121 protein-coding genes, 13 pseudogenes and 1 other annotated feature (1 of these 135 only partly in view) are annotated in these 112736 nt (G+C 39.7%); of the genes and pseudogenes, 104 read left to right on the forward strand and 30 right to left on the reverse strand.

The window, feature by feature from the left end:
* A protein-coding gene (locus GEZ84_RS02400) for a prephenate dehydratase (RefSeq protein WP_153223314.1) crosses the window boundary here: on the forward strand, positions 1 to 250 show its 3' portion. The gene continues 788 nt to the left of window position 1, outside the view; the window shows 250 of its 1038 coding nt (coding positions 789–1038); its start codon lies beyond the left edge, outside the window; it ends in the stop codon at positions 248 to 250.
* A 675-nt stretch (positions 251 to 925) separates the two neighbouring features.
* Here the strand turns inward: GEZ84_RS02400 and GEZ84_RS02405 are convergent.
* Entirely contained in the window at positions 926 to 2182 is a 1257-nt protein-coding gene (locus GEZ84_RS02405) for an ISL3 family transposase (RefSeq protein ID WP_153223316.1), read from the reverse strand.
* Positions 2183 to 2426: 244 nt separating this feature from the next.
* Here GEZ84_RS02405 and GEZ84_RS02410 point away from each other — a divergent pair, with 244 nt between their 5' ends.
* The 3 genes and pseudogenes from GEZ84_RS02410 to GEZ84_RS02420 all read left to right on the forward strand — a co-directional run.
* The gene (locus GEZ84_RS02410; RefSeq protein ID WP_153223319.1) at positions 2427 to 3926 is read left to right on the forward strand and encodes an oligosaccharide flippase family protein; all 1500 of its coding nucleotides are present in this window, start codon (positions 2427 to 2429) and stop codon (positions 3924 to 3926) included.
* Complete coding sequence (locus GEZ84_RS02415; RefSeq protein ID WP_153223321.1) at positions 3923 to 4729, forward strand: LicD family protein; 807 nt, start codon at positions 3923 to 3925, stop codon at positions 4727 to 4729. The genes GEZ84_RS02410 and GEZ84_RS02415 overlap by 4 nt, the downstream gene beginning before the upstream one ends.
* A gap of 81 nt (positions 4730 to 4810) precedes the next feature.
* Positions 4811 to 6565 (forward strand): annotated as a pseudogene (locus GEZ84_RS02420) (MBL fold metallo-hydrolase); the annotation flags it as partial.
* A 47-nt stretch (positions 6566 to 6612) separates the two neighbouring features.
* On the opposite strand, the pseudogene GEZ84_RS02425 reads toward GEZ84_RS02420, so the two are convergent.
* Positions 6613 to 7104: pseudogene (locus GEZ84_RS02425) on the reverse strand (virulence factor MviN); the annotation flags it as partial.
* Positions 7105 to 7411: 307 nt separating this feature from the next.
* Between GEZ84_RS02425 and mecA the strand changes: the two are divergent.
* From mecA to rplL, 9 genes are all read left to right on the forward strand, one after another.
* Positions 7412 to 8149 carry an adaptor protein MecA gene (mecA, locus tag GEZ84_RS02430; RefSeq protein WP_153223440.1) on the forward strand — a complete coding sequence of 246 codons (738 nt, stop codon included), beginning with the start codon at positions 7412 to 7414 and terminating at the stop codon, positions 8147 to 8149.
* Positions 8150 to 8300: 151 nt separating this feature from the next.
* Positions 8301 to 9587, forward strand: a complete 1287-nt coding sequence (locus GEZ84_RS02435) for a homoserine dehydrogenase (RefSeq protein WP_153223323.1) — start codon at positions 8301 to 8303, stop codon at positions 9585 to 9587.
* A 1-nt stretch (position 9588) separates the two neighbouring features.
* Positions 9589 to 10458, forward strand: coding sequence for a homoserine kinase (gene thrB, locus GEZ84_RS02440; RefSeq protein ID WP_153223325.1), 870 nt, complete (start codon positions 9589 to 9591; stop codon positions 10456 to 10458).
* A 100-nt stretch (positions 10459 to 10558) separates the two neighbouring features.
* Complete coding sequence (msrB, locus tag GEZ84_RS02445) at positions 10559 to 11497, forward strand: peptide-methionine (R)-S-oxide reductase MsrB (RefSeq protein WP_000818194.1); 939 nt, start codon at positions 10559 to 10561, stop codon at positions 11495 to 11497.
* A 55-nt stretch (positions 11498 to 11552) separates the two neighbouring features.
* Complete coding sequence (locus GEZ84_RS02450; RefSeq protein ID WP_153223327.1) at positions 11553 to 13277, forward strand: ABC transporter ATP-binding protein; 1725 nt, start codon at positions 11553 to 11555, stop codon at positions 13275 to 13277.
* 1 nt (position 13278) lies between these two features.
* The gene (locus GEZ84_RS02455; RefSeq protein WP_153223329.1) at positions 13279 to 15027 is read left to right on the forward strand and encodes an ABC transporter ATP-binding protein; all 1749 of its coding nucleotides are present in this window, start codon (positions 13279 to 13281) and stop codon (positions 15025 to 15027) included.
* 259 nt (positions 15028 to 15286) lie between these two features.
* The gene (locus GEZ84_RS02460) at positions 15287 to 16546 is read left to right on the forward strand and encodes a TRZ/ATZ family protein (protein ID WP_153223331.1); all 1260 of its coding nucleotides are present in this window, start codon (positions 15287 to 15289) and stop codon (positions 16544 to 16546) included.
* Between the two features lie 73 nt (positions 16547 to 16619).
* Positions 16620 to 16755: a sequence feature (ribosomal protein L10 leader region), on the forward strand.
* A 38-nt stretch (positions 16756 to 16793) separates the two neighbouring features.
* Positions 16794 to 17294, forward strand: coding sequence for a 50S ribosomal protein L10 (rplJ, locus tag GEZ84_RS02465; protein WP_001287268.1), 501 nt, complete (start codon positions 16794 to 16796; stop codon positions 17292 to 17294).
* Between the two features lie 74 nt (positions 17295 to 17368).
* Positions 17369 to 17737 carry a 50S ribosomal protein L7/L12 gene (gene rplL, locus GEZ84_RS02470; RefSeq protein ID WP_001196965.1) on the forward strand — a complete coding sequence of 123 codons (369 nt, stop codon included), beginning with the start codon at positions 17369 to 17371 and terminating at the stop codon, positions 17735 to 17737.
* A gap of 99 nt (positions 17738 to 17836) precedes the next feature.
* Here rplL and GEZ84_RS02475 read toward each other — a convergent pair whose 3' ends face one another.
* The 4 genes from GEZ84_RS02475 to GEZ84_RS02490 form a co-directional block, all read right to left on the reverse strand.
* Positions 17837 to 18988, reverse strand: coding sequence for a tyrosine-type recombinase/integrase (locus tag GEZ84_RS02475; RefSeq protein ID WP_153223333.1), 1152 nt, complete (start codon positions 18986 to 18988; stop codon positions 17837 to 17839).
* Positions 18989 to 19138: 150 nt separating this feature from the next.
* Positions 19139 to 19735 carry a CD20-like domain-containing protein gene (locus GEZ84_RS02480; RefSeq protein ID WP_016397645.1) on the reverse strand — a complete coding sequence of 199 codons (597 nt, stop codon included), beginning with the start codon at positions 19733 to 19735 and terminating at the stop codon, positions 19139 to 19141.
* A 122-nt stretch (positions 19736 to 19857) separates the two neighbouring features.
* Positions 19858 to 20619 (reverse strand): ImmA/IrrE family metallo-endopeptidase, encoded by a 762-nt coding sequence (locus tag GEZ84_RS02485; RefSeq protein WP_153223335.1) that lies wholly within the window; start codon positions 20617 to 20619, stop codon positions 19858 to 19860.
* Between the two features lie 8 nt (positions 20620 to 20627).
* Positions 20628 to 20996 carry a helix-turn-helix domain-containing protein gene (locus GEZ84_RS02490; protein ID WP_153223337.1) on the reverse strand — a complete coding sequence of 123 codons (369 nt, stop codon included), beginning with the start codon at positions 20994 to 20996 and terminating at the stop codon, positions 20628 to 20630.
* Positions 20997 to 21278: 282 nt separating this feature from the next.
* Between GEZ84_RS02490 and GEZ84_RS02495 the strand changes: the two genes are divergently transcribed.
* From GEZ84_RS02495 to GEZ84_RS11045, 55 genes and pseudogenes are all read left to right on the forward strand, one after another.
* A complete protein-coding gene (locus GEZ84_RS02495; protein ID WP_261082277.1) occupies positions 21279 to 21464 on the forward strand; it encodes a helix-turn-helix domain-containing protein in 186 nt (61 codons plus the stop codon).
* Position 21465: 1 nt separating this feature from the next.
* The gene (locus GEZ84_RS02500) at positions 21466 to 22248 is read left to right on the forward strand and encodes a phage antirepressor KilAC domain-containing protein (RefSeq protein ID WP_153223340.1); all 783 of its coding nucleotides are present in this window, start codon (positions 21466 to 21468) and stop codon (positions 22246 to 22248) included.
* Between the two features lie 85 nt (positions 22249 to 22333).
* A complete protein-coding gene (locus GEZ84_RS02505; protein WP_153223342.1) occupies positions 22334 to 22684 on the forward strand; it encodes an excisionase in 351 nt (116 codons plus the stop codon).
* A gap of 10 nt (positions 22685 to 22694) precedes the next feature.
* Positions 22695 to 22883, forward strand: coding sequence for a hypothetical protein (locus GEZ84_RS02510; protein ID WP_153223344.1), 189 nt, complete (start codon positions 22695 to 22697; stop codon positions 22881 to 22883).
* Positions 22880 to 23077 carry a hypothetical protein gene (locus GEZ84_RS02515; RefSeq protein WP_153223346.1) on the forward strand — a complete coding sequence of 66 codons (198 nt, stop codon included), beginning with the start codon at positions 22880 to 22882 and terminating at the stop codon, positions 23075 to 23077. Before GEZ84_RS02510 ends, GEZ84_RS02515 begins: the two co-directional genes overlap by 4 nt.
* Positions 23078 to 23081: 4 nt before the next feature.
* Entirely contained in the window at positions 23082 to 23309 is a 228-nt protein-coding gene (locus tag GEZ84_RS02520; protein ID WP_153223348.1) for a hypothetical protein, read from the forward strand.
* On the forward strand, positions 23296 to 24576 hold the full coding sequence (locus GEZ84_RS02525; RefSeq protein WP_153223350.1) for an AAA family ATPase: 1281 nt from the start codon (positions 23296 to 23298) through the stop codon (positions 24574 to 24576). Before GEZ84_RS02520 ends, GEZ84_RS02525 begins: the two co-directional genes overlap by 14 nt.
* Positions 24577 to 24579: 3 nt before the next feature.
* Positions 24580 to 25698, forward strand: coding sequence for an ATP-binding protein (locus GEZ84_RS02530; RefSeq protein WP_153223352.1), 1119 nt, complete (start codon positions 24580 to 24582; stop codon positions 25696 to 25698).
* A 45-nt stretch (positions 25699 to 25743) separates the two neighbouring features.
* On the forward strand, positions 25744 to 26166 hold the full coding sequence (locus tag GEZ84_RS02535; RefSeq protein WP_061410076.1) for a hypothetical protein: 423 nt from the start codon (positions 25744 to 25746) through the stop codon (positions 26164 to 26166).
* Positions 26167 to 26168: 2 nt separating this feature from the next.
* Entirely contained in the window at positions 26169 to 26906 is a 738-nt protein-coding gene (locus tag GEZ84_RS02540) for a hypothetical protein (RefSeq protein WP_153223354.1), read from the forward strand.
* 13 nt (positions 26907 to 26919) lie between these two features.
* Positions 26920 to 27459: a hypothetical protein gene (locus GEZ84_RS02545; protein WP_153223356.1), complete on the forward strand. Its 540-nt coding sequence runs from the start codon at positions 26920 to 26922 to the stop codon at positions 27457 to 27459.
* 10 nt (positions 27460 to 27469) lie between these two features.
* Entirely contained in the window at positions 27470 to 29053 is a 1584-nt protein-coding gene (locus GEZ84_RS02550; RefSeq protein WP_153223358.1) for a DEAD/DEAH box helicase, read from the forward strand.
* Positions 29054 to 29056: 3 nt separating this feature from the next.
* A complete protein-coding gene (locus tag GEZ84_RS02555; protein ID WP_153223360.1) occupies positions 29057 to 29788 on the forward strand; it encodes a DNA-methyltransferase in 732 nt (243 codons plus the stop codon).
* A 14-nt stretch (positions 29789 to 29802) separates the two neighbouring features.
* Positions 29803 to 32076 (forward strand): AAA family ATPase, encoded by a 2274-nt coding sequence (locus tag GEZ84_RS02560; RefSeq protein ID WP_319946408.1) that lies wholly within the window; start codon positions 29803 to 29805, stop codon positions 32074 to 32076.
* Positions 32077 to 32307: 231 nt separating this feature from the next.
* The gene (locus GEZ84_RS02565; protein ID WP_153223362.1) at positions 32308 to 32481 is read left to right on the forward strand and encodes a hypothetical protein; all 174 of its coding nucleotides are present in this window, start codon (positions 32308 to 32310) and stop codon (positions 32479 to 32481) included.
* A complete protein-coding gene (locus tag GEZ84_RS02570) occupies positions 32474 to 32872 on the forward strand; it encodes a RusA family crossover junction endodeoxyribonuclease (RefSeq protein WP_153223364.1) in 399 nt (132 codons plus the stop codon). The genes GEZ84_RS02565 and GEZ84_RS02570 overlap by 8 nt, the downstream gene beginning before the upstream one ends.
* Entirely contained in the window at positions 32869 to 33084 is a 216-nt protein-coding gene (locus tag GEZ84_RS02575; RefSeq protein WP_153223366.1) for a hypothetical protein, read from the forward strand. Before GEZ84_RS02570 ends, GEZ84_RS02575 begins: the two co-directional genes overlap by 4 nt.
* A 3-nt stretch (positions 33085 to 33087) precedes the next feature.
* On the forward strand, positions 33088 to 33279 hold the full coding sequence (locus tag GEZ84_RS02580) for a hypothetical protein (RefSeq protein ID WP_153223368.1): 192 nt from the start codon (positions 33088 to 33090) through the stop codon (positions 33277 to 33279).
* Entirely contained in the window at positions 33269 to 33595 is a 327-nt protein-coding gene (locus GEZ84_RS02585) for a hypothetical protein (RefSeq protein ID WP_153223370.1), read from the forward strand. The genes GEZ84_RS02580 and GEZ84_RS02585 overlap by 11 nt, the downstream gene beginning before the upstream one ends.
* Positions 33573 to 34094 (forward strand): DUF1642 domain-containing protein, encoded by a 522-nt coding sequence (locus tag GEZ84_RS02590; protein WP_153223372.1) that lies wholly within the window; start codon positions 33573 to 33575, stop codon positions 34092 to 34094. The genes GEZ84_RS02585 and GEZ84_RS02590 overlap by 23 nt, the downstream gene beginning before the upstream one ends.
* A complete protein-coding gene (locus GEZ84_RS02595; RefSeq protein ID WP_153223374.1) occupies positions 34095 to 34304 on the forward strand; it encodes a hypothetical protein in 210 nt (69 codons plus the stop codon).
* Positions 34301 to 34693 carry a YopX family protein gene (locus GEZ84_RS02600; RefSeq protein WP_153223377.1) on the forward strand — a complete coding sequence of 131 codons (393 nt, stop codon included), beginning with the start codon at positions 34301 to 34303 and terminating at the stop codon, positions 34691 to 34693. Before GEZ84_RS02595 ends, GEZ84_RS02600 begins: the two co-directional genes overlap by 4 nt.
* The gene (locus tag GEZ84_RS02605) at positions 34693 to 34932 is read left to right on the forward strand and encodes a DUF3310 domain-containing protein (protein ID WP_153223379.1); all 240 of its coding nucleotides are present in this window, start codon (positions 34693 to 34695) and stop codon (positions 34930 to 34932) included. Before GEZ84_RS02600 ends, GEZ84_RS02605 begins: the two co-directional genes overlap by 1 nt.
* Complete coding sequence (locus GEZ84_RS02610; protein ID WP_153223380.1) at positions 34929 to 35339, forward strand: DUF1492 domain-containing protein; 411 nt, start codon at positions 34929 to 34931, stop codon at positions 35337 to 35339. Before GEZ84_RS02605 ends, GEZ84_RS02610 begins: the two co-directional genes overlap by 4 nt.
* Before the next feature lie 139 nt (positions 35340 to 35478).
* Entirely contained in the window at positions 35479 to 35919 is a 441-nt protein-coding gene (locus tag GEZ84_RS02615) for a terminase small subunit (protein WP_153223383.1), read from the forward strand.
* A pseudogene (locus tag GEZ84_RS02620) lies at positions 35897 to 36337 on the forward strand (phage terminase large subunit); the annotation flags it as partial. The gene GEZ84_RS02615 and the pseudogene GEZ84_RS02620, both read left to right, overlap by 23 nt.
* Positions 36338 to 36468: 131 nt before the next feature.
* Positions 36469 to 36882, forward strand: a complete 414-nt coding sequence (locus GEZ84_RS02625) for an HNH endonuclease signature motif containing protein (protein ID WP_153223384.1) — start codon at positions 36469 to 36471, stop codon at positions 36880 to 36882.
* Between the two features lie 185 nt (positions 36883 to 37067).
* Positions 37068 to 37946 (forward strand): annotated as a pseudogene (locus GEZ84_RS02630) (PBSX family phage terminase large subunit); the annotation flags it as partial.
* 11 nt (positions 37947 to 37957) lie between these two features.
* Complete coding sequence (locus tag GEZ84_RS02635; RefSeq protein ID WP_153223386.1) at positions 37958 to 39427, forward strand: phage portal protein; 1470 nt, start codon at positions 37958 to 37960, stop codon at positions 39425 to 39427.
* On the forward strand, positions 39336 to 41078 hold the full coding sequence (locus GEZ84_RS02640) for a minor capsid protein (RefSeq protein WP_194252009.1): 1743 nt from the start codon (positions 39336 to 39338) through the stop codon (positions 41076 to 41078). Before GEZ84_RS02635 ends, GEZ84_RS02640 begins: the two co-directional genes overlap by 92 nt.
* Complete coding sequence (locus GEZ84_RS02645) at positions 41068 to 41403, forward strand: hypothetical protein (RefSeq protein WP_153223388.1); 336 nt, start codon at positions 41068 to 41070, stop codon at positions 41401 to 41403. Before GEZ84_RS02640 ends, GEZ84_RS02645 begins: the two co-directional genes overlap by 11 nt.
* A 42-nt stretch (positions 41404 to 41445) precedes the next feature.
* Positions 41446 to 41733 (forward strand): hypothetical protein, encoded by a 288-nt coding sequence (locus GEZ84_RS02650; protein ID WP_153223390.1) that lies wholly within the window; start codon positions 41446 to 41448, stop codon positions 41731 to 41733.
* A 20-nt stretch (positions 41734 to 41753) separates the two neighbouring features.
* The gene (locus tag GEZ84_RS02655; RefSeq protein WP_153223392.1) at positions 41754 to 42017 is read left to right on the forward strand and encodes a hypothetical protein; all 264 of its coding nucleotides are present in this window, start codon (positions 41754 to 41756) and stop codon (positions 42015 to 42017) included.
* A gap of 123 nt (positions 42018 to 42140) precedes the next feature.
* Entirely contained in the window at positions 42141 to 42407 is a 267-nt protein-coding gene (locus GEZ84_RS02660) for a hypothetical protein (protein ID WP_153223394.1), read from the forward strand.
* Between the two features lie 190 nt (positions 42408 to 42597).
* Positions 42598 to 43122, forward strand: a complete 525-nt coding sequence (locus tag GEZ84_RS02665) for a DUF4355 domain-containing protein (protein ID WP_153223395.1) — start codon at positions 42598 to 42600, stop codon at positions 43120 to 43122.
* Positions 43123 to 43144: 22 nt separating this feature from the next.
* Positions 43145 to 44170, forward strand: a complete 1026-nt coding sequence (locus tag GEZ84_RS02670) for a carbohydrate-binding protein (RefSeq protein WP_153223397.1) — start codon at positions 43145 to 43147, stop codon at positions 44168 to 44170.
* A 9-nt stretch (positions 44171 to 44179) separates the two neighbouring features.
* Positions 44180 to 44368 carry a hypothetical protein gene (locus GEZ84_RS02675; protein ID WP_153223399.1) on the forward strand — a complete coding sequence of 63 codons (189 nt, stop codon included), beginning with the start codon at positions 44180 to 44182 and terminating at the stop codon, positions 44366 to 44368.
* 1 nt (position 44369) lies between these two features.
* Positions 44370 to 44681 carry a phage head-tail connector protein gene (locus GEZ84_RS02680; protein WP_000021220.1) on the forward strand — a complete coding sequence of 104 codons (312 nt, stop codon included), beginning with the start codon at positions 44370 to 44372 and terminating at the stop codon, positions 44679 to 44681.
* Positions 44662 to 45000, forward strand: a complete 339-nt coding sequence (locus GEZ84_RS02685) for a hypothetical protein (RefSeq protein ID WP_194252010.1) — start codon at positions 44662 to 44664, stop codon at positions 44998 to 45000. The genes GEZ84_RS02680 and GEZ84_RS02685 overlap by 20 nt, the downstream gene beginning before the upstream one ends.
* Positions 44975 to 45484 carry an HK97-gp10 family putative phage morphogenesis protein gene (locus GEZ84_RS02690; protein WP_153223401.1) on the forward strand — a complete coding sequence of 170 codons (510 nt, stop codon included), beginning with the start codon at positions 44975 to 44977 and terminating at the stop codon, positions 45482 to 45484. The genes GEZ84_RS02685 and GEZ84_RS02690 overlap by 26 nt, the downstream gene beginning before the upstream one ends.
* Complete coding sequence (locus GEZ84_RS02695; protein WP_153223404.1) at positions 45484 to 45852, forward strand: hypothetical protein; 369 nt, start codon at positions 45484 to 45486, stop codon at positions 45850 to 45852. Before GEZ84_RS02690 ends, GEZ84_RS02695 begins: the two co-directional genes overlap by 1 nt.
* Before the next feature lie 2 nt (positions 45853 to 45854).
* A complete protein-coding gene (locus tag GEZ84_RS02700) occupies positions 45855 to 46268 on the forward strand; it encodes a phage tail tube protein (RefSeq protein WP_153223405.1) in 414 nt (137 codons plus the stop codon).
* Positions 46269 to 46272: 4 nt separating this feature from the next.
* Entirely contained in the window at positions 46273 to 46653 is a 381-nt protein-coding gene (locus GEZ84_RS02705) for a DUF6096 family protein (RefSeq protein ID WP_153223407.1), read from the forward strand.
* 38 nt (positions 46654 to 46691) lie between these two features.
* Positions 46692 to 47042 (forward strand): hypothetical protein, encoded by a 351-nt coding sequence (locus tag GEZ84_RS02710; protein WP_153223409.1) that lies wholly within the window; start codon positions 46692 to 46694, stop codon positions 47040 to 47042.
* Positions 47029 to 50715, forward strand: coding sequence for a phage tail protein (locus tag GEZ84_RS02715; RefSeq protein WP_153223410.1), 3687 nt, complete (start codon positions 47029 to 47031; stop codon positions 50713 to 50715). Before GEZ84_RS02710 ends, GEZ84_RS02715 begins: the two co-directional genes overlap by 14 nt.
* A gap of 11 nt (positions 50716 to 50726) precedes the next feature.
* Positions 50727 to 51077, forward strand: coding sequence for a DUF6711 family protein (locus tag GEZ84_RS02720; RefSeq protein WP_153223412.1), 351 nt, complete (start codon positions 50727 to 50729; stop codon positions 51075 to 51077).
* Positions 51078 to 51085: 8 nt separating this feature from the next.
* Positions 51086 to 54112: a tail fiber domain-containing protein gene (locus GEZ84_RS02725; RefSeq protein WP_153223414.1), complete on the forward strand. Its 3027-nt coding sequence runs from the start codon at positions 51086 to 51088 to the stop codon at positions 54110 to 54112.
* The gene (locus GEZ84_RS02730; protein ID WP_153223416.1) at positions 54109 to 54309 is read left to right on the forward strand and encodes a hypothetical protein; all 201 of its coding nucleotides are present in this window, start codon (positions 54109 to 54111) and stop codon (positions 54307 to 54309) included. Before GEZ84_RS02725 ends, GEZ84_RS02730 begins: the two co-directional genes overlap by 4 nt.
* A 3-nt stretch (positions 54310 to 54312) precedes the next feature.
* Positions 54313 to 54939: a hypothetical protein gene (locus tag GEZ84_RS02735; RefSeq protein WP_153223418.1), complete on the forward strand. Its 627-nt coding sequence runs from the start codon at positions 54313 to 54315 to the stop codon at positions 54937 to 54939.
* Between the two features lie 9 nt (positions 54940 to 54948).
* Positions 54949 to 55416 carry a hypothetical protein gene (locus GEZ84_RS02740; RefSeq protein WP_124788523.1) on the forward strand — a complete coding sequence of 156 codons (468 nt, stop codon included), beginning with the start codon at positions 54949 to 54951 and terminating at the stop codon, positions 55414 to 55416.
* Positions 55400 to 55879, forward strand: a complete 480-nt coding sequence (locus GEZ84_RS02745) for a hypothetical protein (RefSeq protein ID WP_153223420.1) — start codon at positions 55400 to 55402, stop codon at positions 55877 to 55879. The genes GEZ84_RS02740 and GEZ84_RS02745 overlap by 17 nt, the downstream gene beginning before the upstream one ends.
* A gap of 4 nt (positions 55880 to 55883) precedes the next feature.
* Complete coding sequence (locus GEZ84_RS02750; protein ID WP_153223422.1) at positions 55884 to 56204, forward strand: hypothetical protein; 321 nt, start codon at positions 55884 to 55886, stop codon at positions 56202 to 56204.
* A complete protein-coding gene (locus GEZ84_RS02755; protein ID WP_228113008.1) occupies positions 56201 to 56929 on the forward strand; it encodes a hypothetical protein in 729 nt (242 codons plus the stop codon). The genes GEZ84_RS02750 and GEZ84_RS02755 overlap by 4 nt, the downstream gene beginning before the upstream one ends.
* A gap of 13 nt (positions 56930 to 56942) precedes the next feature.
* Positions 56943 to 57287 carry a phage holin gene (locus GEZ84_RS02760; RefSeq protein ID WP_153223425.1) on the forward strand — a complete coding sequence of 115 codons (345 nt, stop codon included), beginning with the start codon at positions 56943 to 56945 and terminating at the stop codon, positions 57285 to 57287.
* Positions 57280 to 58143: a CHAP domain-containing protein gene (locus GEZ84_RS11045; RefSeq protein WP_153223426.1), complete on the forward strand. Its 864-nt coding sequence runs from the start codon at positions 57280 to 57282 to the stop codon at positions 58141 to 58143. The genes GEZ84_RS02760 and GEZ84_RS11045 overlap by 8 nt, the downstream gene beginning before the upstream one ends.
* 89 nt (positions 58144 to 58232) lie before the next feature.
* Here the strand turns inward: GEZ84_RS11045 and GEZ84_RS02770 are convergent, their stop codons facing one another.
* Both GEZ84_RS02770 and GEZ84_RS10675 read right to left on the reverse strand, forming a co-directional pair.
* The gene (locus GEZ84_RS02770; protein ID WP_001233346.1) at positions 58233 to 58412 is read right to left on the reverse strand and encodes a hypothetical protein; all 180 of its coding nucleotides are present in this window, start codon (positions 58410 to 58412) and stop codon (positions 58233 to 58235) included.
* A 134-nt stretch (positions 58413 to 58546) separates the two neighbouring features.
* Positions 58547 to 58702: a hypothetical protein gene (locus GEZ84_RS10675; RefSeq protein ID WP_194252013.1), complete on the reverse strand. Its 156-nt coding sequence runs from the start codon at positions 58700 to 58702 to the stop codon at positions 58547 to 58549.
* Positions 58703 to 59127: 425 nt separating this feature from the next.
* Here GEZ84_RS10675 and GEZ84_RS02775 point away from each other — a divergent pair, with 425 nt between their 5' ends.
* The 7 genes from GEZ84_RS02775 (at position 59128) to GEZ84_RS02805 (ending at position 63173) form a co-directional block, all read left to right on the forward strand.
* Positions 59128 to 59301: a hypothetical protein gene (locus GEZ84_RS02775; protein WP_000159607.1), complete on the forward strand. Its 174-nt coding sequence runs from the start codon at positions 59128 to 59130 to the stop codon at positions 59299 to 59301.
* Positions 59298 to 60077: a replication initiator protein A gene (locus tag GEZ84_RS02780; RefSeq protein WP_153223429.1), complete on the forward strand. Its 780-nt coding sequence runs from the start codon at positions 59298 to 59300 to the stop codon at positions 60075 to 60077. Before GEZ84_RS02775 ends, GEZ84_RS02780 begins: the two co-directional genes overlap by 4 nt.
* A 98-nt stretch (positions 60078 to 60175) precedes the next feature.
* Complete coding sequence (gene dcm, locus GEZ84_RS02785; RefSeq protein WP_000668587.1) at positions 60176 to 61531, forward strand: DNA (cytosine-5-)-methyltransferase; 1356 nt, start codon at positions 60176 to 60178, stop codon at positions 61529 to 61531.
* On the forward strand, positions 61515 to 61964 hold the full coding sequence (locus GEZ84_RS02790) for a hypothetical protein (protein ID WP_000645892.1): 450 nt from the start codon (positions 61515 to 61517) through the stop codon (positions 61962 to 61964). Before dcm ends, GEZ84_RS02790 begins: the two co-directional genes overlap by 17 nt.
* Complete coding sequence (locus tag GEZ84_RS02795) at positions 61957 to 62337, forward strand: arsenate reductase family protein (RefSeq protein WP_000566534.1); 381 nt, start codon at positions 61957 to 61959, stop codon at positions 62335 to 62337. The genes GEZ84_RS02790 and GEZ84_RS02795 overlap by 8 nt, the downstream gene beginning before the upstream one ends.
* Positions 62338 to 62349: 12 nt before the next feature.
* Entirely contained in the window at positions 62350 to 62583 is a 234-nt protein-coding gene (locus GEZ84_RS02800; protein ID WP_000840776.1) for a hypothetical protein, read from the forward strand.
* A gap of 2 nt (positions 62584 to 62585) precedes the next feature.
* Positions 62586 to 63173 carry a CPBP family intramembrane glutamic endopeptidase gene (locus GEZ84_RS02805; RefSeq protein WP_000821303.1) on the forward strand — a complete coding sequence of 196 codons (588 nt, stop codon included), beginning with the start codon at positions 62586 to 62588 and terminating at the stop codon, positions 63171 to 63173.
* A gap of 176 nt (positions 63174 to 63349) precedes the next feature.
* Here GEZ84_RS02805 and GEZ84_RS02810 read toward each other — a convergent pair whose 3' ends face one another.
* Both GEZ84_RS02810 and GEZ84_RS02815 read right to left on the reverse strand, forming a co-directional pair.
* Positions 63350 to 64567 carry a tyrosine-type recombinase/integrase gene (locus tag GEZ84_RS02810; RefSeq protein WP_001291561.1) on the reverse strand — a complete coding sequence of 406 codons (1218 nt, stop codon included), beginning with the start codon at positions 64565 to 64567 and terminating at the stop codon, positions 63350 to 63352.
* 81 nt (positions 64568 to 64648) lie between these two features.
* The gene (locus GEZ84_RS02815; RefSeq protein WP_000814511.1) at positions 64649 to 64852 is read right to left on the reverse strand and encodes an excisionase; all 204 of its coding nucleotides are present in this window, start codon (positions 64850 to 64852) and stop codon (positions 64649 to 64651) included.
* Here GEZ84_RS02815 and GEZ84_RS10795 point away from each other — a divergent pair.
* Positions 64836 to 65087 carry a hypothetical protein gene (locus GEZ84_RS10795; RefSeq protein WP_001845478.1) on the forward strand — a complete coding sequence of 84 codons (252 nt, stop codon included), beginning with the start codon at positions 64836 to 64838 and terminating at the stop codon, positions 65085 to 65087. The genes GEZ84_RS02815 and GEZ84_RS10795 overlap by 17 nt on opposite strands.
* Before the next feature lie 225 nt (positions 65088 to 65312).
* Here the strand turns inward: GEZ84_RS10795 and GEZ84_RS02825 are convergent, their stop codons facing one another.
* Together GEZ84_RS02825 and GEZ84_RS02830 are read right to left on the reverse strand one after the other, a co-directional pair.
* Positions 65313 to 65543 carry a helix-turn-helix domain-containing protein gene (locus tag GEZ84_RS02825; protein ID WP_000857133.1) on the reverse strand — a complete coding sequence of 77 codons (231 nt, stop codon included), beginning with the start codon at positions 65541 to 65543 and terminating at the stop codon, positions 65313 to 65315.
* Positions 65540 to 65962 (reverse strand): sigma-70 family RNA polymerase sigma factor, encoded by a 423-nt coding sequence (locus GEZ84_RS02830; protein ID WP_000804885.1) that lies wholly within the window; start codon positions 65960 to 65962, stop codon positions 65540 to 65542. Before GEZ84_RS02830 ends, GEZ84_RS02825 begins: the two co-directional genes overlap by 4 nt.
* 504 nt (positions 65963 to 66466) lie before the next feature.
* Between GEZ84_RS02830 and GEZ84_RS02840 the strand changes: the two genes are divergently transcribed.
* Positions 66467 to 66820, forward strand: coding sequence for a helix-turn-helix transcriptional regulator (locus GEZ84_RS02840; RefSeq protein WP_001227347.1), 354 nt, complete (start codon positions 66467 to 66469; stop codon positions 66818 to 66820).
* Positions 66821 to 66879: 59 nt separating this feature from the next.
* On the opposite strand, the gene GEZ84_RS02845 is transcribed toward GEZ84_RS02840, so the two are convergent.
* From GEZ84_RS02845 to GEZ84_RS02915, 15 genes and pseudogenes are all read right to left on the reverse strand, one after another.
* The gene (locus GEZ84_RS02845; RefSeq protein WP_000336323.1) at positions 66880 to 67047 is read right to left on the reverse strand and encodes a cysteine-rich KTR domain-containing protein; all 168 of its coding nucleotides are present in this window, start codon (positions 67045 to 67047) and stop codon (positions 66880 to 66882) included.
* A 118-nt stretch (positions 67048 to 67165) separates the two neighbouring features.
* Positions 67166 to 69085, reverse strand: coding sequence for a tetracycline resistance ribosomal protection protein Tet(M) (gene tet(M) / locus GEZ84_RS02850; protein WP_000691744.1), 1920 nt, complete (start codon positions 69083 to 69085; stop codon positions 67166 to 67168).
* A 15-nt stretch (positions 69086 to 69100) separates the two neighbouring features.
* A pseudogene (locus tag GEZ84_RS11115) lies at positions 69101 to 69148 on the reverse strand (hypothetical protein); the annotation flags it as partial.
* Positions 69149 to 69461: 313 nt separating this feature from the next.
* Positions 69462 to 70397 (reverse strand): annotated as a pseudogene (locus GEZ84_RS02860) (conjugal transfer protein).
* A complete protein-coding gene (locus GEZ84_RS02865) occupies positions 70394 to 71395 on the reverse strand; it encodes a lysozyme family protein (protein ID WP_000769868.1) in 1002 nt (333 codons plus the stop codon). The pseudogene GEZ84_RS02860 and the gene GEZ84_RS02865 overlap by 4 nt, the downstream one beginning before the upstream one ends.
* Entirely contained in the window at positions 71392 to 73569 is a 2178-nt protein-coding gene (locus tag GEZ84_RS02870; protein ID WP_319946409.1) for a CD3337/EF1877 family mobilome membrane protein, read from the reverse strand. The genes GEZ84_RS02865 and GEZ84_RS02870 overlap by 4 nt, the downstream gene beginning before the upstream one ends.
* A gap of 2 nt (positions 73570 to 73571) precedes the next feature.
* The gene (locus tag GEZ84_RS02875) at positions 73572 to 76019 is read right to left on the reverse strand and encodes an ATP-binding protein (RefSeq protein WP_000331160.1); all 2448 of its coding nucleotides are present in this window, start codon (positions 76017 to 76019) and stop codon (positions 73572 to 73574) included.
* Positions 76003 to 76395 carry a conjugal transfer protein gene (locus tag GEZ84_RS02880; protein WP_000723888.1) on the reverse strand — a complete coding sequence of 131 codons (393 nt, stop codon included), beginning with the start codon at positions 76393 to 76395 and terminating at the stop codon, positions 76003 to 76005. Before GEZ84_RS02880 ends, GEZ84_RS02875 begins: the two co-directional genes overlap by 17 nt.
* An 88-nt stretch (positions 76396 to 76483) precedes the next feature.
* Positions 76484 to 76981 carry an antirestriction protein ArdA gene (locus GEZ84_RS02885; RefSeq protein ID WP_000342539.1) on the reverse strand — a complete coding sequence of 166 codons (498 nt, stop codon included), beginning with the start codon at positions 76979 to 76981 and terminating at the stop codon, positions 76484 to 76486.
* A 116-nt stretch (positions 76982 to 77097) separates the two neighbouring features.
* Entirely contained in the window at positions 77098 to 77319 is a 222-nt protein-coding gene (locus GEZ84_RS02890; RefSeq protein ID WP_001009056.1) for a hypothetical protein, read from the reverse strand.
* A 42-nt stretch (positions 77320 to 77361) separates the two neighbouring features.
* A pseudogene (gene mobT / locus GEZ84_RS02895) lies at positions 77362 to 78566 on the reverse strand (MobT family relaxase).
* 22 nt (positions 78567 to 78588) lie between these two features.
* Positions 78589 to 78741 (reverse strand): hypothetical protein, encoded by a 153-nt coding sequence (locus tag GEZ84_RS02900; RefSeq protein ID WP_000879507.1) that lies wholly within the window; start codon positions 78739 to 78741, stop codon positions 78589 to 78591.
* Positions 78742 to 78743: 2 nt separating this feature from the next.
* Positions 78744 to 80128: pseudogene (locus GEZ84_RS02905) on the reverse strand (FtsK/SpoIIIE domain-containing protein).
* A 28-nt stretch (positions 80129 to 80156) separates the two neighbouring features.
* On the reverse strand, positions 80157 to 80543 hold the full coding sequence (locus GEZ84_RS02910; RefSeq protein ID WP_000985015.1) for a YdcP family protein: 387 nt from the start codon (positions 80541 to 80543) through the stop codon (positions 80157 to 80159).
* Positions 80544 to 80558: 15 nt separating this feature from the next.
* The gene (locus GEZ84_RS02915; RefSeq protein ID WP_000420682.1) at positions 80559 to 80873 is read right to left on the reverse strand and encodes a YdcP family protein; all 315 of its coding nucleotides are present in this window, start codon (positions 80871 to 80873) and stop codon (positions 80559 to 80561) included.
* A gap of 674 nt (positions 80874 to 81547) precedes the next feature.
* Here GEZ84_RS02915 and GEZ84_RS02925 point away from each other — a divergent pair.
* The 8 genes from GEZ84_RS02925 to GEZ84_RS02960 are packed head-to-tail and all read left to right on the forward strand — an operon-like array spanning position 81548 to position 90882.
* Positions 81548 to 81847, forward strand: coding sequence for a hypothetical protein (locus GEZ84_RS02925; protein ID WP_000869753.1), 300 nt, complete (start codon positions 81548 to 81550; stop codon positions 81845 to 81847).
* On the forward strand, positions 81837 to 82325 hold the full coding sequence (locus GEZ84_RS02930; RefSeq protein WP_000093687.1) for a hypothetical protein: 489 nt from the start codon (positions 81837 to 81839) through the stop codon (positions 82323 to 82325). Before GEZ84_RS02925 ends, GEZ84_RS02930 begins: the two co-directional genes overlap by 11 nt.
* Complete coding sequence (locus GEZ84_RS02935) at positions 82325 to 84202, forward strand: VirD4-like conjugal transfer protein, CD1115 family (RefSeq protein WP_153223445.1); 1878 nt, start codon at positions 82325 to 82327, stop codon at positions 84200 to 84202. The genes GEZ84_RS02930 and GEZ84_RS02935 overlap by 1 nt, the downstream gene beginning before the upstream one ends.
* Positions 84203 to 84222: 20 nt before the next feature.
* Positions 84223 to 84465 (forward strand): hypothetical protein, encoded by a 243-nt coding sequence (locus tag GEZ84_RS02940; RefSeq protein ID WP_000627865.1) that lies wholly within the window; start codon positions 84223 to 84225, stop codon positions 84463 to 84465.
* A gap of 16 nt (positions 84466 to 84481) precedes the next feature.
* Positions 84482 to 85336 carry a conjugal transfer protein TrbL gene (locus GEZ84_RS02945; RefSeq protein WP_153223431.1) on the forward strand — a complete coding sequence of 285 codons (855 nt, stop codon included), beginning with the start codon at positions 84482 to 84484 and terminating at the stop codon, positions 85334 to 85336.
* A gap of 53 nt (positions 85337 to 85389) precedes the next feature.
* Positions 85390 to 85749, forward strand: a complete 360-nt coding sequence (locus GEZ84_RS02950; protein WP_001097589.1) for a PrgI family protein — start codon at positions 85390 to 85392, stop codon at positions 85747 to 85749.
* Entirely contained in the window at positions 85700 to 88057 is a 2358-nt protein-coding gene (locus GEZ84_RS02955; RefSeq protein ID WP_194252011.1) for a VirB4-like conjugal transfer ATPase, CD1110 family, read from the forward strand. Before GEZ84_RS02950 ends, GEZ84_RS02955 begins: the two co-directional genes overlap by 50 nt.
* An 11-nt stretch (positions 88058 to 88068) precedes the next feature.
* Positions 88069 to 90882 (forward strand): phage tail tip lysozyme, encoded by a 2814-nt coding sequence (locus GEZ84_RS02960; protein WP_153223433.1) that lies wholly within the window; start codon positions 88069 to 88071, stop codon positions 90880 to 90882.
* Between the two features lie 34 nt (positions 90883 to 90916).
* Here the strand turns inward: GEZ84_RS02960 and GEZ84_RS02965 are convergent, their stop codons facing one another.
* Genes GEZ84_RS02965 through GEZ84_RS10685 form a run of 3 tightly spaced genes read right to left on the reverse strand, consistent with a single transcriptional unit; the run spans position 90917 to position 92010 of the window.
* Positions 90917 to 91525 carry a hypothetical protein gene (locus GEZ84_RS02965; RefSeq protein ID WP_153223434.1) on the reverse strand — a complete coding sequence of 203 codons (609 nt, stop codon included), beginning with the start codon at positions 91523 to 91525 and terminating at the stop codon, positions 90917 to 90919.
* A gap of 1 nt (position 91526) precedes the next feature.
* Positions 91527 to 91691, reverse strand: a complete 165-nt coding sequence (locus GEZ84_RS10680; protein WP_000201399.1) for a hypothetical protein — start codon at positions 91689 to 91691, stop codon at positions 91527 to 91529.
* 55 nt (positions 91692 to 91746) lie between these two features.
* Positions 91747 to 92010 carry a hypothetical protein gene (locus GEZ84_RS10685; protein ID WP_134813146.1) on the reverse strand — a complete coding sequence of 88 codons (264 nt, stop codon included), beginning with the start codon at positions 92008 to 92010 and terminating at the stop codon, positions 91747 to 91749.
* 143 nt (positions 92011 to 92153) lie between these two features.
* Here GEZ84_RS10685 and GEZ84_RS02975 point away from each other — a divergent pair, with 143 nt between their 5' ends.
* The 19 genes and pseudogenes from GEZ84_RS02975 to GEZ84_RS03075 form a co-directional block, all read left to right on the forward strand.
* Complete coding sequence (locus GEZ84_RS02975; RefSeq protein ID WP_020903369.1) at positions 92154 to 92564, forward strand: thrombospondin type 3 repeat-containing protein; 411 nt, start codon at positions 92154 to 92156, stop codon at positions 92562 to 92564.
* Between the two features lie 47 nt (positions 92565 to 92611).
* Positions 92612 to 97933, forward strand: a pseudogene (locus GEZ84_RS02980) (DEAD/DEAH box helicase family protein); the annotation flags it as partial.
* A gap of 7 nt (positions 97934 to 97940) precedes the next feature.
* Entirely contained in the window at positions 97941 to 98315 is a 375-nt protein-coding gene (locus tag GEZ84_RS02985) for a TnpV protein (RefSeq protein WP_001129922.1), read from the forward strand.
* A gap of 366 nt (positions 98316 to 98681) precedes the next feature.
* Positions 98682 to 100601 (forward strand): tetracycline resistance ribosomal protection protein Tet(O), encoded by a 1920-nt coding sequence (gene tet(O), locus GEZ84_RS02990; protein ID WP_000691758.1) that lies wholly within the window; start codon positions 98682 to 98684, stop codon positions 100599 to 100601.
* A 51-nt stretch (positions 100602 to 100652) separates the two neighbouring features.
* Entirely contained in the window at positions 100653 to 100826 is a 174-nt protein-coding gene (locus GEZ84_RS02995; RefSeq protein WP_002779755.1) for a cysteine-rich KTR domain-containing protein, read from the forward strand.
* 487 nt (positions 100827 to 101313) lie between these two features.
* Complete coding sequence (locus tag GEZ84_RS03010) at positions 101314 to 101826, forward strand: sigma-70 family RNA polymerase sigma factor (protein ID WP_000241709.1); 513 nt, start codon at positions 101314 to 101316, stop codon at positions 101824 to 101826.
* Between the two features lie 94 nt (positions 101827 to 101920).
* Entirely contained in the window at positions 101921 to 102346 is a 426-nt protein-coding gene (locus tag GEZ84_RS03015) for a sigma-70 family RNA polymerase sigma factor (RefSeq protein WP_000323895.1), read from the forward strand.
* A gap of 83 nt (positions 102347 to 102429) precedes the next feature.
* A pseudogene (locus tag GEZ84_RS11050) lies at positions 102430 to 102904 on the forward strand (RNA polymerase sigma factor).
* 154 nt (positions 102905 to 103058) lie between these two features.
* Positions 103059 to 104084: pseudogene (locus tag GEZ84_RS03025) on the forward strand (AAA family ATPase).
* Between the two features lie 524 nt (positions 104085 to 104608).
* Positions 104609 to 105574 (forward strand): MobV family relaxase, encoded by a 966-nt coding sequence (mobV, locus tag GEZ84_RS03030; protein ID WP_001820668.1) that lies wholly within the window; start codon positions 104609 to 104611, stop codon positions 105572 to 105574.
* 8 nt (positions 105575 to 105582) lie between these two features.
* The gene (locus tag GEZ84_RS03035) at positions 105583 to 106437 is read left to right on the forward strand and encodes a ParB/RepB/Spo0J family partition protein (RefSeq protein ID WP_153223436.1); all 855 of its coding nucleotides are present in this window, start codon (positions 105583 to 105585) and stop codon (positions 106435 to 106437) included.
* Positions 106438 to 106482: 45 nt separating this feature from the next.
* Positions 106483 to 106713 carry a YdbC family protein gene (locus tag GEZ84_RS03040; RefSeq protein WP_001206986.1) on the forward strand — a complete coding sequence of 77 codons (231 nt, stop codon included), beginning with the start codon at positions 106483 to 106485 and terminating at the stop codon, positions 106711 to 106713.
* 71 nt (positions 106714 to 106784) lie between these two features.
* Positions 106785 to 106976, forward strand: coding sequence for a hypothetical protein (locus GEZ84_RS03045; protein WP_001820669.1), 192 nt, complete (start codon positions 106785 to 106787; stop codon positions 106974 to 106976).
* 54 nt (positions 106977 to 107030) lie between these two features.
* Entirely contained in the window at positions 107031 to 108887 is a 1857-nt protein-coding gene (locus GEZ84_RS03050; protein ID WP_001820670.1) for a recombinase family protein, read from the forward strand.
* Positions 108880 to 109839 (forward strand): annotated as a pseudogene (locus GEZ84_RS03055) (helicase SNF2); the annotation flags it as partial. The gene GEZ84_RS03050 and the pseudogene GEZ84_RS03055, both read left to right, overlap by 8 nt.
* A gap of 74 nt (positions 109840 to 109913) precedes the next feature.
* Complete coding sequence (locus GEZ84_RS03060) at positions 109914 to 110198, forward strand: DUF5962 family protein (protein WP_049534662.1); 285 nt, start codon at positions 109914 to 109916, stop codon at positions 110196 to 110198.
* Between the two features lie 13 nt (positions 110199 to 110211).
* Positions 110212 to 110499 (forward strand): DUF5966 family protein, encoded by a 288-nt coding sequence (locus tag GEZ84_RS03065; RefSeq protein ID WP_049534661.1) that lies wholly within the window; start codon positions 110212 to 110214, stop codon positions 110497 to 110499.
* Positions 110500 to 110789: 290 nt separating this feature from the next.
* On the forward strand, positions 110790 to 112319 hold the full coding sequence (locus tag GEZ84_RS03070; RefSeq protein WP_153223437.1) for an ATP-binding cassette domain-containing protein: 1530 nt from the start codon (positions 110790 to 110792) through the stop codon (positions 112317 to 112319).
* A gap of 327 nt (positions 112320 to 112646) precedes the next feature.
* Positions 112647 to 112736: pseudogene (locus GEZ84_RS03075) on the forward strand (peptidylprolyl isomerase); the annotation flags it as partial.

Consider the following 112736-nt stretch of genomic DNA (forward strand, 5'->3'; position numbering starts at 1 on the left):
GCATAAAAACTTATTATTACTAGGCACAAATAAAAAAGTAATTGATAAGTTTTCCAAGAAGTATGCTAAAGTCCTGCCCCAAAATTTTGTTATTGGAAACATAGGTGACATTAAATCTATTCTAAATTCTGATAATATTTTATTTGTGGAAGAATACGGTATAACTAGATATAAAAACTTTGAAGAAAATCTTCAAGTTATCAAAAATTTAAATAAAAACGTAATAGGTGTCTCAACATTTAGACTGTAGTTTATTTCTATTATAAATCTTTATCTGATTCTATATTGTACATTAGGTTAAGTTCTACCATTTGTCAAGTCAATTAAGGTGCGAAAATATGGTATAGATAGAGCTCTAAATTGTGGGGAGAGGCGTAATCGTAAAGTTTGTTATATATAATAAGATAATAAACTCGTTGGTCAAAAGAGAAGATATACAATGGCAATAGAATGTGTATTGGTTGAAGCTATTGTTTCTCATGGTAGTCAGTAACATGACAGTGATTAGTATGGATTGCTAATAAAACGATGTTGTGAATGAACTTTAATAAGATTTTTGTAGTATAGGGATTCCCCTGTATAGTAAAGTGTTTTTCTGAGAGAAAATTTCCGTATTTCAGTGTCTCAGTTCAATCTACCCATAAAATTGTTTATTTTGTGGGTAGATTGAAAGTATCAAATATTTTCCAATTTCCTAATGATAGATGTCTTTATAGTTTCTATGATATCAAACTTTTATCGTACGATGTCTTGTCTCAGTAAAACCTTGACAAGGAATCTCATGTTGTCTGAGACAACTAATCTGAGTGCAGAAAGACGAATCTCTTTTTTTGCATAGTAACGAACCTCTTCAGGCTTTGGAGAGGTTTTCTTTAACTCACAATAAAAGAAGGCTCTTTGTCAACTGTAGTGGGTTGAAGAAAAGCTAAGCTCGAGAAAGGACACATTTCGTCCTTTCTTTTTTGATATTTAGGGCGATAAAAATCCGTTTTTTGAAGTTTTCAAAGTTTCGAAATCCAAAGGCATTGCGCTTGATGAGTTTGATGAGATTATTGGTCGCTTCCAATTTTGCGTTAGAATAGGTTAGTTGAAGGGCGTTGACGATTTTCTCTTTATCCTTGAGGAAGGTTTTAAAGATAGTCTGAAAAAGAGGATGAATCTGTTTTAGATTGTCCCCAATGAGTCCGAAAAATTTGTCAGGCTCTTTATTCTGAAAGTGAAAAAGCATGAGTTGATAGAGATGGTAGTGGTGTTTCAAATCCTCTGAATAGCTCAAAAGCTTGTCTAAAATCTCTTTATTGGTCAAGTGCATGCGAAAAGTAGGGCGATAAAAACGTTTATCGCTGAGTTTCCTACTATCTTGTTGGATGAGTTTCCAGTAGCGCTTGATAGCCTTATATTCATGAGATTTTCGCTGAAACTGATTCATGATTTGGACACGCACACGACTCATAGCACGACTTAAGTGTTGAACAATGTGAAAGCGATCAAGAACGATTTTAGCACATGGAAAAAGCTGTTTAGCCAAGGCATAATAAGGGCTAAACATATCCATTGTAATGATTTCCACTCGACATCGGACGGCTCTATCATATTTAAGAAAGTGATTTCGGATGACAGCTTGTGTTCTCCCTTCAAGAACAGTGATGATATTGAGCTTTTCAAAATCCTGTGCAATGAAACTCATCTTTCCCTTGGTAAAGGTATACTCATCCCAAGACATAATCTCTGGAAGATGAGAAAAATCATGCTTAAAACGAAAGTCATTGAGCTTGCGAATAACAGTTGAAGTCGAAATGCCAAGCTGATGAGCAATGTCCGTCATAGAAGTCTTTTCAATTAGCTTCTGAGCAATCTTTTGGTTGATGATACGAGGGATTTGATGATTTTTCTTTACTAGAGGAGTCTCAGCAGTCATCATTTTTGAGCAATGATAGCACATGAAACGTCGCTTTTTCAGAAGAATTCTAGTAGGCTTGCCAGTTGTTTCGAGGTAAGAGATCTTAGACGGCTTTTGAAAGTCATATTTCTTCATTAGACTTCCGCAATCAGGACAAGATGGGGCCTCACAATCTAGTTTAGCAATGATTTCTTTGTGGGTATTCCAATTTATGACATCCATAAATTGGATATTAGGCTCTTTAATGTCTAGCAGTTTTGTGATAAAGTGTAATTGTTCCATATGATTCTTTCTAATGAGTTGTTTTGTCGCTTTTCGTTATAGGTCATATGGGAATTTTTTCTACAATAAAATAGTCTCCATAATATCCATAGTGGATTTACTCACTATAAATTCTTTAACTCTCTATTTTCAGTATAATTATTTGAATTTTGATAATATAATGAAACTGTTCTTTTGAGGTTTTTTATATCTTTATATGCTATAATGGTAGTTGGAACTTCTTAGAAAGGAACTATTCTTTTTCATGAAAAGTATTAAACTAAATGCTTTAGCATATCTAGGAATCAGAATACTAAACATTATATTCCCTCTTTTAACAGGAACACATGTAGCTCGTGTATTAGATAAAACATACTATGGTTATTTCAATTCTGTTGACACTATACTCTCGTTTTTCTTGCCTTTTGCTACATACGGAGTATATTCATATGGTCTAAGAGGCATTAGTAACGTAAAAGATAATAAAAATGAGGTAAACAAAGTATTTTCTCAATTATTCTATCTTTGTATAACTTGTACCAGTTTATGTATTGTAATCTATATATTTGCTTATCCTTTGTTTTTTGAAAATAATCCTGTACTGAAAAAGGTTTATTTAGTAATGGGGATTCAATTAATTGCACAAATGTTTTCCATAGAATGGGTTAATGAAGCATTGGAAAACTATGATTTTCTTTTTTATAAAACAGCTTTGATTAGAACTCTCATGTTATTTTCTATATTTATATTTGTTAAAGAAGAAAAGGATATTATACCTTATACATTGATAATGAGTTTATCTACTCTTATAAATTATTTAATTAGTTATTTTTGGATAAAAAGAGATATCAAATTAGTTAGAATAGATATTAAAGATTTTAAGCCTCTGTTTTTGCCACTTACTGCTATGCTTGTTTTCTCAAGTGCAAATATGTTATTTACTTTCCTTGATAGATTATTCTTAGTAAAAATAGGCGAAGAGTTATATGTGACATACTATACAATGGCTCAAAGAATTGTTGGAGTTATAGCTGGCTTAATTACTGGAGTTGTAAGTGTAAGTGTTCCTAGACTGAATTATTATTTAGGAAAAGGGGATAAAACTTCTTATTACAATTTAGTAAACAGAGGAAGCCGTATGTTTATGTTTTTTATTATACCTATAAGCCTTGGATTAACTGTGTTAGGAACTGAGACAATACTGATATACGGAAGTGAAAAATATGTTGAGGGAGGTATGTTAACCTCGTTATTCGCTTTTAGGTCAATTTTCTTATCTTTAGATATTATATTAGGAACTCAAATTATATTTGCTCATGGCTATGAAAAACAACTAACGCTTTTCACTCTATTATCGGGTATTATAAACATTCTATTGGATAGTATTTTATTTATGAATAATATTTCAAAACCAGAATTTTACCTGATAACTACAATGATTTCTGAAATTATTTTATTAATAATTTATTCAAGATTTATTATAAAAAAACAATTAATTTCATTAAAAAATATATTCTACTACACTATACGATATTTTATGTATAGTCTTACATTTATACCAATTTATTTTATAGTTAATATTGTTAATCCTACAGAAATGATCATAACTTCCAAATTAATTATAAATATAGTTATGACTATAATTCTATCAATAACAAGCTATACAGTTTTATTATATGTAACCAATGATGCAATCTTACAAGAAGTTTTTGAGCATCTTAAACGAATCAAAAGGAAAATTTTTAAATTTGGGAGAAAAGAATGAAAAAAATAACAGTAGATGAAGCGAAAAACATAGAATTGGAAATTTTATCTTATATAGATATTTTTTGTAAAAAAAATGGCATAGAATATTTTCTTAATTATGGAACACTGATAGGAGCTGTTAGGCACAAAGGTTTTATACCGTGGGATGATGATATTGATATTAGTATGACGCGTGAGAATTATAATAAGTTCATAAACTTATTTGAAAAAGATAGTTCAAAATATAAGCTACTCTCATTAGAAACGCAAAAAGAATATTATAATAATTTTATAAAGATAATTGATACATCTACTGTTATTGATAACACAAGAGTATATACAACTTATCCCTCAGGTGTCTTTATTGATATATTCCCTATGGATACCTTTAATGACAAAAAAATCATGAAATTATTTTATAGATTGGAAAGTTTAAAATTACTAGCATCAAGTAAGAGAAAGAATATTATTTATAAAGATAGTCAAATTAAAGATTTAATTAGACAAATTATTTGGTTCATATTACTGCCAATACCACCAAAAGTTTTTGCAATTATTATGGAAAAACTGACTAAAAAACACTATAATCCAAATGGTAAATTTATAGCTTTCCTTTCTTCAAAGTTGGGAGAAAAAGAGGTATTTGAAAGAAAAATTTTTGAAGAAATAATAACTTTAGATTTTGAACATCTTAGACTACCAGCTCCCCAAAATTATGATTTCATTTTAACACAGTATTATGGTGATTACATGCAGTTGCCACCTGAAGAAGAAAGAGTTTTTGGGCATGAGTTTGATGTATACCTGCTTGAGAACAAGTAACAATCATATTTAGAAGATGAAGTCAAGTTAACATTTCTGACTTAAAGATACTATCATGTCTGAGATAAGATTACTGGAAAGTTAGAAGATAGACTGTTCAGACACATGAAACAGGTAGGTATTAAAAAACTTGATTTTATTCTAGGAACCCATGTCCATAGTGATCACATTGGTTCTGCAGATGAAGTTCTTAAACGTTTTCCTGTTGATAGATTTTATTTAAAACGATATGCTGATGAACGTGTTACAACAAAATGGAGATTGTGGGATAACCTTTATAATTACGATAATGCTGCAAAGACTGCTACTGAACGTGGAGTAAAATTAATACAAGATATCTCAGATAAAGATAGTCATTTTACTTTAGGTGACATGGATATTCAGCTGTATAACTATAAAAATGAGTATGATAGCAACGGACATCTAAAAAGAGTATTTGATGACAATTCAAACTCAATTGTAGCAGTTGTAACAGTAGCAGGTAAGAGAATCTATCTTGGTGGAGACTTGGATAATGTTGAGGGTGCAGAAGATAAGTTGGGATCTGTAATTGGTAAGGTAGATATGCTGAAATGGAATCATCACTATGACGCTAAAATTTCTAATACTATTCCATTCTTAGACTACTTATCACCGAAGATGGTTGTACATACTTCGGTTGCAGATGCAAACCTTTCTACAACTAGAGATTATCTTAAAAGAAAAAATATTCAGGTTGTTCATGCATCTAGTCAGACAAAAGATGCAACAGTCTTTACAATAGGCGAAAAAGGATTTACGGATATTTCTGAAAGTCTACCAAATATACCTTCAGTAAATGAAAAATGGTATAAAGAAGACGGATACTGGAAGTATCGTTTATCTGATACACAAATGGCTATTGGCTGGAAGAGAATTGCTGGAGATTATTATTTCTTTAACGGGAAAGGACAGATGCAAGCTAGCAAATGGCTTCATTTGAATGACTCCCGAGAAAAGCTTGATGGTAGCTGGTATTATTTAAATAGTAGTGGTAAGATGCAAGAAGCTGGCTGGTTCAAGAAGGACGGTTTTGGGTACTATATTAGCTCTACAGGTGATTGAAAATATAATGAATTAGTGGAAATTTCTGGACAAAAATATTTATTTGATAAAGAAGGAAAGATGTTAACAGGATTGCACGAGTTTAACGGAAAAAAAATGTTCTTTGCTAATAATGGTGCTCTTCAATCTAATGGGAAACCTTCTAGTTGGAAAAAAGTGTCGGGAAATTGGTATTATTACGATGAGAATGGAGTCCCTTCACTTGGTAAAAAAATTATAAATGGAACAACTTATTTCTTTAATCAAGAAGGTGTGATTCAAACTAGATGGGCCTTTGTTGATGGTCACTGGAACTATTTTGCAAGTTCTGGAGCTATGAAAACTGGCTGGGTCAAGGATCAGGAAACTTGGTATTATCTGGATAAAGATGGCATCATGTTAACTGGTAGACAAGATATAAATGGTGTTCGTTACTATTTGAATGCTAGTGGAGCCATGCAGACTGGCTGGCAACGGGTTGATGGTAACTGGTACTATTTCCAAGCAGATGGTTCCTTGTTGAAAAATTCTACCACACCTGATGGTTATAAAGTAAATGAAGAAGGTATATGGAAACAAGTAGTTGCTGTTGATAAGCAGCAAAATAATTCTACAAACAAACAGGAAACATCTACTTTAACTGATAAATCAGACAAGATTAATAAGGAAGAAAAGCAAGAAAATCATAAAGAAATTAACTCTTCAAATTCAGAAAAACAAAAAGAGGATTCGATTATAGAGTCAAGTATTGCCAATAAGAAAGAAAAGGAATAATGAGAAAATCCCCTGCTAGTAGAATAGTCTATTAGCAGGGGATTCTTTTAATTTCTTTTAATCTTAGCAAGAGCAAGATTGAGTGCATAGTGGAGTGTTTTATCTTTGGTAAGAAATAGCGTCAAGAGATAATAGATACCGCAAGCTGTTACAGTAGAGAGTACCATGAGTATCATATTGAGGTTGACTGTAAATGAGTTGATTTGGAAAAGGAATTTAAACGCAAAATAGATTGGGATGAATCCAAGGGATACAATAGTATAGCGTGTTAAAGTAGTAAAGATTTCTTTTAAGTCAAGCAGATGATGTTTCTGGATAAAGTAAATTTCTAGTAGAACAACTACAGTTTCTGCAATAATAGTAGTAGCAATGTAGTACTCTGGTGCAAAAATATTATTGAAATACAAGAGACTGTTGAGTAGGATAGTAGCACCACCAATAAAGTAAAAGGCTGTTAAACGATTTTCGTGGTCGTTGATGAAGATAATTTGTTTAGCAAGGATTAACTCAATGGCCCAAATGATAGCACGAATCCCGTAGTTGTATATTCCAAAGGCTGCTAGTGGAATGACAAAGCTAGCCTAGGTATTTGCGGTATTGAAATAATCGTAGACGGATTTGCTGAGAATCCGCGTCAGATAAGGATTGGTTATCAGAGGAAAAACGATATTGAGAACATTGACTAGTAAGCTAGGCAGTACATTAATTTTTATATTTTTCATTGTACTTTCTTTCTTGTATTGTAAAATGCTCTCTAGTATTATATCACATTCTCGCTTCATTCTTTTGATAAAATCGTAAAAATCTAGTATAATAGATAGAACTGAAAGTATGAGGTTACTAGCAATGAAAATGAAACAAATTAGTGATACAACTTTGAAAATCACGATGTCTTTAGAGGATTTGATGGATCGTGGCATGGAGATTGCTGACTTTCTCGTTCCTCAAGAAAAAACAGAAGAGTTCTTCTATGCTATCTTGGATGAGTTAGAGATGCCTGAGAGCTTTTTGGATACAGGTATGTTGAGCTTCCGTGTGACTCCAAAACCTGATAAGGTTGATGTCTTTGTAACTAAATCAAAGATTGACCAAAATCTAGATTTTGGAGATTTATCGGATTTACCAGATATGGAAGAATTGGCCCAAATGTCGCCAGATGAATTTATCAAAACTTTGGAAAAAAGCATTGCAGATAAAACCAAGGATGATATCGAAGCGATTCAATCTCTAGAGCAAGTCGAAGCTAAGGAAGAAGAGCAAGAGCAGGATGAACAAGGAGTTGAAAGTAAGAAAGAGCCTTACATCTATTACATCCTTTCTTTTTCTAAGTTAGCTGATTTGGTGGCTTTTTCAAAGACAGTGACTTTTGAGATAGAAACTTCTGAACTTTACAAGATGAATGAGCGCTATTATTTGACCATTTTAGTGGATATTGAAAATCATCCAAGTCCATATCCAGCTTGGCTGTTGGCCCGTATGCGCGAGTTTGCAGATGATAGTGACATCAGTCGCTCAGTCTTGCAGGAGTATGGTCAAGTCTTGATCAATCACGATGCGGTGATTAATCTGCAAAAGATTGGATAATCATTTTTGGAAAGCTATTTCCAGATTTTAAGAAGAGCGAATCATCTGATTCGTTTTTTCTTTTTTAGACTGAAATAGTGATTTACTATAATAGGAATTTTCACAAAATTCTGTTATAATGGCTATATTAGAAAATTTCGAGGAGACAAACATGACAGTTAAAATTGCTTTACTAGGATTTGGTACCGTTGCAAGTGGTGTGCCTTTCCTCCTAAAGGAAAATGGAGAAAAAATCAATCAATCAGCACATTCAGAGATTGAAGTTGCTAAGGTATTGGTCAAGGATGAAGATGAAAAGAATCGCTTGCTTGCTGCTGGGAATGACTTTAACTTTGTAACCAATGTGGATGACATTTTATCAGACCAAGACATTACGATCGTAGTGGAGTTGATGGGTCGTATCGAACCTGCTAAGACCTTTATCACTCGTGCCTTAGAAGCTGGGAAACACGTTGTTACTGCTAACAAGGACCTTTTGGCTGTCCATGGTGCAGAATTGTTAGAAATCGCTAAAGCTAATAAGGTAGCACTTTACTATGAAGCAGCAGTAGCTGGTGGGATTCCAATTCTTCGTACTTTGGCAAATTCATTGGCTTCTGATAAAATCACGCGCGTGCTTGGAGTAGTCAACGGAACTTCTAACTTCATGATGACCAAGATGGTGGAAGAAGGCTGGTCTTACGATGATGCTCTTGCGGAAGCGCAAAGACTAGGTTTTGCAGAAAGCGACCCGACAAACGACGTAGATGGGATCGATGCAGCCTACAAGATGGTGATTTTGAGCCAATTTGCCTTTGGCATGAAGGTTGCCTTTGATGATGTAGCCCACAAGGGGATCCGCAATATCACACCAGAAGATGTGACTGTAGCTCAAGAACTTGGCTATGTAGTGAAATTGGTTGGTTCAATCGAAGAAACTCCTTCAGGTATTGCTGCAGAAGTAACACCAACCTTCCTTCCTAAAGCACACCCACTTGCCAGTGTGAATGGGGTAATGAACGCTGTCTTTGTAGAATCTATTGGTATCGGTGAGTCTATGTACTACGGACCAGGTGCGGGTCAAAAACCAACTGCAACCAGTGTTGCGGCGGATATTATCCGTATCGTTCGTCGCTTGAATGATGGTACCATTGGAAAAGACTTCAACGAATACAGTCGTGACTTGGTCTTGGCTAATCCAGAAGATGTCAAAGCAAACTACTACTTCTCAATCTTGGCTCCAGACTCAAAAGGTCAGGTCTTGAAGTTGGCTGAAATCTTTAATGCTCAAGATATTTCCTTCAAGCAAATCCTCCAAGATGGAAAAGAGGGTGACAAGGCGCGTGTTGTCATCATCACACACAAAATTAATAAAGCCCAGCTTGAGAATGTCTCAGCTGAGTTGAAGAAGGTTTCAGAATTCGACCTCTTGAATACCTTCAAGGTGCTAGGAGAATAAAATGAAGATTATTGTACCTGCAACCAGTGCCAATATCGGGCCAGGTTTTGACTCGGTCGGTGTAGCTGTAACCAAGTATCTTCAAATTGAGGTCTGTGAAGAACGAGATGAGTGGTTGATTGAACACCAGATTGGCAAATGGATTCCACATGACGAGCGTAATCTCTTGCTCAAAATTGCTTTGCAAATTGTACCAGACTTGCAACCAAGACGTTTGAAAATGACAAGTGATGTTCCCTTGGCGCGTGGCTTGGGTTCTTCTAGCTCGGTTATTGTTGCTGGTATTGAACTAGCCAACCAACTGGGCCAGCTCAACTTGTCAGACCATGAAAAATTGCAATTAGCGACCAAGATTGAAGGACATCCTGACAATGTGGCTCCTGCTATTTATGGTAATCTCGTTGTTGCGAGCTCTGTTGAAGGGCAAGTTTCAGCTATCGTAGCAGACTTCCCAGAGTGTGATTTCCTAGCCTACATTCCAAACTATGAATTGCGTACTAGAGACAGCCGTGGAGTCTTGCCTAAGAAATTGTCTTACAAGGAAGCTGTTGCGGCCAGCTCTATTGCCAATGTGGCGGTTGCGGCCTTGTTGGCGGGAGACATGGTGACCGCTGGGCAAGCAATCGAGGGTGACCTCTTCCATGAGCGCTATCGTCAGGACTTGGTAAGAGAATTTGCAACCATTAAGCAAGTAGCCAAAGAAAATGGGGCCTATGCAACCTACCTCTCTGGTGCTGGGCCGACAGTTATGGTCTTGGCTTCTCATGACAAGATGCCAACGATTAAGGCAGAATTGGAAAAGCAACCTTTCAAAGGAAAACTGCATGACTTGAAAGTTGATACCCAAGGTGTCCGTGTCCAAGCAAAATAAAAAAATAGAAGACAGGATGGGGAAACCACTTGACCAGAGGGCTTCCTATCCTTTTTTTGAAAAGAAGTCTAGTTAAGAACTTGATAAAGGAGAAATAAAGATGGCAGAAATTTATCTAGCAGGCGGTTGTTTTTGGGGCCTAGAGGAATATTTTTCACGCATTTCTGGAGTGCTAGCAACCAGTGTTGGCTATGCTAATGGACAAGTCGAAACGACCAATTACCAGTTACTCAAGGAAACAGACCATGCAGAAACGGTTCAAGTAATTTACGATGAGAAGGTAGTGTCACTCAGAGAAATTTTGCTCTATTATTTCCGAGTCATCGATCCCTTGTCAATCAATCAACAAGGGAATGACCGTGGTCGCCAATATCGAACTGGGATTTATTACCAAGATGAAACAGACTTGCCAGCTATCTACACTGTGGTGCAGGAGCAGGAACGCATGCTTGGTCGAAAGATTGCAGTGGAAGTGGAGAAACTACGTCATTACATTCTAGCTGAAGATTACCACCAAGACTATCTTAAGAAGAATCCTTCAGGTTACTGTCATATTGATGTGACCGATGCTGAGCAGCCATTAATTGATGCCTCTAACTATGAAAAGCCTAGTCAAGAAGTGTTGAAGGAAAGTTTGTCAGCAGAGTCTTACCGTGTTACCCAAGAAGCTGTAACAGAGGCTCCGTTTAGTAATGCCTATGACCAAACTTTTGAAGAGGGCATTTATGTAGACATTACGACGGGTGAGCCACTCTTTTTCGCCAAAGATAAGTTTGCCTCAGGATGTGGTTGGCCAAGCTTTAGCCGTCCGATTTCCAAGGAATTGATTCATTATTACAAGGATATGAGCCATGGAATGGAGCGAATTGAAGTTCGTTCTCGGTCAGGTAATGCTCACTTGGGTCATGTTTTCACAGATGGGCCTCGGGAGTTAGGTGGACTTCGTTACTGTATCAATTCTGCTTCCTTACATTTTGTAGCCAAGGATGAGATGGAAGAGGCAGGATATGGCTATCTATTGCCATACTTAAACAAATAAAATTGAGAGGGTGGGTGCTTCCCACTTTCTTCATTTTAGAAAATAGAAGGGATTTATGAAACGCTTATTATCTTACTTCAAACCCTACATCAAAGAATCGATTTTAGCACCCTTGTTCAAGCTGTTAGAAGCTGTGTTTGAGCTCTTGGTTCCCATGGTGATTGCTGGGATTGTTGACCAATCTTTACCTCAGGGAGATCAAGGACATCTCTGGATGCAGATTGGTTTGCTCCTTATCTTTGCAGTGATTGGCGTTGTAGTGGCCTTGATAGCCCAGTTTTACTCAGCCAAGGCTGCGGTTGGATTTGCCAAAGGACTGACAGATGACCTTTATCGACATATTCTTTCCTTGCCCAAGGATAGCAGAGACCGTCTGACCACTTCTAGCTTAGTCACTCGCTTGACTTCGGATACCTACCAGATTCAAACTGGTATCAATCAATTCCTGCGTCTCTTTTTGCGAGCGCCTATTATCGTTTTTGGGGCTATCTTTATGGCTTATCGCATTTCAGCTGAGCTGACTTTCTGGTTCTTGGTCATGGTTGTCATTTTGACCATTGTTATTGTAGGGCTCTCTAGACTGGTTAATCCTCTCTACAGCAGTCTGAGAAAGAAAACGGACCAACTGGTTCAGGAAACACGTCAGCAATTACAAGGGATGCGAGTTATTCGTGCTTTTGGACAAGAAAAACGAGAGTTACAGATTTTTCAAACCCTTAACCAAGTCTATGCCAAATTGCAAGAAAAAACAGGTTTCTGGTCTAGTTTATTAACACCTCTGACCTATCTGATTGTTAATGGAACCCTCCTTATTATTATCTGGCAAGGCTATATTTCTATTCAAGGAGGATTGCTCAGTCAAGGTGCTCTCATTGCCCTTATCAATTATCTCTTACAGATTTTGGTGGAATTGGTAAAGCTAGCCATGCTGATAAATTCTCTCAATCAGTCCTATATCTCAGCTAAGCGAATCGAGGAGGTCTTTGCTGAGGTTCCAGAAGATATTCATTCAGAATTAGAACAAAAGCAAGCTACCAGTGATCGGGTTTTACAAGTTCAAGATTTAACTTTTACCTACCCTGATGCGGTCCAGCCTTCTTTGAGAGATATTTCCTTTGATATGACTCAAGGGCAAATCCTTGGTATCATTGGGGGAACGGGTTCTGGTAAATCAAGTTTGGTGCAAGTCTTACTTGGTCTTTATCCAGTAGACAAGGGAAGCATTGACCTTTATCGAGATGGATCTAGTCCTCGTAATTTAGAGCAGTGGCGGTCTTGGATTGCTTATGTGCCTCAAAAAGTTGAGCTCTTTAAGGGAACTATTCGTTCCAACCTGACTCTAGGTTTAAATCAAGAAGTAACGGACCAAGAACTTTGGCAGGCCTTGGAAATTGCGCAAGCTAAGGATTTTGTCAGTGAAAAAGAAGGACTCTTGGATGCCCTAGTTGAGGCAGGAGGGCGAAATTTCTCAGGTGGACAAAAACAACGGTTGTCTATCGCACGAGCAGTCTTGCGACAAGCTCCATTTCTCATCCTAGATGATGCCACCTCGGCTCTCGACACTATTACCGAGTCCAAGCTCTTGAAAGCTATCCGAGAAAGTTTGCCAAACACGAGCTTAATCTTGATTTCTCAACGAATCTCGACTTTGCAGATGGTTGACCAGATTCTCCTCTTGGAAAAAGGGGAGCTCTTAGCTATCGGCAAGCACGAGGACTTGATGAAGTCCAGTCAAGTCTATCGCGAAATCAATGCATCTCAACATGGAAAGGAGGACTAGCATGAGACGACAAACTGCAAATCAGACGCTCAAACGTTTGACCAAAGATTTAGTAAGTCATCCCTTCCTCCTTTTCTTAGCCTTTCTAGGAACTATTGCCCAGGTTGGTTTATCGATTTACCTACCTATCTTGATTGGGCAGGTTATTGACCAAGTCCTAGTGACTGACTCTTCACCAGTTTTTTGGCAAATTTTCATTCAGATGATTTTGGTGGTCATAGGAAATACCCTTGTGCAGTGGGTCAATCCTCTCTTTTATAATCGTCTAATCTTCTCTTATACTAGGGACTTGCGAGAGCGAATAATTCATAAACTCCATCGTTTACCGATTGCCTTTGTGGATCGACAAGGAAGTGGAGAAATGGTCAGTCGGGTGACCACGGACATAGAACAGTTGGCAGCTGGCTTGACCATGATTTTTAACCAATTTTTCATTGGCGTCTTGATGATTTTGGTGAGTATTCTAGCCATGCTTCAAATTCATCTCCTTATGACCCTCTTAGTCTTGCTGTTGACGCCACTATCCATGGTGATTTCACGCTTTATTGCCAAGAGATCCTATCATCTCTTTCAAAAGCAAACAGAGACGAGGGGGATTCAGACTCAGTTGATTGAAGAATCGTTGAGCCAACAGACCATTATCCAGTCCTTTAATGCTCAAGGAGAGTTTATCCAAAGACTGCACGAGGCTAATGACAACTACTCAGGTTATTCTCAGTCAGCCATCTTTTATTCCTCAACTGTTAATCCTTCGACTCGCTTTGTCAATGCGCTCATTTATGCTCTTCTTGCTGGAGTGGGAGCCTATCGTATCATGATGGGGTCCACCTTGACTATTGGACGTTTAGTGACCTTTTTGAACTATGTACAGCAATACACCAAACCCTTTAACGATATTTCTTCAGTTCTAGCTGAGTTGCAAAGTGCCTTGGCTTGCGCAGAGCGTGTCTATGCAGTCTTAGAAAGTCCTGAAGTGGCTGAAACAGGCAAGGAAGTCTTGACCAGTGACCAAGTTAAGGGAGCAATTTCCTTTAAACATGTCTCTTTTGGCTACCATCCTGAAAAGATTTTGATTAAGGATTTATCTATTGATATTCCAGCTGGTAGCAAGGTGGCTATTGTTGGTCCGACTGGTGCTGGAAAATCAACCCTTATCAATCTTCTTATGCGTTTTTATCCTATTAACTCAGGAGCTATCTTGCTGGATGGTCGTTCCATTTATGATTATAGTCGTGCTTCTTTACGACAACAGTTTGGCATGGTGCTCCAAGAAACCTGGCTCAAGCAAGGGACTATTCATGACAATATTGCCTTTGGAAATCCTGATGCCAATCGGGAGCAGGTGATTACTGCTGCCAAAGCAGCCAATGCCGACTTTTTCATCCAACAGTTGCCGCAGGGTTACGATACCAAGTTGGAAAATGCTGGAGAATCTCTCTCTGTCGGTCAGGCTCAGCTCTTGACCATCGCGCGAGTCTTTCTGGCTATTCCAAAGATTCTCATCTTAGACGAGGCAACCTCTTCCATCGATACGCGGACAGAAGTATTGGTTCAGGATGCCTTTGCTAAGCTCATGAAGGGACGTACAAGTTTTATCATCGCCCACCGCTTGTCAACCATTCAGGATGCGGATCTGATTCTAGTCTTGGTGGATGGTGATATCGTTGAGTATGGAAATCATCAGGATCTCATGGCTAGAAAGGGCAAGTATTACCAAATGCAGCAAGCTGCAGCTTTTAGCTCTGAATGATACTTTCTAATTTCAAAATCTTATAGACAAAAAAAGTTGCCTTCGGGTGACTTTTTTGTTACAATAGCTAGAAAAATTATTCACTGTAATACTCAATGAAAATCAAAGAGCAAACTAGGAAGCTAGCCGTAGGTTGCTCAAAACACTGCTTTGAGGTTGTAGATAAGACTGACGAAGTTAATAATCATATATTTACGGCAAGGTGAAGCTGACGTGGTTTGAAGAGAGTATAAATTGTCTTTTAGAAAAGGAGCCTATAATGAAAGTCTTTCAGCATGTAAATATCGTGACTTGTGACCAAGATTTCCATGTCTATCTAGATGGAATCTTAGCCGTTAAGGATTCTCAAATCGTTTATGTTGGTCAAGAGAAGTCAGAGATTTTAGAGCAAGCTGAGCAGATTATAGACTATCAGGGAGCCTGGATCATGCCTGGATTAGTCAATTGCCACACCCACTCTGCAATGACAGGTTTGAGAGGAATTCGAGATGATAGCAATCTCCATGAATGGCTCAATGACTATATCTGGCCAGCAGAAGCTGAGTTCACTCCTGACATGACTACCAAGGCGGTTAAAGAAGCTCTGACAGAGATGCTCCAGTCAGGAACAACAACCTTTAATGATATGTATAATCCCAATGGTGTGGATATTGAGCGGACTTATCAGGCAGTGAAAGATTCTAAGATGCGTTGTTATTTCTCACCGACCCTCTTTTCTTCAGAGATAGAAACAACTGCTGAGACGATAAGCAGAACTAGAGCAATCATTGAGGAAATCTTAGGATATGAAAATCCAAATTTTAAGGTTATGGTAGCCCCACATTCTCCCTACAGCTGTAGTAGAGACTTGTTGGAAGAAAGTTTAGATATGGCAAAAGAGTTTGCTATTCCAATCCATATCCATGTTGCGGAGACCAAGGAGGAGTCAGGAATTATCCTGAAACGATACGGCAAACGTTCTCTAGCCTTTTTAGAAGAACTGGGTTACTTAGATCATCCGTCTGTCTTTGCTCACGGGGTCGAATTAAACGAGCGAGAAATTGAACGTTTATCAACCTCTCAAGTGGCTATCGCCCACAATCCTACCAGTAACCTCAAACTGGCATCAGGAATTGCTCCAATCATCCAACTTCAAAAAGCAGGAGTGGCTGTAGGAATTGCGACAGATTCAGTTGCTTCCAACAACAATCTTGATATGTTTGAGGAAGGACGGACTGCAGCCCTTCTTCAGAAGATGAAAAGTGGGGATGCCAGCCAATTCCCTATCGAAACAGCTCTCAAAGCTCTAACGATAGAAGGTGCTAAGGTTCTTGGAATGGACGAACAGATAGGAAGTTTGGAAGTCGGTAAGCAAGCGGATTTGCTGGTCATCCAACCACAAGGGAAAATCCATCTCCAACCCCAAGAAAATATGCTATCTCACCTTGTTTATGCTGTTAAATCCAGTGATGTTGATGATGTCTATATCGGCGGAGAACAGGTTGTTAAGCAAGGCCAAGTCCTGACAGTAGAACTTTAGAAGAAAATCACGAAAAATTTTAAAAAAGTTTGCAAAAATCTTGCATTCTTTTTTTTACTATGCTATACTTATATACGGTTTGAAAAAACTGCCTAAGACAGTAGGGGAGCTCGACTCATAAGTATCCTACCGAGGACAAAACGTATCATGTAAAAAGAAGCGTATTGTACTTTCGTGTCTAGGTTTGGGCGCGTTTTTCTTTTGAAAAATTTCCCCAAGCAAAATAATAACGGAGGTGAACACACTAATGAGTGAAGCAATTATTGCTAAAAAAGCGGAACTAGTTGACGTAGTAGCTGAAAAAATGAAAGCTGCTGCCTCTATCGTCGTTGTTGACGCTCGTGGTTTGACAGTTGAGCAAGATACAGTTCTTCGTCGTGAGCTTCGTGGAAACGAAGTTGAGTATAAAGTCATTAAAAACTCAATCTTACGTCGTGCAGCTGAAAAAGCTGGTCTTGAAGAACTTGCATCAGTATTTGTTGGACCATCTGCAGTAGCATTTTCTAACGAAGATGTTATCGCACCAGCGAAAATCTTGAACGACTTTTCTAAAAACGCTGAAGCACTTGAAATCAAAGGTGGTGCAATCGAAGGCGCTGTCGCATCTAAAGAAGAGATTCTTGCACTTGCAACCCTTCCAAACCGCGAAGGACTTCTTTCTATGCTCCTTTCTGTACTTCAAGCGCCAGTGCGCAACGTTGCTCTTGCAGTCAAAGCGGTTGCAGAAAGCAAAGAAGACGCAGCTTAATCTTAAGCTACGTAGCGTAGCCTAGCTACGAAAAAACTATTATAAAATTTAAAACTTATTTGGAGGAAATAACAATGGCATTGAACATTGAAAACATTATTGCTGAAATTAAAGAAGCTTCAATCCTTGAATTGAACGACCTTGTAAAAGCTATCGAAGAAGAATTTGGTGTAACTGCAGCTGCTCCTGTAGCTGTTGCTGCAGCTGGTGCTGCTGACGCTGGTGCTGCTAAAGATTCATTCGACGTTGAATTGACATCTGCAGGCGACAAAAAAGTTGGCGTTATCAAAGTTGTACGTGAAATCACAGGTCTTGGTCTTAAAGAAGCTAAAGAACTTGTTGACGGTGCACCAGCACTTGTTAAAGAAGGCGTTGCAACTGCAGAAGCTGAAGAAATCAAAGCTAAATTGGAAGAAGCTGGAGCTTCAGTTACTCTTAAATAATAGAGCGACTACATTAGTAGCTTAAAAACATGATAAAACCGCTATTCTTAGGAGTAGCGGTTTTTCTTTTTGTTTAAAAAGGGGCAAAAAAGGGGCAAACTATTTGTAAAGTTTATCCAGGACATCAACAACTTTTGACTTGATGTTCTTGGTGACATGGGTGTAAATTTCCATTGTCGTCTTTCCGTTGTCTTTATGTCCGACTCTTTGGGTGATTGCTTTTAAGGGGATATTGTTTTCTGCAAGCGTGCTGATAAGAGTGTGTCGTAGAATGTGAGGATGCAGCGGTTTATTGATTGGATTTTTAAGAGTAGCATTAGCATTCTTCATTAGCTTACCAATGCTTGATTTATGAATTGGAATACCGCTAGATGAAACAAAGATAAATCCCATATCTTTATAGTTTGGATTTGTATTTTTTCTTAGTTCATGCAACTCTATAAATTCTTCAATAATCTCAATTTCTTTATTCGTTAAATCAACCACTCTGATAGATGATAAGGTTTTGGGCGTAGTCTTGATACCCTCTGAACCCTTGCGTGTTGGATCTAAAGTTCCGTTGATAGTGATAGTACGGTTTTTCTTATCGTAATTTTCAAATTTAAGCGCACCAGCTTCACCAACTCGACAACCATTTAAAGCCATAAATTCAGCCATACGAGCGACATGATACCCTCGGTTATATTCTTTCATGGCTTTTAAGAGACGCTTTAATTCGCTCTGTTCAAGGAACTTATCTTCGATACGCTCCATAGTTTCGTATGTGACGACTTTTTTTGGCAACCTGACACGTTGGATAGGGTTGCTATCAATCAACTCTAAATCTTGAGCATACTTGAATACCATACTTAGTACGGATTTATGCTTTTTTAATTTGATGTGATTGTCCTCTGAATTTGTAAAATATTGTTGAGCGTATTTAGCAGTGATGTTTTTTATTTTAATCCCTGGAGCAAAATTTTCTTTTACTTCATCAACCGCATAGACCATAGTTTTCTCGGTAGAAGCTTTGATGGACTTTTTATGAAGTTCCCACCAATCACTTAGCACGTCATCGAAAATCATATCAGTAGTAGTCAAGCTTTGTAACTTTTCAACTATCTTTTCATCTAGTAGTTTTTGTGCTTCTTTCTTAGCCCTGCTTGATCCCGAATCGAGCGTTATAGCTAACCTTTTCCATTTCTCAGTATATGGATCTTTGTATCGCTCAAAAAATTTATATTTGCCGTTTGGTAATTCTTCCATCCACATTGATTTTTCCCCTTTATTTTGTTAAAATGGGTATAAGAAAACGACCTTTTGAATGGTTGTTTCTTATACTGAAGTTCCTCACACTCAAGATTGCCGTCGGAGAGTGTGGGGATTTTTTTGAGTTGTTTCCAAAATGGAAACAGTTGGTTTTTATTCTAGACCTGAACTAACTTTAGAAGTCAACAAGAAAGAACCGTCGTCTTGTTTTGAAAACGAAAGAATAACGCTCTTGTATTTGCTACCAGTAGAAGTGTATGATACTGTCTTACTGTCGTGGTCATTTACTGAACTAGTTGTTACATTGTTAGGTTCTCCGTGAACGCTAGCAACGTCATCGTAGTTAGTTCCACCGGCTCCATAGTTGATAATATCGCCAACTTGAAGCGCATCAAACTGTTCTTTTGTCCAGTTAAATTTAGCATCTTCCTCTTTTTGTGAAGATTCAATTGAAGAACTTACAGAGCTAACAGTCTCTTCAACGTTTTTACCTAGTTCTTTCAATGATTTAGCGTACATTGCTTGAGTTACTAATACAATAGCAATAGACACGACTGCTAGAACTGTCCCAATAATAGCTAGCGTTTTTGGTCTTTTTCGATTTACTGCAAAACCAATTAAACCGAAGATAAGAGCTAAAATAGCCAAAATGAATGAAAAATTATTGATGATAGGCATCCATGAGCCAAGTAGAGCCAGTGCTCCAAAAATAATAGCTAAAATACCTAAAACTTTGCGTTCTTGTTTCATAATGAAACCTCTCTATCAGCTTTTAGTGTGAATCAGTTATTGCACATATTTTTAAACCTTATAAATATCTACGACTTCCCCAATAGTTCGAATGTCGTTGTGTTCTTTTTACCTCTTGTATTTTAAGCAATTTCTTGTAGTTCTCTTTGAAATTGTTGCAAAGTCAAAATAGCCCAGTCTTCGTCATTTTTGTACCCTTGGACTATGCTGAGGGCGTAATACTCTTGGCAACTACAATTATACATTAGAAAGTTCATCAAACGATTATGTAATGCAGGTTTTGACATTTGACTGAGATCAATAAGTTGTTTGAATGTCAGCCCAGAATTTATATATTCAAGCAGTTTATAATCGTTGAGAAACAAAATTGATGCAATGGTATTTGCTTCGTCCTCTAATGGGGCAATCTCAGTTGGGTAGGAGTCGCTATAGTTTGACGAGGTCTTAGAAACTAGAACCTTATCATATACCGAACTCATAAGATGGAAATATATATGAGTTAATTCGTGAAGTATTGTGAACATAACTCTACTCTTAACAACATCTTGATTTATGTAAACGATAAAACGATTTCTTTCGAAATCAGGAATTGTCATTCCAGAGCAAACATTACAAAAACTAAAATCAACTAACGAAAGGGAATTTTTTGAAGTTAAATTGTATTTGACTTCTTGTTTTTTATTAGATAACCATTTGTACATTAAATCCGCTTCAAAATAGACAAATAAAATATTAAACTTAGTTTCAAAGAATTCAATGATTAGGTCGAAAGTGATTTGAGAAATATGGACATTGAAATGGTTAGATATATCCATAAGTAGTCTGTTTGCATTTTCGTGATATTGTAAGTAAGTTTCTTTTGAGGGTCTTGTAAATCGTTTCAAATAGCCACCTACTTCCAGAAAGAATCATCTTTGGCAAGAGCACGAGCATTTTTCATCATGCTAAAGAGTGCTTTGTTAAAACGCTCTTTTTCATCGTCGGACATATCCTCGGTTTCTTTTCGAAACATTATTAGAGTTTCAAGTTCTTGAGTGTTCATCAAATCGTCATTCGATGTGTAAGGATTTTTTGTTCTGCCCAATAAATAATCAACTGATACGTTAAAGTAATCAGCAATTTTTTCAATTTTATCGCCACTAGGAGTTGAAGTTTCCCATTTTCTGAGACTGCCATTACTAAAGTTTAAACTCCTTTCCAATTCAGCAAGAGTAACCTTTCTATCATTGGCTAACGAACGTATTCTATCTAAAATAGTCATGTGTAAAAACCTCCAAAAATAAGGCTTTACAAAATAATGTAAAATTTTCTATCAAATTGTTGACAAATAGAAAATTTTCCGTTATACTTATTTTGTAAGCTAGTTGACCAGCTAACATAAAGTAAAATACAAATAGAATAATCCGCCAAGATTTTTTGTTATATCTAACTTTTATGATATAGCTGTATTTTGTATACCTTAATAATAGACTATTTTCTATTACTTGTCAACATTTAGTGCTTATTTTCTTATAAAATTTTCTAATAGAAGGAGGTGTTGGATGTGATTTATGACAGAATTAAACAAATCGCCTTGGACAAAGGGATTTCGATTTATCGAATTGAAAAAGATCTCGATTTAGGTAACGGTACTATCAGCAAATGGAATACCAGTTCGCCGTCCGCGACTACTTTAAATTCAATTGCAAATTATTTGAATGTTCGTCTTGAACAATTATTGGAGGAATAATATGGAATTAACTATTATTAACGAGCAGGAAGTTCTCGGAAAACACTTCACAGTTTACGGTACAGCAGATGAACCGCTGTTTGTCGCAAAGGATGTAGCCGAATGGATTGAGTACGATGTATCTAGTGTGAATAAAATGCTAGATAAAATCGATGAAGACGAAAAGCTGGTCGGAACATTGTTCCGTTCAGGTCAAAATAGAGAAGTATGGTTCTTAACAGAAAACGGTCTCTACGAAGTTCTTATGCAATCTCGAAAACCATTGGCAAAAGAGTTCAAGAAAAAAGTAAAAGAAATCTTGAAATCTATTCGTAAGCATGGCTTGTACGCTATTGATGATTTGCTGGAGAATCCAGATATGGCAATCGCAGCACTTCAGAAGCTAAAAGAAGAACGACAATTGCGTTTACAAGCGCAGGAAGAAGTAGCTCAAAAGAATCAAATTATCCAAGAGCTACAACCGAAAGCAACATATTACGACTTAGTCTTGCAAAATAAATCACTTGTACCGATTTCAGTAATCGCTAAAGATTACGGGATGAGCGCTACGAAGCTGAATAAAATCTTGCATGAACTTAAAGTACAATACAAGCAAGGTAGTACTTGGCTTTTGTATCAGAAGTACGCAGGCAAAGGTTACACTCAGTCAAAAACTCATACAATTGATGCAGATTATAGCAAGATGCATACATACTGGACACAAAAGGGTCGTTTATTTCTTTATGATCTTCTAAAAAATAAAAAAGGAATTTTGCCATTGATTGAGCAGCAAGATGTGGCTTAATTCATAACAAAAAAGCACCTGACGGCAATCAGGCGCTCAACAAAATTATTCATGAAAATTATAACACAGAAAGGGAGGAATTGCCATGCCGGTTATAAATAATGTGAATTTTCGCCCAGTATCTCAATCCGAAAAAGCTGAGTATGGTGGATATAAAAGCTTAGAAGAAAAATTCAACGATCTATCTGAGACAACTTTAAAACTTTGGGCAAATGAAATGAAAAATCATCCTGAATTTAAACATTTCGTTTATCATCCGACCCATAAAACGGTTTTAGTAAATTACAAAGGTTTTGCTCTGTACTGTATGTGGAAGTCACGGAATAGATACAAGACAAAAAAAGAGAGTCTGAGAGAGATGTTGGAAGATTTGAAGAAAGTAAAAGATCTTTTACAAGAGGTTGCTGAATTAGACTTGGAAGATCTTATTGCGTAAGAGGATAAAGATGAACATACTAAACAAACTAACAAAATATTTCTTGGGTCAAGAAAGGAATGTAGATTGGCGAATCGTAGCTTTGGATTTAAACAGAGCATTGATTGACCTTCAAGAAAAATATCAACAAGCAAATCAGCGTATAGCTGATCTAGAAAAAATCGTAGCAATCTATAAAGCAAAGGAAAACTCAAAATGATGGAATACATTTATTCGGTAACAATCGTAGGAATTGGACTATGGTCGCTAGTGAATACACTGGATGACCATGCTGAAAAGAAGCGGCAAGAACGCCAGCGAATAGCGAGCAGTATCGCACTCATGAATCTGAGAAATTCAGACAAACAATTTACTTATGATGTGGAACCGCCAGAAGGGCTAGTTAAGGAGTAGAAAAATGAACAGAAAATATAAAACTAGAGGAACACAAGAACCAACACCACGTATCAGAGTAGCTCGTGAACACTATGAGCGTATTATAGACCTCGCGGATGAGTGTGATATGAAATTGATTGACGTTTTAAACCAGCTACTGGATTTTGCTCTTGAACATGCGGAAGTTGAAGAGATTCAAATTCCTGTCAAATCTTTAAGAGTCGGAGGAGAAAAAGATGGTGACGATTAATAAACTAGAAATCGAAAACGTCAAGCGCGTTAAAGCGGTCAAATTAGAGCCGTCAGCGACTGGTTTGACAATCGTGGGTGGAAATAACAATCAGGGTAAAACAAGCGTACTAGATGCGATTGCTTGGGCGCTGGGTGGCAACAAGTACAAGCCTAGCCAAGCACAACGCGAAGGAAGTACAATCCCTCCTAGTCTTAAAATCACGCTATCAAACGGCTTGATTGTGGAGCGCAGTGGTAAGAACAGCACTCTCAAGGTCATTGACCCTAGTGGTAACAAGGCTGGTCAAAACTTGCTGGATAGCTTTGTGGAAGAGCTAGCCATCAACTTGCCAAAATTCATGGAGCAGACTAGCAAAGAAAAGGCTAAAACTCTGTTGCAGATTATCGGAGTTGGTCCGCAATTGGCTGAACTGGAAATGCAGGAGAAAGCCAAATATGATGAACGTCACGCAATCGGTGTTATCGCTGACCAAAAGGAGAAGTTCGCTAAAGAACAGCCGTACTATCCAGATGCACCGAAAGAGCTAGTCTCTATCTCTGAACTTATCCAACAACAACAAGCTATCCTTGCCAAGAATGGCGAGAATGCTCGTAAGCGCCAGAACTTGGTATCTATCCAAAATCAACACGCTTCAGCAACTGCAGAGGTTAAACGATTGGAGCAATTGCTGGCTGATGCCAAAGAAAAAGAAAGTCAGCTGGCTCAAGACTCGGCTATTGCGAATACCGACGCTATGGATCTTCTCGATGAATCGACTGAGGAGATTGAAAACAACATCGCAGAGATTGACGAAATCAATCGTAAAGTGCGTGCTAATCTGGACAAGGATAAAGCAGAAGAAGATGCCAAGGGTTATCGCGAGCAATACAAGGAACTTGATAATGTGATTGCTGACATCCGTAAGCAGAAGACAGACTTGCTTACAAACGCAGATTTACCGTTGCCGGGCTTATCCGTGGACGATGGCGAACTGCTCTATCTTGGCCAGCGCTGGGATAACATGTCTGGTAGTCAGCAACTACAGGTAGCGACTGCAATCGTGCGTAAATTGAAACCAGAGTGTGGCTTTGTGTTGATTGACAAGCTGGAACAAATGGACCAATTGACTCTACAGGAATTCGGCGCATGGCTTGAGCAAGAAGGTTTGCAAGCAATCGCGACACGAGTATCAACAGGAGATGAATGTAGCATCCTGATTGAAGACGGGTATAGCGTTAAGCCAGAGGTGGCACAAGTACCTAAAACATGGCAAGGAGGATTTTAACAAATGCAAATCACAAGAGGAAAACGGGCGCGAGCTCAAAAGGTAGTTATCTACGGTCCGGAAGGAATTGGCAAGTCCACGTTTGCTGCTGAATTTCCAAATGCGGCCTTCATCGACACGGAAGGCTCGACTGATAACATGGATGTAGCACGATTAGACAAGCCGACCAGCTGGACCATGCTCATCAATGAGATTGCTTTTATCAAAGCAAATCCGACTGAGTGCGGGACACTCGTTATTGACACAATCGATTGGGCAGAAGCTTTGGCAGTTAATTACATCTGTTCGCAACATGGTAAGCAAGGGATTGAGGATTTTGGCTGGGGCAAAGGCTACACCTACGTCCAAGAAGAAATGGGACGTTTCTTAAATAGCCTGTCTGATTTAGTTGATATGGGCATCAATGTGGTATTGACTGCGCACGCTCAGATTAAGAAATTTGAACAGCCTGACGAGATGGGTTCTTATGACAGATATGAGCTCAAACTTGGTAAGAAGACGAGTTCCCAGACAGCTCCACTCGTAAAAGAATGGGCAGACATGGTTCTATTTGCCAATTACAAAACCTTAGTCATGACGGCCGAGAACGGTAAGAAGAAGGCGCAGGGCGGTGAACGTGTGATGTATACCAATCATCGACCTGCTTGGGATGCCAAAAATCGTCACGGATTGCCAGATGAATTGCCGTTCCATTATGCAGGGATTGCTCATATCTTTGCTAATCAGCAAGTGCATACACAACAGCCACAACCGCAGACAGTCGCTCCAGAATCTAAGCAGGCTGTTCAGCAAGCCCCTGAGCAAATCCAAGAGGAATTGCCTCTCGATATGTCACAGGTCGCTGAAAAACCTCAAAATGAAGCCCCTAGCAAGACTCAGACACCACCAGCGCAATATCATGCAAGCTTGCCTAAGAGTTTGACGGACCTCATGACGCAAGGAAATGTGACAGAAGAAGAACTTCAAAAAGTCGCTTACATCCGTGGACACTTCCCACTAGGAACTCCGATTGAAAACTTCCCTCCTGATTACTGGGATATGATTGTGGCACATTGGCAGGCGACTATGGAAGTTATTCAAAATCAAGTACGAGCGGATCCTGAACTGCCCTTCACCGTGTAGATTTTGGGAATTAGAAATCATAGCAAAATACAATAAGGAGTATCTATGAAAGATAAAACTATTCAAATTGATTTGTCAAAAATCGCAAATACAGCCTTACAAGAAAAGGTTGACAAAGAACTTGAAAAAGTCCTTGAGAACATTCTGGATCTCAATACAGAAGCCAAAGCAACCCGTAAGGTTACTATCACACTAACGATGTCAACAGACGATGAACGTACGGTCGTTAAGACAGGCATGGAAGTCAAATCTACTTTAGCACCACAAAAAGGTGTCGCAACAACTGTCATTGTCGGCCGTGATGACACTGGTAAAATTCACGCGAATGAGCTCAAAAGCGGCATCCCTGGTCAGACATATTTTGACGATAATGGGGACATGAGAACCGACACTGGCGATCTCATTGAAAAAGTAGAACAACAAAGCACAAATATTATTGATTACAACAAAAAGAAAGCAGGTAACTAACCATGACAGAAAATATTAAAGATGCATTATCATACGCAGTCGAACTAGCGGGTAAAGAAAAGAAAATCATTCGTTCAGAAACTGGGAAGGAATATTTTGACAGCAATGAATATGACTTACAGGAACTGACGCCTCGTAAGTACGCACCTATCCTTGAGCTTCAGACACTCAAAAGTCTAGTTGACTATCTCAAATCAGATAACGATTTCATCAGTGATCGTAAACTTGTAGTTGTCGTGGACAGTTTCTATAAGGTATCTGTATATGATCAAGTTGATTTTGAAAATGGTAAACGTCCTCAGCTCGTATCTGTAAAAGCAACCGTTCCAGTTATTCCTTTTATCAATTGGCGCGACCAGGAAGAATTCAATATTATGCTGCAGTCTATGTTTATCAATGATGCAGACCGTAATTTGGTTTTGGATTTTGCTAGTCATTTGAAAATCGAAAAAGGTGCAGAAGTGCAGGACAATGGCATCAGTCAAATGGCTACGGTTCGCGATGGTGTAGCAAGCCTAGCACAAGCTAAAACTCCAAATCCAGTAACCTTGCGACCATATCGTACTTTCAACGAAGTAGAGCAGCCTGCTAGTCAATTCATCTTCCGCATCAACAAATCGGCGAATCTCGCACTTTTTGAAGCAGATGGGGGTAGATGGAAATTAGAAGCCGTCGAAAGCATCGCAAATTATTTAAAAAATGAACTTGCTAGCAACAAAAAAATTACTATTTTAGCTTAAAGGAGAAATCAACATGACACAACAATACAACAACTTTGATCACGAAATTGGCTGGGAAGATACGATCGAAAAAGACTCGGATTTCGTCCTCTTGCCTGACGGATTGTACTATTTTACAGTCGTTGGTATGGAACGTACACGTCACACGCCGAATCCACAAAATCCTGGCAAATTGCCAGCGTGTAACAAGGCTATCGTCAGCATCAAGATTGTAGCTAACGAAGGCGAAACAGAATTGCGACACAATCTATTCTTGCACAGCTCAACTGAAGGAATGCTATCTGCTTTCTTTGCTGCAATTGGCCAAAAGAAAAAAGGCGAACCGTTTCGCATGAACTGGAATACCATCATCGGCGCAACTGGCGTATGTAAAGTCGGAACTCGACAATACAATAACAACAATTACAATGAAGTCAAATCCATGCTATACCCTGAAGACGTTGATTACACAAAAGTGTTGAATCAGCAACCGGGACAAGTTCAGCAACCACAGCAGCCGAATTTTGCGCAACAACCGCAAGGGCAATCTGGATACCAAGCTGGGCAATTTTAGGAGGTAAGGGATGCAATTAAGACCTTATCAACAGGAAGCACGGGAGGCTGTTCAAGCTGAATGGGCTAAAGGTCGCAAGCGCACGCTCTTAGTATTGCCAACAGGTTGTGGAAAGACAATCGTCTTCTCCAAAATCATTGAAGACCAAGTGAAAGAGGGCAAGCGCGTGCTTGTCCTTGCTCATAGGTCAGAGCTTTTAGAGCAGGCTAGCGACAAGCTCAAGACTGCGACAGGACTCGGCACGGCCTTAGAAAAAGCTGAGAATACCTCTATCGGTTCATGGTATCGTGTTGTAGTTGGTTCTGTCCAAACCATGCAGAGAGAGAAACGGCTTAGTCAATTTCCTCCTGATTGGTTCGACACAATTGTAGTCGACGAAGCACACCATGCTATTTCAGATGGCTACCAACGTGTGCTTGGTTATTTTGAGCAGTCGGATGTGCTGGGTGTCACAGCCACGCCTGACCGTGGAGATATGAAAAACCTTGGCTCTTACTTCGACAGCTTAGCTTATGAGTATTCGCTAGTCCAAGCTATCCAAGAAGGCTACCTATCTAAAATCAAGGCTTTGACAATTCCGCTCAGCTTGGATTTATCAAATGTCAACATGTCAGCGGGTGATTTCAAGGCGAGCGATGTCGGGACGGCATTAGACCCATACCTGGAACAGATAGCAGACGAAATGGTCAAGCAATGTGCAGACCGCAAGATAGTCGTATTCTTACCTTTAGTTAAAACTTCGCAAAAGTTTCGCGACATCTTAAACGCAAAAGGCTTTCGTGCCGCTGAAGTCAATGGAGAGTCCAAGGATCGTGCAGAAGTCTTAGAAGATTTTGAGAAAGATCGCTACAACGTTCTTTGTAATTCCATGCTTCTAACAGAAGGATGGGATTGCCCATCAGTAGACTGTGTAGTTGTGCTAAGACCTACTAAGGTACGTGCCTTATATAGCCAGATGGTGGGGCGTGGTACTCGTTTACATCCAGGAAAGGAAGAATTACTCTTGCTAGACTTTCTCTGGCACACCGAACGCCACGAGCTATGCCGTCCAGCTCACTTGATCTGTGAGACTCCAGAAGTCGCTCAGAAAATGGTTGAGAATATGGAAGAACAGACGGGCGTCATGCTCGATCTTGAAGATATGGAAGTTAAGGCAACGGAGGACGTCGTCGCACAGCGTGAAGAGGCTTTGGCAAAACAACTGGAAGAAATGCGCAAGCGTAAACGCAAACTTGTGGATCCATTGCAATTCGAAATGTCTATCCATGCTGAAGACTTGTCGAACTACGTGCCCAATTTCGGATGGGAAATGGCGCCTGCTAGTGACAAGCAAATTAAAGCGCTTGAGAAATACGGTATACTTCCTGATGAAATCGGGAATGCTGGAAAGGCTGCTTTATATTTAGACAGATTGCACAAACGACAATCCGAAGAATTGACGACACCGAAACAAATTCGCTTTCTGGAAGGCCGTGGCTTTAAAGATGTGGGCATGTGGCAATTTGACCACGCTAGAAATATGATTGATCGCATTGCGGCCAACGGTTGGCGATTGCCAGCAGGCGTGCGACCAGCTGAATATGTGCCGAGGTGATGTATGGAACTAAATATAATTTACAACGAAGATTGCTTAGTCGGTATGCAAAGAATACCTGACAAGTCAATCGACATGATATTGTGTGATTTGCCTTATGGCACGACCAGAAACAGCTGGGACAGTGTACTGCCGTTTAATAAGCTTTGGGAACAATATGAACGAATTATCAAAGATAATGGCGCGATTGTACTGACTGCACAAACTCCGTTTGATAAAGCGCTAGGAACGAGCAAGCCAGAATGGTTGCGTTATGAATGGATTTGGGAAAAAACCAATGCAACAGGACACTTGAACGCCAATCGAATGCCGTTAAAGTCGCATGAGAACATTCTTGTGTTCTATAAAGAATTGCCAATATACAATCCGCAGTTTACTTACGGAAAACCGTACAAGGCGACCTATAGTACGCATAGCAGCAACTATGGAAAGCAAAAGGATAATATCGAAACCGTGAATGATGGCTATCGTTTTCCTAGAAGTGTATTATTTTTCAAAAACGAAAAAGACAATTTTCACCCGACGCAGAAACCGGTTGAATTGTTTGAGTACTTGATAAAGACATATACCAATGATGAGGGGGTAGTGCTGGACAATTGCATAGGCAGCGGAACTACTGCGATAGCCTGCATTAACACTAATCGCAACTATATCGGTTTTGAAATTGATGAAGAATACTATCGCAAAGCCATAGATAGAATCAACAGTCATGTGTCGCAGATGACATTATTTTAGAAAAGGAGAAAACAGTGGCAGAAAATGATTTTAATTTGTTGCCGTTGCTGGATTATATCAATCCTGCCACGGTAGACTACCAAACGTGGGTTAATGTCGGTATGGCCCTTAAACACGAAGGGTACACAGCGTCCGACTGGGATAGTTGGTCACAAAACGATAGCCGGTACAAGAAATTCGAGTGTTTCAAAAAATGGGATACCTTCAACGAGGAAGCAGGAACTATCGTGACAGGTGCGACTATTACCCAACTTGCAAAAGAAAATGGCTGGGTGTCGCAGTCTAGTTATGATAGTGAGAACGCTCATGAGCTAGGATGGACGGACACCATTGACCGTGATTATCGTGTCATTGATAAAGACTGGATTGAAGGTAAGGAAATTCATGAGCCGATAATTTGGAATCCGGTGCAAGAAATCATCAAATACCTTGAAACACTCTTTGAAGCTGGTGAAAATGTCGGTTATGTGACCAAGTGCTACCCCAAGACTGACGACGAAACTGGCGAGATTGTCAAATGGCTGCCAACAAAGGGAGCTTACGACCGTACAGCTGGTGAGTTGATTCAGCTCTTACAAGAATGTAATGGAGATATTGGAGCTGTCCTTGGTGACTATCACGAAGAAGCCGGTGCATGGGTGCGATTTAATCCCATGGATGGAAAAGGCGCAAAAAATGAAAACGTAACAGATTTCAGATATGCTCTGGTTGAATCCGACAGCATGCCAATCGATAAGCAAAATGCTATCTACAAGGAATTGGAGCTACCGATTGCAGCCTTGGTACACAGTGGAAATAAATCACTGCATGCCATCGTCAAAGTAGATGCCAAGAATTACGAGGAATACCGTAACCGGGTTGATTACCTTTACAAGATTTGTCAGAAGAATGGAATCATAGTTGATACTCAAAATAAAAATCCAAGTAGACTATCACGCATGCCAGGTTTTATCCGTAATGGCCAGCAGCAATTTTTGGTAGATACCAACATTGGTAAGGCTGACTGGGACGAATGGTATCAATACATCGAAGATTTGAACGATGATTTACCTGATCCTGAAGGATTGGTCGACAGCTGGGATAACTTGCCAGAATTGGCTCCTGAGTTGATAAAAGGTGTCCTTCGTCAGGGTCATAAGATGCTGATTGCTGGACCGTCTAAGGCTGGTAAGTCATTCGCACTGATAGAGATGTCAATCGCAATTGCCGAAGGCAAGAATTGGCTCGGTTGGGAATGTACCCAAGGGCGCGTCCTCTATGTCAATCTGGAACTAGACCGTCCGTCTGCTTTGCATCGTTTCCGTGATGTCTATCAGGCTATGGGATTGCCACCACAGAATATCAGTAACATTGATATCTGGAATCTGCGTGGCAAGACCGTACCGATGGACAAGCTGGCGCCTAAGTTAATCCGTCGAGCTTTGAAGAAAAATTATATCGCAGTTATCATTGACCCGATTTACAAGGTACTTACTGGTGACGAGAACAGTGCAGACCAGATGGCACATTTTACGAATCAATTTGATAAAGTGGCCACAGAGTTAGGATCTAGCGTTATCTACTGTCACCACCACTCAAAAGGCAGTCAAGGTAGCAAGAAGTCCATGGACCGCGCTAGTGGTTCGGGTGTATTTGCTCGGGATCCTGACGCGCTTATCGATTTGGTCGAGCTGGAAGTATCAGAAGAATTGCTTACTCAAAGACTGAATCAAGCAGCGTGCGAAGTGTACAAACAGGCCTTGCAAGAGCTAAATAATGCCTATTACCAGCAAAATGTCGGCTTAGATGACCTCTTGAGTCCTGCGCAAATGCGGACGCACTTCGAGAAAGGCATTCCTGATGTGATGGCTCGTGCTCCGTATGTAGACAAGCTCGAAGAAGCTCGCAACAAGATCCAGATAGCGACTGCGTGGCGAGTCGAGGGCACGCTTCGAGAGTTTGCCAAATTCAAGCCAGTCAATATGTGGTTCAGTTATCCAGTGCACGCGCTTGATGAATCGGGCGTACTGGCAGATATTAAGCTTGACGACGATAAACCAGGGTGGATGAAAGCTAAAGAAACTCGCAAAAAGAACGCAAAGGAAGATAAAAAGCAAAAACTGATAGAGTTTGACGAAGCAATTGAAAACGCGAATTTCGGCGAGCCACCTTCAAAAGAAGACGTAGCTGAGTATTTAGGTATAACAGTTAGGACTGTCGAAAGACGAATAAAAACATCTAAAAAATACCAAATAGATAAAAATACAGGCAATATTATCCCTGTAATAAAATCAGCGACAGAACCGTAAAATTCTGGTCATGTCCTAATAGCGACAGCACTATCAAAATACGGTGGTGTCGTTGTCGCGACAGAACCATAAAATACGGTAGTGTCGTGCGACAGACAACTATATATTATATATATAGATAATGTCCTGTCGTCCATCATGTCCATACCTGTATAGACAGGGTTGCTTAAAACGCACCCTGTCATATACAAGGTCCATGGACTAAGCGCGTATAAAAAAAGAAGGTAAAAAATGACATTAAATAAAAAAGCTATTGATAATCTTAAAAAGGAAATCGATGACTTGTTGGATAAATGTGAAGAGGATTTTGAAGAGATGGCACTTAATCCAGATTACTCATTTGGATTGCTTATGAGCGCTAGTGCGACCTTGGGTGTAATTTTAAGGGAGTTGGCTGATGATTGAATTCTTTTTACCGATGCAAAAAATTCCGACAACGACTCACCAGCAAAAAAAGGTAAACGTGAGATTTAGTAAGCCAATCTTTTATGAGCCAGAGGATCTGAAAAATGCCAGGGCGAAATTTGAGAGCTTGCTTGCCCAGCATGTGCCTCCTGGTAAATTTAAAGGAGCAATTCGTCTGACAGTCAAGTGGTGCTTCCCTCGTATCAAAAAAAGCTACGACGGACAGTACAAGACCACAAAGCCGGATACAGACAATCTGCAGAAGCTACTCAAGGACTGCATGACGAAACTTGGCTATTGGCAAGACGATGCACAAGTGGCCAGCGAGATTGTCGAAAAATTCTGGGCGGACACTGTCGGGATCTATATCAAGATTGAGGAATTGCCATGAAAATCAGTTATATTGATTTCTTCAGCAGAGTCATTCCGGAATGGATGGCGCGCAGCAATCAGAAGAGTCAAGAAGTTGGCTTCGGCTCGGATGCCTATTGGCTATGGGTAGTGTCATCAATTAACGAAATTTGTAAACAATACAATGATGATGAGCTGGTGACGGAGCAGTTTGGCTTGCTCTTTAACTGGCTAGAAAAACAAGCAGGATAAGCCATGGAATATAGCAAACAAACAGTAATCGACGGACTGAAACGTACGGTCGAGCAGACGGAGGCAAGGATAGTTGAACTATCTGAGCCGTGTGTTAAATCGCTTGCTTTTAGCAGGTCTGAGGAAAGAGACTTGCTTAAAAAGAAAGTGAAAAACTGGAAGAAGAGAATAACGGAGTTGGAAGATGAAGTATAAAGTGACAGAATACCATTCAGATTTCCAAGAAGAACAGACTGGCACTTGCGAATTGTGTTTTGGTACAGCGTGGGTTGAAAATGGTTCAATAACGGTTGAAGATGAAAATGGAACTAAAACAGAAATTTATTTAACTGTTTGGGATTGGGGCGATTACGACACAATCTACATTGATAATGTGGTTAATTTCTCAGCTTGGTTGCAAGAAAAGGAAGTTGATCCAATTGTTGAAGAAACCGAACCTTGGTCGTGGTTGCATGAATTGGTAGAAAAATATAACGAGGAATCGAAAGATGAATATACAGGAATTGATTAAGAAGTATAAAGAATATGAAGATGGTTTATTTGATATTGGAGCAAGGGTAGTTTGTCAGCTATTTTTAAAAGATTTGGAACAACTAGACGAACCAGGAAAAGTCGAAGTTCCGCAGTTTGTGGCGGATTGGATTGAGGTTTGTAAAGAACATTTAACAACTAGTCTATATACTGCTATGACTCCAAACTTTATGAAAGAACACAACCAAAGTTTCGATTTTATATTATGGATTAAAAAGGCGAGCAACCAAGACCTCTTCGCTCGTGCATGGCTGGACGGCTACGAGGTCGAGAAAGAGAAGCGGTACTTGGTGAAGGTGAAAGGTATGAATCGTATCAATGGATGTCTAGCCAATAACAAAAAACTTGCTACTTGGTACTTTGGTATAAGTGGTAATTCTAAGAATCATCGCACAAATCACACCCGAAAAGAGCTTGAAGAAGCTGGGTTCGGCTGGGTGTTTGATTGCCCAGGGATTGAGATTGAGGAGGTGGAATAGATGGCAAAAATTGTACTAAAATATCCCTACTTTGAAGAAGAAATCAAGGTAAAAGAAAGTTGCAAGCGTATAGCTGACATGTTGAATTGGATGGAAACAGGTAATTTAGATTATCTTCGTTTACAACAGAGTGAGCCTACTGAAACTATCATCACGATAAATCCTAAACACTTTGCAAAGATTGAATTTTACGAGGAGGAAGAAAAATGACACCAAAATTTAGAGCGTATGATGGCGGCTCATTAAGTCGCATGTATCAACCAGACGAAGTTATGGTTGGAAATGGCAATATCTGGATTATTGATGAGGATTCTGTTGCTGGTGAATGGATTGTGAACAATGACCTTGACCTCATGCAATCAACAGGATTGGTTGATAAGAACGGCAAGGAAATCTTTGAGGGGGATATAGTTAGACAAGTACGAACCCAGCCGACAACGGAAAATGAAACAATAACAGGCCTTATAACCATGCTTGAGGGCGCTTGGTTGATTATGAATGATTGCGAGCAATTAGCTAGCTTTTTGTGGTCAGAGACGGATGAAAATGAAATCATCGGCAACATCTACGAGAACCCAGAACTTTTGGAGGATAAATAATGAACCCAGAAATAATTGATAACGTAAATAAACCAATTCACTACCAAGGGGCTAACGGTCTTGAAGGTATTGAAGTGATTGATAATTTTATTGGTAATCTGCAAGGAAAGGCAGCATGGAGCTGGGGTAACGCAATCAAGTATATGCTTCGGTTTCAGAAAAAGAATGGTCTTGAGGACCTGAAGAAAGCCAGAAAGAATCTTGACTGGCTGATTGAGGAGATGGAGGCAGAAGATTGACAATTAATATTAAGCAACGACTAAAGGCCTTACAGTACATTGATATCAAAGCGAAGTCAAAGCACCAGGAAATCATCAGTCTGAAATCGAGCATCTTACGAGGACAGCAGTTTGACAACATGCCAAAGTCAGAAAGCTCGTCTAATCGCTCTGAGGAATTGAATGTGCTGATTATTGACAAATCAGAACAACTGTATCAGGAAATCCAAGAACTCTATCGGGAACGGGATGAGCTGGTGCAAGTGATTGAGTCATTGGACGACCCTGTAGAAAATATCATCATGCGGTTGTTGTGCATTGATGGATTGTCGTGGAATCAAATTCAGGCTCAGTTACGTTGTGGGCGCGGAACGATTCATCGGGCTAGAGAGAGTGCTTTAAAAAAAATTTCTAAAAAATGGAACTAATGGAACTCTTTGGAATTTTTAAAGTGATATTATGGTATTGTCAAGAAAATGAAAGCAAAACGTTTTTTATGATGACTCCTAGAAAAAAGGCGCATACACGCGTCTTTTTTGTTATGAAAAATAAGGTGGTGATGGAAAATTGAATGGATTGACGATAAAACAAAAGAGATTCGCAGATGAGTACATCATCTCAGGTAATGCTACGGAAGCTTATAAGAAAGCGGGCTACCGTGCTTCTAGCGATAGAGTAGCAGGCGTTGAAGGGCATAAATTACTAAAGAATCCTAAGATTAAAAGCTATATAGATGAACGACTGAAACAACTTGATTCTGAGAAAATTGCAGATCAGCAAGAGGTCCTTAGTTATCTAACTTCAGTAATGCGAGGAGAGACGCAAGAACAGACTTTGATAAGTATCGGAGAATTGGGTCAAACGATTACAGATATAGACGTTGGAGCAAAAGATAGAATCAAGGCAGCTGAACTCTTAGGGAAACGTCATAGGCTTTGGACTGACAAAGTAGAGGCTGACGTCTCTGGAACAGTGGTGTTTGCAAATGAGTCAGACATACCAGATTAAACAGAATGATATTGTTGTTGACCTACCTAAGACAGTAGGCGGAGGATACGGACAGTTCTGGCGTTCAAGGAATCTTTATCGTGTTGTAAAAGGATCCCGTGGTTCGAAGAAGTCCAAGACAACTGCATTAAATTACGTCGTACGTCTTTTGAAATATCCCTGGGCGAACTTGCTTGTCATTCGTAGATATTCGAATACAAATAAGCAATCTACCTATACGGATTTTAAATGGGCGTGTAATGTGTTGGGTGTAACTCATTTGTTTAAATTCAACGAGTCTTTGCCCGAAATAACTATAAAAGCGACTGGTCAAAAAATCCTGTTCCGTGGTTTGGATGATGAACTAAAAATCACATCCATTACAGTTGACGTTGGTATTCTTTGTTGGGCTTGGTTTAACATATCAGACCAAGTAAAACCTCTTGAATTCATGGGAAACCCTAACGTAAAGACGAGGGCAATCATGAGCGAAGTTTAATTGATATTTTTAGTCGGAAATGGTATAATAAGGTTATCGAATAACAAAAGATAAGAAGGTTATATCATAGAATGGAAAGATGTAAAAGGTATGGTTATAATCAAGTAAGATTAGCAAAGGACGGGGTGCAAAAAGATTTTCGAGTAAATCGTTTGATAGCACAAGCCTTTATACCTAATCCAGAAAACAAACCGACAGTAAATCACAAAAACGGAAACAAATTAGATAATCGTGTTGAAAATCTAGAATGGATGACACGAGAAGAAAACATGCAACACGCCTATGATAATGGATTAAAAAAACCTACACGAGGTCCTTTTAATGCACAGGCTAAGTTATCCGAAAGTGATGTTAGATATATAAGAAAACACTACAAGCGACAAGATAAAACGTTTGGGACTGTAGGTCTTGCTAAAAAGTTCGGGACCTCACCTAGAGTTATCGGTCTTATCGTTCGAGGTTTATCTTATAAGAATGTTGATTAAAAACGTGCAACGACTATCGAAACAAAGAAAAGGCGTCTTTAAGATGTCTTTTTTTAATGGAGTAGAGTAGGGTTCAAGTGAACCCGAAGCGGGAGGTACTCTTTGCAAAAAGAGTAATGATATAGTCTGAACTCTATAGAAATATAGAGAGAATATATGGAAACGATATATTCGTAACAAATTGTGAGGAAGCGTATCAAATCGAGACTGAGGACAAGTTCAGCACAGTTGTTGAATCTATCCGTGGTAGCTTAGACGTACCTGATTTCTTTAAACAAATCACAGTCACGTTTAACCCGTGGAATGAAAGGCACTGGCTCAAGCGTGTCTTCTTTGATGAAGATACGAGACGATCTGATACATTCGCTATTACGACTACTTACAAATGTAACGAGTGGCTTGATGAAGTTGATATCAAGCGCTATGAGGATTTGTATAATACGAACCCTAGACGGGCTAGAATCGTTTGTGATGGCGAGTGGGGAGTTGCTGAAGGTTTAATCTATGAGAACGTAACTGTCAAGGATTTTGATAAGGACGAACTGCTACAAGATCCAGCTTACAAGTTATGTATCGGTCTTGACTTTGGTTTTACTCATGACCCAACCGCTTTGTGTTGTTCGCTCATAAACGATACAACGAAAGAGATTTATGTTTTTGATGAGGCGTATAAAGTCGGATTGATTACTAAAGAAGTTGCAAAGATGATAAAAGACAAAGGTTATCATCGCTCACAAATCATTGCCGATAGTGCTGAATTGCGACTGATTGAGGAACTGAGGTCGGAACATGGCATATCTAGAATAAAAGAGAGTCGGAAAGGTAAGGATAGTATCATGGCAGGCGTGTCCAAATTACAAGGATACGCTATTTATGTGCATCCAAGTTGTGAATATATCATGGATGAATTTTATAGTTACTGTTACCAGCGAGATAAAGAAGGCAACTGGTTGAACAAGCCAGAAGATAAAAATAACCACTTGATGGACGCGCTACGTTATAGCCTTCAATGTATCGAAGGTGGGAAAGCAACCGTCCGCAGACGTTCTGATTATGGTCTATAGAGAGGAAAGACATGTACCAATATTTAACTTATCCACGAGATGGATATGATGAGGGTTCTTTGAAGAAAGACCTGATTTACAAATTGATAACGAAACATAGCAATGAAGGCTCACGTTTGAAGGATTTAAAAAGCTACTACATGGGTGAGCATGCTATCTTAAATCACAAAAGACGCAACGAGAACGCACCTAATTATAAAACAGTAGCTAATCATGCCAAGGATATCGCAGACACGGCTACAGGCTATTTTATGGGCAATCCTATCAAGTACAATAACACTGCTGAAGGTGATATTGATGAATTGCTCACAGCCTTTGACGACGCTGAGATTGACCAAGTAGATGCGCAGAATGCTTTGAATATGGCTATCTATGGACGTGCTTATGAGTACATCTATGCTAAAGAAGGATTGACTGAGTTGGACTCAACTAGTATTGATCCAGAAAATACCTTCATGGTCTACGATGATAGCATTGAGCGTAAGCCTTTGTTTGCGGTTTATTACTATCAAGTTAAGGACGATACAAAAGACACGACTAAGTACCAAGCAGAGGTCTTTACCGAAAATCTGCACTATCACATGGTGCTGAGAAGCACAGATTCAGGAATAACTCAGAATGAGCAGGTAGAGCCTCACAACCTTGGCCAGATTCCGATTATCGAGTATCGCAATAATCACTTTGCGATTGGCGACTACGAGCAACAGATTAGCTTGATTGATGCTTATAATTCCTTGATGGGTAACCGTGTCAACGATAAGGAACAGGCAGTAGAGTCTATCCTTGTATTATATGGAACGCAGTTAGCAGATACTCCAGAGGATGCTAAAGCAGCGATGAAGATTCTTTCTGAAGAAGGTCTTTTGGAGTTGCCAGGCGATAGCGCACGAGCTGAGTTCTTGAAGAATACACTGGACGAAAGTGCTACTGAAATCTTGCGCACAGCTCTGAAAGAGGATATCTACACATTTAGTCATGTGCCTAACCTGACTGACGAGAACTTCGCAGGGAATACTTCGGGCGTAGCCATGGAATTTAAGCTGATGGGCCTTGAAATGATTACTAAGACCAAGGAAGCGAACTACAAGCGTGGATTGCGCCAACGTATTGCGATTTTTGCTCACTATCTAGGACTTAAACAGGTTGCACTAGAAGCGCACTCAATCGTTCCGCAGTTTAGCCGTGGCTTGCCTAAGAACTTACTGGAAATCTCTCAGATTGTGAACAACTTGGAAGGCAAAGTGACCAATAGACAGCTCATTTCTCTCTTGCCATTTGTGGAAGACCCTGACGCTGAGCTGGAAGCCTTGGAAGAAGAGAAAAAGAAGGACATGGAAGACATGCCGATATTCAACCAAGACAACACGAAACCCGAAGATGAGGTAGAGGATGAAGAATCAGGAGTATTGGGCGAAGAGGAAAGCCAATCTGATTTACCAACAGATGGACAAGGCCGAAAAGCAGGCAGACCAGTTCGATAAGGTCTATCAGGAAGCTAAGACTTACTTGGATAAGGAAATCAATAAGATTTTTGATAAGTTCCAACGGGATTATGGCTTAAGTCAGGTAGATGCTAGACAAGTCTTGAAGAACATGAAAGACAAGAAAGACCTGAATGAACTTCGTAAGGTGCTTGAGGCAAGACCGAATGACCCGAACATCCAAAGACTACTGGCTGACTTAGACAGCCCCGCTTATTCTTTCCGTATGAAGCGTCTAGAGCGTTTGAGTGATGATTTAGACCGTATGCGTGAATCTATCTATCATTCGGAGAAGACAGGCTCAGATGCCTTTTATAGCGACTTGATGAAGGATAGCTACTACAAGGCTACCTTTGACCTGCAACAGCAGACAGGGCTGGCATATGGCTTTTCTGGGCTTCCTGAGAGCGAGATTAAACATCTACAGTCTTTTAGTTGGTTAGGAGACGGAAGTACGTACTCAACAAACATCTGGAAGAACACAGGGAAGCTTACTTCTAGCATAAAAGATGAATTACTCATAAGCCTTATAACAGGCCGAGATACACGAGAAACTGCACAAGCAATTGCTGAACGGTTCAATGTAGGTCAGAATGATGCAAGGCGTTTGGTTCGAACAGAATCAGCCTTTTTTCATAACCAAATGGAACTACTTAGCTATGAAGAAGCAGACATAGAGAAGTATATCTTTGTGGCAGTTTTAGACAAGCGTACATCACGCATTTGTCAAGAACATGATAATCAGGTCTATGATAGGGATAAGGCTGTCCCTGGTGTCAATTGTCCGCCTATGCACCCTTGGTGTAGGTCTACTACTGTCGCATACGACGAGGACGCAGACTATAGCAAGCTGAAGCGCAGAGCAAGGAATCCGGAGACAGGTAAGACCGAGCTAGTACCTGCTGATATGACTTATAAAGAGTGGTATAGCAAGTATGTGGATGGTGTGGATGTTGTTAAGGAATCTAAGCCAGAAGTAGATGACAAGGTTTTTGTAGCTGATAAACCAAATGAAATAGATGATTTCTTTAAGAAACAAAAATCTTATCAGAAGTGGTATAATGAGCTTACGGATGACGAAAGAAGCGTTATTTATTCTTATACAACAGAAAACTATCATAATTTCAACAATATAAAACGTTATGGACTTGATGAAGCTTTAAAAATACGTGAAAAGTTCTGGTTTGAAAACGACGGAGATGTAGCCGATTTACCTTTTGCTTTGGATATTGTAAAGGATACAGAATCTAATATCCCAATCTTAGAAAAAGCTATTTCAAAATTTGCGCCTGAAGAAAGCTTTAAGGCATATCGTGGAAGTGGTTCTATCTCTGTACTCGGACAAGATTTAGGGTATTTGGATTTCGAAGTTGGTCAATCTATTAGACTAGATAAGACTTTCACTTCATTTAGTTTAGATAAAAACTATGCGAAAGAATTTGCTATAGACGGCGACGGAGCAGATATTCTGTTTGAGGTTACGGTTAAAAAAGGACAGAAAACAGGAGCGTATATAGCCGACTTAGCTGATTTTAACCCTGAAAAAGAATATTTAATGAAACCGAATTTAAAGTATAATATCATTTCGAAAACTGAAGATGAAAACGGGATGATAATTTATGGTTTGGAGGTGTTAGAAGATGGGGTTTGATAAAGATTTTATAGATAAGGCTTTTTCTAACGGCACAGATAGAGTTAATCGAGCGATTTTTGTAAAGCCTGAAGAACTTATTGAAATATCTGATGAAGATTTGAGTTATTTTGGTGAGGGTATCTTTTGTTGCCTTCCTCGGAATCAGTACATAATGGATCATAAAGATGAAATCAGAGAAAAATATAAACTTTCTCCAAATATGCCAAAGATAAACGGCATCTATTTAGGGAGTTTGGTAAAAATGAGGTCATGGACAAGAATTTGGAAAACAAATCCAAGTTTAAAGGGAATAATCGAATTGACAAAAAAAGAAAGCGCCTAGAGAAATCTAAGTGCTTTTTTCGTGCTCAGAAAGGAGAACCTTATGAATAAATACAAAGAATTGATAGGCTTGATTGAAGATAATAATCTTGAGATACAATCGAAGAAATGTTATGACCCACAGAGTGCTTGGACTGGAAAACATTTATGGATTGTTGATAAGAAGAAACAAGATAAAATTTTTGATTTATCGGGTAATGGCTATTGTTTTGACGATAAATCAGTCGATGAAGCTATTGAAGAAGTTAAAAAGTATTTGTCTCTTAAAAACATGAATACTTTTGATGCTTTCAAAAAATGGGTGGATAAGAATGCTAAGCCTCAAAAATGATGCTTAGAAAGGAGCGAGAAATGAAATACCGTAAAAAGCCAGTAGTGGTTGAAGCCGTGCAGTTTTTAGATACAGAAGAAGCTATAAATGAGCTATGTGATTTTGGACTAGACCCAGTACGGATTGACTACGCTGATTTAAGCAATCCCCTTTTAAAAATCGAAACGCTTGAAGGATTGATGATTGCGACCGAAGGGGATTATATCATCAAAGGTGTGCAAGGCGAGTTTTATCCATGCAAACCTGATATCTTTAAGGAAACATATGAAAAAGTAGAGGAGTAAAGACATGTTTATATGGGATTGGGTATCAGTCGCTTTCGGGTGGTTGGTATTTTTGTTGTTAATCTTTATTATTCTGGCCGTGATCAGCGGAATAATTGAAGGTGTAAAGAAAGGACTGAAGAAATGAAATACAGAAAGAAACCGGCTGTGGTTGAGGCAGTGCTTTGGAACGGGGATAACCATAAAGAAGTAATTGACTTTGCAGAAAATAATATTTGGTTTGATGCACTTGGGAATATATGGATTGCTACACTTGAAGGTGATATGATAGCCAAAAAAGGGGATTATATTATCAAAGGAGTTCAAGGTGAATTTTATCCATGCAAACCAGATATTTTTGCAGAAACTTACGAAGAAGTAGAGTATCTGAATATTTTAGCTAGTATCTAGGAGGTGATCCAACATCTTGACTGGCAGGAACAGACTGCTATAAATCACTGTAAATTGCTATAAACCGCATCGAAATAGAGGCGGTTTTTATATTGTCCAAACTGTACCGATGACAATAAAAGCTGTACTGTTCCGTCGCCGGACGTAAAGCGAGATTATCGAGTGGCGACGTAATCGCTGGAGGACAATTATGTCAGAAGAAATCAATGCAACTGTATCTACTGAATCAACTGAGACTGTCGACACTCAAGAAAATGTTGATACAGTGCAAGAAGAAAAGCACGAACGAACTTTCACTCGTGCTGAAATCGGCAAGATGCTATCTGCCGAGCGCTCTAAATGGGAAGCTGAGCAAGAAGCCAAGGAAAACGAAGCTAAGAAGCTTGCCAAGATGAACGCTGATGAGAAACAGAAATATCAGTTAGATCAGCGTGAGCAAGAACTAGCTGACCGCGAAAAAGCTCTTGCTCGTAAAGAATTAACCGCGGAAGCTAAAGCAATGTTAAGTGAACGTGACTTACCTGTTGAGTTAGTGAATGTAGTTGATTTGACAAGCGCAGAGACGGTATCTGAATCTATTACCTCTATCCAAAAAGCATGGGAAGAGTCAGTTCAGAAGGGAGTCTCTGAACGTATGAAAGGTAGTGCACCTATCAAAAATGCACAAACAGTCCAGCAAGAAGTCACGGAAAAATGGCGTAAAGACTTCTTGTAATAAAAGAAAAGAGGAAAAATAAATGGCATTTGAAGAATTAAACACAGCAGAATCACGAAAGAAACATCTAGGGATTATTGAGGATGTACTTGCAGTAAATTCATATTCAACACCACTTGTAACATCAAGCGATGCAGTAACCTTGCAAGGTCGCTCTTTTACAGTAGCAACTGGTAACACAACAGAACTTAAAGACTACAAACGTAACAAAGACAACGAATTTGACCACGTTGAAGTTGAAGAAAAGGTTTATACCCTTGACGAAGAAAAATATTGGGGTCGTTTCGTAGACCAATTGGACGAACGTGACTCTAATGGTCAAGTAAATATCAATTATGTTATTGCACGTCAAGCAGCAGAAGTAGTAGCTCCATATCTTGATGAACTGCGTTTTGGTGCAGCGCTTGGTAATGTTAGCGACAATGTTACTATGGGCAAAGAACCAGGAGCGAACAACGCATACAATGCAATTCTTGATGTCTCTGAGAAACTTGATGAGCTTGGAATTACAAAAGAGCGCTTGCTTTTTGTAACACCTAAATTCTACAAAGCGATCAAGTCTGAAATCGTTCGTCTACCACATGGTGACGCAGATAAGAAAGTCCTTGGAAAAGGATATGTTGGTGAATTGGATGATTACACAGTCTACAAAGTACCTTCTAAATTCTTGCCAAATGTAAACGCCCTTGCTAGTGCCCCTGGTGTCGTTACATCACCAATTCAAATTGACAATACCAAGTACAATGACAACGTACCTGGTCGTTTTGGTGAATTGGTAGAACAATTGCTTTACACTGGAGCGTATGTGCTTGAACACTTCCAAAAGTACATCATCACAATTGCGGACTCTAAGCCTGCTGCTAAAAAATCAGCTCAAGGCAAAACAGTGAACCGTGCTAAAGCGTGGAAGACTGAAACAGCCTATAAAGAAGGCGAATCAGTAACTCATGATGATAAAGTCTATGTTGCTATCAAAGACATCACTAGCTCAACCAATGCACCAGACTCTGACTCAGCTAACTGGAAAGAAAAAACTGGTAAGAAATAGGTCTTAGTTATGAAATTTAAAATCAAACAAGATTTCTACGATTGGGAATCAAATGTGAAACGACTGGCAGGAGAGGAACTTGAGATTACTGAGGAGCGCTATGCTGAGTTGGCTAACAATTTTGCCAGCAACGGTGTGGCTATCTCAGATATTCTTGAGGAAATCTTCCCTGAACCTGAGTTCTTAGAAGAGGATTGATATGTCTATAGAGTTGCTGAAGAAATTAACAGGCGAAGAAGATACTCAGCTTCTCATGTTGCTCCAAACGAGGGCTACAAATCTTATCTTGTCAGAGACTAATCGCACATCTTTGACACCTGCTTTAAGTCTTTTAATACCTGAGGTTGCTATTGAGCTCCACAATCGCTCAGGAGCGGAAGGAGAGCATTCTAGAACCGAGGGTGGTATAGCAGTAGTCTATGGAGAAAACGGCCTGTCTACGGGTCTTCTACAGCGTATCCGCATGCACAGATTAGCAAGGGTGGCAGGCCATGTTTTTGAAGCAGAGTAGACTGAAACCTTATCCGATGCGACGGTTTGAAAAGACTGTCACAGAGGAAGGTGTCGCAAAAGAAGGATATGCCAAGGAAGCTGAGACAGTCCGTCTTGAATTGTGGCCGGCTAGTAGCAAGTTGCAATCTGAATTGTATGGCGAGCGTGTCAATGATATTTTGAACGCAAATGCCAACAAGTCAGCTACTATCAAAGTGAAGGATGGTGTGTGTATAGATAGCCAGACGGAAGTGACTCATAGGATTATTTCTAAGAAGGTCTACACACATCATCAAGTTTTGGAGTTAGAGCGTGTCAGAGCTACTAGGGGCAGATAGACTTATAGCTAAGTTCAGAAGGCTATCAGATGTTACGCAACGAGACATCGTTTCAAAAGCGGTTCATCATGCAGCTAAAACTATTGTCCAAGCAGACGCTAAGAGACTAGCGCCAGGGAATAATGGGGAACTTAGAAACAGTATCAAAACTAGGGTCAAAATGGACGGAGGTAAGGCTATAGCAGAGGTTTACACCAATCTGCACTACGCTCCTTATGTTGAGTTTGGAACAGGACCAAAAGGACAAGCTAGCCATTCGGGTATCTCCCCAGAGGTTAGTGTGTCTTACAGGTCTAGTCCTTGGTATGTGCATGAAGACCAAATCGATGTAGGACCTTACCATTTTCAAAAAATTGGGGAATTCTACAAGATGTATGGTCAACCTGCCCAGCCTTATCTTTATCCAGCTTTGAGAGACAATCAAGAGCGTGTGTCTAAGAATATTTCGAATTATGTCCGTAGAAAGATAAGAGAACAATTATAATGATCAATATCAAACCTGTTATTTACAAAGAATTGCAAAAGGTCGCAGATAATGTGACTGATACTTATCCTAGCGATTGGGAAACTTTCCCAGTCGTTATTTTTTTAGAAGAACAAAACAAGCCCGGTGAATGGTTTGATGACCAAGAACAAAAATCATCTATCCGCTACAAGGTAGATATTTTTGATGATACCAGCACTAGTGATTTAGCTGTTAAAATCAATCAGATTTTTGAGTCTTTAGGTTTACGAAGAACCGACTGCCAAGATGTGCCAGACCCGTCTCATTTGAGACATAAGGTCATGCGTTTTGAAGGTGTCGTTGATTTAGACTCAGAGCTTGTTTTTCAATTTAGAATGGAGAATTAAACATGTTAGCAAATGGAATTACGTTAGCTTATGGTACAGCTAAAGGAACTTACACAAAACTTACAGGACTTAAGGAAGTACCTGAATTCGGTATTGAGCCTGAAAAAGTAGAGAACACTACTCTTGAAGATAAAGTCAAGAAGTATGAGTTCGGTATTGGAGACGCAGGGGAATTGGAGTACAAATTCTCTTACAAGAACGACGGAGCAACCGCACCTTATCGTGTATTGCGTACAGCGGCAGACAACAAGACAAAACTTTTCTTTGAGCAAACTTACCCAGATAACACTAAAGTTCGTTTTGAAGGTCAAGTATCTGTTAAGCTTGGCGGTGGCGGTGTCAATGCCGTTATCGAGTTCACCCTTAAAATTGCTTTGCAGTCAGAGTTGGAATTTACAGACGGTATTGGAGGTTAATTAAATGGCGTTACCTTACTCGATTTGGAAGATTAGCGATGAGAAAGAGTTGAAACTACGACTTTCATCTCATCAAGCAGCAAAAGTTGAAGAAAAAATCGGCATGAACTTACTGAAAATTTTTATGCCTGAGGCTGGCGAAGAGTTTCCTTTGCCTCCTTTGAAAGTTGTATTGCTCTTGATTCATGGAGCCTTGCAAAAGTATGAGAATGGGTATTCTCTTGAGGATGTCTATGATCTATACGATGAATACGTGGATAACGGTGGAGACCAAACAACCTTCATGACAGAGGTTTTAATGCCACTCTTTGAAGTATCGGGTTTTACTCCACGAGGAAGCAAGAACAAGAAAACTTCCAAGAAGAAAATGACAGTAGTCGAGTAATCTTGACGGTAACGCAGATTATTGAGAGGCTTTATCCTATGTTTTTGGACATTGGGGGTAAGCCTCTTGATTTTTGGGATTTAACGGTGCTTGAAATCAGGGAAATGATTGAAAGCTACAACCGTGTTAAAACCCAAGAGCGTAAAGAAAAGATTATTGACTCATACAGACTGTCTCAGATGATTTCCAATCACGTTTCTTTATTGTTATCCAAAGATGCTAAGGTCTTTGAGTTCTGGGAGTATGCGCCTGAATTGTTTGTGGAAGAACAGCAAGCGGTAGAACAGGAACGACAGAGACAAGCGCTTTTGTTACATAAGGAACGGATGCGTGAATTTGCAGAGAGACACAATCGAAAAAGGAAGGAGGAAATGAATGGCAACTCTTGACGAATTGAAAGTCATGATTGACGCTGAGATAGCGCCTTTCAGGAAGAAGATGAAAGAAGTCGAGAATCAGGTCAAGGAGACATCTGACCAAGTAAAGAATGCCACTGCCAAAGTTCGTGAACAGTCGAACTCTATCGGTAGTGCGTTTGGCAAGCTGGCTAAATTCGCTGGTTTTGCAATCCTTGGTAAGAAATTGCTTGATGTTGGGATGTATTCAGCGCAGACAGCTCTTGAAGTGTCAGCGTCTATGAACCAAATCAAGCGCCAGATGGGTGAGAGCTCGCAATCTTTCTTAAAATGGGTTAACGACAACGCCAACGCTATGAATATGGGTGTGGGTGAGGCAACCAACTACGGTGCAGTCTACTCAAACCTATTTTCTGGATTTATTAAAGATACGGATAAGCTAAGCGCTTATACAGCTAAAATGTTGCAGACATCGGCAGTTGTTGCTGAAGGTTCAGGTCGTAGCATTACAGACGTTATGGAGCGTATTCGCTCAGGTTTGCTAGGAAACACCGAAGCGATTGAAGACCTAGGAATCAACGTTAATGTGGCTATGATTGAGTCTACTGAAGCCTTTAAACGTTTTGCTAACGGACAAAGTTGGCAACAGTTGGACTACCAAACCCAGCAACAAATCCGCCTTATGGCTATTATGGAACAGGCTACTGCCAAGTACGGTGATACCTTATCCAACTCAGTCAACGGTAGTATCAGTCTATTTAAGTCTCTGATGAAGGACGCAGCATTGAACCTTGGTAACTCTATGTTACCGATTATAAATGCCATTATGCCTGTTTTGAACTCTTTTGCTATGGTATTGAAGAATGTGACGGCTAAACTCGCTGAGTTTATTGCTTTGATGTTCAACAAGAAAGCTACGGTAAAAGACGGAGTTGGTGGAGCAGTCGGAGACATGGGTAACGCCATGAAAGATGCTGCAGGCGGAGCAGGAGACCTTGCTGACGCTGTTGATGACGCTGGAGATTCGGCTGGAGGACTTGCTGATAATCTTGGAGACTCAGCCAAAAACGCTAAGAAAGCTGCTAAAGAATTGCTTGGTCTATTGGGATTTGATGAGATTAACATCTTGCAAAAACCAAAAGACGACGATGCAGGCGGTTCTGGTGGCGGAGGAGGCGGTGGCAAAGGTGGTAAAGGAAAGGGAGGCGGTGGCGGACCTTTCAAAGACATCTTGCCAGAAGTCGAGTTGACCGACATGGGCAACCAGTTCAAGAGCATTTTCGACGGCCTCGGAGATAAGCTAAAAGGGTTGTTTGACCTCTTTAAAAAAGGTTTTGATGCAGCGTTTAGACCAGAAGGTTTAGAACGTATCAAAGCTGCTTTAGAACGAATCAAGAAAACTCTTGAAGAAATAGCTACTGATCCAAGAGTTGTAAATGCCTTTAATCGCATGACCGAAAAAATCGCTTATGCTTTGGGACAAATCGCAGGTTCGTTAGCGACTATTGGAGTCGGCATCGGTGTACTTCTTACTGAAAGTATCGCTAACGGTCTCGAAAGGCAGAAAGAACGTATTATCAGGGCGCTAGTCGCTTTGTTTGACAATATTGGTAACATTGCAGGGGCCGTAGGGAATATCGCTCAGGCCTTTTCTAGTGCTTTCTACGACGTCATTACTTCAACTGGTGCGGTTCGTATAGGTAGTGCTATTGTGTCAACTCTATTAAGCTTGACATCTACCATTGTTGAAGTCGGTAGTAAATTATCAGGAAGTTTGTTTAAAGGTTTTGAAAAAGTCGTTGTGACGAGTGCTCCTAAAATTTCATCGATGCTTCAAAGTCTTTTAGACATTGTAGCTCCAGTATTTGAAACTATTGAGAGTGTTGTTGATAAGTTCGGTGATGGATTAAGTAGTGTCTACGATGAACATGTAGCCCCTGCTATTGACTCTATTGCTAATGCTTTTAACGGACTAATCGACATTATTCAAATTCTTTGGGAAGGAAGTTGGAAGCCTTTTGCAGAGTTCTTGTCTAATACGTTCGGCATCAGTATTGAAACTGTCGCTGATTTACTAGGCGGTATCATACTAGAGGCATTGAAGTTACTAGCTGATACAATTAAACTTGTAGCTGATGGTTTTACTGCTTTTTCTGACTGGTGCAAAGAAAATAAAGAGATTATCTCTGTAATTGCTAATGTGATTGGTACGCTTGCAACTGCATGGCAGGGGATTAAATTCTTGGCGTGGGCAGAACAAGCTGGAGGACTTGCAGGGGCATTCGAACTATTAAGTGGCAAGGTTTCATTTATTGTTAGCGGGATTAAAAGCCTAGGACTAGCTTTGAAAGCTTTGACATTTGATAAATTGGTCAGCTTCGGAGAAACCATCTATTTGAATGCGTTGTATGCAAAAGATTTTGTAGTCAATTCAGGTAAATTGATAGCTCAATTAGGAAAAACTGCTCTAGAACTCGGTAAATCAGCACTAGCTTGGGGTGTTCATGCAGCACAAATGGGGCTTGCAGCAGCGGCAGAAATCGCTCAATCGATTGCAGCAGGAATTGCAGCAGCTGCAACGTGGGCGCTCAATGGAGCTATTGCAGTCTTGACTAGTCCGATAACCTTAGTTATTGCTGCTATTGCAGCTTTAATTGGTGTAGGTGTCTTACTCTACCAAAACTGGGACACTGTTGTCGAGTTCGCTAAAACTGCATGGCAAGGACTATCTGATTTTATCAGTGGTATTTGTCAAGCAATTGGCGATTTTTTCAGTGGTCTATGGACGAAACTACAAGAAATCTTTGAGCCAATAGGTCAATGGTTTAGCGAAAAATTCCAAGAAGGTTGGGACGCAATTGTAAACATCTTCTCTGGTATCGGAGAGTGGTTTTCTGGTGTATTCCAAGGCGCATGGGACGCTATCGTTAATATCTTCACACCAATCGGCTCATGGTTCGGACAACGTTGGGCTGATGTGACTAATGCGTTGGCTAACATCGGGGCATGGTTTACGGACATGTTCCAAAAAGCATGGACTGGTCTAACCAATATCTTTAGCAAACTAGGTTCTTGGTTTGGCGAAAGATGGAACGATGTTACAAGTGCTCTTGCAAACGTTTCCGCTTGGTTCGGAAATATGTTCACTAGCGCTTATAATGCACTCAAGAATGCGTTTAGTTCAATTGGTGGCTTCTTCAGCGGTGTTTGGTCAACGGTTCAAAGTATCTTTGTTAACGCTGGACAAAAGGTTGGTAGTGCTGTAGGCGGGGCTTTCAGAAGTGCAGTCAATGCGGTTCTTGGCACTATCGAGAACGTAGTCAATGGTTTTATTGGCATGATTAACGGAGTTTTGGATACTGTCAGAGGTCTTCCAGGATTAGGATGGGTCGGTAGCGTTGGATACGTTAGCCTTCCTCGTCTTGCCCGTGGTGGTATTGTTGATAGTCCGACTGTAGCCATGATTGGTGAAGCTGGTAAAGAGGTCGTTATGCCTCTTGAAAATACTGGATTCTTGCAAACTATGGGGCGCGTAGTAGGTGGTGCGGTAGTCAATGCCTTGGGCGGTGGATTGCCACAATCCGGAGGCTTCAGCGGTAGTGGTGACATCGTCATCATGATTGGTGGACACGAATTGGGGCGTGTGGCCATCCAAGAAATCAATCGAGAACAAGAACGTGCAGGACAAGTCTTGCTTAACATTTAGAGGGAGGTAAAATGGCACGCTTAATTATTAATGGGGTGGCTGTTAAGCCTCCCAAATTTTTTCGAGTAGGTATTCAAGATATCGATGGAGAGACTGGGCGCAATGCGAACGGTGACATGGTGCGTGACCGTATCACGATTAAGAGAAAATTAGACTGTGAATGGGGTATGCTGACTCAGGAAGAAATAAGTCAGCTTTTAAATGCTGTGTCAGCGGTCTTTTTTGAGGTATCTTATCCTGATCCAGTAAGAGGTCAAACAACAGGGACTTTCTACGTCAGTGATAGGACGGCTCCAAGCTATACCTTCACCGAGAAGTTTAAACCTTGGTCTGGCGTCAAATTTAATCTGATAGAAAGGTAGGTTAGAGCATGGATATATTCAGACGACAAAAATTCAATGAAGCTATGTTTGCTAAGAACCGTACTCTTGCTATTAGAGTCGGCAATTACCAATCTAGTGACATCAAAGAAGCAAGTTTTGATTATGGCTATATCAAGGGTGACACTTATAAGCCAGGCGGAACATGTGCAGGCAGCGGTAAAATCATGTTCACAAGAATCATCACTACTTTCAATAAATTAGATAGGATTTACCCTGAAATCGGCCTTTTAGTAGACGGAGCCTACGAATGGGTCAAAATGGGTGAATATTTCATTAACGATATTGAGATTGACCGCAATCGTAAAACGACCAAGCTTGATTTAATGGACGGGATGTTCAAGCTTAACCGTGAACATGTAACGGACTTGACTTATCCAGCTGAAATCAGGCATGTAATCAAAGAGATTTGTCTAAAAACAGGTATTACATTAGCAAATGAATACATGGACATTGCATCCATGAATTACAGAATCGATCAGATTCCCAAAAATAAAAAAATGACATTCAGAGATATTTTGAGTCTTGCTTCTCAAATGCTCGGGATGTCTTGTTTTTTTAATCGAGAGGGTAAACTCGAAATCAAGGAACTGACTGACTCGGGTATCACAATTACAGCAGATAGCTACTTTATGCACGGATTGACCAAGAGCGAGATTCAGTATCAGATAGCTGGTATTTCTTGCAAAAAGGATAAAGAAACACTCACGGTCGGATTGCGTACTGGTCGCTCATTGGAATTGGATAATTTATTCATGACTCAATCGATTTTGGACAATCTTTATCACAAAATCAAGGATATTCGATACTATCCATTTAACTTGAACTACCAAGGCCATCTCTTACTTAATGTGGGAGAATGGGTGACTATCAAGACGAACACGGGTGAGACGTTCAAATCGCCAATATTAAGTCAATCATTCACATTTAAGGGCGGTCTGCGTGGTCGAATTAGTGCAGACAGTAAAGCTGGTAATGATGCGCAGTATTCATATGCAGGAAGCATAACGAAGAAGATTGTGCAATTCAACGAATTTGAAAAACAAATCCAAAATCAAATCGAAGAAGCGGATAAAGGTTTCGACCAAAAAGTCGCAAAAATCAAAAAAGATTTTAATGAACAATTCGAACTTGCCAAGGCCAAGGCCGAAGAAGTCAAGCAAGATATCTCAAGCGAAATCGACAAGAAGTTCCAGTCGTTCGATAATGCAGCAATCAATGAAGCTAGACGAAAGGCAGAAGAGGCCCTTCGTCAGTCTAGTGCCAATGCATCACTCGCTCAGGAAGCTAAGAATATTAGCGAGCGAGCGAAGACTCAACTTGATAATCTAAAGTCATCATCACAGACTGTTATTGAGCAGATTGAGTCGTTCAAGACTCAGTACGGCACTAAGTTAAATGAAGTTAAAAGCACTGCAGATGGTCTGTTTACTAAAATGGGCGCGGTTGAGACCTACATCAGCAAGGACGGTCAGCGACAAGAGAGCTTGCAACGTTATGCACGAGACGAGAGCGCTCGTCAAGTCAGCGCCGTACGTGAGCAGATATCCAGAGATTACGTTGGGAAATCAGCTTATCAAGAGGATGTGAGAGGTCTTGAACGTCGATTTAGTGCGATAAGCACGCAGACGAACAATGACATGGCTACAAAAATCTCTCAGTACAAGCAGACGGTCGATGGCCGATTTGCAAACCTTACCTCTCAGATAGCTGGAAAGACTAACCAGACGGATTTCCAGCGAGTTCGAGAGACAAGCCAGCTATATGAGCGCATTATCGGTAGCAACGAGAATGACATTTCGAATAAGGTCGCTCGCATGGCTCTGACGAGTCAGTTGTTTCAGGTTGAGGTATCTAAGAATGAAGTCCTAAAAACAGTTCAAAGACAAATCGCTGGCTCGTGGTCGGTTCGGAATATCAATAGTGCAGGCGATTTGATTTCAGGAATCAATCTGGGCGCTAATGGTCAAAATCGTATCGCTGGTAAACTGACTCATATCACAGGCGAGACTCTGATTGACAAAGCAGTCATCAAGTCTGCTATGGTCGACAAGTTAAAGACCGCTAACTTTGAAGCAGGTTCAGTCACGACTACGATATTAGATGCTGAGGCAGTGACCGCTGACAAATTGAGAGTAGACCAAGCCTTATTTAATAAACTTGTAGCAAATGAAGCTTATTTAAGTCTGTTATTTGCGAAACAGGCTTTCATTAATCGTGTTAGAAGTATTTCGATTGATGCGAGTCAAATAACAACAGGAACGCTAAGCGGAGATAGAATCTACGGAGGGACCATATCAGGTACTACACTGACAGGGCATACGAGGATTAATATTGGTGAGTATGGCTCACTTGATACTGTTAATGGAGGCTTGCAGATAAATGTGCCTAGTGCAATCAACTCAAAGGATGGATTGGGTGTCCAGTTCATCGGATCTTATGGTCGTGGGGAAAATGTCCCTTATGGATTATTCGTTTACAGAGACGATGATATAACACGAGGGGGTACTGCTCTCGATACAGATGAGTTTGTTATGACTGTACGAGGTTACATCAATACTAAAGGAATAGGTTGGCTGAAAACAGGCAAAGGCAAAGTAGGAAGTGTGACAACAGGAAAATTAGGGTTCTGGCAGTCGACCGTTGCGTTAGATTACGCACCAAACGACATTTACTACACATATAATGGTACTGCATATGGCTTGTGGGCTATTATAAAACAAACTTTTTCGGACAGCCGTTTGAAGGAGAATATTGTTGACTGTAAGCACAAGGCTCTTGATTATATCCAGCAATTCCAGTTCAAGGAATATGACTGGAAGAAGCAAGACGACAGACCACGACAAGCACACACGAAGATTGGTTTGATTGCTCAAGAGGTTCAAGCAGTGGATCCTACACTCGTCTATGAAAATGGCGACACGCTGAATCTAGACAATCTCAGATTGACAACGATGGCTCTCAAAGCAATTCAAGAATTAAATCAACGATTGGAGAAATTGGAGAAAATAGCATGAATGAAGCAATCAATCAGCTAGTGTTACAATCGCTAGCAACTAAACTAGCTAAAAGCGAGTTAGAATCGGCTCAAAATGAGTCGTTCTACCAACTCGCAACAAGTGAGTTAAAAGTAATGAACGAGGTCTTGGAATACGACCAGGCACTCAAAGAACTTTTCGAAGAAACAAAAGCAAAAATGCAAAAAGGAGAATAGAACATGACACAAACTTACGAATTAGCAAATGCCCCTTACTATCGTCAACCTGAAAACGTAACGATTGTTACAATCAAGAAAGAACATGGCCAACGCTATAGCTATGAGCAAGCAGGGTTAAGTGGTGACCGCACGCATGAAAGTCAGGAAGTGCTTATCCAGGCAGTTCTTGATGTTGTAAAAGCTGAATTAGACCCAGCGAGCGCAATCGTTCAGACACAAGCTAAATTGGAAGAAGCAACTCATCAACTAGCTGAAACTAAAGCGAAGCAGACTGCGACAGATGAAGCAGTTAAGCACAATCAAGAAGAAACTGACCGCTATGGTAAAATCATCCATGCAGTCGTTTTAAATGCCGTAGCAGGCAAGACAATCGCTTATGGAACTATCTACAAGGAATTAGTAGAGTTGATTCCACTTGCTGAGGTTGGCAAGCATTACATGGCTCATGACTTGATTACCATTGAAGACCCAGCGCACGTTGAAGTGAATGGTGAAGGTAAGCGTGTCTTGGTTCAGCTTAACCGTGAATTTACTTACAATGGCGAATCTGTCAGCGACTTTGCTCGTAACGGTCGTCTTGAAATGGATGGAACAGGCGCAGCATGGAAGTACGAGCCTAAGGAATAGAGGTGTTTTATGGACGTCTTACAATCAACAGAGCATTTCTTCATGAACGTGCTACCAGTTGCCACGCCGATTGTCGTGGCTTGGTTAGGCTATAAAATGCCAAAGAAATCCAAGGAACAGACAGACCAAATCATTTCAGAGTTGAATGATGTTAAAGTTAAAATCAAAGATGTCCAAGAAACTGCATGCGACAGCAACGCCAAAATTGACGAAGTTCAAGAGAAGCTGAAGTTACACGACGAGGCGCACCTTGTTACGATGAGGATGCGTCTTGATCGTGATATTCGCAGAGCTATTCGACGTGGATTTACCACAAAGGATGAGTTCTATGTAGTCGAAAATATGCACAAAAGCTATAAAGCTCTTGGAGGCAATGGCTACATTGACCACTTGTACAACAATTTTGAAGCATTGCAGATTAGGGACGACATCTTAGTTGAAGACGAGAAAGGAGCGCAGAATGGCTTATGTTCTTAATTCAACCAATCTCGAACAAGTGGACGGTGGATTTCTAGTCAAGCAAGGCGATGTGGCTTCCACATTTGCCTTTTCTTTGCTTGATGAAAATCATGAGCCTATTCCACAGCTTGAAGGACAAGAGGCATCTATCACGTTGACGAGAGGTCAGGAGCAATTACGCAAGACGGCAGTCGTGACTAATGGTGCAGTCGCCTTCAATTTAGGCATGATTTTACCTGCTGGCACATATCAAATCGAGGTAGTTGTTGCAGGGTATGTATTTCCCAGTGATGCCTTGACTCAAATCCAAATCACAAAATCGGATAAGAATCTGGTCACAGAGGAAGTTCATGCTCTTAAGGAGCTGGATATTGCTGAAGAAGTCAAGAAGCAGCTTGCAGGAAAAACTGTAAGTGGTGATGGCATAGTGAGTCAGGAATTTCCTGACTTGCTCTTTTACTATAATTTAGGAAAGGTGTAGAAATATGGACACAACAAAATTAACGGCATTCGCACAAGCGGTCGGAGTTGACATCAAGGAATTGAAACAACTGCTTAACGGCAAGATTGACAATGCGACAGTCACACAATTGATTGAACAAGCTAAAACCGCAGTTAAGAACGATATTTTAGGCGAGGGTGTTCCTGAAAACCTCAATACACTCAAAGAAATCGCTGAGAAGATTGCTGCAATGAGTGGAGATACTGAAGGCGCAGTCGTGCAAAAACTGGCTGACCTCGGTCGTCGTATTGACGAATTTGCCAATCTTGACTTGGTTGCAACCTATAACGCAGCGAAAGCGTGATTGTCATGAGCAATTTAGAGGAATTTGCTCAAGCGGTCGGTCGGGATGTGAAGGCGCTGAACCAAAAGCCTGAACCAAAGCTGACCTTGACAGGAAATACCATCGGCATTGTCGGGGGTAATAATGTCACTCTACCGATACCGGACAACGTAGGCCATGAAATCCGTGGCACAGGTTCACCAGAAGGACGTATAACAGCCGAAATTGGAACAACCTATGTAGATGTCAATGTGACTAACGGGGCTCTTAAGTGGATTAAAGAGAGCGGAAATGGTAACATAGGCTGGCGTGTACTGATTGGTGACACAGGTTGGAGGACGTTGAATATCACTTCAAAATTATGGGACTCATTCGTAAAAATAAGACGGGTTAATAACCTAGTTACTTATCAATTTGGAGGGCTTCAATGGGGATGGTTTGGGGTTGTAAGACGTGGTGGTCAAGGCTATATTCTTCAAGAGTCAGATAGAGAAAGAAATTGTTATATCGTCCCTAGGTATAGCATACCTATAGGATTTAGAAGTCCATCGTCATTGATTGGTAACATATATAATGACAATGGGATTATATATGGTACATGGTATCTGGGAGGATATGCAGACCAAAATCATTTAAGGTTTCAGTTTTTAAACCCTGTACCAACTGACCGAGACATTGGGGATATCCGTGTAAGTGCCATCTCGTATATAACTGACGAGCCATGGCCAACAACATTGCCACAATAGAAAGGAAAAACACATGCAACAAATTAGTGAAATTATCGCAAACGGAGCAGTAAGCATTACAATTATTTTGCTTGCTATCGCAGTTAAAACGTTCAAGGAGTACCTCGTCAAAGAGGGTGGAGAAAAAGCTGTAAAAATCGCTGAAATTCTAGCTAAAAACGCCGTACATGCAGTAGAGCAGGTAGCCTCTGAGACTGGCTACAAGGGCGATGAAAAACTAGAACAAGCTCGTGATAAAGTCCGATCTGAGCTTACAAAATACAACATCAGCATGACTGACAAAGACCTTGATACATTCGTAGAGTCAGCTGTCAAGCAGATGAATGACGCTTGGAAAGGAGATGATGCGAATGTCTAAGAAACAAGATATGATTAACGACCTCATGGCTCACGCTGATGCAGGGACTGGGGTTGACTATGATAAGATGTACGGCTATCAATGTGCTGATGTGACGTGCTACGGAATCTACGAGTATTTCGGCACTCGTCTATGGGGAAATGCGATTGATTTGCTACGGTCTGCAGAATCAGCAGGCTTGCAAGTCGTATATGGCGCTCAATATCCAAAAGCTGGTTGGTTCTTCGTTAAGAACTTTGTGGCAGGCGATGGAGTGAATTATGGCCATACTGGTCTTGTCTATGAGGACTCTGACGGATCTACAATCAAGACGATTGAGCAAAATATTGACGGGAACGCTGATTTCTTGGAAGTCGGTGGTCCTTGTCGATATAACGAGCGCTCTGTTGATTCGATTGTGGGGTATATCGTGCCGCCTGAAGAGGATGAATCAGGCTGGAAGCATGATGACACTGGTTGGTGGTGGCGTCGTAAAGACGGCTCGTATCCTACTTCAAAATTTGAAAAGATTGCAGATACTTGGTATTATTTTGATTCTCTTGGCTATATGTATGCTGAGCGCTGGTTAAAACATATCGATGGATATTGGTATTGGTTTGATACTAGTGGCGCTATGGTTACTGGTTGGAAGAAAATTGGTGGATTATGGTACTACTTTAATCGTGATGGCGCTATGCAGACTGGCTGGGTGAAATACTATGAAAAATGGTATTACCTGGATGCCGTCAATGGCGATATGAAATCGAACACATTCGTACCTTACAATGGAGGATACTATCTGCTTCTTCCAGATGGTCGCTTGGCAGATAAGGCTGCATTTACAGTTGAGCCAGACGGCTTAATTACCACGAAATAAAAACAGAAAGACTTTCAAATTAGATTACACCAACCGCAGGCTCAGGCTTGCGGTTTTTTTGTTTGCAATAATAAAAACAGTGACCGAAATCACTGCTTATCAGTTGTAGCAAATTCATAAAGTTTTTCCGCTGTGAGAAGTGCCATTTTGTCCATGCTTGTTTTTCCTTTTCTGAGGTCAGAAACGGTAGTCCACGGAACTCCAGCACCTTGCGAAATAGTAGATGTAGACATCGAACTGTCTAACAATTCTTGAATAACTTTCCTCATCCTATTTGTCCTTTTTATTTTTTAGATAAATATATACATTGATTGCAATTATAAAAATAGCTATTGCACTGACCATTGCATTTCCTCTTTCTATTTGATAAAATAGAGGTGTGAGGGGCTTTCGCCCCCACCTCTTAGCGTTTACCTTTTCTTTTGCGGGATTTCGGTTTACGCTTTTTGTTTTGCCTTGCGACCGTTATTGCGGTCACTAGACTTGCGATAGCAGTTACTGTTTCAGGAATATTGTCTATTGCCTTTTCAAGTAACCTAAGCCAATCTTCTTTGTTCAATTTCATCACCCCCTTTCCTTATCTTGATTACATTATATCACGGTATACCGAGAATGTCAAGAGTTTTGATGAAGTTTTTTAAAAAAACAGGGGGCAAAAAAGGGGCAAAAGGTGTAAACTTTTGTGTTTTTATGGTATAAATTATATGTAAGGTATAACGCATAAAGGCTTATTTGGTAAGTTTTTTATCTTATCTCTTCCTATTTATATAGTAGAGTCCAGTTACTCTTAAATAAGAGGCATATACCAATTAGAATTCGGAATACTATAGTATCAGCCTTTTAGAATCGTGAACACATTTTAGAAACTGATAAATTAATTTAGTTTCCTACCAAAAATTAATTTGGCAGGGTTTTTCTTTTTAACAAATTTATCGTGGAGAACAATTGAATATTGTTCTCCTTTTTTTATTTTCAGGAGGGAAAATGACAAAAGAATTACAATCATCACGCTATATTGTCATTTCATTTTTAGTACGTGAAATGGGAATTGATATTGTTGAAGCCATCTCTCTGATGGCTGAATTAGAAAAAAGTGGCTTGGTTCGATTGGAATCAAGTGGAGATTTAATACTCAAAGAACTAGGAGGAGCGCTATGAAACGAATTACCGCAAATCAATACCAAACTTCAGAACGGTATTATAAATTACCTAAAATTCTTTTTAAGGATGAGAAATATATGGATATGAAGCTAGAAGTAAAGGTGGCTTATTCTATTTTAAAAGATCGTTTAGAATTATCTCTCAGTCGTGGTTGGATAGATGAAGAAGGGGCGGTTTATTTAGTATTTTCTAATTCTAAACTGATGAGACTGTTAGGTTGTTCGAAGTCAAAATTACTGTCAATCAAAAAGATTCTTAAAGAATATGACTTAATTGATGAAGTCCAACAGTCTTCAAGTGAGAAAGGAAGACTAGCTAATAAGATTTATTTAGGGGAGTTATCTTCTACCCCAGTAGTTAATTCTGACAGGCCTGGTGTTAAAAAAAGACTAGGGCAGGTTGAAAATGAAACGGCCCCCGTCTTACATTCAGCCCCTAGTGAGACTGAAGTTAGTGAGACTGAAGTTAGTGAGACTGATTCATTATTTATTGAGGATGAGGAGGATAGGAATACTCAACATATTTTGAAAAGAAAAGTAGAAAAGGTCACAAAATATGATCGAGATTATATTTGGGGATTGGTACAAGATCAATTTAGACGAGAGGGTTTTTCTGAAACAGCCAGTGAAATTGCTATGACTGATTTTGAGAGAATCTATCAGTATGCTCTTGACAATGTTCACTTTGTTAGACGTGCGGAAGTACTTGCTGAATTTGTGTTTAACGGCTTGTACTCTGTTTGGAATAACCGTGTTAGAAAAGGAGGTGGTTAAATGTCGCCAATCGAGTGGATATTAGTTATGCTCATTTTCATTTCAAGTGGTTTGACTCTTTGGACATTAATAGTCGATCAGAAAGGGGTAATCAAGAAATGAAATTTATTGATTTATTTTCAGGTATCGGTGGTTTTCGACTAGGAATGGAAAGTGTCGGACACGAGTGTATTGGATTTTGTGAGATTGATAAATTTGCTAGAGAATCTTATAAATCCATTTTTCAAACGGAAGGAGAAATAGAATTTCATGACATACGAAATGTTTCAGATGATGAATTTAAAAAACTTAGAGGGAAAGTCGATATCATCTGTGGGGGATTCCCTTGTCAAGCATTTTCAATCGCAGGAAGACGATTGGGATTTGAAGATACTAGAGGAACTTTGTTCTTTGAAATTGCTCGGGCGGCCAAACAAATCCAACCACGTTTTCTTTTTCTTGAAAATGTTAAAGGCCTACTCAATCACGATAAGGGACGGACGTTCACCACAATCCTTACCACACTTGATGAGTTGGGGTTTGATGTTGAGTGGCAGGTGCTTAACAGTAAGGATTTTGGCGTTCCCCAAAACAGAGAGAGGGTGTTTATTATCGGACATTCTAGAAAGAAAGGTACCAGACTCTTATTTCCTTTCAGACGAGAAGGTCAAGCAACTAACTCTGAGATTTTAAAAACATTAGGAAATTTGAATCCATCAAAAAGTGGAATGAGCGGTAAAGTTTATTATTCAGAAGGTCTTGCGCCAACCTTAGTTCGTGGGAAAGGAGAAGGATTTAAGATTGCGATTCCTTGTATGACACCAGACAGATTAGACAAGAGACAAAATGGTAGACGCTTTAAGGAAAATCAAGAGCCGATGTTTACTTTAAATACTCAGGATCGTCATGGCATTGTCGTTGTTGGAGATTTACCCACTAGCTTTAAGGAGACCGGTCGCGTCTATGGAAGTGAGGGCTTATCTCCAACACTGACTACGATGCAAGGAGGAGATAAAATTCCCAAAATACTGATTCCAGAACCAATCCAATTTTTAAAAGTCAGGGAAGCAACTAAAAAAGGATACGCTCAAGCAGAGATTGGAGATTCAATCAATTTGGAAAGACCAAGTTCTCAGTATCGGCGTGGTAGAGTTGGAAAAGGTATAGCGAATACGTTAACAACTAGTGGTCAAATGGGAGTAGTGGGTAGCTATGAAGGAGAAGATAAACAAGTTTATCATGTAGCTGGTGTCTTGATAGATGGACAATTTTACCGTCTGAGGATACGACGAATCACTCCTAAAGAGTGTTTTCGCTTGCAGGGCTTTCCTGATTGGGCTTTTGAAGCTGCGAGAAAAGTCTCTAGTAATAGTCAGCTCTATAAACAAGCTGGTAATAGTGTAACCGTTCCTGTGATTGCCGCGATCGCAAAGAAATTAAAAGAAATAGAGGAAAAAGATGAAAGCATTAAATAAAGAATCAATACTAGATTGTGATGAATTAGAAACAGAATTACATGATGCAGAAATCAAACAGCTGGATGAACAATTATTTTTGATGCCCAATTATCCATGTGAGTTTGAAGTAACATTTTTAGATGATTACCATAAAAAACACAACTACCCACTATTTTACGAGTCCTATCTTCAAAACGTTATGGAATTCCTTGAAAGTCAAGACATAAAGAATGGGGTTGATGCCTTTGTAGATGATAATCAGAATCTTGTTTTTGTTTTATATGGACAAGGCTATCGAGCCGAGGGAAAAGAAGGAATACTTACAACCCAAGTAACTGTAAAAGCTTATGATGAAGACAAGAAATCGATTAACTTCTCAAATTCATTAGATTCCTTAATCGTCTCAGAATATCAAATGGAACCGAATCTTTGGGAGGTCTCCCATGATTGATCTCTATCTAAGTAAAAATAGCCAAAGAAATCAACTTCTTTTGGATTTCTTTCAAAAGTATGGCATCGAGGTGTCTTGTCATTCGATTTCTGAAATGACAAAGGATAAATTAATTGAGATGATGAGCTATTCTTCAGATTGTTTTGAGTTTCTATCTCCCAATTTATTACGATTTAAGAACCGTGACAATCTAAGATTAACGGATTTCATTGAAATGATATTAAAAAATCCTGAACTATGCATCAGGCTTCCTCTTGCGGTTTCAAATAAGAGAGTTTATCCAAATCTGAATTTGGAAGAGGCTAGAGCTCTATTGCCAAGAGATACGAAACAATTGATTTACATGGCACAAACACATTATTTATCTAGTTAAAGGAGAAGCAATATGGCTGAACGATTTTGGGAGAACTTGTCCATTATTTTGGCTGAAAGAAATATTAGCTGGATTGAGTTAACCAGAAAAATGTTTGCGGGAGAGTTTCACTATCCAAGTGAATTGAATCGTTTGTATCAAAAAATACGCCACTACAAGATGGAACAACGAATGCCTCAAAGTCCATGGGTAGAAAGGATTGTGCAGGTATTAGATTTAGATTATGAAGATTTATTTCGGAGGTAACTATGAAAAGAATAATTCCAGTTTATATATTCCAACAAGTAAATGTCTTATTGGTATCCCTATACTTACTGAAATTGCTTTGTATTGGTGAGTTAACCATACTACAGATTCTCTATTGTGCGTCGCTCATTTCTTTTTTATGGATGTATGGCCAACGAAAACAAGTGGTCAAGGTCAATATGAAAACTAGGATGAAATGGCTTGGTATTGGATTCGTTAGCCTACTGATTATAAGCCTATGTTTTAGTCTGATTCATGCTCAAGGAACCACGAATCAAGCAAACTTAATTGGACTTCAACATCAGGTTCCTTGGTTTTCATTTTTATTGTTCTTAATCAATGCGAGTATGGTTGAAGAATTTCTGTATCGAGAAATTTTATGGAACCTGGTCAGAAAATTAGATATTCGAGTTGCTTTGACAAGTGTTTTATTTGCCTTAGTACATCATCCAGGAACCATTCTAGCTTGGTGTTTATATGTTTCACTTGGGATCTTTTTAGGGATGGTGCGCTATAAATCGGACTTATGGGGAAGTATGGGTCTACATTTGGTGTGGAACCTACTAGTTTATAGTTTGCTGCTTTTTTAGACAAACAAAGTATAAATTTCTAATTATCTTTTTATATTTTCTTAAATGCTCGTAAAGCCTTATTCTATGTGCTTTCGAGTATTTTTACTGTAGGAAGATACTTCACGTTTCTTTGCATATTTCCTCATGTCTTAGCTGTCAGAAGTGGTAAATAAGTAGTAAATTCATTTGTACTACTAAGCAACAAGACGCTCCTGTTGCTTCTCTTTATTCAAGCGTTTCATTTCTGCCATTGCAGAATCGAATGTTGCATGTGCGTAATAGTTCAGCGTCATGGCTATATTAGCATGTCCCATAATGTACTGTAATGCCTTTGGATTCATTCCTGCATTTGCATAGTTGGTACAGAATGTATGTCGCAAACTATGTGGAGTGATGTGTGGCAATTTATCCTCGTTATACTTATTGTATTTCTTAACAAGACCTTTCATCATGCCGTTGTAATCACTTGCCACTTTTGGATAGTTCTTTCTATTAAGAAAGAGGAAATCACTATATCCATCAATCTCAACACGCTTATCATTCTTTCGATTCGCTAACACTCGCTTAAATGCTTGATAGGCTTCTTCAACCATAGGAACTTGACGTTCGCCACTTTTGGTCTTTGGTGTTTCAATGTAGTACCCAATTTCAGTATCTCTCAATAGCTGATGGTCTATATTGACAAGACGATTCTCAAAATCTAAATCTGGAAGTGTCAAACCACCAAACTCTGAAATACGAAGACCTGTTTTTAAGAGTATCAGAATTTCATCATAATTTTTGCTGTAGGTTTTATCAGCTTTTGCAAAGGCTAACAGTTTTTCTTCCTGTTCTTCTGTTAGTACGGTCTTAGGGACAGTATCATCATCAAGAACTGCTTTCAGTTGAAAGTCAAATGGATTCTTCCGAACACAATCATCTTGTATAGCAATATAGAATGAAGCCTTTAAAGAACGTTTGTAGTTATTGATGGTTTGATAAGCATAACCATTTTCACTCATTCTAATAGCCCATTCTTTAGCGTCTGATGGCTTAATACTGTCAATACTTCTTACACCTAACTTGTCTTTCTTCAAAATATCCATAAGATATTTGCGTCCAGTTTCAGTGTTTTTTCTAACCTTTGGTCTTTGAGCGTTCTGTTTTGCGTAAAGCTGGCAGAGTGTCATTTTCTTTCCTACAACATCAATACCATCATGAATGTCTTTCTGTAACTCTGCGATTTTCTCTCTAAGTGAGATACAATCACGCTTTCCTGCTGGTACTCGGTCTGTAGCCACAAGTTTCCACGAGTAAACAAATTGCGGTTCTCCAAATGAATCTATATATTTGTATAAGTATCTTCCGTCTTTTCGTTGGCTCTCTCCAGTCTTTAAGATTCGACCTTTATTGTCACGTCTTTTTTCTGACATGGCATTTGCTCCTTTCCTTTATGGAAAGAGCCTTGATACGACTTAATACTATTTTATCATATACAAGACCCTTTGGCGACGCTAGATTGCGTCCAATGTATCTATAATTTTTTCAAATTGTTTTCGTTTAATCTGAATACGATTGCCATTCATAATCAGCCAATTTGCATTTTTATTTTCCTCTGCCAAGCGTCGTAGCTTGTTTTCGCCAATACGAAAATATTTTGACGCTTCTTCAATGGTTAGGGTATAACGTTCCCAAATAGGAATGTCAGTCTGCTTCATAAAATCCTCCTTTCCAAATCACTTATTTGGATTTCATAAAAGTTGTTTTACCAGCAATCGAACAGCTTTAGCAAAGCTCACGGGAGTTCCACCCCTGCATGGTTCTCATGTAGCCATACTCATTGCCTGCGACGGTTTTATCACGCTCGGACTATTGACTGTATGGGAGTATCATTATCACGATAAGAATGTCGTTGCAGGCAATCCTGCTAAAGATTGCTTCTCGGATCACTAACATGAATCGCTCGCTATCTTTATAAGATAGGTCATGGCGGTTAGTTCCGTTGGCTCTTTTCTTATCGAAACGTATTCGATTACTTTTATTCAGTTTTCAAAGAACAATGGCTCGTTAGCCTATCAAAACACATTGAAAGCTCAATATGCTTTGGTGGAATAACAAACCTCCCTGTTCGGGAAGCGTGGAATGGTTTAGCACGCTTCCACGAAAGGAGAGAGGATATTACTTAATTTCAAATGACAAAATCTTTGTAATCAGTCTGGTTTCCATTCTTCCACGTAAGACTTCATCAACGACCATACTTTGATTGCCATATTCATCTTTCATAAGTCGTAGGGAACGCTTCGTTATGTACCCTCTGTAATGATGTAGAATCTGGTTAATCGCTTCGGTATCGCCATCTGTTGCCTTTACAATGAGAGGAAAGGGAATCATAGGATATTGTGTTTTCATTCTTCAAATTCCTCCATAAACTTTTTAATTAAGGCTAGTCCACTGGTTCTATGCCGATAGACAGTAGAACGGTTCAATTTCAACAGGTCTGCAATTTCTGAATCGCTCATGTCCATAAAGTAAAACAGCAGTAGAATTTCACGTTTCTTGTCTGGCAACTCACGTAATGCTTCACTCAACAAATCATTTTCAACGCCTACTGATAACCCATTGAGTGTAAAAATCTGAAAGTCAGTTGAATAGTTATCTGTTGTCGCAAACTGGCTAACAAGATAATCGCCAACATCCGAAAAGGACACCTCACGCTTTGCAATCCTTGAAAGATAAAGCATATAATTCTTTCGCTCGTCTTCCATAGCACGTTTACAGATATAGTCAAACTGATTTTCTATTGTGGTCTGAAAAGAAGATGGTTTCATGTTTCTCACCCCCTTTCTGTCTAGGAAAGGAAGTGAGCCTTGCTCGTTTATCTCCTTTCACTCTTAGTCCCAATGTGAAAGGGGGATTTGTTGCATTACTGATAAATAAACTTTGTAAAAAAGTTCTGAATAGCCAAAAAAGCATATAAACAGATTTATTTCTCTGTTTACATGCTTCTGTTATTCTATCTATATGATTTATAAAACCACATTGGTGGACGTACTTATCTATTGCAGATAGACGACTTTTTTTGACAAGAACCCAATGTAAGGAAATTTATTGTATATGATGTACTTCATGGCGACGTTGACCTCCAACAAACCGCCATTTGGAAGTAATATACAATATTTTAACAGCGTAAATAGCACTACCATATAACGGTTTTTTTTATTGGCGTTTAGTAGTGCTTTTTATTAAATATAAACCTATAAACCATATAACACGTTTTTCTATACCTGTTTTTAATTCAGTAGGAACAATAAAATGTATAGAGGTGGTCTACTATGCGTAAAAAAGAAGATAAATATGATTTTAGAGCCTTTGGTTTAGCCATTAAAGAAGCTCGATTGAAACGAGGTTTAACTCGTGAACAAGTGGGAGCATTGATTGAAATTGACCCACGGTACTTAACTAATATTGAAAATAAAGGGCAACACCCCAGCATACAAGTTCTTTATGACCTTGTATCGTTACTTCATGTTTCCGTTGATGAATTTTTCTTACCTGCTAATAACTTGGTAAAAAGCACCCGACGATTACAGATAGAGAAATACATGGATAGCTTTACAGACAAAGAACTATCCTTAATGGAATCTTTAGCCAGCGGTATCAACGAAGCAAGAAACATCGAAGACTAATTAAAAGAATCCATACATAACGGAAAGAGCCGATAAAATGAGATTGTATTAATCTCATTTTATCGGCTCTGCGTCTTTGCGTCTGGCTCTGTAATCACAGTTACTTTGAACTGCTTTATTTCAATTAAATTTTCTTGTCTGCATTTCGGACAATAGAGGGGGAATTTTTTTAATTCAGTATCTTCCCTTATCTTTAATCGTGTTTTATTTCCACATACAGGACACAATATCCACTTGTAGTTTATAATAACTATCTCCTCCTTTACACTTTAATTCAAATCTTTATTAAAAAATATTTCATCTTATTTAACAAGAAACCATATTTATATAACAACATAAAATACACTAAGTTATTTTATTGAACATATATCGTACTTTATCTATCCGACTATTTGGACGACGGGGCTGGCAAACAGGTTCACCGGTAGTAACATGGTACCCTTTTAACTCTGTTAAACAAACACTACGTCCATTTGTAAAGAAAGTTAAATCACTACGATATTCTTGAATACACCGAGCAGGGATTTCTCCACTAAGAATGACCTCATTATTTTTCAATTGAGTGTCTACGATGTTCGCACAATATTTAGGAGCATCGTTGTATGCTCGTGAAAGATATTCCTGTGGCGCATAAATTTTAAAACTAAGATATGGCTCTAACAATTCTGTTCCAGCTTTTTTTAAGACTTGTTCCAATACAATAGGAGCAAGCATCCGAAAATCTGCTGGGGTACTAACAGGGCTATAGTATAAGCCATACTTAAAACAGATTTTACAGTCCGTCACATTCCAACCATATAATCCTTGTTCGCAACCATAGCGTATCCCTTCCATAACTGCATTTTGAAATGATTGATTTAAGTATCCAAGAGAAACCGAGCTCTCATACTGCATTCCACTTCCCAACGGAAGCGGTGATACAGATAAACCAATGGAAGCCCAGAAAGGATTTGGCGGCACTTCGATGTGAATGGTATACTCTGCTTTTTTTAACGGTCTTTCCATATAAATGACTGTAGGCTCTTTTATTTCTATCTCCACATGATACTTTTCTTGCAGCAGAGCACAAGTCACTTCCATTTGTACTTTCCCTAAGAAAGAAAGTATGATTTCATGTGTCGCAGAATCCACATAATATCGCAGAAGCGGGTCACTGTCGGAGATTTCTAAAAGTGCATCAAGCAACATTTCCCTTTGTTGAGGTTTGCTCGGTTCAACAGTCGTTTGCAGCAGAGGGAGGGGATTTTCAATTCTCTCTCTCTGTGGCAATAGCTTTGTATCTCCAAGAACACTATTTAACTTCAAAAACTCATTCTGCAAAATAACAATTTCCCCGGAATAAGCCTTATCGATTTTACATAATTCACCATTTATTGAAGTATACATTTCTGTAATTTTTATTTTTTCCTTTTCCGATATTCTAACCGAATCTCGCAAATGCAGTACGCCACTATAAAGACGTATATATGCAAGACGCTGTCTTTTTTCCGAATACTCAATTTTGAAAACTTTTCCGCAAAGTTCAGACTGACCTCGATGTGTTGATGAATAAAATTTATTCGTAATCACTTCTATAAGGTTATCAATCCCTATATTGTTTTTTGCACTTCCGTGATAAACAGGGAACAGAGAACAATTCTGAAATCTTATGCTTTCCTCTTGTTCGAGTTCCAATGCTTCTAATGATTTACCGGACATATATTTCTCTAAAAGGTCATCGTTTCCCTCTATTACCGTATCCCATTGTTCAGATTCGGTAAAGTTCGTCACACACATATTAGGATACAGTTCTACCTTCTGTTTGATTACAATTTCGGCAGAAAGTTTCTCTTTAATATCCTGATAAACCGTTGATAAATCAATTCCATTTTGGTCAATCTTATTGATAAAAAAGATTGTGGGAATCCCCATTTTCCTAAGTGCATGAAATAATATACGAGTTTGTGCTTGTACGCCATCTTTTGCAGAAATCAGTAGAATTGCCCCATCTAAAACTGATAATGAACGATATACTTCTGCTAAGAAATCCATATGTCCTGGCGTGTCTATGATGTTCACCTTCGTATTTTCCCACTGAAAAGAGGTTATTCCTGTCTGAATTGTAATTCCTCTCTGACGTTCTAAAAGCGTATTATCCGTCCTCGTTGTACCTTTGTCCACGCTTCCTAATTCTGTAATCGCTCCACTGTTATATAATAAGCTTTCTGTTAAGGTAGTTTTTCCTGCATCAACATGAGCTAAAACTCCAATATTAATAATTTTCATGTGATTTTCCTCCATTCAAAAACCCAAAAGGGCATAAAAATCCCAGTGATAAATACTTTTATCACTGGGATTTTTATGCATAACCATAGGTATACAAAGCATACAGATATTCTCTGGATACTTTAGAATCACATGATAAAGGTATTCTTAAACTGGGTACAAAAAACTAAGCCCTCCTAAAAAAGGACATCCAATTATTTGTTCCCACTATCAAATTGACAGTTTATTTAAGAATACCTTGCCGCATATTTATTAACTCCTTTTAAATAGATACTTAAATAATAGCACGTAAGAGCATATTTGTCAAGGAATCTCCAATTTTTTATCAAAGAGAGTACGTGATTACAAAATAGCTGTAATAATGTACCAATATTTGTTATTCTATAATCTTCCAATTACTCCCGTTCTTTTCAAGTACCAAATCAAATTGAGATACCTGCGTTGCTTTGGTCTGCTGGTCGATATACTCCACTGTCAGCGATACCGTGACTTGATTATCCTTACGATTGTGAATAGGATTTACCAGTTCTTGAAAGATGTACTCTTTTCCGATTGGTTTTAATATCCCGTCATTCACATAGTAGGAAAGTTCACTGGCTGTCGCTGTAGGATAGAGCTTGAAGAACGTCGTTAAAAACTCATTGATTTCATTGGTTGTAATGGAATCAACCGTCCCCTCACTTTCAATGGCTTTTGGTTTATAACTTGATTTCTTAGGTATGTTGGTAATGGTCGGATTCTTAACCAGTACCATATTTCCAGAACCATCTACATAGACACTCACTATATAAGCAGAGTGGACGGTCTTTGTATTTTCTCCCTCTGTAATGAGCTAGTCTACACTGTAGGTTACATTAAACTCATTGTCGCCAGTTGGCTCTACCGTCCATATCTGAAATCCTCTTACAGAAGACGATACAGGAATATCTTTGCGTACTGTATCAACATTGAGAGCTTGAAGTTCATCTGTCAGATAGCCTTTTAGACTTTCCATTCGATTATCAATGGACTTATCGGATTGCTCCCATGAATAGTAGACTTTCGCAAAGTTCTCTACAAAATTTTCTACATGATGAGTATCAACGTATTCCTTTTCTATGATAGTTGTTTCGTGAATAGTATGAGTATCTATAGCTGTAAAGTGCTTGAATATCGCAAAGCTGAAACTAAGCCCTAAAAGTACCCACAAGGCAATCACAACCTTTTTATGAGGATTGACCTTATAGTAGACACGAGGTTTCTTTTCCTTTGGTATCTGTTTTTCTTTATTCTGATTTTTTCTAAATTTCATCATTAAATCTTCCTTTCTCATTGTTTGATTCGTCCTGCTCCCACTAAATGCTGTTGCCAGTAGGGGCTTGTTAAGTCGGCATAACCGATTGGGTCGCCTGCATGAAACATACGGTTATTGCCAAGGTATATCCCAACATGAGTAATATAAGAGCCAGCGTTATAGGTAGAATGAAAGAAAACCAAATCGCCAGCTTGTGCTTCCGATAGTGGGATATGCTGGGTCACATCATATTGCTGTTGTGCGGTTCGTGGTAAGTTAATTCCAGCTTTTCCATACGTCCATTGTGTCAGTCCGCTACAATCAAAAGAAGTAGTCGGGGAAGCTCCACCGTAAACGTATCGCCAGCCCTCATATTTCAGTGCTTCGTCCATGATGGCTTGTACCGTATCATCATCAAACTCTGTTGTGACAAGATACTGCGTTACCAGTTGCACATAAAACATATTGCCATAGTTGTATCGCCAGCCCCCATTGATAGGTATGGCTATGGGATTGGGGTAAGACACTTTTTCGCCACCTGAATACTCTTTTGAGAAACTTTGAGCCAGTTCAAAGGTATATTTATTTCCACGATTAGCCACATACCCTAAGAAACCACCACCATAATTGTAGGACTGGATAACCGATTCTAAATCTACACTGAGCCTTTCGCTACTGGCTAATAATTCACTGAAATACTTCACACCTTGCTTAATGGATTCTTCTGTACTCAATGAATTAGGTGGAAGACCGAGGGATTCCGAGGACTGCATAACATCTTCCGCAGTACCGCCCGATTCCACCTGTATAATCGCAAGAAGTATGTTGACATATTCTTCAACGCCATATTCTTTGGCATATTTTTCTACCATAGGCTTATGAGCCAGCACTTCTGCGGAAACATTCACACCTCCATAATGAATATTGGAAATTCCGCTGTCCTGTTCATCTGAAAATAAAATGGCAACAAACAGAAGCAGTGAGAAGACCATCAAGAATAATCCAGAACCACCAATCACTAAAGTTTTCAACTTCATGGTTTCTTACCGACTTTCTTAATGGTGGCGGTTTTGATTGGTGGTCTACTTCTTGTATTTTGTAGTGGTACTCTTTGAACAGTAGACGGACGTTCTTTTGTGATTGGACGTTGTGAAGTTCTATCTGCTGTAGTGGTTGAAGTTGCTGGCTTTTGAACGGTTTTTTCTTGAACGGTATTGCCTTGGCGTTCCACTTTTGGACTTGAAAAATCGGACTTAACTGCTGGACGCTCTTGTTTGGCTTGTTGAGATTCCTTATATGAAGTCTGAATATTAGACTGTTTTGAGGTCTGTTCATCATGATATTGTTCTTGTCTTGTAGTCGGTCTTTCATGAACAGAAGAAGCAGGCTGTTTTTTCTGTTTGACCTGTTCCATTTCAGAGCAACGCTTCGCAATGGTTTTTCGCCTTTGTTCCTGCTGTTCCTTGCGTCCACTGGCTCTGTCCGCTTTGGTTTGAGAAATACTACTGGTTAAATCACGGACATTCTCTTTTACTTTGGATTTTCCTTGATATACTGCATATCTTGCATTGGTCGGCAAATCTTTAACCTGTTCTTTCAAACCACTAGCAGTGTCTACCATTCTGTCTTTGGTATCAGCTACTGTACCGATGGTTTGACCGATACGTTTTCCAAGTGTTGATTTTTCCTTTCCGTCTGGTCGGGAGTGATCTGCTTGTGTCCTTGCAGAACTCCCCGAACCCGACTGTCCTTTTTTACCTGTAACAATGGCAGACCCAGCTCCTAGAGTAGTCATGGAACGTCCAAGTTTCCGCTGTAGACGGTGCATGTGAGCGTGCATAAGCATACGAGGTTTTCTCATCACACGACTTCCCACACTTTGAGAATCGTTACTCTGTAGAGAAAACATACTCATTAAATCGCCCAGCTTGAAGTAGATTCCTGCAAAGGTCACAATCTGTAGAAAAGCAATCAAAAAGAACGGATAACCAGCCGATAAGGTATAGAGCATGGTTGAAATACTAAATGCTGTCGTAATAATCAATGTGATTCCAGCTCGTGTCAAAATGGTATTAAAGAGCTTTGTTATGGCTCGTTTTGACATACCATCAAATGATGGAATCATGCTTAAAATAAAGCTCACAGGCAGAAACATAGCATAGATGATAAAAAGTACCTGCGAGAAAATCATGATTCCTGTTAATAGGAATACAAATATGGAAATCCCAATATTGAAGACAAATAGGAAGAAGACTGTACCTAAACGGTTAATGGTCTTTGTAATGGTTAGATTGGTATTGCTTCTGTCTTCAATTTCTTCCGCAACAATTTTTTCTCTGTCTTCGCCATTGTTGGAATCTGGGCTGGTGGAGAGCAGGCTTTCCACACGGTCAATACCGATACTTTCAATGTCTGAACTGTTGTATTGAAGCAGTAGCCACGGTTGCTGAACCTGTATGGAAAACAGGCTATCTCTGATTAAGTCCACTCTGTCCTTGCCTTGACTATCGGAATGGGGCATGACAATCTTCGTGCCAAGTGATAAACTGGCATTACTGATGTCTGATGAAAAGTCATTGATTTTTTTAATGTAGTCGGGAGCGTAGGCAATAAAGGAAGCCGATAGGATAAACACCAGCACAAAATTCATAATGGCATGAATTGCCTTTGTGGTTTCTCTCTTTATCAGTCCCGTATAGGCAACATAAACCCCAAGAACCAAAATCAAGAGTAAGAGGAATCCAACATAGAAACCCTCTGTTGAAAATCCGTTTGCACTCACACCAGCTAAGGTCTGCATATTCTTACCAATGGAATCTGCTGTAGCGGAAATGAAGTCTAAGGAATAGGCTTCCTGTACTAAGTAACCTGTCGCATTGGAAACATACAAACTGATTGTCCAAATAAAATTGGTAATGGCATATAGTCCATACATGACCTGTTTTCCAATCCCGTCCGACCAGTTCCACGGAAGCCAGCCCCAGCTATTATCCACATAAAAATCCAGTTGATAGTTTTCAAGTGGGTATCGGCTGTATTCATTTGCCACATTGACCGTATCATCTACCAAGCCCGCAGCTTGAACCACCGTTCCCAGCATGGCTAAAAGAAAAATGGCAATCACAAGTGTGAAAGCCACTGTCATTGCCACTTTACCTAGACGTTTCAGCGTCCAGTTTGATTTTATTCTGTTTACTATTGATGGTTTCACATTTACACCTCTTTTCGCACAGGTGGTCTGGTATCAAAGGCATGGAGCAGTTCTTCAAATACAGGGTGGAACTGTATCACACCGACACGACCATATAAATCACTGATAAGGCATTGCCCGTTTTCCAAATCACGCAATCGCTTCTGATTGTTTTCGTCCTCTGGGTCTACACCAAAAAAGGCTAAGGTCTTTTTAATCTCGTTAAGGTCAGTGGAACGAAATGCAAATTTTAAGCCGAGGTTATTTTTCAGTTTTTCATCTAAGAGGTCGTCTGTATTTTGGGTCACGAAATATACCCCAGCGTTCATAGCACGACCAGCCCGAACCAGCTTCATAGATAGTGTTTTTCCTTGTGCTACCTGTAAAAAGCTCCATGCTTCGTCTAAATCTACAATCTTGAAAATGCTTCGGTCTGTATGGATAAAGTCTAAAGCAAAGGTACTAATGACAATCAGCATAGCAACGGATAAAAGCTCCATAGTGGTATATTCCTCAAAGGAAGTTTCCTTGTCGGGAAGTACCAAGTCCGCAACCTGTATAATGTTCAGTTGTTTTTCTAAGCTGATAGACTGCTCCACATAACCATTACTGAATAATAAATGTGCAAAGTCATAGTCTGTAAAACTTTCGATATGGTCGGCTATACTGGTACTTAGTGGCGTATTCTCAACCCGTAATTCCTCAATCACTTTCATCAACCCTCGTACTTCACTATTGGTTACTGCACGAATGGCTTTTCTAAGGATTGGGAAGCGTTCCCCATCACGAGAGGAAATCCCCGTAAGGAATGTCAGAATATCAATAGCCAGTGATTCAGAATCTTTGGGATTTTTCATAATCACATAAGGGTCAAGTAAGCCTTTGTTTTTCTCATCAGAAGTCAGAGTGACGATATTGATTTCATGGGAAATCTCTGGCAAGGTTTCTTTCCATCTGCCACGTTCTGCTTTTGGGTCTACAATCACTGCTTGTGCCCCATAAAGCACCGCATAATAGACGATAAGGTTATTCGCAAAGGATTTACCACCACCCAGCGAACCAACAAAAGCCGACGCTAACGCATTGGTTACTGAACCCTTAACCCCTTGACTGGCAAGAGCAGGTTTCAGATAGACATTGCGTCCAGTATCTAAGCTGTAGCCAACATAAATCCCCTCATTTTCCCCCAGCATTTGAGTAGCACCAAAACCTAAACCAGCGAGGAAATCAGAGGTCACGTATTGAATATAATCATTCATATAACGCTTGCTGGCAGGTAAAAATTCTTCATGTAAGCCGAGCATATCCCCAAATGGTCGTACCAGTTTTACGCTTAAATCGTCATAAAAATCTTTCACTTCATTACAACGACGTTTGAGTTCGTCAAGATCATTTGCTGATACCCTTACCACATAAGACAGCTTGTACATAGATTCCTTGCTTTGGTCTAAATTGGTTTCCAGCTCATTCACACTTTCCAGAGCTTCCGCCACATTGGAGCTGGTTTCATTATCACTTTGCCAAGCGTGGTTATCCAAGTCTTTCAGTTCTTTCTTTTTATTGCGGACAGTAGATAGGGCTTTACGATTCGCTACAATTTCCACATTCATTGACGTATCAATCGGGAATGTAAATTGCTGTTGCTGGTAGTAGAAGATTTCAGAGGACGGGAAGTCCAGTTCTCCGACAATGCTGTTAATGGTAAAGTAAGCTACATAGACGGTTTCATCTTCCTGCTGGATTTTCAAATATCGCTGTTTTTCTTCCACCAAACAGCGAGTAGGCTTAATCAAGTCATAGTATTTAATCAGCGTTTCATTATCCAGCTTTTTCTTTGATAGATGGTACTCATACTCTTCATAGGCAGTGCCTGTCTGTCCGTAAAGGTGTTCAATCAGATAGCCGAAGTCGTCCTTATCTAACCTGCGGATTTTGAAACGACGAGAGATTTTATTTTCTAAGAGCTTTTCCATCTTCTGAAAACGCAGGATTTCATCATTACTCATACTAACAAAATCGCCCATCAGCTTATGGTTCACATCATAGACAAAATCAGACAAAGCATTTTTTGCTTCAACGGTAAGACTTTTCATAGAAAACTCCTGATCGTTGAGAAGCAACTTAAAGCCGATAAAGAAACGGTAGTTCACTTGATTTTCGCCAATCATGGATATTAAAGCGTCTGTCTGTTGGTCGATTTTGTCATAGGCAACCGCTTTGAGCTTGCCAGTGACTTCATTTTTGGAACGCTCTTGTGCAGAACGTATGCTGGATTCTGTACTGATTTGTAAAGCATGAATTTTGCCATCACGATTTTGTGCGATAAGCTGTCTGAAAGAATCATGCACTTGTATTTTCTGTTCTGGACTTAGAAATGAGTAATTGTAAGGAACAAGCTCATAGTAAGCATAACATTCCCCGTCTTTATTCCAGACGAGATTGTTTTCAATGTATTTAATTGGATATGCCATAAAATTCACTCCTAACTGCTGTAATGGCTTCTTGTGGCTGGTTTCTGCCAAGCGTTACTTTTTTTCCTGCATAGGTCAGCTTTGGTCGCAGTGCATAAGCAATGACAGACTTCAAAAATCCATAAGGCTTTTTACCATCAAAAGTTTTTGTAGACATAAACCATGTGAAAGCCACAGGAATCCCAAAGTATTTGAGAAATGCTCCCTCTATCATGGAAAGAGGGGGCAAGTTGCCAAGTATCATCACTGCAAAGAGTGACACGACAAACCATGTCATTTGCGTAAAGGTTATGGGAAACGGAAGTCTAAAATCATTGATAGAATACAGTACCTTTTCCACAGACCAGATACTGGTATAGCTTCGTATTTTCTTCATGTAATCAATCCTTTCATAAAAAATAGGGGTAGCTGATTGAGCCACCCCGTAAAATAGAAAATCTGCCAGTAGTAATGTACCGACAGATTTAATAGACGATTTCAAAAATTCCATGATTGGTTGAGATAAACGTTCCTGAAAGGTCTAAATCCCGACCATAGGCTTGATAATCAATATAGTTTTGAAGACTAGCTGGTACTTCGCCTAAAGCACCCGTTTCTTCAATGTAGTAGCGTGCCACGTCATACATATCATCACAATCGGAATGAATGATAATATCCTCTTGATGTTCGCTTAGTTCTTCAATGCTTGAAAAATGAGTGAGCAGAGCAGATAGCTCCGATTGTAATTCTTCGGGTAATTCCGATACCATTTCCCATAGTCGATTGAGTTCGCCAATGGAAGTGTATTCGTCAACCGTAAAGGGTAACTCGTAGTCATGAATGGCGTATTCCTCATATTCATCATTCAAGCCGATTTTCTCTTTGACTTCCTCAAAGTCAATGGGAAAGGTAAACCACGCACCGACCAATTCGCCCTCATTGTATTTGCCTAAATTCGCAATATAGACTTGCATATCGTCCATATATTCACGTCCTTTCTTTGTAGAGATTCAAAAATCCCTACCGCACTTCGTTTGGTGTACCATTCCTTTGCGGAACATAAGAAAACCACTTATATTCCACAAAAGAACGGTTTTATTTAAGCACCAATAATGCGATTGAATAGCTCTAGTAAAATGTCTTTTACTCCAGCAGCGTTGAAGACTAAGCCAACCGCAATAATCGCAATAATTAAAAAGCCAATCAGTTTGCTAAACTCACGCTTGAAGCCAAGATACAAGCCAATCACAACGATTGCTAAAAGCACCAGTGATTGAGCGTTTGATAGAAACCAGTTATAAAGGTTTTGTCCAAAATTCATAAAAATGTTCTCCTCTCTATATTCAATGAATTTGTATTTGAGTTATTTTTTTGTTGTTATCACGTCCTGTTCTTTTACTGACTGTTGCTTCAAAATCTGCTTGTGTCGGTCTGTCAGTTTCGCATGGTCGAGAATGTCTTTTACAACCTGCGTCTGGTTGATTTCATCAAGTTTAATCGCAACCTTTAAGGTCGGGGCAACTTGATGAGATAGCCAGTTCAGCGTCCTTTGGAAGGAGTAAGGCTCTGGTTTTGTGGTTAGTTTTAATCGTTCACGATTGTTCCCAATAAACCAAGCCCATTCTTCATTCAGTTTCCAATCAGAACGAGGTTTGGAATCGTCTTTATCTACAAAACGGATATACCGATTGATAATTTTAAAGGCGGTATGCTCTGGATTGTCATAGACGAGTAAATCACGGACTGCATAATAGCACGCTCATTTTTCAATCGAATCTCAAAACGGTTTTTTACTTCAGCGTCTTCAATGGGAATATCATTTTTCTTGTACTGCTCGTAGTCCTTTTCATAGATACAGAAATAAACTTCACTTTGTAATGAACCGATATAGAGGGTGTTTCCCATACATTCCTTTTCCTCTTTGCGTACCAGTTCGCCACTGCGATAGCTTTTAAAACTGCGGAAGACGGAGATACATTCTTCCTGTTGGCACTTTTCAGTGAGTACAGGGATATTTAAAATCCCTGTCTTATCGTTAATGGCAAGGTCAAGGCGTTTCATCACACCGCCAGCCACCAAAACGTCCATAAAGAACTCATACCAGCTTCTTTGTTGTGCCAGAAGATAGCTTTCAAATTGTCTGCACCCACGACCTTTCAATTCCACCAGAACTCCTTTGTCCAGTTCATGGGAGCAAAGGACGAATATGTCGCCTAAAGCATAATGCTCTGAATAAGAATAGAAACCATAGTCCTCATGAAGAAAATAGGACAGTTTCAGTTGTAAGATGTTTTCGACCACCTGCTGTACGTCTGTTGTCGGAAAGCGAATTCTTACATAATCAAACAGCATTTCAAGGGGAGCGTCGGGATTGAAGCGTTCCAGAGCTTCCCAAAGGGACTGCTGTAAATCCTCTGATGGCTTGACTTTTCCTGTTTCAATATCGCTTAGATACTGCCTTGTAATACCAGTCGCAACAGCTAAACGGTTTTGAGATAGTCCATAAGCCAAGCGTTTTTCTTTTAAATGCTGTAACCAAGTTTGTTCATTCAGTAAAAATCCCTCCAATCAAAAAGGCGTATGTCAACTTTTAAAGCCCATTTGACATACGCTGAAATTTTGTAAATCCCTTGTAACCAAAGGATTTTCTAATGTTTTTTTGACTGTTTCCTGTCGATTTGTACCCCCCTGTTAGATACGGGGGGTTAAGTGCTGGCGTGGCTATTGCCACACCAGCCAGCAAGATCAGTCCACACCTGCGACTTCCGCTTCGCACGTCGCCTGCGTGGACTGTCTGCTGTTGGATAACTTTTTAATTTCCTCCAAGAAATCATATCCTTTTGGTACAAGGGGAGTATAAAACTCTGATATGACACTTGTTCCTACATCAACATAGCCACGACCTTTGATTCGCTTTAAGAAGAAATCCTTTTGTACGTCACTGCCAAACATCATGCCATAGCCCATTTCAGACATACGACCTAAAGCCACTCTGAAATTAAACTGATCACGGATTCCGTCGCCTAAATATTTTGCGTCTGGACGTTGACAAGCCAGTATTAGAAAGAAGCCAGCTTGACGACCTAACATGACAATCTGTTTCAGCTTATTCATAACTGCGGTGTTTTCTTTTGTTCCCAGCATTTCCATGAAAGCGACGTATTCATCAAAGATTAAGAAGTGTGCCGGGAGACCTAAGTAAGCATAATTTTTGCCAGTCTTATAGTTCTTCATCTGCTTCATTTCCTCACTACGTTTCATCATTTCTTCATAGAATGTTTCAATGCAAGAAAGCAAGTCTTCTTTTCTATAGTAGACATTTGCCATCACAGAACCTAAGTCCGCAAGATCAGCATTTTTCGGGTCAAGAATATACAGTTTTGAATCTGTATGAAGCAAGGCTTCAATCAGTGTCAGTATAAAGTAAGTTTTACCGCCACCTGTACCACCAGCAATCAACATATGAGGGAGCTTATCATATTCCCACCATACGTTTTTCATTAAGCGAAGTTTACCATCTTTAGCTTCTACTTCATCAATAGAAATACGACTGGCTATGGTGTCATAGAGCAAAGTATATTCCACATAGGAATCCTTTAACTCTTTATCCGTCAGCTCACAGTACAAGCCACTCTCTAATTTCTTTTCCAAGTGTAAGAGTTGGTCTTGATATTTTCCCAAGTGATTTCCACCCGTATCTGTATCAAGCCATTTTTAAGTCGATAATACATTTTAGGGAAGTAGGTTATCTTTTCCTTTGTACGACCAGCACTATCTTTAAAGAAACCCTCTGTTTTGACCTGTTCAGATTCATACCACTTGTTTTCAAGTATCATCTTTGCCAGTTTTTGACGGTGGTAAAGTTGTTTAACCGTATCATAGCGAACCCGTTTGAATACAAACGCTACCAGCAAGCAGATAAGAATTGCGACACTGAAACTGATAATTAAATAGGGAATGTCAATCTTATCTGCTTGTGATAGGTTAAAATCCTGCCAGTTGATCTGCTGGATTGTCTTCACATGAAACAGTCCGACAACCAGCAGGAAAACAGGCAGGAGTGACGCTATCGTAAAATGAAAGACTAAATCTTTACCAGATGGGCGAATCCTTTTACCACGCTGTTTCATGCGAAAAAGTCTCCTTTCTACCTAGCGACTATTTGTCTTGTGTCGGTTCTTTCTTTGCTTGTGGTTGAGCTTTGAATGAACTAGAATCCTTTGTCAGCACAATATCGTCTGCCTTGATATACCAGTCAACATCTGCTCCTTGATAGGTGGCAGTAGCAACGGTGTCCGCAATGGGATTGATAAGTTCCACCCGTGCGTTATAATCAAACTCTTTCAAAGGCACGCTGGCAGGAATACTTACTTGAATCATGCGTCCTTGTCCTTTGGATTTTAAGTCATAGGTACGTTCCTTGATTTCATCTGAAACCGACCCGTCTTCATTTTGGATTCTCACTTCACGACGTAGAGCAGAGAATTTCAATTCTCCAAAAGTCGTGTCTTTATCTAATACAATGCCATTTGCTAATCTCATCATTTTTCCTCTCTTTCTTTATTCTTTTATCATGTCGTCAGCATGTAAAAGGTAATTTGTAAAACCACGAGTGCCGATTTTGTAGCCCTCTGCGGTAATACGTGGATTGACTAACTTCACACGTTCCTCAAAGCCGAAATGTTTTTCGCCAGCTTCAGCAGGAAGCACCACCACAATATCATCTGCTCTTTGAACATCAGAATAGAGATTATAGCTTCTTGATAAGACAGTTAGCCGTCCGTTGATTCTTCGCTGAACGACTTTATCCTCGCCAGCAAATTCTAAATTGCCGAATGTTTTTTCCATGTTGGGAATCACAAATTTAAGTTCCATATTTTTACCTATCCTTTCTTTTTTATTGGCTGAATGAATGTTTGATGGTCTTAAAGAGTGGGGAACGACCTTTTGATTCTTGATTTTTTGTTTTCATAAGTTCACTTCCTTTCAAAATCGGGTAAAAAAATAGACACCTCATTTTTTGAAGTGTCTACCTATTAAATATTCAAATTTTATTGGAAGTATCTTTATATCTTCACTTTTCAAGGATAAATCGTCGTATCAAAGCTCATTCATAAGTAGTAAATTAGTAGTAAATTGAGTGGTTTTGACCTTGATAAAGTGTGATAAGTCCAGTTTTTATGCGGATAACTAGATTTTTATGCTATTTTTTCTGGTAAAAATTAGCTTATTTTAGGGAAATGAAATGCTAACGTTATGTAACAATGTTAGTCTTTTATTTCAAAATCTTTGTTTAGTATGAATTTAGCTCTACAGGAAAATAAAAAATGTGATAAAAATTTCAACTACTCTTATCTATAATAAAGCTACCTGTTCTTTGAAAATTGAATTCACTCCGTCTTGATTAGCGTGCCTGTGTAAGTAGGGACTGAGAGTATTTCCCTGTGAAGGGCAACTGGCACAAGACGTGTGTGAGAATTTTCTAACAGACACGGAGTTTATCGTTACCAGACTTAAACGATGCGACAAACTAGATAAAGGAGTTAATCATGAAGGTAGTAAACTTGTATGATTTGAAACAAATGGGAAATAAAGGTGGTTGTACCATCCAATTGATTCATCACTTTCCTTTTGGTATGGGCTTAGGACATCTCAAAAAAGACTACATTGAATTTAAACGTGTTGGTATCTTTGATGGAAAAGCAGTAGAAGTTACTCTTCGAGAACCTTATTCGAGAGATCTACTGCAGGTTGTCAAGTCGATTAAGCAACGTCAGAAATTGATAGCTTATCGTTATAAAGAAGGAAAGCTGCTATTTGTGAAGAAGGAGGCCTCAGATGTCCTCTGAACAACAGGAACGAATGGCAGTTCAATATGCAGAGCGTAGTCTTTTATTTACTGTAAGAAGTCTCTTAAAGATTCTAGAATGGTCTAGACGTCAGGCTTTAGCACAGGATTCCGCCTATAAGATAGGGGTGCAGAAATTAGAAGAATTGCTACAATCTCCTTATTCGATTGACACGATTAATCTGAAAAAAGATTTTTTAGACAAACCAATTGATATAGAGAAATTTAAAGCTTTTTTAGAAAAAGAAGAGATTCCTTTAGCCATCGCTTGGCAAGGGGATTCTCTACATTTCTATACGAAAGACCGTTCGATTCTAGACAATCATTTAGACCATCTGCTAGAAAAAATGGTTAATGATCCGGAGAAATTAGCTGATTTTACTATGGATAAGTCATTAGACGATGCAATTGATGAGGCGAAATCCCAAATTACCTTTAGACAAGAAGGAGCCGTCAAACAGAAAGAGATGGTGAGATGATGTACAGTGGAAAGAAATTCCTACTATTCTCACTGTTAGGTATCTTACTAGGCTATCTTTTTCATCGTTTGACGCTTTTGTATGATTCCTATACTGGAAATACCTTAGATAAATGGACTCATCTTCTAATGGAAGGTCAAGATGAAGTTCTTCAGTCGCCATGGAATGTTTCCTTTACTGGAAAATCAAGTGCTTTTTTTCTACTAGGTTTTGTGATGATGTTGCTGGTTTATCTCTATCTAGAGACTGGTAAAAAACAATACCGAGAAGGGGTAGAATACGGGAGCGCCCGTTTTGGAACTCTAAAAGAAAAGAAGCTCTTTTACGGTAAGGAATTTTCTCATGATACGATTTTAGCACAAGATGTTCGTTTGACATTATTAGATAAAAAATCACCCCAATATGATAGAAATAAGAATATTGCGGTGATTGGAGGTTCAGGAAGTGGGAAAACCTTTCGCTTTGTGAAACCCAATCTGATTCAGATGAATAGTTCTAATATTGTAGTGGATCCTAAAGATCACTTGGCCGAGAAAACAGGCAAACTCTTTTTAGAACATGACTACCAAGTAAAGGTGTTAGATTTAGTCAATATGAAGAACTCAGATGGCTTCAATCCTTTTCGCTATATAGAGACAGAAAATGATTTGAATCGCATGCTGACGGTTTATTTCAATAACACCAAAGGCTCTGGCTCCCGTAGTGACCCATTTTGGGATGAAGCTTCTATGACTTTGGTCCGAGCTTTAGCCTCCTACTTGGTCGATTTCTATAATCCACCTAAAACAAGAGAACAGCTCATAGAAGAAAGTCGTTTAAGTCAAAAGGAATACCAAAACTTGTTGAAACGTCAAAAAAAAGAAGTGGAAGAGCGAAAAAAACGAGGGCGTTATCCAAGTTTTGCTGAAATCTCAAAACTCATTAAACACTTATCCAAGGGTGAAAACCAAGAAAAAAGTGTCTTAGAAATTCTATTCGAAAATTATGCTAAAAAGTATGGAACTGAAAATTTTACCATGCGAAATTGGGCAGATTTTCAAAATTATAAGGATAAGACTCTGGATTCTGTCATAGCTGTAACCACTGCTAAATTTGCCCTCTTCAATATTCAAAGTGTCATGGATTTGACCAAAAGAGATACCCTTGATATGAAGACATGGGGCAAGGAAAAATCAATGGTTTACTTAGTTATCCCAGATAACGATAGTACCTTTCGCTTTCTTTCAGCCCTCTTTTTTTCAACCGTATTTCAAACCCTAACAAGACAAGCAGATATTGATTTTAAGGGTCAATTGCCTCTTCATGTGAGAGTCTACTTAGATGAGTTCGCAAATATCGGAGAAATTCCAGATTTTGCTGAACAAACCTCAACAGTCCGCTCTCGGAACATGAGTCTCGTTCCCATTCTTCAAAATATTGCCCAACTTCAAGGGCTCTATAAAGAAAAAGAAGCTTGGAAAACCATTTTGGGGAACTGTGATAGCTTAGTCTACTTAGGTGGTAATGATGAAGATACCTTTAAATTTATGAGTGGATTACTCGGTAAACAAACCATTGATGTTCGAAATACTAGTCGTTCCTTTGGCCAGACAGGTTCAGGATCCCTTTCTCATCAAAAGATTGCTCGTGATTTAATGACACCTGATGAAGTCGGAAATATGAAACGGCATGAATGCTTGGTCCGAATTGCCAATATGCCTGTCTTTAAAAGCAAAAAATACAATTCCACTAAGCATCCAAACTGGAAGTACCTAGCCAATCAAGAAACCGACGAACGGTGGTGGAACTATCAAATCAATCCTTTGAATCAAAGACAAGAAAATCATCTTGATGGCCTTAGAGTTCGTGATTTAACTTTTGAATCTAGTTTAAAATAAAAATAGAAAAGAGGAAATAGATGATTACGCATTTTAAAGGTTTTGTTTATGGAGTAGACGCAAGTGCTATGTTTGCACAAGCTATGTCTTTGTTACAGAAGGGATTGATTGCGGTTGGTGCCTTTCTCGTTGTTGTAGGGATTGTCAACCTTGCAACCAACATTAAAGATGGTGGACCAGGTGTTCGGAATGCCATTCTGGAAATTGTCGGTGGTGTTATGGTAGGGGCTGCTGGAGCCTTTGTAACTCAAATTTCAATTTAGGAGGATAAACAATGACATGAATCTTAGTTTAGTCTCACCCTTTGTTTACCTTGCATCTGAAAAAATATCAGCTGAAAATTTATTTGAAGGATTTAATGTGGATTTACAATCTACGGTAGATCTGATTAAATCTCTATCTAGCTATAATCCAACCGTTTGGACTTATATGTCTAGTATTACTAAAAGTGTCATGCAGCCTCTTGGAGTTGCGATTTTATCAGTTGTTCTCATCTTAGAATTTTCGAAGATGGCAAAGAAAATTGCTAACTCAGGAGGAGCGATGACCTTTGAAGCATTAGCGCCGATGTTGATTAGTTATATCATGGTCGCAGTGGTAATTAACAACACTACCGTTATTGTAGAAGCTATCATCGGGATTGCGAGTCACGCCATTGAACAAGTGGCCTCGATTGTGGCTCACGGTGGGGCAAAGTATGATACCATCTCTGGATTAAAAGGGTCAGGATTTATTGGCCGGATGATTGTGGGCTTTTTTGCACTCCTCATTTGGCTAGTTCGGATAGTAAGTGCAGCCATGGTCAATCTTTTGGTATCTATTCGATTTATTCAACTCTACCTTATGATTCCATTTGCCCCTCTTACGATTCCAACATTTTTAAGTGATGAGTGGAAGTCTATTGGTATTGGCTATTTAAAAAATATTATGGTCTATGCGGTACAAGGGGTTCTTATTTTTCTGATTGTTTCTCTTGTTCCTTTGTTTGAATCTGCTGGGAAAATAGCTGTTTCAAATGGTGCAGGAGTCTTGCAATCACTTGCGATTATGTTTGGTAGTTTGGTACAAGCTATCTTACTGATTATTGCCCTCGTTGGTTCTCAACGTACGGCTCGCTCAATCTTAGGTATGTAATTAGATAAAGGCTAGGAAGTGATTGCTTCTTAGCCTTTTTAGAAAGGAAAGTCATGAATACACGTGTCTTTAAAGACATCTCAAAATACCAACACAGGGCTTGGTTAGGTTTCACCACAAGACAAATCATCTTTGTTTTACCAGCCTTTATTGTCACAATTATTGTTTTGGGCTTGAATCTCTTTTTCTGGCAATTTGGAGATTGGTTTGTTTACGGTTTTGTGTTTGCTTTTACCATCCCCCTCATGCTTTTTGGAGTCTATAAACCCAATGATTTATATTTTGAACATTATTTGAAATACCGTCTTCATTTTGAATTAACGGTTCCCCTACGCACAATTACAGGAAAGAAAGGACCTGAACATGAAAAGAAAATCAAATACATTAAAGAAACAAAAAACTTCAATGACTAATCAGAAAGAAGTAGTTAAAGGAAAAAAAGAGGAAGTGTTACCCTCAACGGCTAATACTATTTCCTATCAAGCCCTGTATCAAAATGGTCTGATGCAGGTAAAAGAAGATTATTTCTCACAAAGCTACTTACTTGGTGATGTCAATTACCAGACCGTTGGTTTAGAAGATAAGGGCGCAATCATTGAGAAGTATTCTGATTTGATTAACTCCCTAGATGACCAAACCAACTTCCAATTGACCATCTTTAATAAAAGATTGAATTTAGAAAAGTTTAGACAGAGTGTTCTGTATGAGGAAAAAGAAGATGGATATGATACCTATCGTAAAGAATTGAATCGGATGATGAATCAGAATTTAGACAGTGGTGAAAATAACTTTTCAGCTGTGAAACTGATTAGCTTTGGGAGAAAGGATTCTAATCCCAAACAAGCCTATCGTTCCTTGTCTCAAATAGGCGAATATTTCAAGAGTGGTTTCTCAGAAATTGATGCTCGCTTTGAATCCTTGGCTGGAGAAGACCGTGTCAACTTATTGGCAGATATGCTTAGAGGAGAACACCATCTTCCTTTTTCTTACCGTGATTTAACGAGATCTGGTCAGACAACTCGACACTTCATAGCACCTAATCTCTTGGATTTTAAAAACAAAAATTACCTACAAATCAATGACCGCTTATTACAGATTGTCTACGTGAGAGACTACGGCATGGAATTAGGTGATCAGTTTATCCGAGACCTCATGCAAGGAGATTTGGAATTGATTGTAAGCCTCCATGCTCAAAGTTCGACCAAGGCGGATGCCATGAAGAAACTACGAACAAAGAAGACCTTGATGGAATCCCAAAAGATTGGGGAACAACAAAAACTTGCTCGTACAGGTATCTATTTGGAAAAAGTAGGTCATGTATTAGAAAGCAATATCGATGAAGCTGAGGAACTCTTAAAAACCATGACAGAGACAGGAGATAAACTGTTTCAAACAGTCTTCTTGATTGGGGTCTTTGGTCAGGATGAAGAAGAACTCAAACAAGCCCTAGACACGATCCAACAAGTGGCTGGCTCAAATGATTTAATGATTGATAAACTTCCATATATGCAAGAAGCAGCCTTTAATAGTTTGCTGCCATTTGGTTGTGATTTTTTAGAGGGTGTATCACGGAGTTTATTAACGTCCAATGTAGCAGTGAATTCTCCATGGACTTCAGTAGACTTACAAGACCGCAGTGGGAAATATTACGGCATCAATCAAATCTCAAGCAATATTATTACCATTGATCGCAGCCTATTAAATACACCGTCTGGTCTGATTTTAGGAACATCTGGAGCTGGTAAAGGGATGGCAACCAAGCATGAGATTATCACGACAAAAATCAAGGAATCTGGTGAAAATACAGAAATTATCATCGTGGATCCAGAGGCAGAGTACAGTGTCATTGGACGGGCTTTTGGAGGAGAAATGATTGATATTGCGCCAGATTCCCAAACCTATCTCAATGTCCTTGACTTGTCTGAGGAAAATATGGATGAAGATCCTGTAAAGGTAAAATCAGAATTTCTTTTATCCTTTATCGGCAAGCTACTGGATAGGAAAATGGATGGAAGAGAAAAATCGATTATCGACCGAGTCACGAGACTCACCTATCAGTCATTTAAAGAGCCTTCGTTAGAGGAATGGGTATTCGTCTTGAGTCAACAACCAGAAGAAGAAGCGCAGAATTTGGCACTTGATATGGAACTGTATGTCGAAGGTTCTCTTGATATTTTTTCTCATAAGACCAATATTCAGACAGGATCTAATTTCTTAATCTATAATGTTAAAAAGTTAGGAGATGAGCTGAAACAAATCGCTCTTATGGTAGTGTTTGATCAGATATGGAACCGTGTCGTTCGGAACCAAAAATTAGGGAAGAAGACCTGGATTTATTTTGACGAAATGCAGCTTCTCTTATTAGATAAATATGCCAGTGATTTCTTCTTTAAATTGTGGAGTCGTGTCAGAAAATATGGAGCTAGTCCGACTGGGATAACTCAAAACGTCGAAACCTTATTGTTAGATCCAAATGGTAGACGGATTATTGCAAATAGTGAATTTATGATTCTCCTCAAGCAAGCAAAAAATGACCGAGAAGAACTGGTTCAACTCTTAGGCTTGTCAAAAGAACTCGAAAAATACCTAGTCAATCCAGAAAAAGGAGCAGGACTAATAAAAGCAGGTTCAGTTGTTGTTCCCTTCAAAAATAAGATTCCTCAAGGTACTCAATTGTTTGATATTATGAGTACGGATCCTGATAAAATGGCTTCTAACTAAGGGGAAGGTAAATGAAGGATAAAAGAGAAATTATACGTGCCCGAAAGGCATTTAGAAGAAGTTTAAAAGATGAGAAGAAATTCTTGAAACAAGGAAAGAAGGAGGTGAGAAAACAGAAAAAAGATTCCGCTGTACTGGATGAAAAAGCATGGAAAAAAGAGATAAAGCAACAGCTAGAGGAGATGAGAGAAGCTTCAAAGGCTAGAGTAAAACAAGCAAATGAAGACTACAATCATATTCTTCAAAATAGTCCTCCATCTCTTTTGAATCGCAAAGAATTAAGAGACAGACGATTACCTCATGCTAGGAAACGATTGAAAATAGCCAAGAAGCAATTTAAGGAAGCTAAGGTAGAAGCAAAAGAAGAAAGAAAAGAGAGTCGTAAAGAAAGAAAAACCAATCAAAAATTTCTCTATGGTCAGGAAACGAAAGCAAAATCTAATTTTTTCTTTCAAGGGAAGAGTTTAGAAGAATTGAAAGCTAAGAAAGAAGTCAAGGCCGCAAAAGAGAATCTAAAATCTACTAAACAAGCCTATAAGTCCAAAAAAGTCAGTAGGAAAGCCAAAACTTTTCTTTATGTCCTTGGACGTGAAGGTGGAGAGTTAGCTTCAGAAAATGAAGATTTAGAAGGCTATCGCACGCTACAAGAGACCATTAGAAAAGGAAAACGCTACAGCCGGCTTTCTTATAATCTTGGAAAAGCTAGTGTTAAAACAGGACAAGCAACAGGTCGTTTTACGAAGAAGAGACTAGCTAACACCAAAGAGCGATACCATAATTTTAAGGCCGGAAAAGGATGGAAACTAGCGAAAGATAACCCAAGTTCCTTTAAAAATCGGTTTCGAAAGTTAAAGAAACAAGGTCTTACCAGTGTTCGAAACATCTATCATAAACTAAAAACAGCCTTTTCGTTCTTTACATTTGCGGCTGGAAATCCTGCAACCTGGATAGTTGGAGGAATAGTATTTTTTCTTTTACTTATGATGAGCTTCTTTTTAGGATTTTCATCTGCTAGTTTGATTCAACAAGATGAATTTGAATTAACAAAAGCTTATACTCACCTAACTTGGGAAGATGCAGAACATACTCGTACAAATGACAAAGGAATTACCTATTACACAAAAGTTGATGATGTGATGGGGTATATGAACTTTAAATTTCATGACTATGAGTTACACAAACCAGTTCACTTATTTAGTTCCGAAACTTACAAGGATTATCTGTCTACTTTGTGGCATGATTTAAACGATGGGGAAGATTTGAAATCCATGCAAGACCTCTATGAAACTCCTAAGTATAAACTCTCGAAAGACGATCAAGAGGAAATGAAGGAACTAAAAGAAGAGGGTGTCTATGCTTCCATGCAGGAATTGGACAATCCGTTTGAGGGACAAAGCAACGAAGATAGTTTAACCATGACTTATCGTTATGGCTACTATGATTTAGACGGAAAACCTACTCTTCAGGAGTACATTTTATTAGAAGCGAAGGCTCACCAAACGATTGTCGCACCAATGGATGGAGTTGTATCTCTAGATGGAGATGATGTTATTCTCACTAACGGAAAAGGAGAGAATGAGAGTCGATTGACCTTGCATTCTATTCATAATGGCCGTGCGATTGAGGGGACAAGAGTCCTAACGGGTGATGTTATTGGTGAAACACCAGATGATACAGGTTTGAAAGTTTCCTATCAAAAGTATAAGAACAAGAAAGAAAAATTGGTGTATGTCAATCCGCAATTTTATTTTCCAAAAGTCATTCAACTTCAGACAACTATCTTACCTGCCATTGGTCAGTTTGGTGGAGATGAGTTTGAACGAGCAAAACATATTTATGAGTCTTTGAAATCTCAAGGGGCAAGTCCCCAAGCCATTGCGGCTATTTTAGGAAATTGGTCGGTAGAGTCTTCTATCAATCCTAAACGAGCTGAGGGAGATTATTTATCTCCTCCAGTTGGAGCTACCGATTCCTCATGGGATGATGAAAACTGGTTAGCGATAGGAGGACCAGCCATTTATAGTGGTGCTTATCCTATTATTCTTCATAGAGGTTTGGGGTTAGGGCAATGGACGGATACTGCAGATGGTTCAACACGTCATACAGCTTTATTGAATTATGCACATAGCAAAAATAAGAAGTGGTATGATTTAGACCTCCAACTTGATTTTATGCTTCATGGGGATAGTCCTTACTATCAAAGTTGGTTAAAGGATTTCTTTAAAAATACGGGCAGTGCAGCCAATCTGGCCCAACTCTTCCTTACCTATTGGGAGGGAAATTCTGGTGACAAACTACTGGAAAGACAAACCAGAGCAACGGAATGGTATTACCAAATTGAAAAAGGCTTTAGCCAGACAAATGGAGGACAGGCAAAAAGTGACCCGCAATCCCTTGAAGGGGTTCGTGAGGACTTGTATGATCATTCTGTTCCTGGTGGTGGAGATGGAATGGCCTATGCCTATGGACAATGTACATGGGGTGTTGCGGCTCGTATGAATCAATTAGGCTTAAAATTAAAAGGAAGTAATGGAGAGAAGATTTCAATCATTAATACCATGGGAAATGGTCAGGACTGGGTTGCGACAGCTTCAAGTCTTGGAGGAGAAACAGGTTCCACACCAAGAGCAGGTGCTATTGTTTCTTTTGTGGGAGGTACACATGGTACACCAGCAGACTATGGTCATGTGGCTTTTGTAGAGAAGGTCTACGATGATGGTTCTTTCCTTGTGTCTGAAACTAACTATGGTGGCAACCCTAACTATACCTTTAGAAAAATCTCGCAAGCAGATAGTGCCATCAGTTTTGCTTATACGGTGAAATAAAAGAATCATGTCATCAGTTTAGGTGACATGATTCTTATTTTTTATAGAGTGACATATTTAATGCCATAGGTTGATAACTTACTTGATGATCGTCTTTAATCAATTGACTGTAAGCAACAAATCCGAACTGTTCATAAAATTGAATGACTTTAGGATGATTGATACTATCTAAAAATACCATCTGAGTTCCTACAATTGCTCGAAATTCTTCAATTTTTTGAATTACAATTTCAAATAACTCTTGTCCTGATAGTTTATTTAGCTTTGTGTTTTTGCCGAATTGACCGATAAGTAACACAGGGAGATAATCAATATTTTTGGGACTTTTCCCTTTGAGGACGAGTTTCTTTTTTAAGGATTTCTCTAAATCAGAAATATCAACAACTTTGAGAGATAAACTAAAGAATCCTATGATGTTATTTGTTTCAGTTTCTTCAACGATAAAATTACGAGAACGATGTTGTTTTTCAAAATTGGGGGCTTTATCAGATAGATAAGTCAACATCTCTTCATTACCTTTGAAATCAACATTTTCTAAAATGATAGTTTTAAATAGATCCTGAACTTGTTTCTCAGTTTTATCGGGAGCTAGCACTTGAATATTTTCAAGATATTGCTTAAGTGGTGTTACTTGAATTGTCATCTTACAGATACTTTGAAATGAGTTTATTTTTCGTTGGAGCAGTAGCGTCCTGTGATTCAATAGATTTCAAGACGGCTTGTAGCTTTTTAGATGGTTTATGATTAAGAATTTTTAGAGCATCTTCGTTTGTTAGTTTTATATCACGTGTTAAACTGATTGTAGCCATTTGTTCTACCTCCTGTTTCTACTTAAATTCATTATAGCTTATTTTGAACAAAAGTTCAATCTGAAGATAGTGTATGTTTTTTATAGTGTATAAATCCAAAATAAGTTTTTCTCTTGCGTTTGTAGCTCATATTCGTTAGAATAATGGTGTAGATGAGTGGTCGGCTCATGTTCAATCTGATATTAATCTTGGACATAAGGGCCAAGCGGTGGCGGACACCAGAACGAAATCCGATAGCAATCTTGGACGTAAGGGCCAAGCGGTGGCAGACACCAGAATAAACCGACTGACTAGGTGGCTTACAGGTTCTGTAAGTCATCTTTTTTACTTTGATAGTAACGTTTTATCATTTTAAGGAGAACGAGGTTTTGGCTCGTTCTCTTTTTTTGTTGTGATACTTCTTTCAAGGAATATTTGGTAGGATTGGAGTGAAAAAAGATTAACTAGGAAAGAAGGAAGTATATGGAAACCATTTATCAACGTGATTCGGATCAAGATGGACTGACTGATGCTCAAGAATTGGCGCTAGGAACCAATCCTCTTAGCGCAGATTCTGATGGTGATGGACGTTCAGATTTAGTGGAAGTAGAAGAAGGAACCAATCCCTTAGAAAAGGATTTACAAGACATAGACCAAACAAGTATAACTGAACCGTCTTCAGTATTTATGGAAATGAAACAAAAGATTTCAGATATGATGGAGAGTCACTACAAGGAATTTATACAGGCTCTTATTAGTATTGAAACAGGGATTGAAAACGAACAAGACCTTGAAGACTTATATACTTACTACATGAGAACAGATGCCGTTTCTCTTTTGTCTAGTGATTTAGAAACCAGTCCTCAAGAGGTTGAAATGGAGATAGAGTTGTAGGGGAATCATGTGATTCTCCTATTTTCGTATAGATGAAAGGAGCAAGTATGGAAGTAATGCAATTATTGGCTATGTTTCGAGGAACAATTCCAAAAGATAGGGAGAGAATGGACCTATTTCTTCGTTATCAAGCGCAACATTTTGATGAGAAATGGCAGGATTTGGTAGAGAATTTTTTGACTGAAGAGGGCAAGATAGAAGAGATTCCTCATGTCTACTCGTTTCATCAAGATATTGTTTCTTTTCTAGAGGCCAGTTCTGAAAATAATGAACAAGATTTAGAAACTTACACAAGAAATTTTGGACAAGCAGGTCTAAGTAAATTATCTCAATTAAGTAATTTTGAGAAAAACTTGGTGCTAGAAGTCGCATCCTATAATCTTTCCACTCGATTTTACATCCAATCTGAAAAAGAGAAGTTAGAACCATTAAGTGAGCTTGTATGTCATCAGAATCAGGATGTCAATTTAGTCAATGTCTATCGGGTTGCGAATAATCTATCTGACCGCATTAGTAGAGATATAGAGGAGTTTCTTCTAATGGTTGATTCCAAAGAACTAAAAAAAGAGGTTCTTGAGATTCATTTTGAAGAAAAAGAAGGAGATGTTCTAGCCTATTTGGGTTCAGAATTGATGGCTACTTTAGATACTGTTACGGATTTTGTCCATCATGAAGAAAACTACAAACAATTACCACTGACCCAAAAGCTGAAGATTATTACTCATTTTGATGAAGTAAAGGCTATAAGAGAAAAGTCTAAGCAAGTAGAGGAAGCAGTCTTACCTTTAGATAATATTGACCAGGTAGAAGAAAATGTGGAAGTTCATTCCCTATCTAAAGTAGATAAAATTGTAGAAGAAGCTTTGAGAGAATATCCAATCGGTTCACAAGTAAGTTATAAAGGACAAGTATTTCAATTGGTTTCGATTGAAAATGCTCAGTTAAATGACTTAGTTCGCCTAGAGCTATTCAGTTATTCCAACCAGTTATTTGAAGAGAATCCTATCTTATACTTGAACAGTTTGGAAGAGATTGAACAAGTATTGTCTCATGTAGAACTTGAAAAAGAAGATTCAGATATTGAGATTGAATCACCAAGTGGAAGCCAGGAAATAGATTTGTTTTCCTATCTGGAAGAGGATAATGAAAAGGAAAAGGATAAGGAAACAGAAACGCTTATTGTAGGCATAGAAGAGACGGATGTCCCTGTTCAAGATTTTGTTTTTCCAGATGATTTAGAGGACTTTTATCCTAAGACAAATCGAGAAAAGATTGAAACGAATATCGCAGCTATTGAACTTGTTAAAAGATTAGAAAAAGAGAGACGACAAGCGAATCCAAAAGAACAAGAACTACTAGCCAAGTATGTCGGCTGGGGTGGTCTTGCCAATGAATTTTTCGATGAACTCAATCCAAAGTATGAAACAGAACGTTTAACTCTTAAGAGTTTAGTAAGTAAATCAGAATACTCCACTATGAAACAAAGTTCTCTCACAGCCTATTATACAGACCCAATGATTATTCGCCAGATTTGGCAAAAATTACTGGATGATGGTTTTGAGGGAGGAAGGATATTAGATCCTTCTATGGGGACTGGGAACTTCTTTGCGGCTATGCCTAGAAGTATACGAGATAAATCAGAACTCTATGGGGTTGAATTAGACAGTGTGACTGGCGCAATCGCAAAACAACTCCACCCCAATACCCATATTGAAGTGCGAGGATTTGAAGAAGTTCTCTATCAAAATAATAGTTTTGATTTAGTCTTAACGAATGTACCATTTGGAAATTTTCGCATTGCCGATAAAAACTATGATAAACCTTATATGATTCATGATTACTTTGTCAAACACTCACTTGATTTAGTAAGAGACGGAGGACAAGTGTCGATTATCTCATCTATTGGGACAATGGATAAACGGACAGATAATGTCTTACAAGAGATTAAATCCAACACTCATTTTTTAGGGGGAGTTCGGTTGCCAGATACGGCTTTTAAAAAGATTGCAGGTACTCGAGTGACCACAGATCTTCTCTTCTTTCAAAAAGATCAAGCAAAGAATCTTAATGAGGAAGAACTTGTCTTTAGTGGCTCTATTCCCTTTGAGGAGGATAAGCGTGTCTGGATCAATCCTTATTTTGATGGGAAATACAATACACAAGTTTTGGGTGAATATGAGGTACGTAATTTTAATGGAGGAACCCTCAATGTAAAGGGGGTATCAGAAACATTAGCTACTGCCATTATGGAAGCGTTAGAAAATGTGGAAGAACCTAAACCAATTGACAATTCTTTGAAAGCACCTGTTTTTATCCAAGAAGAAGTGGATAATTCGATCCCAAGTCTTATACGTGAGGACTTAGCGCTCTATTCTTTTGGATATGAGGGAAATCAAATTTATTACCGAGATACGCATGGCATTCGGAAAAGTTCAAAAGTAGACGAAATTAGTTATTATGTAGACGAGAAGGGAGAGTTTAAGGCTTGGGACAGTTCTTTGTCTGAACATAAAATAGACCGATTTGTGAAACTTCATTTGACAGATGAGGAAGCACTAGATGTTTACAAGTCAGAAGAAGCGAGTAAAAGAGGGAAATATAAGGGACTGTTCAAAAAAACTGTCTTTTATGAAAGTCCCTTATCGGATAAGGATATTAGTCGCATTAAGGGCATGGTTGATTTGAGAGAGACCTATCAATCCTTAATTGAAATTCAACGTCATCCAGATTATAGTCGGACAGATTTTCAGGTATTACTTAGTAAACTCAATCGTGACTATAATCGCTTTGTAAGTCAATTTGGATACTTGAATGCCTCAGTCAATCGGAACTTATTTGATAGTGACGATAAGTATTCTTTATTAGCAAGTTTAGAAGATGAATACATTGATTCTAAAGATCAGAAAGTAAAATATAAAAAATCTTTAGCCTTTGAGAAAGCATTGGTTAGGCCGGAGAGAGTGATTACAAGAGTATCAACGGCTTTAGATGCCTTAAACTCTAGTTTATCGGATGGTAGAGGGGTTGATTTAGACTATATGGTATCAATTTATCCCGAACATAGCCAAGCTGCTATTTTAGATGAGTTAGGTGACCAGATTTTAATGGATCCAGAAAGCTATTTAAGAGGGGAAAGAAAATACCTTTCTAAGAACCAGTTTTTATCAGGAGATATTCTCAACAAGATAGAAGTAGTTCAACTATTAGTGGAGGAAAACAACCAAGAATATGATTGGAACCATGCTTTAGATTTGTTAGAATCTGTTCGCCCTCCAAGGATTCATCTGGCAGATATTGAGTTTAAAATAGGGTCACGTTGGATTCCTCAATCCGTTTATGGTAAATTTGCCTTTGAATGTTTTACCAATCGTGAATTTGAATTGTCTTCGCCAGATGTTGAACAAGTCATTGAAGTGAATCCTGTCGATGGCCAGGTTCATTTAAGGACATCATTTGCTTATCGCTATCCAAGTGCCAAAGATAGTAGTCTTGGAGTTAGTGGGTCACGTTATGATACAGGAAGAAAGATTTTTGAGAATTTACTTAATTCGAACCAACCGACGATTACCATGACTGTTACGGAAGGAGAAAAGAAAAAGACCATCACAGATTTGGAAAAAACCTCTGTTCTAAGAGCAAAAGAGCAGCATTTACAAGAGCTCTTTCAAGAATTTGTCTCACAGTATCCAGAAGTCCAACAAGTCATTGAAGAAAGTTACAATCGTCTTTATAATCGGACGGTTAGTCGAGAGTATGATGGTAGCCATCTAGTCATTGATGGCTTGGCACAAAACATCAGTCTTCGTCCTCACCAAGAGAATGCCATTCAAAGAATTATAGAAGAAAAAAGAGCCTTATTAGCTCATGAGGTAGGTTCAGGAAAGACCTTGACCATGCTTGGTGCTGGGTTTAAATTAAAGGAGTTGGGGATGGTTCATAAACCCTTGTATGTGGTGCCCTCTAGTTTGTCTGCTCAGTTTGGCCAAGAAATCATGAAATTTTTCCCTACTAAAAAAGTCTTTGTGACCACTAAGAAAGATTTTGTGAAGGCGAGAAGAAAACAATTTGTTTCTCGTATTATTACAGGAGATTACGATGCCATTGTCATTGGGGATTCTCAATTTGAAAAAATCCCTGTCAGTAAGGAAAGACAGATGAACTATATAGAGGATAAACTCAATGAACTACGAGAGATTAAAACACATTCTGAAAATAAGTATACCGTTAAAGAAGCAGAGCAATCAATAAGTGGTCTAGAGAAACAATTGGAAGAACTCCAACGCTTTAATCGTGATAGTTTTATTGATTTTGAGAACTTAGGAATTGATTTTCTCTTTGTGGATGAAGCACATCACTTTAAAAATATTCGTCCAATTACTGGACTTGGAAATGTAGCAGGGATTACCAATACAACCTCTAAGAAGAACGTGGATATGGAAATGAAGGTTCGACAGATTCAGGAAGAACATGATTTTAAGAATATTGTCTTTGCGACAGGAACACCTGTTTCCAATTCTATTAGTGAGTTGTATACTATGATGAACTATATTCAACCAGATATCTTAAAACGCTATCAAGTTGATTATTTTGACTCTTGGGTAGGTGCTTTTGGAGAAATTCAAAACTCTATGGAATTAGCTCCTACAGGGGATAAGTACCAACCTAAGAAACGATTTAAAAAATTTGTCAATCTACCTGAGTTGATGAAAATCTATAAAGAAACAGCCGACATTCAAACACAAGATATGTTAGATTTACCTGTTCCAGAAGCTCGTATTATCCCTATTGAGAGTGAGTTAACTAAAAACCAGAAACTCTATTTAGAAGAATTAGTTATGAGATCAGATGCGGTTAAATGTGGAACAGTTGATCCAAGCCAGGATAACATGTTAAAAATTACGGGTGAGGCACGAAAATTAGCTATTGATATGCGTTTATTGGACTCTAGTTATAGTCTAGCAGACAATCATAAACTGCTTCAGGTAGTAGATAATGTTGAGAGAATTTATCGAGAAGGAATGGAAAATAAGGCTACTCAGATGATTTTTTCAGATATTGGAACACCTAAGAAAAAGGACAATGGCTTTGATGTTTATTCTGAGATTAAGGCTTTATTAGTTGATAGAGGAGTCCCTAGTAAGGAAATTGCCTTTGTACATGATGCCAATAGTGATGAAAAGAAGAATAGCTTGTCTCGAAAGGTCAATGCAGGAGAGGTGCGGATTCTTCTTGCCTCAACTGAAAAAGGAGGAACAGGTTTAAATGTTCAGAGCAAGATGAAAGCAGTTCATCATCTGGATGTACCGTGGAGACCAAGTGATGTAGGACGGATTTTGCGGACATTCAAAATAAAAAAGAATGTGGAGGTAACAGACAATGGCAAAATCATTATTTGAGGAACTGGGCGGCAAATACGAAAGGCAAGGGGATTATTTGATACCGTGCTTAACTGTACCCGCCGAAGAAGAACAGGCAATAGGCATCTGGGGGCAACGGCATTTAGATTATCTAAAACAGTACCGTAAAGTTACATACACCAATCTTCTTACAAGCGGCAGGCTAAACGCCTACCTTGCCGACATCAACAGACAGGCACAGGAACGCTTTGAAAGGCTCATAGAGGGTATGAAACAGGCACAGGGCATAACGGAACAGCTAAAGGCAGAAAACGCCTTAGAATGGACAGGATGCCTCAATAACATAAGGGCTTGTGCGAGGGAGATTGTGGAAAAGGAAATTATTTTTGCATAAACAGATGATTAGTGGCAGGGGGAAATCCTGCCGCTTTTTCTGCTTTAGTTTGTCAGCTTGACAAATAAAGGGTTAAGGAATATAATTAGATTCAGTATTATACAAGGAGTTAATAAATATGCGGCAAGGTATTCTTAAATAAACTGTCAATTTGATAGTGGGAACAAAAAGTAGCAGTCCCGTTTCACTTTTAATATGGGGCTTAGTTTTTTGTACCCAGTTTAAGAATACTTTTATCATGTAATTTTATATGCCCGAAAACATATAAGTGTTTTGGGGCTATTGGAGTTATTTACCCAGTGATAGGAGTATTTATCACTGGGTATTTTTATGCCCTTTTTTGGGTGTTGATAGGAGGAAAATCACATGAAAATAATTAACTTAGGCATTCTGGCTCACGTTGACGCAGGAAAGACAACATTAACGGAAAGTTTATTGTATACCAGTGGTGCAATTGCAGAACTAGGGAGCGTAGATGAAGGCACAACAAGGACAGATACAATGAATTTGGAGCGTCAAAGGGGAATCACTATCCAGACAGCAGTGACATCTTTTCAGTGGGAGGATGTAAAAGTCAACATTATAGATACGCCAGGCCATATGGATTTTTTGGCGGAAGTATACCGTTCTTTATCCGTATTAGACGGAGCAGTATTATTAGTTTCTGCAAAGGATGGCATACAGGCACAGACCCGTATACTGTTTCATGCACTACAGATAATGAAGATTCCGACAATTTTTTTCATCAATAAAATTGACCAAGAGGGGATTGATTTGCCAATGGTATATCGGGAAATGAAAGCAAAGCTTTCTTCGGAAATTATAGTGAAGCAAAAGGTTGGGCAGCATCCCCATATAAATGTAACGGACAATGACGATATGGAACAGTGGGATGCGGTAATTATGGGAAACGATGAACTATTAGAGAAATATATGTCAGGGAAACCGTTTAAAATGTCAGAACTGGAACAGGAAGAAAACAGGAGATTCCAAAACGGAACGTTATTTCCCGTTTATCACGGAAGCGCTAAAAACAATCTGGGGATTCGGCAGCTTATAGAAGTAATTGCCAGTAAATTTTATTCATCAACGCCTGAAGGTCAATCTGAACTATGCGGGCAGGTTTTTAAGATTGAATATTCAGAGAAAAGGCGGCGTTTTGTTTATGTGCGTATATATAGCGGAACATTGCATTTGAGGGATGTTATTAGAATATCTGAAAAAGAGAAAATAAAAATCACAGAGATGTGTGTTCCGACAAACGGTGAATTATATTCATCCGATACAGCCTGCTCTGGTGATATTGTAATTTTACCAAATGATGTTTTGCAGCTAAACAGTATTTTGGGGAACGAAATACTGTTGCCGCAGAGAAAATTTATTGAAAATCCTCTCCCTATGCTCCAAACAACGATTGCAGTAAAGAAATCTGAACAGCGGGAAATATTGCTTGGGGCACTTACAGAAATTTCAGATGGCGACCCTCTTTTAAAATATTATGTGGATACTACAACGCATGAGATTATACTTTCTTTTTTGGGGAATGTGCAGATGGAAGTCATTTGTGCCATCCTTGAGGAAAAATATCATGTGGAGGCAGAAATAAAAGAGCCTACTGTTATATATATGGAAAGACCGCTTAGAAAAGCAGAATATACCATCCACATAGAAGTCCCGCCAAATCCTTTCTGGGCTTCTGTCGGGTTGTCCATAGAGCCGCTCCCTATTGGAAGCGGAGTGCAGTATGAAAGCAGAGTTTCACTTGGATATTTAAATCAATCGTTCCAAAATGCGGTTATGGAGGGGGTTCTTTATGGCTGCGAGCAGGGGCTGTATGGATGGAAAGTGACAGACTGTAAAATCTGTTTTGAATATGGATTGTATTATAGTCCTGTAAGTACCCCCGCAGACTTTCGGCTGCTTTCCCCTATCGTATTGGAGCAGGCTTTAAAAAAAGCAGGGACAGAACTATTAGAGCCATATCTCCACTTTGAAATTTATGCACCGCAGGAATATCTCTCACGGGCGTATCATGATGCTCCAAGGTATTGTGCAGATATTGTAAGTACTCAGATAAAGAATGACGAGGTCATTCTGAAAGGAGAAATCCCTGCTAGATGTATTCAAGAATACAGGAACGATTTAACTTATTTCACAAATGGGCAGGGAGTCTGCTTGACAGAGTTAAAAGGATACCAGCCAGCTATTGGTAAATTTATTTGCCAACCCCGCCGCCCGAATAGCCGTATAGATAAGGTTCGGCATATGTTCCACAAGTTAGCTTAACAGCTTGTAAAAGTCATATAAAATGAGATTTGAAAGGATTAGAGACTAATTATGATGAAATGCGAATGGATATTGTGTCCTGTTTGTGGGAGCAAAACCCGTAATAAAATTAGGAAGGACACTGTTTTGGAGAATTATCCCCTTTATTGTCCAAAATGCAGACAAGAAAGATTGATTAAAGTTGACAACTTGAAGATAACTGTCATCAAAGAGCCAGACGCTTAAGACGCAGAGCCGATGAAATTGTGGAACAATTCACGAATCATCGGCTCTTTTTGTTTCGTATTTGAAAGAACAAACTCACCAAATAAAAAAAACGATATTCGGGTGGGTTATTTTGTTATACCCTAAATTACCCTCTGAATTTGTTTTTAAATTTGGAGGGATTTTTTTATGTCCTTTTTTCGGGCAGTTATCTATCTGCTCATACGAAGCAAAATTTATCAATACATAGCATATCAGAGAACGGCAGGAAACCAGTTAAAAAAATTTCTGCCAGTGCAACGGTACTTCTCACCTTGAAAGTAGAAGTACAATCTCCATACAATAGAATTACTATTTCCTATAACCGTAAAGGTCACAGAGCCTTTGCGGTTTTTCTTTTGTCGATTTTTGTTGGAAAGTGCCGTAGGGCTGTTTCTGATATGCGGTGTCGTTCTCCGCCTCTCCATCTGGATTTTTTACATTTCAAAAATTCAGATGGGAGGTATTTATGGTGAAATATGCACCAAGAAAGGTATATATCAGAGAAAGTGGCGGCTATGTGGAATTATCCTACACGGAGTTCTGCCGTTGCAGGGAATCCGACCAGACCTATATGGACAAGCTGTTTATCCCCATTCAAGGCTGTCTGCTTGAAGTCGTGAGGGAGCAATACACAGACTTCTACCGTGACAAGGAACGGTGGCGTTATCTGCAAAAATTAGATACAAAGAATAGACTGCTATCTCTCGACGGATTTACGGACAGCGAGGGGAATCCTCTGGACTTTATCACTGATGAAGCGGTGGACATTGCAGAAACCGTTGTCAATGCGGTCATGGTGGACAGGCTGAAAGCCGCCCTGCCTTTGCTGTCGGATAGTGAACAGGAGCTGATACAGGCAATCTTTTTTGACGGACTTTCCGAGCGTGAAGTCGGGGCGAGGTTGGGCATAACCCAGAGCGTTGTAAACAAACGCAAAGCCAGAATCCTAATAAAACTAAGAAAGATAATAGAAAATTAAAATTTAAGGCGTTCAGCCCCCTTGTTTTTTCCTTTGGGAAGATGAGGGGGCTTTTCTCTGCCCTCTCAATCAATTCTGATTGGAGGAAGTAAGAATGGCATACAACCACGGACGGGAGGACAGGAAATGGCGTATCTGGAAAGAAGCGGAGGAAAAGCTGCTGCGTGAGTGCGGCGTTGATGAAGCGACCATTGAGCAGATACGCATGGCGGACAGGGCAGACTTCAATTCCAACAGGCGGTTTTACCGATGGACGAATGACGTTGCGGAATATCTTGAGGACATGGCAGGCAGGGAGCGGCAGGCGGAAGTGGGTACGGTTGCGGAGTTACTGGAAGAGATTGAGAGCGAAAATCTCTATCAAGTATTAGTCACGGTGGACGGGCGTACCTTGAAAATCGTCCTGCTGAAAATGCAGGGGTATTCCACAAAGGAGATTGCCCCGCTTGTGCATTTGACGACTGGTGCCATCTATGCGAGGTTAGACCATCTGCGGAAGAAGCTGCGGAAAATTTTATAGCTTCTAAAACAGCCTGCCATCCTGCGGGCTACTGGGTGAGGGATGGAAATCCCCTCACTCATTTTTTGCAGGAGGACAACAGGATGGCATACAGGGTTAAGGCATACACGCTTCGGGAGGAATCCACGGAAAGCGGCACAAGGTATTTTATCAGCTTTAAGGACGGGCAGGGCAAATCCCACGAGTTGGAAGTGTCGGAACAGTTCTTTATGGAGTTTCGGCAGATGGAGCGCAGGAACAGGAATCTTTTCTAATGGGACGAGCGGCACAGGGAGTTTAACGAGGTATGGGACGAAACCCTTTACAGACGGGCGTTGCGTGTGCCTAAGAGCCTTGATGAACGCATGGTTGAGGAAGAACGGAATGAAACGCTCTATAAGGCGGTTGGGAGCCTTCCAGAGATACAAAGGCGGCGTTTCCTGCTCTACTACGAGTATGAGTTCAATTTTTACCAAATCGCCGCTATGGAGCATTGCACCGCTTCGGCAATACAGAAATCTGTTGCGATTGCAAAGGAGAAAGTAAAGGCGGAAATTGAAGAAATATCTCCAACCGTGACCGACACCGCCCGAAAAAGAAATCTGTTTTTTATTTGTGTGGGATTGGCGGCATTACATACTCTCACTTTTTTCCGTGGGAGTAAATCTATTTTTAAGGAGGTCAACGCCTATGTGCAACGAAAACAAAGACACCGCCCGAAAGGAGGAAAGCCATGCAGAAGTTACAGACAGTCAACGCCGAAACGCTCCTTTATGAACCGCTTGAGAAACCATCCTTTGTGGTGGACAGCCTTATCCCGACAGGCTTATCGCTGTTCTGCGGCTCACAGAAGATAGGCAAAAGCTGGCTCATGCTGAAGCTATGCTTATGCGTGTCGCAGGGAATCCCTTTATGGGATATGCCGACAATGGAGGGCGATGTGCTTTACCTCTGCCTTGAGGACACGTTCTGCCGCATACAGGACAGGTTATTTCGTTTGACGGACGAAGCAAGCGGGCGGCTCCACTTTGCCGTGGCAAGCTGCAAGCTGTCAGACGGTCTTATCGTGCAGCTTGAAGATTATCTGAAAGATTACCCAGACAGCAGGCTCATTGTCATTGATACCTTGCAGAAAGTCCGTACAGCTTCAAAAGACAATGCCTATGCAAGCGACTATGGGGACATCTCCCTCATCAAAGACTTTGCCGACAGGCACTCTCTGGCGGTCATTGTCGTACACCACATCCGAAAGCAGAATGACAGCGACGTGTTCAACAAGGTGTCTGGGACGACAGGATTAACGGGGAGTGCGGACGCTACCTTTGTTCTGGAAAAGGAGAAACGTGCGTCTGACACCGCCAAGCTGTATGTGACGGGCAGGGACACGCCTTATCAGGAATACACGCTGCGTTTCCGTGATTGCCGTTGGGAGCTTGTGGAGCGGAAAACGCAGGAGCAGCTTGCGAAAGAAACGATACCAGATGTCCTTTTTCGGTTGGTGGATTTTATGAGGGATAAGGAAGAATGGATAGGCACGGCAACGGAACTGTTAGCCGCTATGGGGGAAACGGAAACCATACCCACGGTGATTACGAAATGGCTGAATGAATAACGCACCACATTTTTAAGCGAGAACCGTATCTGCTACCAGTACAGCCGCAGGAAAGACGGCAGGCGGATTGCCCTTGCAAGGAGGGCGGGTGACAGCGGTGATGGTGGTGACAGCGATATTAGAATACCCCCCTGTTACTGTCATTGACGCTTAAAGCCATGTAAAGCTGGCGGCTCTGCCCTGCGGGTGACAGCAGTGACGGTGGTGACAGTGATTTTAGGATACCCTGCCGCTGTCATCCCTACGGGAGAACACCCCGTAAACGCAAAATGCAGGCGTGAGATTTACTCGCCCTTTTCGGTCGTGTAAAACCACCCCTGCGGTCAGAAAAATCATTCCGATTTTTCCGACTGCGTTTACAGGGTGTAACACACTACACTTTGCCCTGCAAAGTCGTGTGCCAGACGTTCCCTCTGGACTCCCTTAAGGCAGGGCTGTGCCCTGCTATCCTACGCCTTACGGCTTCGGATAAAAGAATGGCGGCATGACGGTGACGGCTCTTGCGAGGGGGGTATCCCAAAAACACCGTCATCATCGACATGACCGTCATGCAGGGGGTGAGGGTGACAGTTGCGGCAGTCGGCAGGGGGTATCCCAAAACTGCTGTCACCACCGTCACCGCTGTCACCCCAAAGGACGGTCACCCGCCGAAAGAAAGGAGGAATCCGCCTATGCCTTATGCAATCCTGCGTTTCCAGAAACGAAAAGCGGGCGGCGTTGCGGCTTGTGAACGCCACAACGAGCGGAAGAAAGAAGCCTACAAAAGCAACCCAGATATAGATATGGAACGCTCTAAAAACAATTACCATCTCATAGCACCACCAAAGTACACCTACAAGAAAGAGATTAACCGCATGGTAGCCGAAGCGGGGTGCAGGACAAGGAAAGACAGCGTGATGATGGTGGAAACGCTCATCACAGCTTCACCAGAATTTATGAACCAGTTACCGCCCGAAGAACAAAAAGCGTATTTCCAGACGGCTCTTGACTTCATTTCGGAGCGTGTTGGAAAGCAGAATATCCTCTCCGCTGTCGTCCATATGGACGAGAGAACGCCCCATATGCACCTCTGCTTTGTGCCGATTACGCCAGACAATAAGCTGTCAGCGAAAGCTATCTTAGGCAACCAGAAATCATTATCCGAGTGGCAGACCGCCTACCATGAGCGGATGTCCTCACGGTGGAATCAGCTTGAACGGGGGCAGTCCTCAATGGAAACCAAGCGGAAACACGTCCCCACATGGCTCTATAAATTAGGCGGCAGGCTTGATAAACAGTATGAAGAAATCGTGTCTGCCCTATCCGACATCAACGCCTTTAACGCAGGGAAGAAAAGGGATAAAGCGTTAGATTTACTCTCTGCATGGCTGCCAGACGTGGAGAAATTCTCTAAGGAAATCGGGAAACAGCAGGCGTATATCGACAGTTTGAAAGAGAGAATTGGGCAGGAATCAGACTATGCGGGGCGTATGCGTGATGAAAAGTACGAGCAGGAACTAAAGGTGCAGAAAGCGAATCAGAAGATATTTGAATTGCAGAGAACCAACGAGCAGATGGGGCGGCTGCTGTCAAAAATACCGCCCGAAGTGTTGGAAGAATTGCAGAAAAATCATAGAAGCAGAGCGAAAGAAAGGTAGATATGTGAATGAAGAAACAGGATTTTAAGGTGTTAAAGACCAAAGACTTGTACCCGTTCCCCGACAATCCGTTTCATGTGGCAGAAGATGAAACACTGTCAGAGTTAGCGGAAAGCATCAAGGAATTTGGCATTGTCACGCCGATAATCACACGCCCGAAAGAGGACGGGGACGGTTATGAAGTGATTGCAGGACAGCGGCGTGTCCGTGCTTCTGAACTTGCAGGGATAAATACCGTGCCTGCGTTTGTCCTGCCCTTAGACCGTGACCGAGCCATCATCACCCTTGTAGACAGCAATTTGCAGCGTGAGAATATCCTGCCATCGGAGCGGGCGTTTGCTTACAAGATGAAATCCGAAGCCATGAAGCGGCAGGGTTTCCGCACAGACTTAACCTCGTCACAAGTTGTGACGAAGTTGCGGACGGACGACAAGGTGGCACAGGGCTTCGGCGTGGGCAGGATGACCGTGCAGCGTTTTATCCGCCTGACGGAACTGATACCGCCGATTTTGCAGATGGTGGACGAGGGGAAAATCGCCCTCACGCCTGCGGTGGAACTGTCCTTCTTGAAGAAAGACGAGCAGGAAAACCTCTTTGCCACGATGGAGAGCGAAGAAGCAACGCCCTCACTCTCACAGGCACAGCGGATGAAACAGTTAAGCCAGAGCGGGCGGCTTGACATGGATACGATATTTGCGATTATGACGGAGGAAAAGGGCAACCAGAAAGAAACCTTGAAAATCAACACAAGCAAGCTGAAAAAATACTTTCCGAAGAACACAACGTCGAAGCAGATGGAGGAAACCATCATCAAACTTTTGGAGCGTGAGTTGCAGAGGAAACGCAACCGTGACAGCCGCTAATCTTCTTTTTTCGGGAAGTAAATACAGAGAGTTGAGGTATGGAGAATGAGAGAAATCCAGTATGAAATCGTAAAGGAAATCGCAGTATTGTCTACGGGCGACAGTGGCTACACAAAGGAAATCAATCTCATTTCATGGAATGGGAAAGAGCCGAAGTATGACATCCGCAGCTTTTCCCCGAACCGTGAAAAGTGCGGCAAGGGAATCACGCTGAACGCTGATGAAGCGGCGGCACTCCTTAAAGCATTACAGAAAGAATTAAACAGCGAGGATTAATGGTATCTGATTGGCAGGGCGGGGACATTTCCAAACTCTTCCCTGCCCTGTCTGGAAAGGAAGATTTAAGTATGGGCGAGGATAAGAAAGCAGATAAAAAGAGAAAGCGTATCGTGCCAAAAGCACCAGTGCAGATGATAATCAGCCGTGAATATGTCGGCACACAGACCGTTACAGAAGCGTTTGTCCCGATTATCTCCGAGGATATTCGGAAGAAGATTGCCGAGGGCGACACCTTCGACAATGAGGGGCTGTCCGCTTAGAATGTACGCAATGGGACATGAAAACAGATAGGACAGATACGGAGGTTTTACAGTATGGCAGGAATCAAAGAAGAAAAGAAAATCTATTTAGTCGGCATTTATTGCCGCTTATCTAAAGACGATGGTACGGATAACGAGAGTGCGAGCATTGCGACACAGAAATCCATCCTCACGGATTATGTGAAAAAGCAGGGATGGCACATAGCAAAAACGTATGTGGACGATGGTTATTCTGGTACAAATTTCCAAAGACCAAGTTTCCAGAATATGATAAAAGACATTGAAAGCGGTCTGATAAACTGCGTGATTACGAAAGATTTATCCCGTCTGGGGAGAAACTATCTTGATTGTGGGTTATATCTGGAAGTTTTCTTCCCAGAGCATAACGTGAGGTATATAGCGGTCAATGACGGCGTAGATACCTTGAATAAATCTGCTATGGACATCACGCCTTTCCGCAACATTTTAAACGAAATGTATGCCGCTGACATATCTGTTAAGATAAAATCGGCATATCGGGCGAGGTTTCAACAGGGGAAATTCATGGGAACTACCGCCCCTTATGGCTATATCAAAGACCCTGCCGACCACAACCATCTGCTGATAGATGATAAAGTGGCACATGTTGTAAAAGAGATATTCGACCTTGCATTAAAAGGGAATGGAGTTGCCAAAATTTGCAGACATCTTAATAAACAGCATATCCTACGCCCTGCCGCTTATGCGGCGGAGCGTGGCGAAACAGGCTTTGAACGTCATTTTGAGGGGAACGAGGACAAACGCTATATTTGGAGTGGGAACAGCGTGAGGAGCATTTTAAGAAGCCCGATATATGCGGGAAATCTTGTAGGCTACAAACGGATTGCCGCCAATATGAAAAGCAAGAAACGCCCCTCTAAGCTGCCCGAAGAATGGGAAGTGATACCCAATACCCATGAGGGAATAGTCACGCAGGAGGAATTTGATATTGTCCAACAGCTTATTACAAGTCGTAGGCTTCCACAGAACAAGGGAGGATTTGTAAATATTTTTGCAGGCGTTATCAAGTGTGTGGACTGCGGATGTGCTCTGCGGGCAATGAACGTACACAGGAGGAAACGCCCAGAGATTATCGACTGTGTACAGTATTCATGTAATAATTATGCAAGAAACGGAAGAAGCGAGTGTAGTGCCCACAATATAGAAGCAAGGGATTTATTCAATGCCGTTCTTGCCGACATCAACTGTTTTGCGGATATGGCAGTGAATGATGAAAAGGCGGTCAGGGCCATAGAAAAGCGGCTCACGGAAACAGACCAGAGCAGGGCGAAAGCATTAGAGAAAGAACGTAAGAAGCTGAACAAACGCCTTGCGGAACTGGACAGGCTGTTTTCCTCTCTCTACGAGGATAAGGTCATGGAGCGTATTACCGAGCGGAATTTTGAGATGATGTCGGGGAAATACCAGAAAGAGCAGCTTGAAATTGAAGCAAGGCTGAAAGAGGTGACGGAAACTCTTAATGAAAGCTACGAGAAATCACGGGGAATCCGTGACTTCCTCGCCCTTATCCGAAATTATCAAGGCTTAAAAGAACTGGATGCAACAGTTATAAACGCACTCATAGACAAGATACTTGTTTCGGAGCGTGAGAAGATGGCAGACGGAACAGTGAAGCAGGAAATCAAGATTTACTATAAATTCATCGGCTTTGTCGATGAATTACATATCATACCTACAAAACGGTGGGCAGCAATGCCCGCTAAAAATTGTACGGTGTGCGGCGTTGAATATGTCCCGGGCTCTGGTGCATCAAGGTATTGTCCTGCTTGTGCCAAGAAGATACGGAGGGAGAAATCAAACGAGAGCAAACGCAGGAGCAGAGAACAGAAAAGGATAGCATGTATGAACTGTCCGCAAAAAATGACCGACTGACATTCAGCAACGCAATGGACGGATTATCCGACAGGGAGATGAAAACAAGGAAGTGGATATTTACCACTACATTACCAAAGGTTCGTTTGATAATTATCTATGGGCAACTCAGGAGAACAAACTCCGTTATATTAAGCAGATTATGACTTCTAAGGAGCCGATTCGTGCTGCAGAAGACATTGATGAGCAGACCATGACAGCTTCTGATTTTAAGGCACTAGCAACAGGTAATCCTTATCTCAAATATAAGATGGAACTAGAGAATGATCTAACTCTATTAGAAAATCAAAGACGCGCCTTTCAACGCAGCAAGGATCACTATCGTCACACAATCTCCTACTGTGAAGAAAATATGCCCATTCTTGAGAAACGATTAATCAAGTATGATGGAGATATTCAACAGTCTGAAATGTCGAAAGACCAGGCATTTTCTATGATGATAGGTAAGCAAGCTTTTGATCAACGAGCTGAAGCGGGGGAATCTCTACACCGTCTTATCCGTCATAATCAAGCTGACAGCAAAGAATTCCGTACCCTAGCTAGTTATCGAGGATTTGACATTAAAATGCTTAGTCTTCCAACAAATCAACCTCTTCCTGAAACTTTCTCTGTTAAGATTGTAGGAGAAAATCAGTATTCTGTCAGTTTAGACTTGTATTCTCCTTTGGGGACAATTCAAAGACTCCAACATACGATAGACCACATTAAAGATGACCAAGTGAAAACTCAGAACTTATTGGATGAATTAAAGGATAAATGGACTACTGCTAAGGTAGAAATTGAGAAAAATTTTCCAAAGGAAGAGGATTATCAAACTAAAAAGGGCGAATACGATGTACTCGCGCCATTGATTGAAACAGAAACGGATTTAGATATTATTGATCAGGCCTTACGGCAATTCCACGAAAAAGGAAAAGAAAAGCAAGAACAACTTTCTTTTGAATTAGATTAAAAAATATATATAAATAGCGGACAAGAAAAGAAAAGCGCGGTAGAATAAAGATAGAAAGAAACGAGGTAACGATTATGATGGAAGATACCTATTATCAATTAGAAGAGGCCTTGGTACAGGGATTTCAAACACCTGAAGAATACCAAGCCTACAAGGAGTTAAAGGAACATTATGAGGAAGTGACAGGCGATTACAGTTTTTCTAAACGAGAACTCACTAGTCAATTGGAAATCTCTCTTCAGAATCATCGAAGTGTGGACTTTGAAGAACATGAAAAAGAGGAGTATTTGGACTTAGTTCAAAAGCTAGAGGAATTTGATTCCTCTCTTGCCACCCATTATCGTCAATTGATTGACTAGAAAGGAGAAAGTCATGAATGATTTACTCCTTGTCCCAGTAATTTTTTTAGCAGTAGGAGGAATTCTCATTCTTTTATGGAGACTCTTTCTGATTGCCAGTGGACTTTTCCTGATTGGTTTTGTCAGTTTTCTTATTTTCGTTGAGGGTTATGGAATTTATTTGTTCTTTACTGAACCAAACCTCTACATAGAAGATCTATCCCAGAATGGTCTGATAAGTTTTACAGGATTTTATGTAACTTTTAATCTAGCATTTCTTGTCTTTGGTATTTTAAAAATTATCAGTTGGAAAAGAGAGTAAAAAAACAGTTGAACAAGGTTGTTCAGCTGTTTTTTATATAGGGGCTAAATTACAGAATTGTAATTATAAGGCGATGATAATGATGATTTCAAGTAAAATCATTATGAATCTTCTTTTGGGAATATTCATGTGAAACCTCCTTTAATAAATTAATTAAAACTTTAATTATTATGGTATAATCTAGTCATATTATTGTACGTAATGTCCTGGTATTGCATTATCAGAATCGGGAGACAGTAGAAATTGTTCTACGATATGCAAAAAAACAGCTTTAGCAAGGAGTATAGTCTATGCAGATTTATCTTAAACCGCTGCGTTGGTATCTTTTCTTTAATCTGGTTTTTGGTGGTATTTCCAATGTCTGCACTGCCTTGCTACCCTATTTCACTCAGGAATTGGTTAGGGGGCATTATCAAATCGCCTTGTATGGTTACTGCCTGGCGGTGTTGTGCTATCTGGGTTGCAACTATATCCAGATGCGTTTGGATTGGAAGCAGGCAATTCTCTTTTCCACTCATCTTAAAAATGACTGGTTTCATTCGCTTTTGGAGTTGAGTCACCACGATTTCAAGCAGAAAACGGTGGCAGAATACATTTCCTATCAATCAAACGACCTAGATTCCTTGGAGAAGGACTACCTACCACCTCTTATGAGTTTTATCAAGCAAATTCTGCGGATTCTCATTTACACTGTGGTGATTAGTCGCACCATCAATCCTTTGGTCGCTTTGATTTTGCTAGTTTCGACAGCTGTCAGTATTCAAATTCCCAAGATTGTGGGGAAGTTAACCGCCCAACGTCGGCAGGTTTATCTAGAAAAGCAGGGAAATTACTATCGTACTTTGGAGGATTTGCTCAAGGGACACCATCTGGTAAATCAAGTCACCTTGTCTGGCTTTCAGGACCAGCAACGAAATGCTCTCAATACCTTGCAGGATAAGTATTTGGGTTACGGTTTGACCAAAATCATGGGTATTCTGCTGACAGGGCTTTCCTTTGAGTTTATCAGCATTGTCCTTTTCGCTTATCTCGCTTACTCCCTTGCCACCCAGCAGTTGGGTATTCCTGAGGTTGTGGCTAGCTTTGGCTATATCACTGCTTTTTCGGAGCCAATTCAGGAAATCCTATACGACTTGCAAATGCTGGAGTCGGTCAAACCTGTGGTGCAAAGTTTTCAAGCAATTGTCAGCCGTCCGTCCGCTGTTCAGGCACCTCAGATGTCTTTCGAGACCCTGATGCTAAACCATATCACCAAGCGACTGGGGGAGTCTAGCTTGACTATTCCCCACGTTGAAATTCGCAAGGGGGACAAGATTGCCCTCATCGGCGAAAATGGTTCTGGAAAGAGTAGTCTGCTCAACATTTTAAACGGGACTGACCGAGATTTTCAAGGCGAAATCTTACTTGATCATCTCCCTGTTCATCAACTCTGGGGCAAATTTGGTATGATTTTGCAACAGGAGCACACCTTTATCTCATCTTATGAAAATAATGTCACTATTTTCAAGACTTTTGAGGCTAATTTTAGGGATGAAAAGTTTGAAAAGATACCACCCCAGTCCCTGTCAGGTGGTCAGCAACAGCACATGTATCTCAATCGGGAGAAAAATCGTCATAGTCCGCTAATTATCATGGATGAGCCTTTTTCTGCTTTGGATGCCAGCCAATTTCAAAAGGAATTAGACAAGGTACTTAGCTTGTCAAGTGCTGTCGTCCTTACACTTCACCGTCAAGAAGAGATGCTATCACGCTTTGATCAGATTTGGGAAATCAAGGATGGGGAGTTGGTTGTCGTGAAAAGAGTTCTAAAACATGACTAACATAAGCTTTTCACAAGTTCAAAAGAGTTTTCATAAGAATATGATTTTGGATATTCCTGATTTTCATCATCTATTATCTAGTCATGATAAAACTGATCATACGCTTTCAACGCATTTCGGTTTTTTGGGGGTCTAAATACCGTACGCTTTTTTTACTCAGGCCTCGTTTTTCCCGTGGTAAGCTCGGTGAATTTGAGACAATTATTTGATAGTATTATAAAAAATTAAGGATTCTTTTTTCAATGTAGAGTCCTTTTTCTATTGTGATACTTTTTTCAAGATTTATCTGGTATTCTTGACCTAGTTTTTATAGAAAGAAGGTCTAAGATGTTAAATAAAGTCAAAACTAAAGCCTTAATTAGTGTTGGAGCAGTGGCTGCAACTAGCTTTATTCTCATGATGGGATATACTGCTGGT

This window comes from Streptococcus mitis (assembly GCF_009496155.1).
Classification (GTDB): Bacteria; Bacillota; Bacilli; order Lactobacillales; family Streptococcaceae; genus Streptococcus; species Streptococcus mitis_BQ.

Excerpts from the sequence above, each read along its gene's own strand:
- GEZ84_RS02405 (WP_153223316.1), bottom strand. The coding sequence starts at position 2,182 with ATGGAACAATTACACTTTATCACAAAACTGCTAGACATTAAAGAGCCT.
- GEZ84_RS02410 (WP_153223319.1), top strand. The coding sequence starts at position 2,427 with ATGAAAAGTATTAAACTAAATGCTTTAGCATATCTAGGAATCAGAATA.
- GEZ84_RS02415 (WP_153223321.1), top strand. The coding sequence starts at position 3,923 with ATGAAAAAAATAACAGTAGATGAAGCGAAAAACATAGAATTGGAAATT.
- mecA (WP_153223440.1), top strand. The coding sequence starts at position 7,412 with ATGAAAATGAAACAAATTAGTGATACAACTTTGAAAATCACGATGTCT.
- GEZ84_RS02435 (WP_153223323.1), top strand. The coding sequence starts at position 8,301 with ATGACAGTTAAAATTGCTTTACTAGGATTTGGTACCGTTGCAAGTGGT.
- thrB (WP_153223325.1), top strand. The coding sequence starts at position 9,589 with ATGAAGATTATTGTACCTGCAACCAGTGCCAATATCGGGCCAGGTTTT.
- msrB (WP_000818194.1), top strand. The coding sequence starts at position 10,559 with ATGGCAGAAATTTATCTAGCAGGCGGTTGTTTTTGGGGCCTAGAGGAA.
- GEZ84_RS02450 (WP_153223327.1), top strand. The coding sequence starts at position 11,553 with ATGAAACGCTTATTATCTTACTTCAAACCCTACATCAAAGAATCGATT.
- GEZ84_RS02455 (WP_153223329.1), top strand. The coding sequence starts at position 13,279 with ATGAGACGACAAACTGCAAATCAGACGCTCAAACGTTTGACCAAAGAT.
- GEZ84_RS02460 (WP_153223331.1), top strand. The coding sequence starts at position 15,287 with ATGAAAGTCTTTCAGCATGTAAATATCGTGACTTGTGACCAAGATTTC.
- rplJ (WP_001287268.1), top strand. The coding sequence starts at position 16,794 with ATGAGTGAAGCAATTATTGCTAAAAAAGCGGAACTAGTTGACGTAGTA.
- rplL (WP_001196965.1), top strand. The coding sequence starts at position 17,369 with ATGGCATTGAACATTGAAAACATTATTGCTGAAATTAAAGAAGCTTCA.
- GEZ84_RS02475 (WP_153223333.1), bottom strand. The coding sequence starts at position 18,988 with ATGTGGATGGAAGAATTACCAAACGGCAAATATAAATTTTTTGAGCGA.
- GEZ84_RS02480 (WP_016397645.1), bottom strand. The coding sequence starts at position 19,735 with ATGAAACAAGAACGCAAAGTTTTAGGTATTTTAGCTATTATTTTTGGA.
- GEZ84_RS02490 (WP_153223337.1), bottom strand. The coding sequence starts at position 20,996 with ATGACTATTTTAGATAGAATACGTTCGTTAGCCAATGATAGAAAGGTT.
- GEZ84_RS02500 (WP_153223340.1), top strand. The coding sequence starts at position 21,466 with ATGGAATTAACTATTATTAACGAGCAGGAAGTTCTCGGAAAACACTTC.
- GEZ84_RS02505 (WP_153223342.1), top strand. The coding sequence starts at position 22,334 with ATGCCGGTTATAAATAATGTGAATTTTCGCCCAGTATCTCAATCCGAA.
- GEZ84_RS02510 (WP_153223344.1), top strand. The coding sequence starts at position 22,695 with ATGAACATACTAAACAAACTAACAAAATATTTCTTGGGTCAAGAAAGG.
- GEZ84_RS02515 (WP_153223346.1), top strand. The coding sequence starts at position 22,880 with ATGATGGAATACATTTATTCGGTAACAATCGTAGGAATTGGACTATGG.
- GEZ84_RS02520 (WP_153223348.1), top strand. The coding sequence starts at position 23,082 with ATGAACAGAAAATATAAAACTAGAGGAACACAAGAACCAACACCACGT.
- GEZ84_RS02525 (WP_153223350.1), top strand. The coding sequence starts at position 23,296 with ATGGTGACGATTAATAAACTAGAAATCGAAAACGTCAAGCGCGTTAAA.
- GEZ84_RS02530 (WP_153223352.1), top strand. The coding sequence starts at position 24,580 with ATGCAAATCACAAGAGGAAAACGGGCGCGAGCTCAAAAGGTAGTTATC.
- GEZ84_RS02535 (WP_061410076.1), top strand. The coding sequence starts at position 25,744 with ATGAAAGATAAAACTATTCAAATTGATTTGTCAAAAATCGCAAATACA.
- GEZ84_RS02540 (WP_153223354.1), top strand. The coding sequence starts at position 26,169 with ATGACAGAAAATATTAAAGATGCATTATCATACGCAGTCGAACTAGCG.
- GEZ84_RS02545 (WP_153223356.1), top strand. The coding sequence starts at position 26,920 with ATGACACAACAATACAACAACTTTGATCACGAAATTGGCTGGGAAGAT.
- GEZ84_RS02550 (WP_153223358.1), top strand. The coding sequence starts at position 27,470 with ATGCAATTAAGACCTTATCAACAGGAAGCACGGGAGGCTGTTCAAGCT.
- GEZ84_RS02555 (WP_153223360.1), top strand. The coding sequence starts at position 29,057 with ATGGAACTAAATATAATTTACAACGAAGATTGCTTAGTCGGTATGCAA.
- GEZ84_RS02565 (WP_153223362.1), top strand. The coding sequence starts at position 32,308 with ATGACATTAAATAAAAAAGCTATTGATAATCTTAAAAAGGAAATCGAT.
- GEZ84_RS02570 (WP_153223364.1), top strand. The coding sequence starts at position 32,474 with ATGATTGAATTCTTTTTACCGATGCAAAAAATTCCGACAACGACTCAC.
- GEZ84_RS02575 (WP_153223366.1), top strand. The coding sequence starts at position 32,869 with ATGAAAATCAGTTATATTGATTTCTTCAGCAGAGTCATTCCGGAATGG.
- GEZ84_RS02580 (WP_153223368.1), top strand. The coding sequence starts at position 33,088 with ATGGAATATAGCAAACAAACAGTAATCGACGGACTGAAACGTACGGTC.
- GEZ84_RS02585 (WP_153223370.1), top strand. The coding sequence starts at position 33,269 with ATGAAGTATAAAGTGACAGAATACCATTCAGATTTCCAAGAAGAACAG.
- GEZ84_RS02590 (WP_153223372.1), top strand. The coding sequence starts at position 33,573 with ATGAATATACAGGAATTGATTAAGAAGTATAAAGAATATGAAGATGGT.
- GEZ84_RS02595 (WP_153223374.1), top strand. The coding sequence starts at position 34,095 with ATGGCAAAAATTGTACTAAAATATCCCTACTTTGAAGAAGAAATCAAG.
- GEZ84_RS02600 (WP_153223377.1), top strand. The coding sequence starts at position 34,301 with ATGACACCAAAATTTAGAGCGTATGATGGCGGCTCATTAAGTCGCATG.
- GEZ84_RS02605 (WP_153223379.1), top strand. The coding sequence starts at position 34,693 with ATGAACCCAGAAATAATTGATAACGTAAATAAACCAATTCACTACCAA.
- GEZ84_RS02625 (WP_153223384.1), top strand. The coding sequence starts at position 36,469 with ATGGAAAGATGTAAAAGGTATGGTTATAATCAAGTAAGATTAGCAAAG.
- GEZ84_RS02635 (WP_153223386.1), top strand. The coding sequence starts at position 37,958 with ATGTACCAATATTTAACTTATCCACGAGATGGATATGATGAGGGTTCT.
- GEZ84_RS02640 (WP_194252009.1), top strand. The coding sequence starts at position 39,336 with ATGAAGAATCAGGAGTATTGGGCGAAGAGGAAAGCCAATCTGATTTAC.
- GEZ84_RS02645 (WP_153223388.1), top strand. The coding sequence starts at position 41,068 with ATGGGGTTTGATAAAGATTTTATAGATAAGGCTTTTTCTAACGGCACA.
- GEZ84_RS02650 (WP_153223390.1), top strand. The coding sequence starts at position 41,446 with ATGAATAAATACAAAGAATTGATAGGCTTGATTGAAGATAATAATCTT.
- GEZ84_RS02655 (WP_153223392.1), top strand. The coding sequence starts at position 41,754 with ATGAAATACCGTAAAAAGCCAGTAGTGGTTGAAGCCGTGCAGTTTTTA.
- GEZ84_RS02660 (WP_153223394.1), top strand. The coding sequence starts at position 42,141 with ATGAAATACAGAAAGAAACCGGCTGTGGTTGAGGCAGTGCTTTGGAAC.
- GEZ84_RS02665 (WP_153223395.1), top strand. The coding sequence starts at position 42,598 with ATGTCAGAAGAAATCAATGCAACTGTATCTACTGAATCAACTGAGACT.
- GEZ84_RS02670 (WP_153223397.1), top strand. The coding sequence starts at position 43,145 with ATGGCATTTGAAGAATTAAACACAGCAGAATCACGAAAGAAACATCTA.
- GEZ84_RS02675 (WP_153223399.1), top strand. The coding sequence starts at position 44,180 with ATGAAATTTAAAATCAAACAAGATTTCTACGATTGGGAATCAAATGTG.
- GEZ84_RS02680 (WP_000021220.1), top strand. The coding sequence starts at position 44,370 with ATGTCTATAGAGTTGCTGAAGAAATTAACAGGCGAAGAAGATACTCAG.
- GEZ84_RS02685 (WP_194252010.1), top strand. The coding sequence starts at position 44,662 with ATGTTTTTGAAGCAGAGTAGACTGAAACCTTATCCGATGCGACGGTTT.
- GEZ84_RS02695 (WP_153223404.1), top strand. The coding sequence starts at position 45,484 with ATGATCAATATCAAACCTGTTATTTACAAAGAATTGCAAAAGGTCGCA.
- GEZ84_RS02700 (WP_153223405.1), top strand. The coding sequence starts at position 45,855 with ATGTTAGCAAATGGAATTACGTTAGCTTATGGTACAGCTAAAGGAACT.
- GEZ84_RS02705 (WP_153223407.1), top strand. The coding sequence starts at position 46,273 with ATGGCGTTACCTTACTCGATTTGGAAGATTAGCGATGAGAAAGAGTTG.
- GEZ84_RS02710 (WP_153223409.1), top strand. The coding sequence starts at position 46,692 with ATGTTTTTGGACATTGGGGGTAAGCCTCTTGATTTTTGGGATTTAACG.
- GEZ84_RS02715 (WP_153223410.1), top strand. The coding sequence starts at position 47,029 with ATGGCAACTCTTGACGAATTGAAAGTCATGATTGACGCTGAGATAGCG.
- GEZ84_RS02720 (WP_153223412.1), top strand. The coding sequence starts at position 50,727 with ATGGCACGCTTAATTATTAATGGGGTGGCTGTTAAGCCTCCCAAATTT.
- GEZ84_RS02725 (WP_153223414.1), top strand. The coding sequence starts at position 51,086 with ATGGATATATTCAGACGACAAAAATTCAATGAAGCTATGTTTGCTAAG.
- GEZ84_RS02730 (WP_153223416.1), top strand. The coding sequence starts at position 54,109 with ATGAATGAAGCAATCAATCAGCTAGTGTTACAATCGCTAGCAACTAAA.
- GEZ84_RS02735 (WP_153223418.1), top strand. The coding sequence starts at position 54,313 with ATGACACAAACTTACGAATTAGCAAATGCCCCTTACTATCGTCAACCT.
- GEZ84_RS02740 (WP_124788523.1), top strand. The coding sequence starts at position 54,949 with ATGGACGTCTTACAATCAACAGAGCATTTCTTCATGAACGTGCTACCA.
- GEZ84_RS02745 (WP_153223420.1), top strand. The coding sequence starts at position 55,400 with ATGGCTTATGTTCTTAATTCAACCAATCTCGAACAAGTGGACGGTGGA.
- GEZ84_RS02750 (WP_153223422.1), top strand. The coding sequence starts at position 55,884 with ATGGACACAACAAAATTAACGGCATTCGCACAAGCGGTCGGAGTTGAC.
- GEZ84_RS02760 (WP_153223425.1), top strand. The coding sequence starts at position 56,943 with ATGCAACAAATTAGTGAAATTATCGCAAACGGAGCAGTAAGCATTACA.
- GEZ84_RS11045 (WP_153223426.1), top strand. The coding sequence starts at position 57,280 with ATGTCTAAGAAACAAGATATGATTAACGACCTCATGGCTCACGCTGAT.
- GEZ84_RS02770 (WP_001233346.1), bottom strand. The coding sequence starts at position 58,412 with ATGAGGAAAGTTATTCAAGAATTGTTAGACAGTTCGATGTCTACATCT.
- GEZ84_RS02775 (WP_000159607.1), top strand. The coding sequence starts at position 59,128 with ATGACAAAAGAATTACAATCATCACGCTATATTGTCATTTCATTTTTA.
- GEZ84_RS02780 (WP_153223429.1), top strand. The coding sequence starts at position 59,298 with ATGAAACGAATTACCGCAAATCAATACCAAACTTCAGAACGGTATTAT.
- dcm (WP_000668587.1), top strand. The coding sequence starts at position 60,176 with ATGAAATTTATTGATTTATTTTCAGGTATCGGTGGTTTTCGACTAGGA.
- GEZ84_RS02790 (WP_000645892.1), top strand. The coding sequence starts at position 61,515 with ATGAAAGCATTAAATAAAGAATCAATACTAGATTGTGATGAATTAGAA.
- GEZ84_RS02795 (WP_000566534.1), top strand. The coding sequence starts at position 61,957 with ATGATTGATCTCTATCTAAGTAAAAATAGCCAAAGAAATCAACTTCTT.
- GEZ84_RS02800 (WP_000840776.1), top strand. The coding sequence starts at position 62,350 with ATGGCTGAACGATTTTGGGAGAACTTGTCCATTATTTTGGCTGAAAGA.
- GEZ84_RS02805 (WP_000821303.1), top strand. The coding sequence starts at position 62,586 with ATGAAAAGAATAATTCCAGTTTATATATTCCAACAAGTAAATGTCTTA.
- GEZ84_RS02810 (WP_001291561.1), bottom strand. The coding sequence starts at position 64,567 with ATGTCAGAAAAAAGACGTGACAATAAAGGTCGAATCTTAAAGACTGGA.
- GEZ84_RS10795 (WP_001845478.1), top strand. The coding sequence starts at position 64,836 with ATGTCAGTCTGCTTCATAAAATCCTCCTTTCCAAATCACTTATTTGGA.
- GEZ84_RS02815 (WP_000814511.1), bottom strand. The coding sequence starts at position 64,852 with ATGAAGCAGACTGACATTCCTATTTGGGAACGTTATACCCTAACCATT.
- GEZ84_RS02825 (WP_000857133.1), bottom strand. The coding sequence starts at position 65,543 with ATGAAAACACAATATCCTATGATTCCCTTTCCTCTCATTGTAAAGGCA.
- GEZ84_RS02830 (WP_000804885.1), bottom strand. The coding sequence starts at position 65,962 with ATGAAACCATCTTCTTTTCAGACCACAATAGAAAATCAGTTTGACTAT.
- GEZ84_RS02840 (WP_001227347.1), top strand. The coding sequence starts at position 66,467 with ATGCGTAAAAAAGAAGATAAATATGATTTTAGAGCCTTTGGTTTAGCC.
- GEZ84_RS02865 (WP_000769868.1), bottom strand. The coding sequence starts at position 71,395 with ATGAAGTTGAAAACTTTAGTGATTGGTGGTTCTGGATTATTCTTGATG.
- GEZ84_RS02875 (WP_000331160.1), bottom strand. The coding sequence starts at position 76,019 with ATGGCATATCCAATTAAATACATTGAAAACAATCTCGTCTGGAATAAA.
- GEZ84_RS02880 (WP_000723888.1), bottom strand. The coding sequence starts at position 76,395 with ATGAAGAAAATACGAAGCTATACCAGTATCTGGTCTGTGGAAAAGGTA.
- GEZ84_RS02885 (WP_000342539.1), bottom strand. The coding sequence starts at position 76,981 with ATGGACGATATGCAAGTCTATATTGCGAATTTAGGCAAATACAATGAG.
- GEZ84_RS02890 (WP_001009056.1), bottom strand. The coding sequence starts at position 77,319 with ATGAATTTTGGACAAAACCTTTATAACTGGTTTCTATCAAACGCTCAA.
- GEZ84_RS02910 (WP_000985015.1), bottom strand. The coding sequence starts at position 80,543 with ATGATGAGATTAGCAAATGGCATTGTATTAGATAAAGACACGACTTTT.
- GEZ84_RS02915 (WP_000420682.1), bottom strand. The coding sequence starts at position 80,873 with ATGGAACTTAAATTTGTGATTCCCAACATGGAAAAAACATTCGGCAAT.
- GEZ84_RS02925 (WP_000869753.1), top strand. The coding sequence starts at position 81,548 with ATGAAGGTAGTAAACTTGTATGATTTGAAACAAATGGGAAATAAAGGT.
- GEZ84_RS02930 (WP_000093687.1), top strand. The coding sequence starts at position 81,837 with ATGTCCTCTGAACAACAGGAACGAATGGCAGTTCAATATGCAGAGCGT.
- GEZ84_RS02935 (WP_153223445.1), top strand. The coding sequence starts at position 82,325 with ATGTACAGTGGAAAGAAATTCCTACTATTCTCACTGTTAGGTATCTTA.
- GEZ84_RS02940 (WP_000627865.1), top strand. The coding sequence starts at position 84,223 with ATGATTACGCATTTTAAAGGTTTTGTTTATGGAGTAGACGCAAGTGCT.
- GEZ84_RS02945 (WP_153223431.1), top strand. The coding sequence starts at position 84,482 with ATGAATCTTAGTTTAGTCTCACCCTTTGTTTACCTTGCATCTGAAAAA.
- GEZ84_RS02950 (WP_001097589.1), top strand. The coding sequence starts at position 85,390 with ATGAATACACGTGTCTTTAAAGACATCTCAAAATACCAACACAGGGCT.
- GEZ84_RS02955 (WP_194252011.1), top strand. The coding sequence starts at position 85,700 with ATGAAAAGAAAATCAAATACATTAAAGAAACAAAAAACTTCAATGACT.
- GEZ84_RS02960 (WP_153223433.1), top strand. The coding sequence starts at position 88,069 with ATGAAGGATAAAAGAGAAATTATACGTGCCCGAAAGGCATTTAGAAGA.
- GEZ84_RS02965 (WP_153223434.1), bottom strand. The coding sequence starts at position 91,525 with ATGACAATTCAAGTAACACCACTTAAGCAATATCTTGAAAATATTCAA.
- GEZ84_RS10680 (WP_000201399.1), bottom strand. The coding sequence starts at position 91,691 with ATGGCTACAATCAGTTTAACACGTGATATAAAACTAACAAACGAAGAT.
- GEZ84_RS10685 (WP_134813146.1), bottom strand. The coding sequence starts at position 92,010 with ATGACTTACAGAACCTGTAAGCCACCTAGTCAGTCGGTTTATTCTGGT.
- GEZ84_RS02975 (WP_020903369.1), top strand. The coding sequence starts at position 92,154 with ATGGAAACCATTTATCAACGTGATTCGGATCAAGATGGACTGACTGAT.
- GEZ84_RS02985 (WP_001129922.1), top strand. The coding sequence starts at position 97,941 with ATGGCAAAATCATTATTTGAGGAACTGGGCGGCAAATACGAAAGGCAA.
- GEZ84_RS02995 (WP_002779755.1), top strand. The coding sequence starts at position 100,653 with ATGATGAAATGCGAATGGATATTGTGTCCTGTTTGTGGGAGCAAAACC.
- GEZ84_RS03010 (WP_000241709.1), top strand. The coding sequence starts at position 101,314 with ATGGTGAAATATGCACCAAGAAAGGTATATATCAGAGAAAGTGGCGGC.
- GEZ84_RS03015 (WP_000323895.1), top strand. The coding sequence starts at position 101,921 with ATGGCATACAACCACGGACGGGAGGACAGGAAATGGCGTATCTGGAAA.
- mobV (WP_001820668.1), top strand. The coding sequence starts at position 104,609 with ATGCCTTATGCAATCCTGCGTTTCCAGAAACGAAAAGCGGGCGGCGTT.
- GEZ84_RS03035 (WP_153223436.1), top strand. The coding sequence starts at position 105,583 with ATGAAGAAACAGGATTTTAAGGTGTTAAAGACCAAAGACTTGTACCCG.
- GEZ84_RS03040 (WP_001206986.1), top strand. The coding sequence starts at position 106,483 with ATGAGAGAAATCCAGTATGAAATCGTAAAGGAAATCGCAGTATTGTCT.
- GEZ84_RS03045 (WP_001820669.1), top strand. The coding sequence starts at position 106,785 with ATGGGCGAGGATAAGAAAGCAGATAAAAAGAGAAAGCGTATCGTGCCA.
- GEZ84_RS03050 (WP_001820670.1), top strand. The coding sequence starts at position 107,031 with ATGGCAGGAATCAAAGAAGAAAAGAAAATCTATTTAGTCGGCATTTAT.
- GEZ84_RS03060 (WP_049534662.1), top strand. The coding sequence starts at position 109,914 with ATGATGGAAGATACCTATTATCAATTAGAAGAGGCCTTGGTACAGGGA.
- GEZ84_RS03065 (WP_049534661.1), top strand. The coding sequence starts at position 110,212 with ATGAATGATTTACTCCTTGTCCCAGTAATTTTTTTAGCAGTAGGAGGA.
- GEZ84_RS03070 (WP_153223437.1), top strand. The coding sequence starts at position 110,790 with ATGCAGATTTATCTTAAACCGCTGCGTTGGTATCTTTTCTTTAATCTG.